Below are 100900 nucleotides of genomic sequence, written 5' to 3'. Positions count from 1 at the left end.
GCACGTTTGAGTACCTTGCTGTGAATCGCGCCGGTTTCAGGCTCGACATAATGAATCTGGAAAACGCGCTTGGCCAGATCGATGGCAATGGTTGTGGGTTCCATTTGGTTCTCCTTGGCGGCTGGGCTGCCGAACCAGCAATGTCGCATGCTCTGGACGCGAGATTGCGGCGCCGGACGGCCCGTTGAGGCGGGAGGCGACCATTCCATCTAAAAAGCTACTACACCCCAAAAGATCGCTAGTTTAGCTTATGTAAAATTGCTGCCTTAAAGCAGCACGCACGACGACTGTCGGCAGTGCGACTCCTCACGGCGCAACACTAAGGTTCACCTAAGTCTGCCCAACTAGACTGCGTGACACATAACTCCTGAGGAGTCGCCACCATGTCAACCGCTACTGGCAAGCCGATCAGACGCTGGCTCAACAAGGTTCCCGAGATCACGCTTGCGTTCTGGATCATTAAGATCATGTCGACCACGGTCGGTGAAACCGCCTCCGACTACCTGGCAGTCAACGCAGGCTGGGGCCAAGGATTAACCCGCGTCCTGATGATGTCCTTGCTTGGAATAGCGCTTGTCTTGCAGATGCGCACGCGCCGGTGCACCCCGTCGATTTACTGGCTCACGGTCGTCCTGGTAAGCATCGTCGGGACGCAAATCACCGATCTGCTGACTGACGGCCTCGGCGTCAGTTTGTATGTCAGCACGAGCGTATTCGCTGTCGCTCTCGCTGCGATCTTCGCGATCTGGTACCGGATCGAGGGCACGTTGTCGATAGACGCGATCGACACGCCGCAGCGTGAGTTGTTCTATTGGTCCGCGATCCTATGCACGTTCGCGCTGGGTACCGCTGCGGGCGATCTCGCGACCGAAGCCTTGGGGCTCGGTTTCTCGCTGGGTGCCGTCATATTCGGCGTGCTGCTCGCACTAGTGTATGTCGCATGGAGCAGCGGCGTCGACTCGGTGCTCACGTTCTGGATTGCGTACATTCTCACGCGACCGTTCGGTGCGTCTCTCGGCGATCTCCTCACGCAATCGCGCAGTTACGGCGGGTTCGGTCTGGGTGCCGCGTCGACGAGCCTGCTGTTCCTGTCCGTGATCTTCGTGCTCGTCGCTGTCGCGCAGTTCAGTGCCAGCAGTCGCGCGCGCGCAGAAGCAGTCAAGTGATTTTCTTAACAAACCTCGATGCGAGGCTCTTTCATGCACGATCGAATCGCACCTTCACGTCTGCTCGTCGCGCTTTCCGCGTGCACCATGCTCGCCCTCGCCACCGGTTGCTCAAAGCAATCCGACAGTCCTGTTGTGACGGCAACAGCGTCCAGCACGACAGATGCGCAGCACGGCGCAACATCGAGCGCATCAAGACTCGGTGACCTATCCCAGTTCCGTGCAATTGCGACCGACGTATCCGCTCTCGTCGCGAAGGGTGATCTCGGGGGTGGCAAGACACGTATCAAGGACTTGGAGCTTGCCTGGGATGGCGCGGAAGCCGGTTTGAAACCACGTGCGGCTACGGATTGGCATGAACTCGACAAGGCAATCGACCATGCGCTCGAAGCACTGCGTACCGATAACCCGACCCAGGGCAATTGCACGGCTGCGATGAGCGACCTACTGAAAACGTTTGACAAGCTTGAGGGCAGGAATTCCTGAGTTGGGTGCAAGTTGCAAGTCGGCCACGCTCGCATTGCTTCGCCTGGCGCTGACGATGCTGCGTGCGTCCGTGGCCGTGACACTCCCGGCTACGTTCATGTTCTACGCCGCGCTCAGTGCTGTCCGTGGCACAGATGATGACAGTCAGGGGGATCGCATTCGGTGGCGACTCTGGAGTGCGCAAGATACTACTTTCACTACTTTCCTCCGATGGAGGTGCTTCGTGGGTGTCGGCACGCCTTGAAAAAAGCTTTGGGAAATACAATTTCCGCCGCTAGGGCGCACTGTTCATGCCCCGTCGCGCGGGTCAGTATGTCCTGAAGGTGAAAGCCGTGAACAGCGCCGGTGTTGAACAGCCAGACACCCTCTACTGGAACCCCGGTGGGTACATGCGCAACGTCGTCGAATTTGCGCCCGTGTTCGCCGCATGAGGAGGGCACCGCGAGAGCACGCGCGGCGGTCCTGCTAATAGGTGTGAGTTGTGCGTGCGTATCTACTTCGGCCGCGCCCGACGCTGTCGGCGCTGTCGGTGACATGGCTATCAAGACCGTCGAAGTCCGGCTGCCCAATGGCGGTGCGTCCTTACCGCCTGGCAATGGGCGGATCTCGCGAACTCGCAATGTGTGATCTGTTACTCCACTGGAATGATAACGCGGCAACCACCGTTGCCATTTCAAGATTGAAAGGCAGAGGTAAGCAAGATGCGCACTGCGTACGGTGCGCTGCTCGCTGCCGATCGGATTGAACGGATCACTCAGCATTTAACCGCAATTAACGGAAAACAATAGCTTAATGTTGAATTTTTAGTTTTCCGAAAAAAATATTCGTCTTTAGATTTAATGGAGTATTGGGCGATTTAAGCCGAAATTGAATTTTCAGAATATATTTCTGGCGATTCTATAATACATAAGTTTATTCATGATCACCTATACCTTGAGTGACCACGTGCCGGTGAACAGCGCTCCGGAAATTACTCCGATAATCGTGAGCGCCACATAAGCGATGTGCAAATGCTGATGCGACGCAAGTCCATGGGTGCCGTACGTCAGGATGCCCAGACTGGCAAGACATGCGAGGGCTCTCACGGGAAATTCAGTTGTTGAACGCATTGTTTCGCTCCTCCAGTGACACTGGCCGCTCCGCGGGGATAATGCAACCAGAACTGTTCATCGATGTTGATGCACGCGCGGATCGTTCGGCGTCGCTACGCTCTAAGCCCGTGCTCGCGCGTGCGCGGAAAGCCGCTCGTCAAGCAGAAGTACACAGAGCGCGACGCCATTCGGACGCTATGTAGAATACTAAAGCGTGGGATAGCTCGATAGCTGCTGAAATCCCTCACATACCGGTCAGCATCTCGGGCGGCCCAGCACTCTGCGACCGGACGTGCTGCGGCGCACCAGTACCTGGGCTTACCGCGACGGCGAGCGGCTTCTACAATTGGAGAACGGATCTGTGCAGCGAGGCAGTAGAGGGCGACAGCGGAGGTTGCTGTGGATTTGCGGTTCTCTTGGGGGTGGTACTTCCTCGCGTTACTTGGTGTGATGGCACTCAGTCTCGCGCTGACGGCACTTCGAGCGGGGGACGCTAACCGGAAGAAGCGCGACGAGCATCATGACGAATGACATGCGATTTATGTAGGCACATGCATCGCGTGACTGGGCGATATTGCGCGTTCCGCCAAAGTGAGCGCTCAATGGCTCTAAGCCTTGTTTAGCAATGGACTTACCAGTGACGCTTTTCACTTTCGCGGTCCACTGCGGGCGAATTTCGTTCACGACGGATATCGACAGGGAAATGCCATCCTGCTCCTGAGCAGCGCGGCTTCTGTTGCTGTTGAAAATCGACGCTCGCGTCGTGAGCGTTCTGAAATCCCGCTACCCTAAAGTTTCGGCATCACACAGCAGCGATTCTTTGCAACTTAAGGATAACTTAAGCATGGCATGGCACCGTGTATAAGTCACGCTGGTTCGAGACGGCGTGATTCTTGTTTCGTTCGTCCACGCAGAGTGACGGTAAACGCGGCAAGCAGCGGTCGAGACTCTTGATGTTCGTTGCTTGCCCATTTACCTCGCTCGTTCGACCCGGTGCGAGTCCGGGTCTTTTTTTTGATCCGACACCTTGCCTGCAACGATGGGCAGACGCGAAACGCCAATATTGTCTCGCGTACCTGCACCCGCGAACAGGCTCATCAACGTCATCGTTAACATTATCTTCAGTTCGGGAGGCGCATGCTGTTTCTACGGCATCGCACATCGTGCGACTGCTCTTTCCAACTCACTGGAGGTCACGACCATGAAGCTCACCATTCGCACCGTCATGCTGGCACTTGCGGTTGTTCCTGCACTTGCGTTCGCGGGACAAGGTCTTACTCGGGCGGAAGTTCGGGCGCAACTCGTTCAGATCGAGCAAGCCGGATACAACCCGGCCCGCAAAGACATTCACTATCCGCAATCCATTCAGCAGGCAGAAGCACGCCTGCACTCGTCCGAGTCGACAGCACAGGCCGATACAACAGGTTACGGTTCCGCACAATCCGCAGGTAGCAACTCGGGACATCCCATCACGACACATGTCTCGCCTCGCTCGATTTATCTGCATCACTGACGGCCTGTTCTGGGTGACGTGTATCGTCCGGGCCGGCGAACTATCGCCGTTCGGACGATACTATTCCCTACCATCAGCATTCCTGGCGAAGCGTAATCGGCACCTTCTCGATATCGTCAATTTGATCGGCAGCGGTCGAGAACGGCACAACACCATAATATGAGGCTACGAGCGTGATCCGCATGAACGCATTGCTCGACGAAAAGAAGCTTCACCTGATATTCGACGCGAGTCTTTGGATCAAGGCCGCTTTCGCGCTTTCGGAAGTACTGGCGGGAGTCATCGCCTACTTCGTCAAGAAGCAGTTTCTGACGACGTTTGTTGTTTGGGTTACTCGAAACGAGTTCGCTGAAGACCCGCACGACCTTGTCGCGAATATTCTGCTTCACGCAATCCAGCATTTGTCGGTAGGCACGCAAAGGTTTGCAGCGCTTTATCTGCTCGCACACGGCATCGTCAAGCTGTGGCTGATCACTGGCTTGCTTCGGCAGCGCCTGTGGTACTACCCGACATCGATAGGGATACTCGGCTTGTTCATTGCGTACCAGCTCTACCGCTTCTCATTTACCCATGCCGGTTCGCTGCTTCTCATCACGATGCTCGACGTCGCAATTATTGTGCTGACATTGCATGAGTATCGGTTCCTGCGAAGGGAGAAAATGCTCACCTCGCCTTCCACCAATGCAACCCGGATACACGGAGACAGGCTAGTCGGACAACCCTACCGACATATGCCTTCGGTAGCTAAGATCGCCAGAACCAAATCGCAGGGGTAGGTGTTATGGCGATCTGGTGTGCTTGTCTAATGCGCGATCCGATATCGGAACCAGGACCGTGGCGATCAGCCCGCATTGTCGGGACGGGTCGGCGAATTTCAGGTCGAGCTCGGCTCCAATCTTGCTGGCGATGGTCTTCACAATGGACAAACCAAGCCCGGATCCGGCCTGCCCACTCCCTAATGCGCGATAGAACGGATCGAAGACGCGATCCCGTTCGGCGAGCGGGATGCCCGGGCCAGTATCTCGGATCCAAATCACCGCGCGCTTGTTGCTTTCCACCACCGATAGATCAATCCGCCCTCCTTCAGGTGTATAGCGAACTGCATTGTCGACAAGATTCTTGACGAGCGCGGTCATATCCAGTTCGGTTGCGCATACGTAGCAGTCGTCGTCTCCCTCCACGCCAATGTCGATGTTCTTCGTCTCGGCCAACGGCAACATGTCTTCAAGGACGTTCCGAAATACGTGCTGGACGGAAACCGAAGAGACCGACGCCCCACCATCGGATGACTGTGCCCGGGCCAGTGCCAAAAGCTGGTCGAGCAGCCGTCGACCGCGCTCGATGCCGCGCCGCAAGACGGCAAGCCGATCCCGTGCTGTGACGGACATGTCGACTTCCGCCATTCGCTCCGCCTGCAACGACAAAGCCGTCAACGGCGATCGCAGTTCATGCGCGGCATCGGCAACGAAACGTCGCTGAGTGTCGACCGACTGCGCAACGCGACCGAGCAAGCGGTTCATCGCTACGACGAACGGTCGAACTTCCGCCGGTATATTTTCGGCCTCGATGGGGTGAAGCTCCCGCTCGTCGCGCTGATCGATCTCGGTCGCCAACAGAACAACCGGCAGAAACATCTTCCGCACCAGATTGGCGACGATCATGAGAAGCAGCGGTACGAGCACAAGAAACGGCATCACGGTTCGTAGGGCCCCGTCCCGCGCGATCTCGTCCCGAAACGCAGACTCCTGTGCGACCGCAATCCTGGTTCCCGATGCCGTGGTACGCACCAGTATGCGAAACGATTCGCCAGAGACATCCAGCGTATGCATGCCATCGGCCAACGTCGGGGGGAGCTGTAATGCCCCTCCTGCGTCTACACCAACCGAAGAGCCGATTCCGTCGCCCAGTCGCTGAACGATCACGCGCGACTCTTCGTCCCCGTCTTTGCGTAGGTTATCTGTGACCGACTGGGTCGGTGAAAGCGAGCCACGATCCATCAGATGAGCCACTTGCCGCAGGACGTCGTCTTGTAGTTCATGCGCTTCGTCGAGCGCAGAGACGAACGAAAAGGCGCCTGCCAAAGCAGCAATGGCGAGAATCAACACCGATAGCGTAAAGGACAGCTTGAACTGAATCGATGCGTTCAGACGTTTTTTAAAACCATCCATCCCACCCCCCTGACGTTTCTGATGATCTCGCCACCGAGCTTTCGCCGAAGCGAATGAATTAGATACTCGACGGCGTTGCTTTCGACCTCCTCGCCCCATCCATAGATGCGGTCCTCCAGATCGTTACGCGACAGGATTGCGCCTGGACGCGTGAGCAACGCGCGCAACAGCGCGAATTCACGGTTGGTCAGTTGGAGTGGCGGGCCGCCATGAACCGAAGCTTCGCGGGTTGCAGGATCGAGCGATACTGCACCGTTGCCCAGTGTCGGTGTGGCCCCGCCATTTTTGCGTCGAAGCACGGCACGCAAACGTGCCAGCAACTCCGCTATCTCGAATGGCTTCAAGACGTAATCGTCGGCACCGCCGTCCAGCCCTCGCAGCCTGTCGTCGAGCGCGTCCCGGGCGGTGACGACCACGACCGGAACAGTATTTCCCATCGCCCGGATGCCAGTCAGTACGTCGAGCCCGTCCTTGCCCGGCAAGCCCAAATCGAGCACTACCAGATCGTAGTGCTGGTTCTCCAGCGCCGTGGATGCGGACGTACCCGTTGTAGCCCAGTCAACCGCGTAAGAAGCATCTTTCAATGCGTCCTGAACCGACTCGCCGATCATCGCATCGTCTTCGATCAAAAGCACCCGCATTCATTTCCCCTTCGTCACAAGCCGATCGAGTATGCAGGCCGCCTCGTTCGCCATTAGCCGCCCGTGCCGCCAACATCGGAAAACCGGTTCATTGGTCCGTCAGTTCTTCCGACCCTGATCTCGCAACCAGTACACGCAATAGAACCGGCAAAACCAGCAAAACCAACGGAAGCTGTACGATGAGCCCAGATATGATCGCCACCGCCAGAGGTTGCTGCATCGCCGAACCCTGACCGAGCGCGAAAGCAAGCGGCAGCAATGCCAGGATCGCAGCGATCGTCGTCATCGCAATCGGCCGCAACCGGTTGCGGCCGGCAGCGAGCAGCGCGACATCGGGCGCCATTCCCTCATCGCGCACGAGCGCCTGGAACTCGGAGACGTAGAAGATCGCGACTTCGGTCACGATACCGACGATCATCGTCATCCCCATCATCGCGGAAATGTTCAGCTCGATGCCCGTCACCCACAGTCCGATGAAAACCGCGCCGGTCGCGCACAGCGGCATAGCCATCACGGCGAGCGCGACGCGGAACCGCTCGTAGAGGAACAGCAGCAGGCCGAAAACCAGCGCCACGGCGGCACCAAACACGGCAAGCAGTCCGCGGAATGCGATCTGTTGTTGCTGATACAGCCCGCCGAGCTCGTAATACACGCCGGGCGGCAACAGATTCGCCTCGCCGAGCGCACGTTGCACGTCCGCGATCGTCGAGCCCAGGTCGCGTCCGTCGATTCGCGCCGTGACGGCTACCATTCGCTTCAGGTTGTCGCGGCTGATCTCCGGCTGACCGCTGACCGTGATGCGATCGGTCACCCGGTCGAGCGGGAACAGGTGCCCGTCAGGCGCGCGGATCTGCAGTTCTCCAAGCCCCGTGCCATTCGTGCGCATCGCATTCGCGACCCACACGCGCACCCCGACCGTCTTGGGTCCCTGCTGGAATTGCGTGGCGACGTTACCCTCGAGCAGATCCGACACTTGCTGCGCGATCGCCTGCGGATCCATGCCTTCCGCCGCTGCCGCATCGGGCCGGATGTGAAGGTCGAGTGCATCGCCTGCCGGATTGATGCCGTCGTCGACGTCGACGATGCCTTGAATTTTTCCGATCCGCGCCGCGACCCGCCTTGCTGTCGAATCCAGCACGTGAGGATCATCCGAATAGATCTTGATCTGCACCGGTTGCGGCACCGCGGTCAGGTCACCTATCAGGTCCTCCATCAGTTGAGCGAGTTCGATACTCACGCCCGGAACGTTTGCTTCGATTTTAGACCGGATCTCCTCCATCACCGTATCGATTGGCTCGCGCGAACCCGACTTCAGGCGCACGAAGAAGTCGCCCCTGTTGGGTTCGTTCAGATCGCCGCCGAGGCCCGCACCGGTGCGTCGGGAATACGTCGCGACGTTCGGGTTTTCGCGAATGATCGTCTCGACTTCACGCATCAGACGATCCGTTTCGGATATGGATGTTCCAGGCGCCGTGTGATAGTCGAGCACGAACCCGCCCTCGTCCATCGACGGCATGAACCCGCTACCGACACGCGTAAACGCCAGCGCGGCCACGATCAGAAGCGGCACCACACCTGCCAGGGCAAGCAACGGCTTGCCGCTTACTCGTTCGATCAGGGCCGCATAGCGGGTGCTCATCCAGTGAGACAGACGCGACTCGCGATGCTCCTCCGCATCGGCGGGCGTCAGCCAGTGATCGCACAGAATCGGAATGGCGAGCCAGCTCACGACGAACGAAATGAACAGCGCACTCGCCATGGTGATCGACAGCGCCTTGAAAAATGCGCCCGTCACGCCCGACAGGAACGCGAGGGGGACGAAGATGATCAGCGTTGCGGCCGACGATCCCGCAAGCGGACGCGTGAATTCGAGGGCCGCGCTCATCACGCGGCCGTGGAATGCATGGGCACCCGCCTCTCGCATGCGGCGCGCGATGTGCTCGATCATCACGATTGCGTCGTCGATCACGAGCCCCACCGCCGCGGCCATCCCGCCGAGCGTCATGATGTTGAAGCCCATTCCGAATACATCGAGCAGCAGGATCGTCGCGCTCATCACGACGGGCACCAGCGCAACGGCGATCGCGGTGATTTTCCAGTTGCGCAAGAACACGAAAAGCGTGAATGCAGCCAGGACCACGCCGATCAGAATCGCGTCGCGCACGCTCGATGCTGACGCGATCACGAGCTGACTCTGGTCATACCAATTCGCCAGGTGCACGCCCGGCGGCATTTGTTTCTCGAAAGCGGCCAGCTTCGCGCGGATCTCCTTGGCCATCGCGACGCTATTCGCGCCCGGCTGCTGGAATACATTGACCAGGACCGCGTCCTGCCCGTCCGCCGTGACGCGTATCCATTGCGGAGCCGTGCCGCGCGACACGGTCGCGATGTCGCCGACACGTACCTGACCGCCGCCCGCAGACGACACGACTGCGTTGCGAAGCGTATCGAGTGACGTAATCGTGGTATCCGCGACAATCAGGTACAGCTTGTAGTGGTCCTCGATCCGTCCGGTCGCCATCAGCACGTTGCCCGCACCGATCGCCTTCGATACGTTCTCGACCGACAGCTTGTACGCCGCGAGCCGGGCGGGATCGATGGCGACTTGCAACTCGTCCTGCGCCCCCCCGGTCACTTCGACGCGCGCGACGCCGTCGACCGACGACAGCAGCGGCCGCAACTGGAACTGCGCGAGATCGCGAAGTTGCGCAAGCGATTGCTGCGACGACGTGAGGCTATAGGCAAGCACCGGGAACACGGTGGGATCCATCCGCTTCACCTGCATCTTCGTACCGGGCGGCAACGACGGCAGGATTTCGGCAATTGCGGACTGCGCCTGCAGCGTCGCCTGCGCCATGTCGGTGCCCCAGTCGAAGTTAAGCGAGATCTCGGCCGATCCCCGGCTGGTCTTCGACTCGACGTCGCGCACGTTGGGCACGCGCCGCAGCGCTTCTTCGACCGGCATCGTGACAAGCGTCGCCATCTGTTCGGCCGGCCGGTCACCCGCATCGAGCGAAACGACCGCGCGCGGGAACGACACGTTCGGAAACAACGAGATCGGTAACCGAAAGGCCGTCAGCGCGCCGGCGACTGCAAGCAGCGCCACGACAAACAGCAGCGATCGTCGATGCATCTGCATCCATTGGCCGAAATTCATTGGCGCGCGCCTCCGGCCATTCGCACTGCCATCCCGTTCTGCAACTCGTAGTTGCCGGTGACAACCAGCGGTTCCGCCGTGTCAAGCGGTCCGTCGACGCCATAGCGGTTGCCGCTTTCCACGCGCACCACGACGTCGACGCGCTGCGCAGTGTGCTTAGGCGTCACCTGGAACACGTAAGCCCCCTTCGTGTCGCTCAGCACCGCGGCGCGCGGCACCACCCACCAGGTCCCGGTCTGCGTCGCAATATCGGCGCTCACACGTGTACCCGGGATAAAGGCGGTGCCGTCGAGCGGTACGTTCGCACCGACGTTCACGAGCTGGCTTTGCGGATCGATTGCCGCGCCCGCCACGACGACTCGCCCCGCTTGATGAGCGTGCTCGAGCGCGGTCGACAGCCCATGCAGCACGACGGAATCGCCCGCGCGAATCGACGCCGCGGCCGACGGGTCAACACCGAGCGTCACGTTCGCTTGCCGGCTCGACGCATTCGCGGCCGCCGCGAGCTGTGCGATCGTCGTACCGGCCTGGATCTGATCGCCCGGGAGCGCGGTCAACTGCGACACGACACCCGCAAACGGCGCGGCGATCGTCACGTCTCCGCCGTGCACCCCCATTTGATGCTGGGCTGCGAGTCCCTGCTGCGCGTCATTCAGCGCCTTCTGCGCCGCGGCAAGCTGCGATTGCGTTGCGAGACCGGCGTCGAACAGCGAGCGCGTACGCTCGAGTTCGCCATGCGCAAGCGTCAGCGCGCTGGTGGCCTGCGATGCCGCCAGTACGGCGGCGGGGTCGGCTTGTACCACGACGAGCGCCGCGCCGCGGGCTACCGTCTGGCCGGGCAGCACAAGCACCTTGCGAATGCGCGCGGCATAAGGCAGGTTGATCGAAGTGACGCTCGACGACGATGCCGCGACGATGCCGTATGCTCGAACCTGCTGCGAAATCGGTTCTCGGTGTACTGCTACGGTATCGACCGATGCAGTCACAGGTTCGTCGGCCCGCACGGGGCTCGCACACGGCACGAGCACGGCAAGTGCGACGGACACGGTGGCTAGACGGCGGGAGAAGGGAAAATCAGGAGCGGGTGACATGAGATCAACGCTGAGTGGAGTCGGTGGAGAATGCGTCCGGGATCGCACTGCCGAGTAGCGCTTGCAGACCGATACGCTGTTCGGCAAGCGCATCGCGTTGGGTTTCCGCATCAATCTGCCTTGTCAGCGCGGCGAGCTGCGCATCGACGTACTGCCCCATCGCGATATCGTGTGCCGCGAACGCGTTCCGTGCGTGCCCGGCTGCTTGCACGAGCGCCGGCAGTGCTGCCTCGTCCTGCGCGAGCTGCTCGGTCGCGAGGCGTGAATCGTTGCGCACATGTGCAATGTCTGCGTACGCAGCATTCAGCCGGACCTGATATTCGTCGCCGAGACGCTGACGAGTCGCCTGTTCAATCGCGATATTGCCGCGGTTGCGGTTGAAGATCGGCAGGCTCAATGCGATCTGGAAGCCGGTCGTATAGATGCCGGACGTGTCACGTGCGCGATCGAATCCGACAGTCAGGCTCGGAAACTGGTTGAGGATCGCGGCGCGGTATTTCTGCTCCTGCGCTTCGTAGCCTGCCTGCAGCGCAATCAAGTCAGGGCGTCGCTTAGGCAACGCTGCCAATGCGGCTTCGAGCGACGCGCTCGCCAGCGGTTTCGTCCTGCTCGAACCGACGAGCTTCAGCTCGACGTCGGGTGCAATCCCCAGCAGCAGGTTGAGGTCATGATGCGTCTGCGCGCGGGCACGAACCATGTCGTCATATTGCTTGCGCGCGTCACTGTATGTCGTCAATGCGACACTCACGACGTCATCGGTCGTGTTCCCGGACTGCCGGGCATGCTCGAGCCGGGTGTAGCGCGTCTGGTCAAGATTGAGCGCCTGCTTCAGCAGCGGCAGTACGGCGTCTTCATAACGAGTCTTTGTATAAAGCTGCTTGGCTTGAGCGACGACTTGCCACTCCTGCCACAACAACCCAAGGTCTGTCTTGCGCACGGTCGCGGTCGCGGACTGCTTGTTGGCGCTTCGCGATACGATCGCCATCAGATCCATGCTCAACCCGTAGTTGAACGCGCGCTCGAGTCCCGCTGCTCCCGGAAAATCGCTCGATACAGACAGCTGTGGATCGGGCAGAAGCCCGGCGGCGAAAGCCTGAGCCTGCGCAATACCTAGGTCGTCGCGCGCAAGCTTCAGATCCGGGTTGTTTGCAACAGCTAGCATCGCAACATCCTCGATGTCGAAGCCGCCGGACGGATCGAAGCGATGCGCCGTGAGCTCGGGTAACGGCATTTTCCCGGGATCGATCTCGAAGCGAGCCAGATCGTGCTGAGACAGCGCGGTCGATACTTGAGAAAGCGGCTTTGCCTGATAGGTCGTGCAACCGGTGATGAAGCCGCACAACGCAACGCACAACGATACCGACTTCCAACGGATCGACAGAGTGTATTCAACCATTGTTGATGCCAAGGTATGAAGACTTGAAAGCGAAATGCAATCGACAGCGCCGCGTAGCGCCGCACATGAAAATTTTCTCGTTTCCCACCTTAAGCGCGCGTTAACGATACGCCGGCCGAGCAACGAATCCCGTGCATCGCATTGATGCTTCAGCGATGCACGGCGCTGCCTCAGTCGAGCGCGTCGTGGTCGTCGCGATCGGCAATGTCGACGGTGGAAGCGAGGACGGTTCCCTTGTTCGCGTCGACACGAACGTCGTATGCCTTGCCGTCGCCGACCACCTCGACGTCGTACACCCAGCCTTGCTTTGAGTTTTCATACTCTGCCCGCGCAGCTTTGCCGTGCACGTGCTGTTCAGCGGCAGTCACTGCCTGTGCGAGCGTTACGGGTGCGTGCACGATCGACATTGCGTCGTTTTCCCCATTGCCGTTCGCAGCATAAGCTGCGGCGACACCCGCTGCGACCAAAACGGCAAGAACAGAAAGTCGGGTATAGCGATACATGTTTCGTCTCCGAGGAAGCGCAGGAAATTGCGCAAGCCTAAGGGTACGTCGAGATACTTAGCCTTACCTTAGCTATGCCGGATTCCGCCGTGAAATTCAGCCTATCCGGCGAGTGCTCGCAAAGAGCACGAGATTCATGAAATCCGATCGGCGTTATATTTCATGAACGAAGTCTCAATCGGATATGTCGTTTTTTTCGATATCAAGTTAACCGCATCTTAAGTTTGGAATGCGAATCTTGAGGTGCCGGATGCGAGTCACTTGCTTTCGCACCGGAAACGCGTAACTTTATAGAGAGACCGATCATGAACGTGAAACTCAAGCTGCTCGCTCTGTCGCTGGCCGTGCTTTCTCCGGTGACGTCATTCGCCCAATCCGGCAATGCATCGCTTACCCGCGCTCAGGTGCGTGCGCAACTGGTTCAGGTCGAAAAAGCCGGCTATTTTCCGTCGCGCAAGGATCCGAACTACCCTGACTCGATTCAGGCCGCCGAGCGGCGCATTTCGCTTGAACGAACCGGCAGCGGTGTCGGAAGCGAGTCTGCTAACCAGGCCGCGTCAGGACAGCATGTGTGGAAGAATGACCAGAGCCAGTTGTACCGGCATCACTGATTCCGGATTCCTGGCAGCCCGATCGCACCGCTTCAGGAGCTTCGGGTCAAGTGCGCTACGCGCCGGAATGGTTCGGCCAGCCACTCCGGAGATCCTGTTGTCCGGTTTGCCCTGCAGCGCGGGAGGCGGAGAATTTGAACCCTCTAGGGTATGCGCATCCACCAAAGTGCGAAATGCCGTCCCGATCGGTCGGCCAGGTAAGCCGCAGCTGTTGCATTAGCGCTGCAATGCCTTCCCGGCGTCACGCACTTGCGCACCCTTCCCCTCCCGCGATGTCGTCGACATCGGTCGCTCCGCCGCGTGTCGAGCGTCATCGATCGCACGATCTTCACGTTCGACCCTTATGCGTTCGAGCGTGACATCCGCGATCGCGATACCGGTACCCTGAACCTTCGCGGAAGCAAAAGCGGGAACCATAGCAAGTACTAAAGCCAGCAAGGCATTGATAGGCGGTTTCATCGATTTATTCCGCGGTCGCGGCTCCTGTCCTTCACATCGTGATGAAATTCGAGTTGTTCTCTGTCGGTTCGACGGCACGGAGTTGCTTCGTTTGACGTCGGGAATGCGGACATCACATCAATTCCCTTCGCATTCCTGCTCGCTGCCCGGGATCGAACTGTATCGGCTCCGTCGCAAAGGGAGCCGAACGACACATGCAACCAGCGTAGCTGGGCAAACTTAGGGAAAGCTTAGGACACTCGCCCCTGGGCTTGAGCGAAAGAGTGGCTGAGCTTGCACGTCCACGTCACCATCTCGATCGCAATCCGGATGCGTGGTGACATACAGCCACGATTGGCGTCCGTCCGGTACTGCACCCGTTAACCATTCCTTAAGCATGCTTCATCATGATCTTTCGAAGCGGGCGTCGAACCGCGACTGTCAGGAGGCTACGGCGATGGGTTCAGCAGTGCGGTATACGGTTCTGGCAGCGACGATGTTCGTGCCGGTACTTGCGATTTCTCAGACGCCGGGCATGCCGCTCACCCGGTTGCGGGTGCACAATCAACTGATCCAGTTCGAAGACGCCGGCTACTATCCATCGAGAAAGGACAACCGGTATACCGCTCTGATCCAGGCCGCAGCAGCGACCATTTCGAGTGAACTTACCGAGAGCCTTGCCCAACAGGCGGCGATCAGCTCCGTACCACAGGTCCATTCGCCTTCGTATGCACTGCTAGAGGGCAATGCCGCGATAACGTCATCGCGATCAACCGAAACGGAGCCGGCATGCGTATTTTGCTGGTAGAGGACGATGCGCTGATTGGCAATGGCTTGCTGCGCGGGCTACGGCATTCTGGATTCGCTGTCGACTGGGTACGGGACGGCGAGGCCGCGTCGACCGCATTGCGCTCGACACAGTACGGTCTGATCCTGCTCGATCTCGGACTCCCCGGAGAGGACGGTTCATCTGTCCTCGCCAGGTTGCGCCAACGCAACGACCCGACCCCGGTTATCATCGTCACGGCCCGCGACACCATTGGCGATCGCGTGGCTGGCCTGGATGCCGGTGCGGATGACTACCTTGTCAAGCCTTTCGCGCTGGAAGAACTGCTCGCGCGAATCCGCGTCGTTTCCCGCAGGCAAACTGGAAGTGCGCAAACTGTGTTCCAGTCCGGCACACTACGGCTCGATCCGGCGCAACACCGCGTCTGGCTCCGAGCCGAAGAAGTGCCGCTTACGGCAAGGGAGTTTGCCATCCTGGAGGAACTTATCCGCCGTCCAAAGGGGATCGTTACTCGAGAGCATCTCGAGGAATGCCTGTACGGATGGAACGAGGAAGTCGAGAGCAACACGGTCCAGGTTCACATTCATCATTTGCGCCAGAAGCTCGGTACGGACATCATCGTGACCGTACGGGGCATCGGCTACCGGATCGGAGTGCCAGGATGAAATCGCTCAGGCGTAGACTTCTGCTCTGGCTCGTGCCCACGACACTGTTAATCGGCGTGATCGCGAGCGCAGCCACGTACTGGGGCGCGTTGACCGAAATCGACGAGCTTCTCAGCGATCAGTTGAAGGCGGTAGCCCGGCACGTGATCGTCGATGCCAACGGCCGCCTGTCACTGACGGGTGTCAGGCAAAGTGACGACGCCAGCCTGTCGGGCCAGCAATCGCACGGCGTATTGCTTGAAATCTGGCGTGGATCGGGTGTTCTTTTCAGCACTGACCCCGACTCGTCGCTTCCCCCGCCTCGAGGCCCCGGACTCGCGGACGTCGCCGGTCAAGGGCAGCTATGGCATACCTATGTGTATCGGAGCGGTGACACCCTGATTCGTGTCGCTCAGGTGCAGCGCGCACGTTGGGAGGCCATTGCCGAGATCGCCATGCACCTTCTCTGGCCGGTTCTGTCGTTACTACCCGTTCTAGCGCTTTTCTTGTGGTTCGGCGTCGGTTACGGATTGAGACCACTTAGGGAGATTGCATCAACGCTCAAACAACGCGACGCCGACAATATGCAGTCGATCGATACCGCGACCTTGCCTAACGAGGTCCGGCCATTGGTCGATTCGATCAACGATCTGCTGTCTCGGCTTGACCTGTCCTTTGCCACGCAGAAGCACTTTATCGCGGACGCAGCCCACGAGTTGCGTACACCGATTATGGGGCTTGGCATTCAAGCGGAGCTCTTACCTCATGCTCAAAGTTCACACGAACGCGATGCAATCGTCGCGCAGATTCTCACCGGAACATCGAGACTGGCTCACCTTGCGGAGCAGTTGTTGACGCTCGCACGTCTTGCGCCGGAAGCATTGGTGGCCCCCTTCGAAAAGTTGGACATCGCGTCGATCGCACTTTCGGTCGTGAGTGACCGAGAGCGCGTGGCGGAAGCGCATCGTGTTGACTTGGGGCTGGTCGCAGCACACGCAGTGATCGTCTGCGGAAACCACGAAGAATTGCGCATTTTAATCAGCAATCTGGTCGACAACGCGATCCGATATGCCGGCGCAGGTGCATGCGTCGACGTCGTCGTTCGCAGCGAGGGCGCTCATCCGATGCTAGAGGTTCAAGATACGGGTCCAGGTATCCCGGACGTCGAACTGACACGGGTTTGGGAGCGGTTTTATCGCGGTGCCGGACAAGTCTCATCCGGGACGGGATTGGGGCTCTCGATCGTTCAACGGATTGCAGAACACCATCATGCCGAAATGAGGATGGCGAACCGGACGGATACTCGAGGGCTCAGTGTTCAGGTTTGTTTCCCTTCCCCTCAGCCAGATTGAATGCACAAAATCCTGCCCCGATTCGCCGCTGTCCAAGCAGATGCTGTCTGTTCTAACACTCGGATTGACGTGTGTCGCTTGGCTCTTTTTGGACCGTCACCGCACTAGCGGCGTAGCCAACCCAAGGCGATTGGACGCGCCAGAAGCCGCCGGTAGATGCAAACCGTTGCCAACGTCAGAGGTTCACCTACGACATCCCATATTGGAGTTGTCACCGTTTTGGCTACCCAGGAGACCATCAGCGCACCAAACATGTCGAGAGGGAAATGGACTCCTAGAAAAACTCGCGCCCAGGCGACAGCGCAACCGCATACCAGTATCACTCCACCCCATCGCCGTGCACCACCAGCCAGCAGTGTTAGCGCGATTGCCGCGAACACGGTCGCGTGATCGCTCGGAAATGAAGAATCTGAAGCGTGCCGAATTGGCGTATAGCCGAGACCAATCATAAACGGTCTCGGATGTTGCCACACCAGGCCGATCAGCTGGTTCGCGCCCAGCCCCACTATCGCGACTGCACACGCATGTATCGCGAGATTGCGCTGTACTTCGTTACCGCACAGCCAAATGGCGGTTAAGAGAATAGGTATTAGATAAATCAAATCGGCAGCAATCAGTATGGCCGACTCGATCAACCACCGCGGTGTTGCCGGCGTGGCGTTGATTATCAGGAAAAGCGACTGGTTAAATGCTTCGAGTGTGTTCATGGCGATGGAGGTGTCTATGGACATCTATCAAGTTCGTGAAACCGCCGGCGGCGCAAACCAGCACAAGCACAGCGGCACCATGACAAGGGCGGCACTGGCTAAAAAGGTGGTCGATGCGCCGAAACGCCCCCACAGACCGCCGGCAATTGCGCTGGCGAGCAGCATGCACACACCACAGGCCAGGTTAAACACGCCGAACGCAGTGCCGCGCAGTGTGGCGGGAGATGTTTCGGACACCATCGCGGCGAGAATGCCCTGAGTGAATCCCATATGCAGGCCCCACACGCCGACGCCGAGGAACATCGACGAGATCGACCTGCCGATGCCGAGCAGCAGATCAGCGGCAATCAGCAGCACCATGCCGGCCGCCAGCAGCGGTCGGCGATCAAGCCGGTCAGAAAGAATCCCGACCGGATAGGCCGACAGCGAATACGCGAAGCTCATCACGACCAATACGCCGGGAATCCACGCTACATCCAGTCCAGTTTGCTGCGCGCGCAGCACGAGGAACGCCTCGCTGAAGCGCGCGAGCGTGAAAGTCGCGCCAATGGTGAGGACAAACCAGTAGCGCGCGGGAAACACACGCAGCGCGCGCCAGTGCAACGGGGAACGAAACGTCCGCTGGACCGGTGTTCGGTTGGGCTCGCGAATACCGAATGCGATCAGACCGATCGCGATAAAGGCTGGCACCACGGCGAACCACAGGACAGTCTGGATGTGGTCCGCCAACCAAAGCATCAGCGCGATCGCGAGCGTCGGGCCGAGGAACGCACCGATCGTATCCATCGACTGGCGCAAGCCGAAGCACGCACCGCGGATTTCCGGAGGCGCCACGTCGGCCACCAGCGCATCGCGCGGCGCGCCCCGGATTCCCTTGCCCACACGGTCGAGCACTCGGGCAGTCACGACGACAGCGGGTGTCCCGGCGAGCGGAAACAACGGTTTCGTCAACGCGGACAGCCCATATCCGAGAAGCAGCAGTCCTTTGCGGCACCCGAGCCAGTCACTGATGGCGCCCGAGAACACCTTGACGATCATCGCGGTCGCTTCGGCCGCACCTTCGAGGACGCCGAGTGCGGCAACGCTCATGCCCATCGTCGTGACCAGATACACCGGCAGCAGCGCATGGACCAGTTCCGACGACAAGTCCATGAACAGGCTCACAAAGCCGAGCAACCAGACCGCGCGGGGAATGACAGTTTTCTCGATGGCGGAGGTGTCAGGGGGCATAGGCAGTAGGAATAGAGGGAAACGGGTGCAACACGTCGTCATTCGCTGACGTGAAGACGAACGCTGCACGGCACTATTTGCTTCTCCAGACACCGCTTCCGGCGGTGCACATCGTCCACGTGGCGGTGTCGATATTGCGCGGCTCGGGAGTCAGCTGAATCTCACCTGCCGGTTCGTCGGACTGCCAGGTCACTTTATCCAGTGCATCGAGGACTTTGCCCGCGGTGATAGCACCTTGGGTACCGGCACAATCCAACCCGAAGCGCGTCATGTCCGCTGAGTACTGCATTCCGGTCCTGGTCTGCGGCGACGCGTAATGCGTTTTCATCCAGACTTGATGAAGCCATAAGAATCCTTTATGACCGATCCGGCATTCATGGAGGGCTGCACGTCGGAGCTGGCGGTGACGGTCACTCGCGCGGCGCTTGCCGCCACGCCCGTTGACCCAGCGATCAGGGCGGCGACCAGCGCACGAATTACCCCCCAGTCGTTGATTGGCCAGCTTTCTGGATTGAGTGGCGTCCGCCATCCCGCCCGGACGGACGGTGTATCGCATGTTGATCATTTTTGCGTCTGCGTTTCGGATGGTATTTCGGGGATGGCCGGCAAGACCAGTACCGCGTGCCGCCCCCCGCTGTTGTCTATCGCCGGGAGGCTCAACGGCGGTGTGCCCGCAGGTAGCAGGTGGGAAATGGCGGCGGCATCTGGCCAATCGGTGGTACTTAGTGTGAGCAGGTACCACGGCTGCCGGAAGGCTTCGTGATACAGCGCGCCGTACCAGACCGGGACGCCACGCGGTTCGCCGGCCGTCCCTCTGTCCGCCATTCGGTAACCGGACTGCCAGAGCCGAAGCACCGTACGGTCCATCGGTTGGTCCGGATCGAATTTCACAAATGTCAGGTCAGCGCTGCGTCCGTCCGACAGCTTCGGTAGCGCCGGCAACAGTGCCACGGATGTCATGGGCAACAGCCACAGCAGCGTGGACTTCGCGGACCATGTCGGGGCCACCCGCCAACCTGCTGCTTCGAGGCGATGTGTAATCGCATCGGAAGCGTCGACCCACTGCAACGGCAGCGCTTCTTCACGATCGCCGCTCAGCTCGGTGCGGCGGGCCGGAAGTTCGCGCCAGCCGCCGTTGATCCATTGCTTCAGCGTCACCCTGGTTTCGTGATTCGCCGGCCGGTACCGGTCGAGCTCGGCCTGCAGATGCCCGGGGTTGGTCCACGGCCCAAAAATTGTCAGCACTGCCGTCACGAGGCAGGCCAGTAGTCCCGGTTGCACCTCGTCGTGCACCTGCCGATAAGTGTAGACGCCGGCCACGATCGCGAACCACGCGAGACCCAGGCTCCAACCGCCCAGCACGTCCGCCAGCCAGTTCTCCCCCAGATACAGGCGAGCCCATCCAGTTAGCGCGACCCAGGCTGCGATGAGCGTGATGACGGCAGTTCGCCAGAGAGGCGCTCGACGGTGGACCAGTAGCCAGCCGAGAAACCCGTAGACGAGAATGTTGAATGTGGCATTGCCGCTTGGTAACGGAGCATGCATCACGTCCACCTGCCAGGCGAACGGTCGCACATAGTCCGACGGCTCGAGCACGGGATTCAAGGCACCGGCGATGGCGACTGTGAGTGTCCAGTAGCCGGCGGTCCGCCAGCACCGTCGCACCATCAGCCAGACAAGTACGACGGCGGCAATCGCCAGCCCCGTACTCCAGGAGCTCAGTTCGACGACACTGGCCATCAGCTTATCAACTGGTGCCGTGCGCAGCGTCTGCAGGAAGCTGTAGATCACTGTGTCGGCCCGCATCAGCGGATCGTGCGCAACCACATCCTGCAGGATGCCCAGAAACAGCCACACGCTGCCAAGAAAGAGCAACGCCAGAACCACCAAAGTTGGCGATTCCAGGCGCTCGGGTCCGATGACACCCGACAGGCGGCTCGCCACGCGCGGATGCCGACGCTCCAGACGTGCCATCGCCTGCTGTGCGCTGACTCGGGCGAACGGCATGCCGCGCCGAATGGCAACGCGCGTCAATCGGACGATCAGCCAGAGCAGCGCAGCCAGCAGAAGCAGCATCGCGGCGAGACGCCCGCTGACCGCCTCGGCGAGCTGTGCCGACGCGCCGAACACGATCCCCGGGCCGATGTGAGCGGGCGACCAGGCCAGCGCGGAGGCGACGTTGATCGGATAGAACTTGTGTCGAGGCATCCGCGCCGCGCCGACCACCAGCGGGACGATTGCGCGCACGGGCGCGAAGAAGCGGGCCATGACGATGCTTTTCCCACCGTGTTTTGCCACGAACTGCTCGCCGCGAGCCCAGGCCGCCTCATGTCCCTTCTCTGCCCACCACGTGCGCAACTCGCCAGCATACCGGCGACCGAATTCATAGCTGATCCCGTCACCTGCCACGGCACCGAGCGCGGCGACACCCAGCGTGACCCACCCATCCAGCACGCCAGCCCCGATCAACGCGCCCGCAGCAAACATCACGACGCCTGCGGGAACGACGGTGCCTACGACGGCGAGCGATTCCGCGCACGCCACGCCGAAGACCGTAGCGAGGGCGAGACCTGGATGAGCCCGAATGCTGACGAGCCAGCCGTGCATATTTGGTTCCGGTCAGATGTGAAGTTCACGGATGCACATCGCTTACCCGTTCGACGACGCAGCCAGTGATTCTGCCAGCGTGTCACGCTCGAAGCGGCCGTAGCGCAACGCCAGCGTGGGCAGCACGATCAGGTTCAGCGCGGTCGAGGTAATCAGACCGCCAAGGATAACAATCGCCATCGGCCCCTCGATTTCGTTGCCCGCCGCACCGCTGGTCAGCGCGAGCGGCAACAATGCCAGCCCCGTTACAAGCGCGGTCATCATGATAGGAATCAGTCGTTCGGAGGCGCCGCGCACGGCCGTGTCGGCATTCCAGGGGATCTCGTCGACGTGTACCAGATGCTCGTAGTGGCTGATCAGCATGATCGAGTTGCGCAATGATATGCCGAACAGCGTCACGAAGCCGACCATGCCACCAAGCGACAGGTCGCCGCCGGTCAGCACCACGCTCAGCACCCCGCCGACCAGGGCGAACGGCAAGTTCACCATCACAAGCAGCACCCCGCGTCGGCTTTTCATTGCGAGGAACAGCAGCAGCGCGATGCCGACGATCGACATCCCGCCATAGGCGAGCAGGTCGCGCTGCGATTGCGCGCGCGCTTCGCTTTCCCCGGAGAACACCGCATACGTGCCCGTTGGCATCACGATCTCGCGATTCACGCGGGCCTGGGCTTCGCGCACGAAATCGCTCACTGCACGGCTGCCGAGCGTCACGGCGACTGCTTGCATGCGCCGGCCGCCATCATGGGTGATCTGGTAGCGGCCGGACACCTGGCTGATCGCCGCCAGCTCACGCAGCGGGACGGCGAGGCCATCTGGGTTGTGCAGCATCAATGCGCCGACATCATCGAGATTCCTGCGAATGCCAGGCGCGAGAACAACCGACACGTCATAGGTCCGACCGCCCTCATAGGTTTGTGCCACCGTGGCGCCCTGGTACGCGCTCTGGATCGCATCAAGCACTTCCACGGGCCTATAGCCCCAGCGGCTCAACTGCTCCGGCTTGAGCCTGACCTCGAGTTCGGGAATGCCGGGCGGCGATTCGACATTCACGCTTGCCACGCCGTAAATCGTTCCCAGCAGCCGGGCGATGCTCTGTGCCGTGCGGTCGATTACATCGAGGTTGTCGCCGAACACGTTGACGACCACGGGCGCCGTCACCCCCGAAATGGTTTCGTCGATGCGCTCGACCAGGAACGTGTTGACCGACGTGGACAGGCCGGGGAAGCGCGACAGCGCGTCCTGAATGCGATGCAAGGTCGAGTTCTGGCCGGACGCGCCCATCGGCTTGAGGTCGACCTCGAACTCGCTGAGCTGTACCCCGACCGGATCGACGACCTCGTTCGCGCGGCCCGCGCGCTGCGCCACCAGTTGCACGCCGGGTACGCGCATCAGTGCCTGCGAAACCTGCTTGCCGACGCGCATCGATTCGGCGAGCGACGTGCCGGGCGCGAGGCCCATGTGCACGATGTAGTGTCCTTCGCGCAGCTCCGGAATGAAGTTGCCGCGCAGGAACGGCAGCGCGGCGAGCGCCGAGACGCACAGCAGCGCGACGACCGCCATCACGGTTCCGACGCGCTGCTCGACCTTCCGCAGCACCGCGGTGTAGCGCGCCTTCAGCCACGTCAGCAAACGGGGTTCATGCGCGGGGAGCGGCCCGCGTGCCAGCAGTGCAAGCGCCATCGCAGGCGTGAGCGTGAGCGCGACGCCGAGCGAAGCGAGCACCGCGAGGATGTACGCGATGCCGAGCGGCGCGAACAGCTTGCCGGCTACACCCGACAGCGACAGGACCGGCAGGAAGATCAGCATCACGATGAAGGTGGCGAACACGACCGCGCTACGCACTTCGAGCGACGCGCGCAGCACCACGCGATAGGCCGGCAGCGGCGCGGGCAGGTTGCGGTTCTGGCGCAGCCGCCGGTAGATGTTCTCGACGTCGATGATCGCATCGTCGACCACCTCGCCGAGCGCGATCGCGAGACCGCCGAGCGTCATCGTATTGAGGCTCACACCGAACGCCGTCAGCACGACGATCGCGATCAGCAGCGAGAGAGGAATCGCGACCGCCGAGATGATGGCCGTCCTCGCATTGAGCAGGAACAGGAACAGCACCGCGATGACCAGCACCGCACCGACCAGCAGCGAGGTCCGCAGGTGACCGATCGACGCGTCGATGAAGCTGGCGGGCCGGAACACGTCGGCATTCAGGTCGAATCCTTGCCGTTCGAGTTCCGGCTTCAGTGCGGCAAGCGACTGCTCGATCGCTTTCGTCACCGTCCGCGTGTTGGTGCCGTACTGGCTTTCGAGCACCAGCATCACCCCGGGCTGGCCCATGATCGACGCCGCGCCGACGGACGGAGCACTGCCCCAGGTCACGGTGGCAACGTCACCGAGGCGTACGGCAGCACCGTTGCTCCAGCGCAGCACGACACCAGCCAGTTTCGCGGGTGTCGTGATCTGGCCGTCCGCGTTGACGGCGATGCGCTGGTTCGCGTTCTCGATGAAGCCGGCGCCGCGCACGCCGGTCGACAACCGTGCCGCGGCGATCACGTCCTGGATCGACAGGCCGTAGCGCATCAGCTTCGCCGGATCGACCTGGATCTGCAACTGGCGCGTCTCGCCGCCGAACACGATCGCGTCCGCCACACCAGGGACGCTGAGCAACTGCGGTTTGACCGTCCATTGCGCGACGTCGTACAGATCCATCAGCGAGCGGGTTTTCGACGTCAGTCCGATGGTCCGCACTACGCAGGTCGTGGTCGTGAGCGGCAGCAGTCGCGGCGGCTGCACGCCGGCAGGCAAAGTCGCGGCGAGCGCGTTCACCTGCTCGGAGACCAGTTGTCGGACCTGCATCACGTTCGCGCGAGCGTCGAATACGAGCGTGATCGCGGACAGGCCCTGCATCGATTTCGAACGCATCGATTGCAGCCCGACCATGCCGCCGAGCGCGTTCTCGACCGGTTGCGTCACGAGCGTCTCAACCTGTTCACTGGTCAGGCCCGGTGCTTCGGTCTGGACGATGCTCATCGGTGGCGCAAATTCCGGGAACACATCGAGCTTTGCGCGCGTCAGTGAATAGAGGCCGTAGCCGGCCGCGAGCACGGCGAGCGCATACACGATGCCGCGAAAGCGCAGCGAGAACCTGATAATCGCGTTAAGCATGGGCAGTTATCGGATGGATGACAGGCGAACCGACCTTCGGATTCAGTCGTCGCATTCGGGCGGATCCTTGCAGGCCGTTGCAATGCCCTGCGGCTTCTGCTCCTCCGACAGCAGCAACTGCGCACCCTGCGTCACGACGGCATCGCCGGCATGGAAACCCGTCGTCACGTCGAAGCCCTGATCGCCGGCGGATTCGGCTGGCACGGCGCGACGCGTGAAGCGATCGGGTGCCGTGCGTACATAGACCCAGGGCTGGCCGCCGTACCACACGACGGCCCGATCGGGGATCGCCACTGCGGACGCGGCCAGATTCGCGCCGGGCACGTGCGCGCTTGTGCGGGTACCAACCGGTAACGCACGCGCGGCCGCATAGAGCCACGGATTGCCCTGTACCGCCGGATCGCCCTGCGGCGACGACGACAGCTTCTGTGCCGTCACTGGCTGCCCGTCCAGGCCATCGATCGCGATACGTTCGGGAGCGGTATCCGCATCGTCCGGCGGCAGCGTCACTCGCACGACAACCGTCTGCCCGGCGAGCAGTTGCTGAAACAGCCTTGATTGAGGCGCCATCGAGGCATTCGTCAGCACATCGCCGAACTGCTGGCGCATCGTCGCAGCCAGCGAGCGCTGTGCCGCATCGGCGGACTGCAGCTTCGCGCGAGCCGTTTGGGCGGCCGCCTGCGCATCCTGCAGCGCCTTTTGAGAGATGTTGCGATCGTCCGCGAAAAGCGTCCGGCTTCGCTCGTATTGCGCTTGCGATGTTGCCGCCAGTTCACGTGCGGCATCGCGGTCCGCGATGGCGGTTGCCAGCCGGTTGCGCAGATCGAACAACGGCTGCAGATCGACGACCGTCGCATAGGCGGTGTGGCCGGAGCGCATGGCCGCCGCGGCGAGCGTCGTCACCTCGATCCGGCCGGCGCGCTGCTCGTCGGCCGGTACGACGACGACCGTTTCGCCGTTCACGGTTTGCACGGTGGGCTGCGCCGTGGGTGCTGCGGCAACCGGTGGCGATGCTCCTGGACCGAGCGTCCGGTAGATGTACCCCCCGGCACCGGCGACCAGCGCGATGGAAATGACTGAGAGGACGAACAGTCGGCGTTTCATCGCGCACCCTGTTGTAACGGAGAGAGGGTTCGACCGGCGTCCGGCATCAGCGGGCGCTGCATCGCGTCCTCGAGCGCGCCGGCCGCCTGGCGAACCGCGACGGTCGCATCCAGACGAGCGATCTCGCTGGCCTGGTAGTCGGCCTTCGCCTGCGTGAGCGTCAGGCGATCGACGTCGCCGGCCGCGAATCCGGCCTCCTGACTGTCGAGTTGCCTGCGTGCGGCGATTCGGTGCGCATCGGACAGCTGCAACGCATCGATGCTCGATCGATAGCGAGTCAGCGCGTGGTCGAGATCGCCGAGGATCGTGTCCTGCAGCGCGACGGTGCGGGCCGCGGCTTCCTTGCGCTTCGCTTCCGCCTGGGCGATACCGCCCTGATTCTGATCGAAGATCGGTAGCGTGATGCCGGCCAAGCCGAACGCGATCTTGTGCGTGCCGGTGTCGTACGTGTATCCAGGGCCCAGATGAATGTCAGGGTATTGCTTCGCGACCTCCAGCTGCAACGCCGATTCGGCGGCGGCATAGTCGGCGAGCGAACCGAGCAGGTCGGCACGATGCAGGATCGCGTCGCGCCGGGCCTCGGTCGCGGGTGGCGGTGGTGAAGCGCCGTCGAATCCGTCGAAATCGAACGCGACATGCTCGAGCGCGGCTGCCGGTATGCCGATCGCCGCAGCCAGTTGCGCGTGCGCATCCCGTTCGGCTGCTCGGCTGGCTGCCAGATCGACCTGCGCCTGGGTTTGCGCGGCGACGGCCGCATCGACGTCGGGACCCGCGCTTTCTCCGACGGCGCGTCGCTTCGTCACCATCGCGACGATCTGCTGTTCGGCCTCGACCTTGCGCAACAACAGCGCGCTGCGTTCGCGGTCCGCATGAAGCGCCAGGAGCGCGTCACGTACCTGAGCGCCGACTTTCCACGCTTCGTTGCCGATCGCAAGACGAGCGGATTCCGACAGGTGTGACGCCTGATCGATCCGATAGCCGCGCTTGCCCGCGGTCTCGATCGGGATATCGAGTGCCGGCCCGGTTGTGAACGGCGCACCCGGCCCCGGATTCGGCGTCGCCCACTGGAACGGCAACTGAAGGACCGGATTCGGAATCGCGCCGGCCACATCGATTCCGGCCTTCGCGGTTCCCCACTGTGCGCGCGCGACATCCAGCGCCGGACTGTAGTACCAGGCCGCCAGCGTGAGCGTCTCGCGGTTCCAGTGCGGCAGCGGCCACTGCGCTAAGTCGTGCCCAAGCTCGCGCGCGAGGTACGCATGCAGTTCGTCGCTCGCGAGCGTACGGTTCTCGAATTGACGGGCAATCAGTAACGGAGCGATCGGCTGGGGATGGTAGGTCGCACAGCCGCCCAGCAACGCACAGACGATAAGCAGCGCTCCGCGCATAAGGATATCCAGGGTCCATGCCGACCGGGTGTCGGCTTTCGGCCCGGATACTACGCAACCGGTTGTGAAGTTTTTGTCAACAAAGGGTCAGGTCGACCCCGGGCGCACCGGGTTCGGGGCCGGCAGGCATAGCGACACGCGGGTGCCCCGGCCTGGTTCGCTGCCGATCCGAATCGTCCATCCGTGGCGGTCGCAGATCTTCTTCACGATCGACAGGCCGATGCCGAAACCCGGCGCGGCCGTCCGTGCCTGGTAGCCGCGATCGAACACGCGCGGCAGCGCGTCGGCCGGGATGCCGTGGCCGGTATCGTCAATATGCAGCCAGCCGTCCGCGAACGAGAACGCGATCTCGCCGCGATCCGTATAGCGGACGGCGTTATCGATCAGATTCGACAGCACGAGCCTGAGCACGGAGCGGCTGACCTCGACATGCACGCCGTGATCGATATCGATCCTGGTATGGATGCCCTTGGCGTACAGCGTCGCGGCGGCTGGATCGACCGCTTCTTCGATCGCGCCGACGAGGCTCACGGCAGCAATGTCGGCTGGCTGTTGCTCGCGCGCAAGCAGCAGCAGTGCGTCGACCAGATCCTTCATTCCGTCCGCCGCGCGCTCGATCTGCCGCAGGCGGGCGCGCGACTTCGCACCGATGGACGCATCGTGCTCGATCAGTTCGCAACTGGTCTTGATCACGGTCAGCGGTGTGCGCAGTTCGTGGCTGACGTTTCCGGCGAATTCCTTCTCGCGCTCGACCATCTCGGCCATGCGCCGATAGTAGTCGTTGAACGCTTCAGCCAGCTCGCCCACCTCGACCTCGTCGTACTTCCCGGTGTTCAGCGACGCAGCGCCGCCGAGCCGCAGCGATTTGACCTGCTGCGCCAGGCTCGCGACCTGCCGCACCAGCAGCCCCGACAACCAGAACGCGCACCAGATCGTGAGCAGCGCGAACACGCCGGTGCCGGCCATCAATGCGTTGATCACCTGCCGGAATCGCTGCTCGTAAGCACTGAAGTCGTACACGCGGTAGAGGCGGCCCGCGCCGAACGAGACGATCGCGACGTGAATCTCTCGGTCGTCGAGGATGATTTCGTGGGTGCCGTCGGGGAGTTGAGTCACCGAGTCCGGCAGCGTGAGTTGCGGGCGGTCCGCCGCCGATACATAGCCCTTCAGCCGGACATCGAACGGCGGCATCAGCGCAGGGTCGCTGCGATACGAACGAAGCACGCTGGCAAGATCGTCGCTGATCAGCGCTGTGATCAGTCGTTCCTCCTGCGCTTCGGCGAGCGTCTTGACGCCCAAAGCCTGCGCGATGAGCAGTACGATCGTCAGCGCGGAGAAGAAGAGCGCGACCTTCGCACGAAGGCTAAAGCGCACGATCGTCGCCCGCCACGAACCGGTAGCCGAGACCATGAACGGTTTCGATCGGGTCACGTTCACCCTGCGCGGTGAGCGCGCGACGCAACGTGTAGACGTGCGTGCGCAGCGTGTCGCTGTCCGGCAGCGCGTCGCCCCATACTTCGGCTTCGAGCTCCGCATGACCTATCACCCGGCCCGGCGTCTGCATAAGCAGACGCAGCAGATGCAGGCATTTGGGCGGTATCTTCACCGGCCGCCCGGCGCGCTCGACTGTCAGTGTCTTCAGATCGAGGCGGACATCGGCGCAACACAGCGCGGTCTCGGCAACCTGCCCTCGGTAGCGCTTGACCAGCGCGCCGAGGCGCGCGCCGACTTCCTTGAGCGAGAATGGCTTGACGAGATAGTCGTCGGCGCCGTGATCAAAGCCGTCGAGCTTGTCGTCCAGCGTGTCCCGAGCCGTCAGCATCAGCACCGGCGTATCGCGATGGTTTTCTTCGCGGAGCTTGCGGCATAGCGTCAGCCCATCGATCCCCGGCAACGAAAGATCGAGAAGGATTGCATCCCAGGACTGCGACACAGCTAGCTTCAGGCCGGCAGGGCCGTTCAAGGCCATATCGACTTCGTAGCCAGTACTCTCCAGATAGTCGTAGAGATTGGCCGCGATGCTGGCGTCGTCTTCGATAACGAGAACGCGCACGATGTTTTCCCCAAGTTAGCAAGGCGGGTAGATTTTGCCACGGGAGGCGCGTTGACTCTGACATGCATGCTTTGACGATGCTGGCCGGTGATTAGTCCGGTGATTCCCGCATCCACTTCGCCAGCCGCAGGAACTGGTCGGTCACGATTCGGTGATCGCCAAGGATCCGTCATCATATTCAATCTATGCGGCAGTTCCCGGACGCAAATGCACTGCGCAACGACCAGTCGTGCCGTCGAGCGGGCTACTTCAACGCTTGCTGACCCCTAGATATTGCACGGACCCTCTTCACGCTGGTGACCGCAGCGATCGCCTGAGCATACTCGTGACGATGGCAGTGGCCATATGCAGCCGCGATGGTGCTCCTGAACGCACCTGTAAAGTCGGCCGGCTTACTCGTGGTGACCACTAACCGTCGGCCGTACGCAAGCTATGGGCGCATAGGGAGAGGCGAACGCTACGATCACGTATGGGTTTGCTGGCGCGGTGTGCGCTGCAGCCTCAATGAAGGCCGGCGAGGTGAAGATTACTCGCCGAAGATCGAGGTCACCGACACGGCAGACGACCATCAAAGCGCTATATTCGTTCAGCTCGTGCGCGTCGTCGAGAACACTTGGGGTGTTTGCGCCAAATCCGGCACGCTCGAATGCAATCGTTTCGTAACGCGACTACATGAAATCCCGGACGCGCGATACGGGATCAGTGCACCTGAAGCGCCCAATAGCGCTTCAGGCTGATGCACATCGAGATCACGGAGCGACGGACTTACCGGTCGCATCCTTAACCCTGACCTTCCACTGATTCTCGATCTCGCTGACCACCGATTGCGGCAGCGAAATATAGTCAAGGCTGTCGGCAGCTGAAGTGCCATTCTTGAATGACCATTCGAAGAACTTCAACGTTTCCTTCGCCTGTTCAGGCTTGTCCTGCACCGTGTGCAACAGCACGAATGTCGCACCGACCACCGGCCACGCATCCTTGCCAGGCTCATTAGTCAGAATCTGATAGAACGACTTTTTCCAGTCCGCACCGGCAGCAGCGGCTTTGAAGGTTTCGGTCGTCGGCTCGACAACCGCCCCCGACTCGTTCTTCATCGCAGTGTAAATCATGTGATTTTGCTTTGCGTACGCCCATTCGACGTAGCCGATCGTGCCCGGCAGGCGCTGCACGAATGCCGCAACGCCGTCGTTACCCTTGCCACCCGAACCTGTCGGCCAAGCCACCGTCGTGCCCTCCCCGACCTTGCTCTTCCACTCGGGGTTGACCTTCGACAGGTAGTTCGTCCAGATGAAGCTCGTACCCGAGCCGTCGGCACGACGGACTACGGCAATGTCGAGGTCAGGCAGCTTGACCTTGGGGTTCAGTGCAACGATGGCCGGATCGTTCCACTTCTTGATCTTGCCGAGGTAGATGTCGCCGAGAACCGGCCCCGACAGCGTGATCTCGCCTGCCTTGATGCCAGGCACGTTGATCGCCGGCACGACTCCGCCGACGACCGTCGGGAACTGAAACAGGCCGTCCTTCGTCAGTTCGACGTCCTTCAGTGGAGCGTCCGAGCCTGCGAAATCGACGGTCTTCGCCTGAATCTGCTTGATGCCCCCCGACGAACCGATCCCCTGGTAATTGATCTTGCCCCCGCCGGACTTGTGATAGGCGTCCGCCCATTTGGCGTAGATCGGCGCTGCGAACGTGCTACCCGCGCCGGTGATGTCGACCGCATGGACAAGCGACGAAGACAGCATCGCCAGCATAAGAACCGGGATCGCTTTCAGTTTCATTTCCATTCCTTCTGAGTGTGGTAAGCGCGGGAAGATATCGATGAAATGTGACAGTTTTGGGAAGGTCTGACGCGAGACGGATTCTCCGGCTTTATCGATGCCACATTGCTTCGGGTACAACCTCAAAACAGGGCGCGCGACAAGGTTCCCGCCGAACAAATGGACTGCCGCCGCATTACTCTGGTTGCCCCAGCCCGAAGAGAACGCACCAGATTCGACCCTCAATTTATATGTCGTGGAAGAGATCGACAGACTGGAATCTGCCCACCCTATACCGAACATCTCCAATCGAGACGGCGCGCTTCATTCGGCCATGCCACGCATCGCCGGCCTTGTTCGGTGGAGAGAGCCATCGTCATGCCGTTGATACCGCATCAGTTCGACACAGGCAAGACGACACGCACGCCGAACCCCGTTCCGTTCAACCCGATGACGTACGCGAAACTCCCGCCGAGTTTGGTCACGATGCGTGCGACGATTGACAGCCCCAGTCCGCTGCCGCTTTCGTCATGATCCGCGCCGCGAAAGAAGCGGTCGTGCAGTCTGGACAGATTACCGTCCGAGACACCGGGGCCGTCGTCCCGTACCTCAATACGAATCATGCCGGGATCTCGCCACGTCGCGATTTCAACATTCCCTTGCTCCCGACCATACTTGATCGCGTTATCGACGAGATTGTCGAGCAAGACGCGAACCAACGTCGGCGGCGCATGGACGATAGTGCCCTCGTCAGTGCGTGTCGTCAGCGACATCCGTTTTCGATCCGCGCGCGCCTGATGGTCATTCACGCATGTCTGCACCAAGCGTGCGAGATCAACGGGCTCGCCGGGCAACGGGATGGTTTCGTCTAGTCGCGCCAGTGCGAGCAACTGGTCCGCCAGATGGGTGCTCCGGTCGACACCCTCCACAACCCGTTCCATTGCGCGCCTCTGGCGCTCCGGATCACGCGCCGTGAGCGCCACCTGCGCCTGGACCTTGAGTGCTGCAAGCGGGGTCTTGAGCTCATGTGCTGCGTCGCTCGTAAATGCTCGCTCACGATCGAGCGAGCCGCGCAGACGTTCCAACAATGTGTTAAGCGCGGCGACCAGCGGCCGCACCTCGTCCGGAATGCCCTTTGTGCCAATGGCATCGAGCCTGTCAGGTGAACGTGCCACGATCGCCTCGGACAGCGTTCGCAATGGCGTCAGGCTGCGACCGATCGCCAGCCAGATCAATACGGCCATCACGGGCAGCGCGAATGCGAGCGGCCGCGCAACGCGACGTGCAACCTCGGCGGACAGATCCGAGCGGTGCGTACGTTGTTCGAAGATGCGCACAGTCCGGCCGCGCGCAGCATCGGTTAGCACGTAGGCGTGCCATTTCGGATTTCCGGACCGGATCGGGAAGGATGCTGCCGAAGGCAACGTCGGCAGATCGAGTGTGTCCAACCCCTGACTGGCAGCCAGAATGCGTCCGTCTGTTGCGCTCACTTCGTACAGCATCCGTGGGGACGCGTCGTTGTCGCCATCGTCGTCTTCGCCTGCACCGATGACGATTCCCGCAAAGACCGGGAGATCGGTCGCGTCTAGCGCGGCAAACGCCCGGGCGATTTGCTCGATGCGTGTTTCGTCCCATTCCTCGGCTTCGTGAATTGCCTGGCGATAGCTTGAAACCAGCGAGTATGCCCAGACAGCGACGACCCCCGACAGCACCAGCAAGGTAAGCCGTTGCCGAATCGATCGCATCACGATGCCTTCTCCACTACATACCCGACGCCACGAATCGTGCGGATCAGATCAGCACCGAGTTTCTTGCGCAGATTCGAAACGTGCACTTCGATCGCGTTGCTCTCTATTTCCTCGTTCCAGCCGTAGAGACTGTCCTGGAGACGCGCGCGAGAGAGTGGACGGCCCTGATTCGCAAGCAACTCGACTAATAGAGCACATTCGCGCGAAGTCAGCACGATGCGCTCGATTCCGCGTGTCACCGTCAGCAGAGCAGGATCGATCGACATGTCGCCATGCTCGATCGTATCGGTGCTGCGCCCCTGCGAGCGCCGCACCAGCGCCCGGCAGCGCGCGATCAGCTCGGTCAAATCGAACGGCTTGCCAAGATAGTCGTCGGCGCCTGCAGTCAAGCCGCTCACGCGGTCTGCCACCGTATCACGCGCCGTCATCACCATTACGGGGGTATGGTTACGGCGCTTGCGAACCCACTCCAGCAGCTCGATTCCAGACAAGCGGGGCAGGCCGAGGTCGAGCACGACGAGATCATATGGCGTGGTTTCGAGCGCCAGCTGCGCATGCCTGCCGTCATGCGCCCAGTCGACTGTCATGCCGGCCTCGATCAGGCCGTCTTCCACTCCGCTGCCGATCAGCTTGTCGTCTTCCACGAGTAGTACCCGCATGGTGTCGCATTCCCGTTTGTCCAGACATAGCGTCCATTGCGGCACGATAACCGCAGGCACGGGCAGGCATCAAGCGAGTATCGGAAAAATCCAGTCCTTAAGAATTCGTTAACGTCGACGCCATAAGGTCGCGGTCACCGACACCCGACAACGAATCGCTCACCATGAACAGGCTTCCGTTTCGACTCCGTTTATGCGCAACGTTCAGCGTTCTGCTGGCGCTGGCTGCGCCGCCGGTTCACGCCGGCGAGATTAAGATCCTGATGAGAGATATGAAGCACGCGATGCAGGGGGCGATGTCCAGCCGGACGATTCCCGAACTAAGCGGATACGTGACCCGGCTCGAAAGCGACGCGCAGCAAGCCAGCCACCAGTCGTATCGCGATGATCAACCCACTTACGATGAGGGCATGCGCATATTGCGAGACGAATTGACCGAAGTCGATCGGGCCATCCAGGCCAACGATCTGGCAGCTGCCAAGCAGGCACTACGCCGGATCAACGGCACGAGAAAGCGCTATCACGACCTTCTCGGGTAACCGACCCGGGAAAACAGCACCATCATGAAAATCGTCACCCGCTACCCGCTCTCGATCAGCCTGCTGCACTGGCTGCTGGCCTTCGCGCTGATCGGCAATTTGATCGTCGGCCTAATGCTGGACGACAACGAAGACCTCGTCGGCCTGCACAAGTCGATCGGTATCGTCGTTCTCGGGTTTGTACTGATTCGTCTTGCGAATCGGGTCCGCATGCGGCGCGAACTGCCGCCTTCGGTCAATCCGGTCGGCACGACGGCCCGCCTCGCCGAACGTATAGTCCACAGCCTGCTCTATGTGCTGATGTTCGCCATCCCGCTGCTTGGTTGGATGAAGACGAACGCCGCGGGACACACGGCCACCTGCTTCGGATTCTTTTCGTTGCCGACTCTGGTTCCGAAAAACCGTGTGCTGTCGCATTGGCTGGGAGAACTGCATGCACTGACGGCCTACGGGCTTGCCGCGTTGGTCGGCTTCCACGTGCTGGGTACACTGGCGCATCGAGTGATCGGAACAGAAAACATCTTGCTGCGCATCCTGCCTTGGCCCACGCGTACCAGTCAAAATGAGGTTCGAACGGAGGACATCGGCTGATGCCTACGATGGAGCTCCCCTCGACCGGGGTAATCCGACGGCGTAGTCGCAGCCGCGCGATCGACACCCATACAAACCGCACGCTGGCGGCCCTCTAGCCCGTGGACGGTCGAACGACCGGGCCTACCGGTTCTGTAACGTCAAGCATGCGTGCCCCGCTATTCGCCCACGTCCCATTCTTAGCATTCGAATCCGATGCGCCGGTTTGGTCTTCGACGTTCTTGATACCCGGATTATCTTCCGCGGCGAAGCGCATAACCTACACCTCGATCGGCGCCCAAACGCAGTCTCCCCTAGCATCGATTCCGAGTTCATCTCGCCCTAGAACAACTGGTCAGGCCGCCCTCGACTTCTTAAGCATCATTTAATTCTGGCCACCTACGTTGGAATAGTCGCGGCATGAAACATGTCATACCAATCTTTTCGTGAAACACGTTCAGCGCTTTGCGACGGGAGCGTAGTCATGGCAAGCATCGAATTCAAGCGTATCGAGCTCGCTAGTCTGGCAATTGCGACCTTGTCGTCGAGTTGCATGTCGAAGGAATTGCTGGCGCCGACACTGACGATGCGGGCCTCGCAAGGCGTTCTCCCCGCAACGCCGGATATGCCGACCTACCCGGGCATCGTTTCCGACTTCGAGAACAAAGCGCGGCTGGACATCCCCGCAGTCGCTGCCATTATCGTGTTTCCGATCGACAAAACATCGAGCGTGCGGCAATTGTGGCCACCGCCAGGCGTCGCAAACAATCTGTTCCTGCGCTTCGTCAGGGCGTTCCCTCGTGCGCCCGGCATCACCTCTGAGCATCGGCACGCCAGCGGTTTCATCGTCTCACCCGACGGCGACATCCTCACCGATGCTGGGGACATTGCAGGCGGCTCGAGAATCTCCGTCACCGTGGCTGACGAGCGAATATACAGGGCAAAGTTGATCGGTACCGATCGGGCAAGCGGCATCGCGCTGATCCGAATTCGTGAGAAGGGGTTGCCGATCGCCAGGATCGGATTGGTTTCCTCAGTAAAGGCCGGCGAGTGGGTCATCTCGATCGGTTCCCCGTTTGGACTGGGGAACTCGATCGTCAGATGTATCGCAAGCAATACCTCCCGCCTGCTTCCCGATCAATTGTACGTTCCATTGATTCAGACGAATCTTATGGAGAACACTGGCGTCGATGGTAGTTCGCTCTTGAGCTTCAAGGGTGACGTCATCGGTATCGAAACGCCACTTCCAGACGACGGCAACCCGTACCTAGGCCTCGCGTTTGCGATGCCGATCGGCGAAGCCATGAAAGTCGAGCGCCAGTTGAAGTTGCACGACAAGGCAGTCCATCGCGGGCTAGGTGTCGCGGTGCAAGAGGTGGCGGACCCGCTTGCCAGATCGTTCGAATTGACGCGGCCGAAAGGCGCACTCGTCACATCGGTCGACTCGGGTAGTCCCGCTGCAAAAGCTGGAATATGGGCTGGCGACATTGTCGTTCGTATCAACGGTAATGGCGTTCCGGATTCAACACATTTTCCAACGACAGTAGCCAATTTGAGCCACGGCACCGCGATCGATCTTGCCTACTGGCGAGATCTCTCCATACGCCACGCGACGCTGGTCTCGTCGGCGATGGGCACCAACAACTTGTCTCCCAGCGCGTATGGACTGGGCGCACGCAATCTTACTCGCGACGAGGCGCGGACAGCCAGAATCCACTGCGGCGTACGTGTCGAGCAAAGCAGCGGACCGGCAGTATTTGTCGGGATTGAGTCAGACGACATCATCTTGAAAATGGACAACATGCCAGTGACAAGTACTGCTAAATTATATAAAACGATCGCACGCCCTGCTCACAACGTAGACCTCCTTGTCGATCGGACCGGTATGCGAATGTTCGTCACGATGGACGTACGCTGAACTCGCTTCGATACAGGCGCGTCGACATGGAGCACACCTGAGGAGTTAATCATGAAGTACTCGTCCAGAATGGCGATTGGAGTCGCGACAGCGACGATTGCCATCTTCACCCAAAGCGCGTTGTCCGCCGAGCAGGCGTCACTGCCGCTACCCGAACATTCGGGCGCGGTCACCTACCTGTCTGGCGGAATCGGCAGCGATCAATCGGCTGCAATCAAACGGGAGATGGACAAATATTCGCTCGTGCTCGAGTTTGCCGGACACACGAGCAACGGGAACGAGTATCTGGCAGATATCCCCGTCCGAATAACCGATGCGCGTGGCAAGACTGTCCTCTCGACGGTAACTGCCGGGCCGTTCCTGCTCATATCGATACCAGACGGACGCTATACCGTTGCGGCCACGTATCGCGGACAAGTCATGCGGCGCAACGTCGACGTACATGCGTCTTCGCATTCCCGCACGGTGTTCGTCTGGACGAAGTGACGCTGCATCCGGAAGCCGGGCCGATCTGTTCAAGCGCGGTTTCAAGTGCGGCAGCGGCTCGCAAAACAGGATCCGTGGCTCGAAGGAGTTGACATGGACGAGAAGCCGATTGAATCGACAGGACCCGACGTCAATCGCCGTCGTTGGCTCATCGTGACATCCGTTGCGACCGGACTCGGCGGAATTGCAGCGGCAATTCCTTTCGCGGACTCGCTGATGCCACCCGCCAGTGCGCTCGCCGCAGGCGCGCCGGTCAAGGCCGACATCGGCCAGTTGTCTGAAGGGGAGATGTTGACGGTTGCATGGCGCGGGATGCCGGTGTTCGTGGTGGATCGCTCGCCGGACATGCTCGAAAGCGTCATCAAGGCGACTCCGCTTGTCGCGGATCCCGACTCGCTCCACGTTTTCTCGATGCCGTTACCGAACTATTGCAAAAACACCTTCCGCTCGCGGGCGGACCATCGGAACATTCTTGTCGTGGTTGGCGTTTGCACGCACCTCGGTTGTACGCCGGCACCCCGCTTTCAGCCGGGGCCTCAGCCAAACCTGCCCGATAACTGGCCAGGCGGCTTCCTGTGCCCATGCCATGGATCAACGTACGATCTCGCCGGACGGGTATTTCGCGACAAGCCGGCACCGCAAAACCTCGACGTACCGCGTTACATGTTCCTGTCGCCGACGGAACTGCTGATCGGCCAGGACGAACTTGGGATGGCATAGCAACTCCGGATGCCCGACCGAAACGGTGCGCGCTGGCGACCAAAGCATGTCGGAGCAAGCGACAGGATCAACCTGTTGCGTTCGGCGTGATACCGGGTCGACAGTGCCTCGTACAGCGGTGATGTGAAGCCGTGATACTCGGCTGGCGATCAGGGCGGTCGCCTTCGGCGAAGTCTCAAGCGCATAGCCATTGATGAACTCGATGACGATCACGAAGGCGGTGAACGGCCTTTGCGTGACTACAGCAAGATACGCGACGCCCGCAAGCGGCGCATTGAAAGCAGCCCAATGTTTCGTAGCTGCATCGGTAGGGACCCCAGCCGGTGCTCAAGCACGACGGGCCGGACCGTACGAAACCACTGCGCGTAAGACTTCCGGAGGTTGAACATGGGCGCGGTACCGACATGGATCGTCGCACCTTCTCGATCGATCTTGAAACCGCTAAGAATGGCGGGAACAAGACATAATCTTCCTGTTCAGGACCCGAATGTTGCGCAACCGTACCCCCGCGTTGCCCGGTGCGTGAAACATGGCAATCACCTGCGGAATGCCCCCTCCACACCATTGACGAATCGCCGCGTCAGCCAGACCGTCAGTGCACCAATGATAGGCGTCACGGTCAGCAGCGGTCACGCGTTCCGTGCGGCGCAGCCTGGACGCACCGCGTAGCCGAGATCGATCAGTTTTGCGTAGCGCCCCTCCATGATGCCCACGGCCACTGCACTCGGCCAGAACACGCCATAGTGAAGCCACCGACGTTGCACACTGCATCGCACATCGATCTGCGAGCGAGGGAATGCAAATCATCGGTATCCCCGTGGTCACTCGCCAGCCTTCTACAATTTCGAATGACATCCCGATCGCTCAGGCTCGCCGCGGCCTTTCGTATCGGGGCGAATTGATATCGAGTTCAGCGAGTTGAAGTAGCCCATCTGAATTCACATTTCCGCGCCGCACTGTCCTGGCTAGTCATGATGTGACATTTCTCCTACTCTAATTAATGTGATCTCTTCTAGTGGCCATGTGACCGCTCAGACCTTTCGAATCATCCTGCGATTGATTTACAAGAACCCGTCGTACATCAAAACATGAACACCGAAGATCGCAGCAACTTCCAGCAGGCGTTTTGTCACCTGTTTCGATGACCTGCGACTCATTCCGTTCGATCTAACGCCCTCTTCTGGAGACCCGTGATGAAAGGCTCGATGCGCTATGCGGCGGTATTGATGCTGTTGCTGCTCGGCGGATGTCATTCTGCAACAAAAACGTCCAGCACCACCGGCATGATGAATCAGAACGCTGCAAGTGGTCAGGCGATCGGCACGCCGTCGATCATGACCGACGAATTGAACAACCCCAACAGCCCGCTCGCGAAACGAAGCATCTATTTCGATTTCGACAACTATGAAGTAAAGCCTGAATACCAGTCACTGCTGCAGGCACATGCCGACTATCTACGCCTCCATCCAGGCCGACACGTTCTGATTCAAGGGAATACGGACGAACGCGGCACCAGCGAGTACAACCTTGCTTTGGGCGAACGCCGGTCGCAGGCCGTGCTTCGTACGCTGGAAACGCTCGGGGTACCTGACTCACAGATCGAAGCGGTCAGTTTTGGCAAGGAGAAGCCGGTTGCACTGGGCCATGACGAGGCATCGTGGGCGCAGAATCGTCGCGCGGATATCGTCTATCGATGAAGTACAAGCATAGCGGGGGCTTGCCCCCGCTATGTGCATCTCGGGCCGGAACGAATCGTCGTCGACACCGCGATCACAAGCCCATGAAATAGGTCCGGACGTCCATTTCAACAGACCAGAACTGCACGTCGGAAAACTCGCCGAACTCGATCGGTTTTCCGTGGTGAATACAGCAAAATCCGTTCGCTGTCTGGTAGACGATGACCCACTCACGATCGTCGTTCGGATCGTCGTCCCGACTACCCTCCCACGCCTCCTTCCATTGATCGAGATGCAACGTGACCGCGAGTCGTCTACGCAGCACGGCAAGTTCAACGCTCAGCTTCATTCGAAACCTCCATGTCAAATTGATGCCGAACACGCGTTCGATCCAGCCCGATATTGCCACGACCACGTGGTGGCCTGGGAACTAGTCCAGATTGCCGAGAATGTCCTGAAAATGCGTATCGGCGTCCGGTGCGATCACATTCGTCTCCGTCACGCGCGCCACGATCTGGACGCGGATCCTTTCGCCGTGCAATGCATTGTGAATTTCGTTTCTGCAACATACAAGCCGGAGCGTATGGATGAGCTTTCTGCGCAGCCGGCGCCGAGCTGCAAGACCTATAGCAACTGTGATCGATATGCGCGGAACGACGTCGTAATCTTGTATGCTTAAATCAGATCAGCAGCAACTGCTATCATGCCTGCACCGGCTCCGCCACCGACCATTGCACCTATTCCGTCTGTCACGAACGCGGGTGCGCTGATGGGGCACCGGGCAACACCGCCCCGATGACGGCATGTGGAATGTTTCTTCGCGAATTGACGCTTTCGCCCCCAGTATCGATAGTGGTCCGGAACTTTAGATAGCTGAAGACGATCCCCCGGCGCGCAATGCGGAAAATATCATATTGTGCCCGTCCAATGGTCCACACCCGAGACGTTTTCAATATTGCTGATCAATATCGGAATCAGGGCGTCAGTCACGCTGCCTAGATGGACTGGCCCCGCGTGCAGAAGACACACCGTCAGAGGAATACGAAGAGTGTGGAAGGAAACCGAAACCTCTGGCAGGAGGCGGGTCCAAGAGGGTTATCGAATGCGTTGTGACGAACCTTAGGCGCATCCCAATCAAGTTTTCACGGGCGTCTGCCTCCGCGATTCCCACTGTCTACTACCCACTTTCACGGCGTCAATCCGACAGGCTACCGCTCGCAATCATCGGGCAACTGGCATCAGCGAGATAAAATTCTTTGTTCCAAGCTGGAACGGTTACGATTCAAAACTCGGGCCAGCGGAGCGGTCAAGACAACATCTTCGAGAGGTAGAACATACGCACCGGGCCGCGTTAGGAACCTAGCAGCAGTCGAAGCGACATCATGGAGACCAGTACTGCAGCTTCGAAACCTCGATGAGCAGTTCATCGGCACGATCTCGGAGCTTCAAGTGGTTGTAGCGTTCGGCCATACGGCGAATCGACTGAAGCCTCGCGCGCCAATACGCTGGATCCCCGACAGTGGTCCCGTAGGGGAAGTCCTTGCGGTTGGCCTGGAGCGTTTGAATCGCATTCTTTACATGCGCCAATTCTTTTTCAAGCGCTACGTAGCGATCGTCCATGCATACCCCGTCAATTCGTTTTGATGGTGCAAAGCGGTCCGCGGCCGCGCCACGCAAAGGTACGATGCCAATCAAGTTGGGGAATGGAAGGCAGCGACCTTGTTCCGTCCGGTTGCCTTCGCGTGGTACAGCGCCTCGTCCGCTGCCTTGATCACGGCGCCGACCTCCCCCTCCTGCTCCGGCGTCCAGCTTGCCAGGCCAATGCTGGCGGTGACGCGCCCGAATTCGCTACCGGCGTGCTCGAGCGCCAACTCATCGATGGCCACACGAATGCGCTCGGCGATCTGCGCTGCGCCCGTCTGCGGTGTATCGGGCAGGAGCACGACGAATTCCTCGCCACCGTAGCGGGCCGCGGTATCGGTCGGCCGGCGGATGTTCTCGCCGATGCAGCGAGCGACAGCCGCCAATGCGTCGTCGCCCGCCTGGTGGCCGTAGGTGTCGTTGTACGCTTTGAAGCGGTCGACGTCGACAAACAGCAGAGAGAAAACGGATTGAGCCCGGCGCGCGCGGCGCCATTCTTGGTCCAACACCTCTCCGAAGCTGCGCCGATTGTTCAGGCCGGTGAGCCCGTCCGTGCGTGCCAAGAGAACCAGCTCGGACTCGGCCCGCATGCGACGCCGCAGTTGCATGCTGAGCATGACCGACCCGACGATAAATGCGGCGCCGAACGTGGCCACCAGTACGCCAATCGTCACCGCGCGGTGCCGCCAGCGTGCATAGATATCTTGTTCCGCCTCCGCGACCATGATGATCAGTGGCAGCTTAGGCAGGTGCTTAAAGTAGTAGAGACGGCGCACCCCGTCGATAGACGCCGTTTCCGAAAAAGAACCCTCCGGTGCCGCCTCGAAGCGCCGGAAGGTCACGGCTTTGCTAATGTCGCGACCGATAATGCGCACGTCGTACGGGTAACGCATCACCATGATGCCGTCATTGCCGATCAGCGACATCGAACCGTGCTGCCCGAGCGATAGCCCGGCAAACAGCTGACGGAAATACTCCAGGTTGATCGCAATCAGTGCGATGCCGCCAAACGAGCCATCGGGCGTCGAAACCCGCCGCGACAGCACCATGCTGAGCGATCCGCCGCGCAACCGCGACGTGAATGGATCGCTGACGTAAAGCCCTACGTCAGGACTGTCGCGATGGACCGTGAAGTACTTGCGATCAGAAAAATTGCCCTGCCGCGGCACGTCGTTGGTGGAATCCAGGATGATGTTCCCACCCGCGTCGAGCACCAGCATCGAGCCGATAAATTGAGCCGTCATCGCGTGATCGAACAGCACGGCGCGGCGCAGGCTCGCGGATGAACTCATCACGTCCGCGCGCTGCAGGCCGTGAAGTACCGCTTGCAGCGACAGGTCGTAGAGTTCGACGTTGCGCTCGATGTCGCGTTCGGCCATCAGGCCCAGATTACGCGAGGTTTCGCGGGCGCGGTCGAGCGCATCATCGCGGCTCTGCAACAACTGCAGCACGCACAGACCCATCAACGCGCAGGCGATCACGATACCAATAACGACGACAGTATAGGGAGCAGTCGACTTGGATTGCATTAAGGCCCTTGGGTGTGGATTGGGCGCACGTGTTGGCGCGTTTTCCGCATTGTAAAAAACCGATGGGGGCACATCAAGCCCGCGATGACCCGGGTGGATGTCGATGGCGAGGAGCGCGCTGCGGACAATCAGCATCGGGTCGGAGGAGGCAGGTTGATTGACGCCGAGAACCGCGCCTAAGCAGTCTTTCTTCGGCGCACTGCCGACCAGCGTCGCCGACCCCGAAGATCATCGACCATCTGCTCCACGATTCGCGGGCGACCGCGTTCGACGACATGCTGGTGGGGTTGCCGCATCAGTCACGCAGCATCGGCGTCGCCCGTTCGGTTTTCCGGCAAGCGCCCGCCATGGCCTCGACCGGCCTGCTAACGGCGGCAGGCGAAACTTTAGTTGGGAGATGAGCAAGGTTCGTGATTATGCGCTGCGGAGCATAAATACGAACCTTGTTCACGGCTCTGACAAGGAGGCCTGTCGAGCTGGAGGTCGTAGAATTTCGGGTCGACACAACCTGCGGAAGATGACTGGCGACCATCAAGCGACGGGCAGACAGTATCGTCTTGATCTATATAGATATTTATTGGGGGGCGCAAGGCAAAGCCTTATTGGGCCGAAAGGCAGCTGACCGGAAAAAAGCGTGGAAATCAAGAGCACCCCGAATAACGCCGCAGAAAATTTCGTGCTGCGCCCGGCCGCTGCCGGGCACTCGACCTCATCAGCTAGAAATCGCGTGCTGATCGTCGACGTCGTCGCGAGTGTTCGAGTTCGCTCCAGCGATGATTTCCCGATGAAGCCGAGCGGCCGCGACCGGTGAGTCGACGGTGGCATGGAGAGATCTTCCATCCCATAGCTCGACGACCCACTTGTCGTGTACGCGGCAGACACCGATCGTCCAGCCGCTGGCATGCGAATACCCGTAGTCGCTCACCACAGTCCATCCGAGCGCAACCATCGTGTCGCGCTGCTCGAGCATCGGCGCGGCGATCATGCTTGGCTCCGCGGTGCCCGGACCAGGTCAGCGTGCTTGCCGGCAAGCCGGTACGTCGGCCGCGTCAAAGCTTCGCGATCGCGAAAGCCGGCCACTCGAATCAGATAATCCATTCTGGTCTCCGCGCCGCATTGCGGCTGATATTGCCGTAGGCACTGTATATATATCAGGGGTGCGGACGGTTCGCAATATTCGGCCACCGGTGCGGCGATCCAATTCAACGGATTCGGGATTCTGTACCACTGCGGCGCGCCGGTGGACGGTCGTAGGACCGACCGTCACGCATCCGTTCAAGCCGCTCGAGCGCCTCGGCGAACACCGCCAGCGGCGCCGCGCGCAGTTGATCATCGTGCCACCCAATCAATGCCGCGACGAGCTCATCCGTCTGCGGATCCAGTGTCCACACGCCGCAAGTTTTGCCCTGCTTGAGCGCGGCGTTGATACCGCGTTCGGTGGCAACCAGGACCTCCATGCGCAACTCGTGCTTTCGGGCTTCGTCGACGAAGCCCGAAAGCACAACCAGCTGCAGTAGGACAGCCAGTCCGTGCGCCGAGCCGCGGCCCATGCGCAGCGCCTGGAATGCCGCGTGATACTGCAATGCGAGTTCCTCTGCTTTCTGCCGAGGCATCGGCAGCAACAAGGTACGGGCGAGTTTCGCATGTGCGGACGGCTGGTGTCGTCGTGATGAAGGTGCGCGTCGATTCGACATGGCGATCTCTCGTCAAGCCTCTCAATGGGCCTTGGGGGCTGCTCCGAAGACACGGAGCGCGCGTAGACACCAGCGGAGCCACGCCGAGCGCTGGCCCTCCTGATCGTTGAGATGCCGAGTCGGGATCTGCGTGCGGCCTTTGTCTTCGACGATACGGTGTGGATGCATGGTGGTTTTCCTGGAGGGGAGCGAGCTCACTGTTCAGCCAGCTGCTCGAGCTCGTCTAGGTCGTCGAAGAAGTCTTGCTGCCCGGGTATCGGCGCCGGCGGCCGCCGTGCTGCGCGCGGCCGTGGGTGGCCGGCGCGCCTCAACGTTCGCGCGATCGCCTGCAGCTGCGCCCACAGATGGTCCGCCTCGGCAGCCGACAAAGTATCGGCCGCCAGCTCGAGTGCGCCGACGAGTGACTCGAGGTGCGCAGGCGCGGCGGCCAGTGTCGTGCGCGCATCCGTGCGCCGCTGGCCCTCTCGGTAGACCTCGAGCCAGCGCGCGAGCGCTTTGCGCTCGTCGCGGCTCAGCGCATCGAGCAGCTGGGCCGGTATCGGCCCGTCGGCGCGAAACGTGCCGAGCACGTGTTCGCGCCGACGCCCCCTGGTCGGGGGCTGTGTGGGAGGCGCGACGCGCAGTACCTTGATGAGGCGTCCCTGTTCTCGAATGAGCATCGACTCGTCTCTGATTTCACACGATCACGCCAAAGCATAGCGCAACCGCGTGTCGCGTTGATGCCGCGACACGCGGACCTGCCTATCCAGTCTCGCGGCCTTGGGGCCGCGAGAAGGGGCGCTCGCCGCGCGGCGAGCTCGTGCTGCCTCGCGTATCCGCATACCTCCAGCCCCCTGAGCTCGTCGTCCCAAACGCGACCGTAGCCCTTCCCCGTTCCCTTTCAAGGATCCGCTTCGCCGGCCGCGGCACCCGTTCGGTGCTCGCCCTTCGGGCTGCGCTCCGCGTGCGGCTTTGCGTCCGTCCTTGAACGTGCCCGGCTTCGGGCTCCTTTTGTCGCGGGACGGCGAACTCAGGGGACTGGCGGCAGCAGTTCTGCCGACGTCCAGGCACCAAAGCCCGAACCCCTACGCGGGGACAGGGAATCTTGGGGCCCGGTCAGCCTGACAGCCAACCCGTTCCAGCCGCGTCAACCCTTATAGGAGAAAGCTCGTGAACAAGTTCCAGCAACGCCAGCACGACAGTCGCACGCGTCTCGAGGCGCGCGCCAACAAGGCACGCTCCGCGTCCCGGATCGCCTATACCGCTGCCAAAGAGATGGCCTCGGTCATTCCGGCAGGCCAGCCCGTTCTGGCCGGCCACTACTCCGAATCGCGAGACAGGAACTACCGCGACCGCATCCACAAGACGTTCGGGAAGTCGTTCGCGCTCGACGACCGCGCTGATGAGCTGGAACGTCGGGCGGCTGCAGTGGGCAAAGGCGGGGTCTCCAGCGATGACCCGGACGCGGTGGCAAAGCTGCGTGCGCAGCTGGTCGCACTGGAGGATCGGCACGATCGCATGAAGCGCACGAACCAACTGGTGCGTCGCGATGACCGCGCCGGTCTTGCACGCATGGGATACCAGCCCGACGCCATCGACAAGCTCTTTACGCCGGATTTCGCCGGTCGTGTTGGCTTCGCGTCGTACGAGATCACGAATAGCAGCGCGAACATCCGCCGCATTCGTGATCGGATCGCCCAGCTCGAGAAAATCGCCGCGTGCCCCTCGGTCGAGCATCAGGGCGAAGGCTATGTGTACCGCGAGGATATCGAAGACAACCGCGCCGCATTCATCTTCGACGCGAAGCCGGCGAAGAACGTCCGCGAGCTCCTGCGCCGCAACGCGTTCCTGTTCAGCCCCACCAGATCTCCCAATGGTACGTCGGCATACGTTCGCAAGCTGACCCCGGCTGCGATCAGCACGGCGGCTTGGCTGCGCCCGCAGATCGATCAACTTCTCGCTGCTTGCTAACCCACGCTCGGCCCGCGCGAGCGGGCCACGCTATCCGGAGAAAAACCATGGATATGACCCGAACCTACAACGTATTGACGATGTGCAGTGGCTTGGGCGGTGGAGCCAAGGGCTTCCAAAAAGCCCAGTCTCGAGTGGGGGAGCTGATCGCGAATTGGCGCTGTATCGGCGGCATCGACAACGATCCCGCTGCATGTCGCGACTTTCGTACGATTGCCGGCGTCCCGTGCACGCTCATGGACCTCTTCACGCGCGAGCAGTACACCGCGTTCCACGGCGTCGAGCCGCCTGCCGGCTGGCGCGAGGCCACGCCCGAAGACGTGCGCCGCGCGGCCGGCTACCAGCATCCGCACTGCGTGTTCATTTCGTCGCCGTGCAAGGGCGCGTCCGGCCTGTTGTCGGAAACGCTCAGCCGCACGCCGAAATACCAGGCGCTCAACGAACTCACGCTGCGCTGCGTTTGGCTGATGTGTGAAGCGTGGAAGGACGACCCGGTCGAACTCATCGTGTTCGAAAACGTCCCCCGGCTCGCAACGCGCGGCCGCCACTTGCTGGATCAGATCGGGCAGATTCTGCAGCACTTCGGCTATGCGAAGAACGAGACGAGTCACGACTGCGGCCGCATCGCGAAGCGCGGGATGGCGCAGAGCCGGAAGCGCTTCCTGCTCGTCGCGCGGCATACCGAAAAGGTACCGGCGTTCCTGTACGAGCCGCCCCAGAATCGCCTTCAGGGCGTCGGTACGTTGCTCGGCCGCATGCCGCTGCCGGGCGACGTCGAGGCCGCCGGCCCGATGCATCGCGTGCCCTCGCTGCAGTGGAAAACATGGGTGCGCCTCGCCTTCGTCGAAGCCGGCAGCGACTGGCGCAGCCTGAACAAGCTCGCGGTCGAGAACGGTCAGCTGCGCGACTACTTGATCGTGCCGGACATGCACAACGGCGTGCTCGGCGTGAACCGCTGGGAAGAACCGTGCGGCGTCGTGGCCGGCGCGAGCCGTCCGGGCAACGGGAGCTTTTCGGTCGCCGACCCGCGCGGGCCGGCCGACGCCGCGCAATACCAGCAGTACGGCGTGCTCGACTGGAACGACCACGCCGGCACGATCACCGGTCAGAAGTCGCCCGGGCAAGGCACTTTCAGCGTCGCGGACCCGCGCCACCAGGGCCCGGCGAAGCACAACAACGAATTCCGAATCGTGCCCTGGAGAGAAGCCGCCGGCGCGGTCACCAGCGCACACGGTACCGGCCAGTGCGTTCAAGATCCTCGGCCACCGGCCGGCCCCCTGTTCAGCAAGTACAAGGTGACCGAATGGACCGGCCACGCCGGCACTGTTATCGGTGGCGACGATCAGGGCGCGTATGCGGTTGCCGACCCGCGCTCGAGCACCGGCTTCGAAGGCGCCGGCAAGTACAAGGTGACAGCCTTCGACGAGCCGGCCGGCACGGTCATCGCGCGCAGCGACAGCGGACAAGGGGCGTTCGCCGTAGCTGACCCACGACCGGGCATGCGCCGCGAGCGGGGCGACGCCTACCTCACCGGCGGCCACTACGGCGTGGTCGGCTGGGATCAGCACAGCGGAGCCGTATCGGCCGCCGCCGGCCACGACAACGGCCGCTGGTCCGTCGCCGATCCTCGTATGCCAGCGGCGACCGAGAAGACCGTCGCGGTGATCCGCGCACTTGATGGCACGTGGCACCGCCCGTTCACCACCCTCGAGCTGGCGGTACTGCAGTCCCTAGTTGATCCCGAGCAGACCTGGATCGATGCCGAAGAACGCGACTGGCACCGCAAGCAGATTGCGGCGACCGGCAATGTGTTCGCTGGCCACTTCAAGCTGGATGGCGACAGCGATCAGGCATGGCGCGAGCGTATCGGCAACGCGGTGCCGCCTGATGCCGCGGAAGCGATCGCCGAGGTGATGGGCACCACACTGCTGCTCGCCGAATCCGGCGAGACGTTCCAGCTGTCGTCGACGCCGGTTTGGGTGCGTCCGGTTGCGATCGCGCTGACCCTGCCCGGCAGTCTGTAGCGGCCTGTGACCTACGAGCGGCCCGCCGCGGCGGGCCGCATTCTCCGAGGATTCGAGATGAAACAGCACTGCATTCTGTCCCGAGACGAAGTCGAAGCGGTCGCATGGTGGTCGAACAAGGAAGTCAAGGTCTGGGCGGTCGACATCGCGGCCGGGCGCGAACGGCGCCCGGCGTATCGACATACCTATTACGCTCGCGCCCGCACGGCCGACCAGGCGTTCGAGTGTGTGAAGCAAAACCTGCACATCCGGGTGCCTGGTGCGCGGTATCGCGCACGCCTTGCCGGCCCGCGCGAGCTCGGCTGTCACGAAGTGGCAGCCGGGCCCACGCCGCTGGTGCGACACACGATGGCAGTCGGGTTCGATCATGTTGGGTCGTGACGGGCGTTAGCCGGGCGAAGGATGTGCTATTCCAGTCACGCGGCCTTGAGACCGCGAGAGGGGCGCTTGCCGCTGATGAGCCCGCCCTGCTTCGCGTATCCACATGCCTTCGGCCGCTGTGCTCCTCCGTTCCACACGTTCGTGTGGGATTTGCGGCCGACCCTGGGCGCCTCCCTTCGCTTCGCTACGGGCCGGGCTTTCGCGCTGCGCGTCGAGCCTCGCTGCGCGAGTCTCGCCCCCTTCGGGCTTCAATCCCTGACGCAAACGCGACACCCCCTATACAGCCGGGGCTCCGCCCCGATTGGGCGCTCGCCGCGCGGCGAGCCGGTGCTGTCTCAACTTTCCGCATACCGCCAGTCCCCTGCGCTCGCCGTCCCAAACGCGACCGTAGCCCACCGTCGTTCGCATTCAAGGGTGCGCTTCGCCGGCCGCGGCACCCGTTCGGTGCTCGCCCCTCGGGCTGCGCTCCGCATGCGGCTTTGCGACCGCCCTTGAACGCGCCCGCCGGCAGGCTCCTTCAGTCGCGGGACGACGAACTCAGGGGACTGGCGGCAGCAGTTCTGCCGAAGTCCAGGCAGCACCGGCACAACCCCTACGTGGGGACTCGGAATCTTGGGTCCCGGTCGGCCTGAAATGCAACCCAACAGATGTCGGAGGTCACGATGGAAGCGAACCGACTGCACCATTGGATAGTAGTCCTGCAGTGTGCGTACATGGAATACACGTACACGCCATGGGATGGACGCAACTACTACCGACGCACGGTCGACTACCGCCACGTCGTCTGGTGTTGACGGACACCGTCGATTTCCATCTGCCTCGCATCTGAATTTTCAACGGAGAAAGCCATGAAACTCGCAACGACGTTCAGCCGCACTGCCCCAGTCCTTCGTTCGAACACGCCGCTGGATGACGATCAAATCCGGCAGGTCGCACCATCGATCTTCGCGGCCGACAAGCACGACTCCCGGTCGGAGCGTTACACGTACATCCCGACTATCGAGATCCTGACGAAGCTGCGTGAGGAAGGGTTTCAGCCCTTCATGGTCTGCCAAACGCGCGTGCGCGACAGCGGCAAGCGCGAGCACGCGAAGCACATGCTCCGCCTGCGTCATGCCACGCAGGTCACGCAAGCCGACTCACCGGAAATCATTCTCCTCAATTCTCACGATGGTTCGAGCAGCTATCAAATGCTGGGTGGGTACTTTCGCTTCGTCTGCGAAAACGGCCTCGTGCTCGGCGACACGACGCACGACGTGCGCGTCCCGCACAAGGGCAACGTAGTCGACGACGTCGTCGCGGGCGCTTACGACGTACTCGACGGCTTCGACTTGATCCGCGAGGTCAAGGAAGGGATGACTGAAGTGCAGCTCGATGAGCACGAGCAGCACGCTTTTGCCCGAGCCGCCCTCGCCTACCGCTACGACACCACGATTGCGCCGGCGCCGATCACGGAAGAACAGGTACTCCGTCCGCGCCGTACCGCGGATGCCGGTAACGACTTGTGGACGACCTTCAACCGCGTGCAGGAATCCTTGATTCGAGGTGGGCAACCCGGCCGGACCGCGACTGGCCGCCGCACTCGCACGCGGGCGGTCACCGGCATCGACCAGGACGTCAAGTTGAACCGTGCGCTTTGGGTTCTCGCCGACGCGCTGCGCACCCGTAAGAGCTAAGCCCCACGCGCCGGCGATTTCCGTCGGCGCCTCTCCGAACGTTGTCGTGTTCCATTTCTATCGAGGTCGATCATGATGCTTGCCACCGGAAACAACCTCTCCCGCTCTACCGAATCGGTGCGTGCCCGCACCAGCTTTGGCGACGCGACGCCGCCGAAGGTCATCGCCGATACGCTCAACCTCATCGAAACGGCTCAGCTGGTACAGACGATTCTTGGGGAGGCATTTCCCACGACGTCGTTTGCGATCGCCGTCACGAAGAAAGCGATCGGCTCGCACCTGACCGTCGATTGGACCGACGGCCCGCGTGACCTGCAGGTGGCTCGGCTCGTGTTGCCGCTGCAAGCCACACGCGTGGTCGACGGGGGGAAGGTCAAGCGGGTCGAGCACTTCATGCTGACGTCGGCCGGCCGGTTGACGGTTCACTTGGCTGCGGACCGCATCATCCTGTCGAGACAGTTCAGCGATCACGCAATTGCACATGCAATCGAGCGCCTCGCGGTGCGCTACGCAGACTTTTTGGCACCCGACGTCCGGGCGGCTATGACGGTTGAGGATTATCGCGCGGGCCGGCTGCAGCTGCTCGAGATCGTCGGCGTGCACCGGGCCGGCAGCCGTCGATCGGGAGCCAACGTACAGATGGACGTCGACGCGATGCTTGCGGAAACCACAGACGCGCACGGGTTTCCCCGGTCGGTCACGGGCGCACGGCTGTTTGTGCGGCGCGACACCCACTGACCACGGAAGCCGAGCGCTATGGAAACGGTCGAAATGTTCCTGCAGGCGGAACTGCGCCCCACCGTCGATCAGCGCGTCGAACGCGCGCTCGAGGCGCTCGGGGCGCTGTTTTCCGCGAATCGGATGGTGATTTGCCAGTTCAGCGCGGGCAAGGATAGTGGAGTCGTAACGAGCCTCGCGCTGGACGCAGCACGCCAGCATGTTGCCGGCGGTGGCCAGCCGCTTGTCTGCGTGATTACGGCCGACACCCTGGTCGAGTCGCCCGAGATGGTTGAGCACGCGCGTCGGGAGCTGGGGAAGATGGAGGCCTATGGCCGGTCGCACGGATTCGAGGTACGCGTGCTGGTTGTTGCACCGTCACTCGCGACGTCCTGGCAACTGTCGGTCCTCACGGGCCGGGCCCTGCCGAGCTACGCCGGCACGAATTCGGACTGCTCAGTCTCGTTGAAGATCGAGCCCAGCCGCGTCGGTCGCAATCAGTTATATCGCGAGGCACGGAAGGCCGGCTATGCAGAACCCGTGGTCCTGCTCGGCACCCGCTTCAACGAAAGTGAGCGCCGCAAGGCGAAGATGACCGCCCGTGGCGATCGCGCCGATACGCCGGTCCGCAACAGCGACGGCGAACTCACCCTCTGCCCCATCGCCGACTGGTCGACTGAAGATGTCTGGGAGTTTATCGGCGAAGTCTCGTCCGGGCTGCGCCTGACCTACACGGACTTCGAAGAGACGAAGCGGATCTACGCGCATGCCGGCAACAGCAGCTGCGCGATCGTGTCCGATCTCACGTTCGAGGAGGCGTCCGCCGGCAAGCGTGTGCGACGCGGAAACTGCGATGCGCGCACCGGCTGCTGGACCTGCCAGCAAGCCGATGATCGTTCGCTCGCCGAGATGATCCGCTTCGATGGAGATCGGTACGCCTACGCGCGCGGCCTGCAGCAGCTGAACCGCTTCATCCGCGCGATCCGTTACGACTGGTCGCGTCGAAATTGGGTCGGTCGCACAATCCGTGCAGGGTACATCTGCCTCGAACCGGATACGTTTGGTGCGGCTACCGTACGGGAGCTCGTCCGGTATATGCTGACAATCGATCGTGACGAGAGGATCCGCGCTCGACGCGCTGGAACGCAACCGAAATTCCAGACCTTGCCCCTGCCGATGATGATTGCCGTTGACGCAATGCAGTCGCTGCAGGGACTCGCGGCCCCCTTCGCGATCTGGGCCGACTACCGGGACATCTGCGAGCGTGGCGTGAGTAATCCCGTACCGGAAATCGCACCGGCCGCGCCGGCACCGTTGCCCGAGCCGCTTTTTCTGAAGGTCGGCACCGAGTGGGACGATACGGCGGATCAGTGGACCGGGTTTCGAGATCCGCTGATGGAGGCTTTGACGGAGCGCTCGCCGTGCGCGCCGACAGTGTTGGACCTGGGTGATGGAAAGAGCACTTGGCGCGTCCGCACCGGCGATCGCTTCGACGTCGACCTCGAGTCGGCCGAGATGATCCTGGAGTTCGAAGCGGATCGCCTCGCGGCTATGCACGACCGCGGCTTTCATCCCGGCGGGATCACGACCGGCTATCGGTGGTACCTGAACTACGGCGCGCTCACCCTCTCCCATAAGCAGCAACTGAAGCACGATGAAGTGGCCCGTCGCACCGACTTCAAGGATCGGCTCGGACTGAACCTCGGGCACGACGTCGAGCAGCTCCTTGCCTACGGTGTGCGCTTTAGCGAACTTCCCGAGGAAGCGCGGCGGGCTTGGGCGCATAAGGCCACGACGGATGGTGCACAGACTTCCTTGGCGTTCGAGCTCGAGGCGTAGTAGCTGACGCTGATTGGTGATCAACCAACTCGGTTCTCCCATTTCCACGATCCCAATTTTGCGCGGCGGCCGCTTCGCGGCCGCGACACGGAAATCGCGATCGCGCTCGGCGATCTGCGTCCGCCGTCGCGCTCATGTCCGTGACGCAACACCACTCCCGCGCCCGGCGCCTACGCGCTAGCCAAGCGCCTCGCATTCCTTCCGCAGTCGACCTTTGAACCCGGAGCCCACGTTCGCCCGCCGTAGCCTGGCGGCCGGACCATTGCGCCGCGCGCGACGAGTGTCGCACGGCGCCCTGCTCCTGCAAGGGGCTTTCGCGGCATATCCTCGCGCGCTTCGCGCACTCCGGTATTCCACGGTCCCCTTGCCCGCCATTCTCCCGCGGGCGCTCGCCAGCTCCGGGTAGCACGGTTTGCGAGCCGCATCGCTCCGGCTGCCCTTATCTCAACTCTATGGAGCTGACCGTGAGCTATTTGTACAACGGCGACTGCCTGGTCGCCATGCCCAAACTCGCCCCTGAATCCGTCGACTGTATCGTCACGGACCCGCCCTACCTCGTCAATTTCCGCGACCGGAGCGGCCGCTCGATCGCGAACGACGTAAACGGCGACTGGCTGGCGCCGGCGTTCGCCGAAATGTTCCGTGTGTTGAAGCGCGACGCCGTGTGCATTTCGTTCTACGGCTGGAACAAGGTCGACCTGTTTTTCGATGCCTGGAAGGCGGCCGGCTTTCGCGTGGCCGGCCACTTCGTCTTCACGAAGTCCTACGCGTCCAAGGCCGGCCTGGTGAAGTACCAGCACGAATCGGCCTACCTGCTCGCCAAGGGGCGGCCCGCGGCGCCGGCCGCGCCGATCGCCGACGTCATGCCGTTTCCGTACAGCGGCAACCGCCACCATCCGACCGAAAAGCCGGTCGCCGCGCTGCGCACACTCATTTCCGCTTTTACGCAGCCCGGCGACGTCGTACTGGATCCGTTCGCCGGCTCCGGCTCGACGTGCGTTGCCGCCCGCGAGCTCGGGCGCCGGTATATCGGCATCGAACTGGACGCGACCTACTTTGCGGCCGCCAAGGCGCGCCTGACGGCGCCTGTTGCCGGCGCCGCTTTGGCCGCCGCCTAAGACCCGAACAGAGGACTTTCACCATGCGACTGATCGTTTCAGCCTATTCCGGTCTCGAGCAGCTCGACCATCCCCGCACGAACGAGAACGGCGACCCCGTGGACGTGTTTTGTGTTCGCCTCGACGCCGCGGCGCGGTTCCCACACCGCGCCAGCGACCTGGACATGGCGCGTATCTACCGGTATCGCAATTCCTTCGAATTCAGCGCCGGCACCTACGTTATGCACGACATTTTCCGCGAGCGCCTGGCCGAGCTCGCCGATTACCCGGCGATCTCGATCGGCGCCACGCGAATCTGCCATACGAACGGCGCTATCGCAGCAAAGGACGGCCCGTTTAAGGAACTGATCGATTTCTCGATCACGTCGGGAACGATCGGGTCGCGGACTTCCGCGAAGCTGGCCGACGATTTCAGCCGGTTCATCGGAGCGATCGACGCTGACGTTGATCACCTGTTCGCCGAGCTGTACCGCAACTGGTATTTCGCATTCTGCCTAGCCGAAAACTGCGGCGCAGTGCAGCTTTCTTGACCACACGAGCGCCGGCCGCTCGCCGCGGCCGGCACACCAGGAGAACAGCATGCCCCGTTATTTGATTGACGCGATTTTGGCCGCGATCGCAGCAAACGCCTTCGGCCCGGAGATCTCGGACGTGTGGGAATCCAACACGGAAATTGAAGTGCTGCCGGCGTCGTTGCGTTACGCGATGCTGGAAGCGTTCCAGGCCGGCCAGTGCGCCCGGCGATAAATTCATCCGCCGACGCCGGCGCCGGCGTTGCCGGCAGCCGGCCGTTTGCGAGGCTCCCATGACGAAAAACGAAATCGAAATGTTGCTTTTCGCGATCGCACGCATGCATCTGCGCATCGACACACTCGAAACGCGCCACAGCGACCGGCTGGACTTTCACGATTGCGCGGTCTGGTGCATCCGCGACGCGCTCGCGGCGGCATTCGACGCCGGTGTTGTTCACGGCCGCGGTAATGCTGCGACCTGACGTGCGGCCGCCGGCGCGCGCCTGGTGCCGGCGGCGATCTCCAATCGATCATGTTCCACCTCCGGCCTGAACCCGCGGGCCCGGCCGGCGACTGGAACGCGGAAGGCCGTTTCCGTACCGCGAAATGTTCCACTGATACGGGGCGGCCCACCCCGTCCGCATCGAGCGGCCGGCGCGGGCGGGGGACCGCTCGCCCCAGCTGGCCGCGGCGGATCCGCGCCGTTCCGATTATCCAGCCGGCGCGCGGCACCTTGCGCGCCCGGCTTCGCCAGGCACGCAAGCCGCACGCACCCGCGCGCCAGAGATACGGGCTGTCCGCTCCTGGGGCTCGGCCGCCGCTGGCGTCCGGCCCCGGCGCTGGCCGCCCCGCCAGCCGCGCGGCGAGCCGCGCGGAGTTCGCGCTCGGGCCGCGCGTGCGGCCCGGCGCCGGCGACGTCCGGGCTTCGGCAGCCGTCCCCGCGTTCCAGTCTTCCACCGTCGGCGAATCAGCTGCCATCGGGCCGCCTCATCCCGACGCATAGTGCGGCCCGCCGTCACCGCAAGGGTTCGCGTTGCCGCGCGCGGCGCCCGGTCGCCCGGCCTGGCGGCCGAGGCGCTGCGGCCTTGCTCGCGCCCTTGCAGTGCCTGCGCGTCCGCACTCCCCATGCGTCGAGGCGGCTCCGAATGGCAGCTTTTTCCACCCCGACGTAAAGGAGGCTTGTATGAACGCAGTGACCACCGAGATCCCGGCCCTCGCCCACGACGCGGGCGTTCCCCCCGCACCCCCCGAGGCTCACCGAACGGCAGACGACCTGCGCGACATTCCGCTTAAACGGCTGGTCGCGTCCCCCTACAACGTGCGGCGCGTGCCCCCGACCGGCATCAAGGAACTCGCGCTCAATATCTGGAAAGTCGGCCTGCTTCAAAACCTGATCGTGCACCCGATGAAGGTCGGGGCGAGGAAGGCGCAGACGTTTGGCGTCGCTGCTGGCGGCCGCCGTCGCCTCGCGCTCGTCTACCTGCTCGAACACGACTACATCCCCGCCGACCACCCGGTGCGCTGCAAAGTGGTGCCGGTCGAGGATGCCGTGCTGCTGTCCGCGACCGAGAACGAAATGCGCGAGCCGATGCACCCCGCCGACGCGTGCGAGGCATACCGGATTCAGGTTGAAGCTGGCCGGTCGATCGAGGAAATCGCCGACCTGTACGGCGTGCACCCGAAAACCGTGCAGCGCCGCCTCAAGCTCGCGCGAGTGTCTCCGAAGCTGGTCGACCTGTTCCGCACCGGAGAGATCAAGCTCGACCAAATGCAGGCGGTTGCGCTGTCGGACAGTCACGACGAGCAAGAGGCCGCGTGGTTCGACGCCGAGCCGTACAACCGCGACGCGCACGCGATCCGCCGCCGCTTCGTGCGCGACGAACAGTCGTTCGTGAGCAACCGCGTCGCGAAATTCGTTGGCGTCGAGGCGTTCGAAGCGGCTGGCGGTGCAGTGCGACGCGACCTGTTCTCCGCAGCCGAGGATGCGTGGTATCGCGATCATGCGCTGATGCTGCGCCTCGCGACCGAGCAACTGGAAGCACTCGGCGCGTCGGTGCTGGCCGAAGGCTGGGCATGGGTGAAAGCCATGCCGGAACGGGACCATGCCGCGCGGTCGCAATTTCGCCCGGTGCTGCCGCGTCGAACGGAACCGACAGACGAGGTTGCGAAAGAACTGGCGGCGATCGATCAGCGGCTGGCCGAACTTGCTCAATTTTGGGATGCCGACGAGAGAGACGACGATGTCGCCGAGCGCGTCGAGGCGGAAGAAGAAGCGCTGACCGTGCGTCGCGACGAAATCGAAGAGTCACTGCTCGTCTACCATCCCGACGACATGGCGCAGGCTGGCGCGCTTCTCTCGCTCGATGCGAACGGCGAGCCCGTGATCGAGCGCGGACTCGTTGCGCGTGAGCCGGTTGCAGCCGCGACGACCGAAAGTGGCGAGAATGGTGACGACGATGACGACGACTCGTCAGATGGTCAGCCCGCGCGCGTCGGCGCGTCGGCTGTGAAGCCCGCGAAGGGGCCGCACTCCGAACGGCTGACGCTGCGCCTGAACGCGCATCGCACGGCGGCCGTTGCCGCCGCCCTCGAGCAGCAGCCGCACGTCGCGCTCGCCGCGCTCGTGCACCGGCTGCTGGCGGGCGAGTACGGCCACAGTACCGAAGGGAGCGCGCTGGACGTGACGTTCCGTGACCACTCCCACAACCTGACGAAGCATGCGCCGGAACTGGACGACGACCTTGCGTTCACGATGCGGCGAGAGCAACGCCGGGTTTGGGGAGGCGTCATCCCGAATGACAGTGACGCGCTGCTGCGCTGGCTGATCGAGCAGACCGACGAGCGCCTGCTGCTGATCCTCGCGCAGTACGTCGCGGCGAGCGTGGACAGCGTGCGCCCGGATGAGCGGCCGCACGCGATCAACGCACTGATCCCGGCGCTCGGGCTGAATCTCGCGGATGCGTGGCAACCGACGAAGGCGGGCTACTTCGACCACGTTTCGAAAGATCGGATCGTGGACGTCGTGAGCGCGGCCGCGTCACGTTCCGATGCGATGCGCGTGGCGAAGCTCAAGAAGGGGGACGCGGCGACCGAGGCCGAACGGCTGATCGCGGGGCGCGGTTGGTTGCCAGAGCATTTCGCGAAGACCGAAGTCGTGCGGATGAAGCTGTGGGACGTTCCGGCGAAGGCGTCGCATGCCGACGAAAGCGCCGAGGAAGCGGAGGCCGACGAGCCTGCGTTGGTTGCGTCGGCCGACGACGTGAGCGACGGCACGGTCGTAGCGGAAGGTGAAGGCATGCCGCCGCGTGATTGACCTAATCGACGCCAGCGGGTGCGCCGCGCCCGCTGGTGCGGTGTGCCGGTCAGTGTTCTTCGGCGGGCCGTCCGCAGCATGATGATCTACTCCCGAAAGTTCTCACTTTCCGATTCTCTGCCGCTCCCGTAAAGGATCACCTTTCCGATGCTGCGCATGCGCGCCCGTCGCTGTGGCGCATGCGCTGGCGGCACTTCCCTGACTTGCTGCTCGGGCGTCTCCCTCCGCTTCGCTCCGGGCCGGGCTTTCGCGCTGCGCGTCGAGCCTCGCTGCGCGAGTCTCGCCCCTACGGGCTTCAATCCCTGACGTCTGCGCGCCGTGCCGGCGCTGCGCGCTTCGCTTGCTCGTGGAGTACGTGCCCGCTACTCGCGGGCGGACAGCAGGTCTAGCGGCCGGCTACGCCGGCCGAGGGGGCGCGGGACCGGCTGCCCCGCGCCGTGTGCGCGATCCGGCCGGGGAAACCGCGTGGTTGCGCTCCATCCTTTTGCGCCGGGTTAAGCGCGTGGATCTGCCATTGGGAGCCGCCCCTTTTCGACGCATAGCGCGGGCAGGCACGGGCGCAAGGGTAAAGGCTGCGCTTCGCTCCGCCCACGTCCTCACCCGTTCGGTGCTCGGCTACGCCTGCGCTCCGCATGCGGCCTCCGGGCGCGCCCTTGCACCCGTGCCTGCCCGCGCTAAACCCGCGTCGAGGCGGCTCCCAATGGCAGATCCACAACCCGACACAAAAGGACGAAATCGTGAGCACAACCACCCCCGACCGAATCACGCACACACGCGCGGGCGTTCCCCCCGCACCCCCCGAGGCTCACCGCCAGGCAGGCATTCGACACACGAAAAATCGCCTGCGCGTGACCGCCGCGCACTGGCTCGGCTGCCCGGTTGATGCCCCGTTTCGAGTTTTGTACCGCTGGACCCGCCCTGATGACGACGCGCGCGCCGTGCGGCTCGAAACGAGCATCGACGGTCGCGCTCGGCGCATCACCCTGTTTCGCCTTTCGTCCGGCGCGTGGTCGCCGGTTTGGCAATGACCCGGAGATTCACGATGAGCTACGAGACTGACGAACTGATGATCGAAGGTATCACGGAAGGTTTTTTCGCGATTGCGCGCTGCGAAAGTGCTGCGCCCTCCATCGCGGTACATCATGGCGACGACGGCGAACTGGCATTTTCGCTGCCCACGATCGACTGGACCGCGTGGCAAATCAATGTCGCGATCAAGGTCTACGAAAAGGCGTACGCACGGGGCGAGCGCTACGGCGCTGCGAGCGCTCAACGCGTCATCCGTGAAGCACTCGGCATCTTCCATTGACCATTTTGCGGGCGCGCCGACGCTGGCGCGCCGATCGGAGCGAACCGTGAAATTTGATCGCACTCCCGTCGACAGTTTCGATTTTGCCCTCGAAGCGCGCGCGCAACTTACGCTGTTTCGCATCGCTGCAACTGCCGGCAACGAAGATAAGGCCGAGCAATACCTCTGGGATGCTGAAATCTGCGCCCGCGCGAGCGGAGCACGTGCATGCCTCGAAGGGGCCGACATGTCGCTCTTGCTGGCGGGCGAGCCCAGTCTGATTCCGCATTGGGATGACGGTTTCGAAGCCGAGGAACGCGGTCGAGTCGTTTGGTTCGGGGAATGGCTCAACGACATGGACGGGTTGAACGAAACGCGCCCGAGCGTAAGCCTTACCCGGGACGGCTATGTCCCTGCCCTCGAAGTCTCTCATCGGGGCGGCGATTGCGAGCCGAACGCCGGCCATCCGCGCGCGACACTTCAGGAGGCAATCGGTGCCGCCAAGGAAATGGAATCGCGCTGGCACTTCGACGAATGCATCGACTAACCTGCGTGCGTCGCGAACACGGCGCACGTCACGGAGCGAAAGCGATGAACATCACCACTGTTTTGCATATCGAGCAGATCCAGCGCGCGATCAACATTTGGCGCGCCCGCAAACCGAGCGTCGAAGGCGATCCGATCCTGTGTCGCGAAGCGCGGATTCTTGCCGAACCCTACGCGCTGATGATCGTGAACGGCGCTACACAGATCGACGCGACGCACCTGTCCGACACGCAACGCGCCGTGTTCGACGGCGCGTTTTCGCAATAACGCGTCATCGACGCAACCCGCGTCCGTTATAGCGGGACTTCACGAAGGAGATTTGACATGCGCGCTCAGTGGGCGATCACCTACAAGACAGCGACTGGATTCGACGTCGAGATCATCGACGCATGCAGTTACGAAGAGGCTTGGACCCGTGCGGAATCGCTCTTTGGCTCGCAGTTTGTAGAGGTCGAGCGCGTCGCGTGAAAACCGCGCCCGCTTCGACGCGCACTGATCGCGTCGCCGGCCGTCCGGCCGGTAGCCAGAATGCACCTTGAACTTTTGTATCCTATGGGATACTATATAGGCTATGAGAATCGAGCAGACAGACGACTTCGCGAAATGGCTGCGCGGCCTACGTGACCACATCGCGCGCGCGCAGATCGCCAAGCGGATTCAACGGCTCGCGCGCGGCCAGTACGGGGACGTGAAGTCGGTGGGTGACGGGGTGAGCGAAATGCGCGTGCACGTCGGCCCCGGCTATCGCGTCTACTTTGTCCAACGAGGCTCAACGCTCGTCATCCTGCTATGCGGTGGCGACAAGTCAACGCAGCAGCGCGACATTGAGCGCGCTATCGCGCTTTCGGCGCAATTGGGAGATTGACATGGGTATCAAGACAACGCCGTTTGACGCGGCCGAATACCTCGACACGCCCGAGGCGCAGGCCGAATATCTGCGGGTTTCGTTCGAGACTGGCGATTCTGCCGACATTCAGGAAGCCATCGGCACTGTGGCGCGTGCGCGCGGCATGACGCAGATTGCGCGCGACGCGGGCGTTGGCCGCGAAAGCCTCTACAAGGCGCTGGACGAGCACGGCAACCCGGAATTCGCGACGATCCTGCGTGTGGTGCGCGCGCTCGGCCTCACTTTGACGGTGACGACGCCTGTACACGAGCACGCCTGAGCCGGGATTTTTGCGCGGCGTCGCGGGCTGGCGGGCGCTCGCCGCTACGCCGCGACCACCCGCCAGCCCGCGACCAATGCGTTAGCCAGTTTGCGCGCTGCGCAAACGAATCGGGGCAATCCCGCTCCGCGCACACTTCGTGCGTCGCCGGATTGCCCCAACGATCACACCGACGCGCCGTCGGTGACAGCGGCGGGCGGCACGCCCTGGGCGGGTTTCGCCGGCACCGGGGTCTCGCCCGGTTTCGCGAGTGCGACTTTTACCGCCTCGAGCCGCTCTTTCCACTGTTCCGCCGGGATCTCGTCCAGCCCTTCCGCGCGCAGCAGCTCGAGCACCGCCTTATGATTCCGCTCGCGATCCTTGCGGATCATCTCGCGCTGTTGGTCCTGCAGCTTTTTCAGCTTCGCCGCCGCCCTCGCGATCTCGTCTTCGATCGATCGCGGCTTGCGCGCTGTCTTCCCTGCATCTGCCGTCATGGCCTCTATCACTCCATCTTGCCCCTCCCCCTTGCCGCGAAGTGTAACGGAATTCGGCCGCGCAACGTAAAGCACTGAGACCTGATACCCCGCTATCGCACCGCTGCCCCGCGCATCATCCGTCGCGGCGCAATTGCTCGGTGCGCAATTCGCGCGCAGCGGCCGGCACCGTCGCGGCGGCCGACGCAACCGCTCCGAGCGCTGATCCGGCGCCCCCGCATTTTTCCTGCTGTCGCCGCGCGGGGCGTCACCCGCGGTTTTGCGCGGCCGCCGCCCCGCGCGGACCACCTAGCCAGAGCGCAATGCTCGCATTGCGCAGCTCCAGCACGGCGGCCGCCACCGTCGCGGCCGCCGGCCCGAAGGACCGTGCACCGTGCCGGCGCTCCCGTGTTTTTCCTGCTGTCGCCGCGCCGGGCGTCGCCCGCGCCGCTGCGCAGCCGCCGCCCCGCGCGGACCACCCATCCAGTGCGCAATCCTGAATTGCGCAGACCGTGATCGGCGGCCGCCAAGTCGCGCCCGCCGAATACCGCCAAACCGAACGTGATCACAGCGTTTTCTCTCTGGCTGTTGCTCGACACCCCATCGATCCACGACCTAAATCCGCGCACGCCGGCAGGTTTCCCACATATCCACCGGTCCCCGCGCTTCTCCCGTTTCCCACAACCAACACCGTTGTGGAAAACGGCGCGCGGCCGACGCTCTTGCGATGTTGATGCATCGCGACGTCGGTCCGGACCCGTGGATATGTGGAAAACCTGCGTGGCATAACCACCCTCGTCGCTCCGAATTTCTCCCTGTCCGCTCCCCGCCTCCGTTCGACCTCCCTTTTCCGTTTTTTCCCTGTGAGGAACGGATCGACGCTCGCCTCGCTTTTCTCTCTTTCGTGTCGATACTTCAATCTCCCGCTTTCTCCGAAATTTTCACTGTCCTCCACCCAGGCGAACGCCTCAAAGGAACGAAATCCTCGCTCTTGCTGGCTGCGATGCCGATCGCTACGCCTGCTGAAAAACCGGTGATACCCGGACCCGTCCGGGCATCACCATCCAGATACCGTCCGTCCGGGGGGCGACCCGTGGGGCAAGCCCCACCCCCCGACCAGACGGTCACACACCACTCAACTCCGTTGCGGGTGCTTAAAGCCTTGCTGCGCAAGCCTTTAAGCGGTAGGACGCCTAAATTAGAGCTATCGCTAATCGAGAGCCAAAACTCGAAGCCTGATAGAGCGTATGCCGGTATGACGCCCGTAAAACCCTTTTGTTACCGTTCGAACGTCGATCGGAAGCCACCCTGACAACAGATATAGGCGTAATACGCCATTGGCGTCACGGTAGTACACCTAAATTCAATGGAGATCAGTCTGTCCAGAAAACGACAATTAAATCAGTTATTTAAAGACGCGAGGCAGCTGCTGATGGAGAAAACAACGCGAGCAGCAGAGATCGTCGCTAGTATCGGAAAAACTCGTAGCCGTATGACGAAAAAGCGTAACCATGTGCTAACATCTTCACACGACGGAAGCGCGTATCTGCAGCGCAATCCGCACATAACCACGGCCACAAAAAGGTAAGGATCTCTCGCAACGAGGTCTTCATGCCGCGTCTCAAAACGCCGGGAAAAGGTGCGTCCAAACCCATCTCCTTCAAACTCGATCCCGAGTCGGAGCGCTTCTATCGACGCAAGGCTCAAGAGAACGGTGTTTCGCTGTCCGACTACATTCGCAAGCAACTTGCGCTCGGCGTCGTCACCGAAAATGTCTCGCTCATTGACCAGCGTCTCAAGGCGCTCATTCAGCAACTGAGTGGGCACACGCCGTCCGATGACGGGCCCCGAAAATCCGTCCAGGCGCTACCGTCCGAACTGGTTCAAGCGGTGTTCTTCAGCCGCGAAGTCCTGACCAGCATCATCAGCGACAGGAACATCCAGTTCTTCCACCAAGCACAGGATCGCGCCGAGGCCGCCACCAAGAAACTGCTGGGAGAGAGCAATGGCTGATCAACGCTCGCCCAACGGTCTTGCGACTTTTTCTCGGGGAACCGCCCTCTGGTGGCAGCAGGCAAAACTCCTCACCAGCGCGGTCGTGGCGGTGGTCATCGCGGGCATTCTCGTCGGCGCGCTGGCCGGCGGCGCATACCTGTATTTCGTCACGTCGACCGAAACACGCTATTTGGCGGCCAAGCACGTCGAGGCCGAAATCCTCACCGTCGTGCCCATGGCCAACCCGAACGTCTCATTCCACTTCGGCAGCAACGACACGGAATTGCCGCCAGCCGCCGCGCTGTCATTTACCGACGATGCCGCCGAAGAGTTTTTCGTCTATGCGCGAAATGCCGCCCTGTACGCTGTTCTTACCGCTATAGCCGTGACGTTTCTTTCAGTCCTGTTCTGGATGGAGTACGGTCGCGGAAAACTCGCCGAGAAGCAGGTTCGCGGTGCAAGGCTCGTTAAACCGAAAGCACTGGTCAAGGAACTGGAAAGCCGAGACGACGCCAGCCCGTATCGCATCGCCGGCGTGCCGATGCGCAAGAAGGCCGAAGTGCTCGGTACGCTCTTCGCCGGTGCCCAGGGTAGCGGCAAGTCTCAGCAGTTTTTCGCGCTGATGGAGCAGGTCCGCGCCAACAAAAAGCGAGCGATCGTCTATGACCCGTCCGGCGAGTTCACGGCTACCTTTTTTCGGGAAGGCAAGGACATCATCCTGAATCCGCTCGATGCGCGCAGTCCCAACTGGAACGTGTGGCGCGAAATCCAGGGTGAAATCCATTACGATGGGCTGGCAGAGGGGCTTATCCCGATTCCGCCGAACGTTCCGGATCCGTTCTTCGCCATCGCCGGGCGCATGGTCTTCAAGGGCGCGGTCCGTGCGCTCGGTGACGACAATAAGCGAACCAACGCCGCGCTGTACAAGGCCATCGCTCACAGCAATCTGGACGAATTACACGCCATCCTCGCGAACGAGTCTGCTGCCACTTACGTTGATCCGATCACTGAGCGTACGGGCATGAGCCTCAAGATGACCGTGCAGAACCAGCTTGATTGCTTCCGCTACCTGCATGACGAAGGTGAACCGTTTTCGATCCGCGAGTGGATCCAGAATGAGGACGAAGACGACGATTCCTGGCTGTTCATTACCGTCAACGAAGAGCAGAAAACCGCCCTGCTTCCGCTAATCAGCCTCTGGTGTGACATCGCAATCCGCTCGCTTCTTGCGCTCAAGCCGATTCATCGCGAACGCCTCTGGTATTTCTACGACGAGCTCCCTACGCTGCAGAAACTGGAGATCATGAAGCTCGCCGTGACGAACATTCGCAAGTTTGGCGGTTGCTTTGTGATCGGCATCCAGGATTTCTCGCTACTCTTCTTGATCTATGGCGAGCACCTTGCGCGCACGATCATCTCCGGATGTCAGACCAAGCTCCTGTTGCGCGTGACCGACGGTGACGCCGCCAAGGCGTTGGCCAACGCGATCGGGCAGGCTGATCTGGACGAGAAAGAGGAAAGTCTCAATCTCGGGATCGATGAGCGTCGCGACGGTATGAGTGTTTTCGCGCGCCGTAACCTTCGGGATCTTGTCCTCTCTTCCGAGATCTTACGTCTGCCCGACATGGAGGGCTATCTGGTCACACCCAGCGATTACCCCGTCGCACGGGTGAGATACAAATATACGCATCGGCCCGAAATTGCCACACCGTTCATTCCCCGTCGGACTTTTGACACGTGGCTTACTGCACACGCCGCACCCGGTGGCCACGCGGCGCTGTCGCCGCCCGCACCCGGTTCCGCGGCGCCGGCAGAAACTGCACCATCGCCGTCACCCGCGCCAACCGACGCGACTGCGACGTCTTCGTCCGCGGAGCAATCGGTGCCATCCGCAGGCTCGTCTGCCGCGAACAAAATGCCGGCAGCTGCGGCGTCCCGTGCGGATGACGTTGCGGCCACGCCGACCGGCGCTGAATCGGACCCGGCCACTTCGAATCTGGTTGTGCTGGCGACGGGTGAAGTCGTGGACGGCGACACCGGCGAGGTTCACGGTGCGTCGACTCCCCGCGAACCAGGTGCCGGCCAACGGCCGACCGGCCGCGCCGGTCTCGGTGACTTGTTGGGGTGACGCGCGATGATGAGCATGCACAATGTCGGCAGCGCCGGCCAGGCACTCCACTATTTTTCGAAGGATAACTACTACACCACCGATCAGGGGCTCGAGCATTCCGCTTGGTTCGGCAAGGGTGCGGCCACCCTCGGTCTGAACGGGCAAGTCGATCGCAATGTGTTTTTCAAGCTGCTGTCTGGACAGGTCGGAGACCAGCAGCTTGGTCGAGTCGTCCTGGACGAGAATGGCGAGCCCGAGGTTGTACATCGGCCTGGGATCGACTTGACCTTTTCGGCACCGAAGAGCGTCAGTATCGCTGCCGAAGTTTTCGAAGATCGCGACGTCCGCCTCGCCCATGAAGAAGCCGTCAAGGAGGCGCTCGAGTACGTCGAGGCGTATGTCGCGCAGGCCCGCAAAACGGTCGATGGCGAGACGCTTGTCGAACCGACCGGCAACGTTGTAGCCGCCCTCTTTCGCCACAATACGAGCCGCGACCTCGACCCCGACACCCATACTCATGCGCTGGTCATGAACGCCACCCAGCGCTCAGACGGCGAATGGCGATCGCTGACCAATGACGAGCTGTACGTGCAGCAGAAGGTGATCGGCGCCGTCTATACTTCTTCGCTCGCACGCGGATTGCAGAAGCGTGGCTATGCCATTACTGCGCCGGACAAGAACGGAAACTTTGAGTTGGTCGGCATCACCCGAGAGCAGATCGAGCACTTCAGCCAGCGTTCGGCCGCGCGCGACCGATGGCTGCGTGCAAATGGGATCGATCCGACGAGCGCGACGCCGGCGGAGAAGGAGCGCGCGGTGTTGGCCACCCGTGAACGGAAGGTTGGTGTCGACCATGACGCCTTGTCAGTTCAATGGCGTGAGCGCGCACAGACAGTCGACCTCGACTACAGCGTCATCCAGCAGAAAGCACGCGAGGCGCGGGAAGCGGGAACGGATGCACGGGTCGTCAAGTTGTCCGGTATCGAGGCCTTGCGGTTTGCAGCGTCTCACCTTGGTGAGCGCGAAATCGTGCTGAACCAATATGACCTGGTCAAAACCGCGCTGGAGCACGCGGTCGGGCGAACGTCTCCAAATCAGATTCTCGATGCGTACAAGAAGCTGGTCGATCAGGGCAAGATTGTCGACCTTCCGGACGGCAACATCACCACCGAGAAGATGCTCAACACGGAGCGCTGGACGGTCGAAAATGCGCTCGCGCAGCGAGACGCGACGCCGGCGATAGCGCCAGCCGAACTGGTCCGGTCCAGGATCGAACAGGCCATCGCCGCCGCGCGCGTGGAGCGGAACGATCCCACCTTCGACTACACCCCCGGCCAGCGAGGTGCGATCGAGCATGCACTGACTAGCAAAGACCGGATCGTCACGGTTCAGGGTCTCGCCGGCGTGGGAAAAACCACGATGGTCAAGGGAACCGTCCAGGTTGCGCACGAGCAGGGCTGGCTCGTCCGAGGGATGGCGGCTACCGGCCAGGCTGCCAAGCAGCTCGAGAACGATTCGGGTATCAAGGCCGATACGGTGACGATGTTCGAGATCCATGAGCAGCGGCGCCAGGATGATCTGAAGCTGCTGCGCGAGTATGTACCGGACTTGTCGCGGGAGCGCGAGCTCTGGCTTGTCGACGAGTCGTCATTCCTCGCCCAACGGCAAATGGCGCGCCTATTTAAGATGGCGGAACGAGCAGATGCGAAGGTCATTCTCCTCGGAGACCGCCTCCAGCTGCAGGCCATCGAAGCAGGTAAACCGTTTGAGATCCTGCAGGACGAGGGCGTGGCCACCGCTCAGATGACCCAGATCCAGCGCCAGAAGAATCCCGAGCTGCAGCAGGCAGTCGCGATCACCGTGGGCACAGCCGACCTTGCGGTAGATGAGCCCCTCACCGACCTGAACCTCGCTCGCAACGCTCGCGCCTTTGACTTCCTCGAGCAAGCTGGGCGCGTGACAGAACACGACAATCCGCAAGACCTGATCGACCTGATGGCGCGCCAGTACGTCGACCGGGGACCGCGAAGAAATCAAACCATCATCATCACACCGTTTAACGAGGATCGCGTCGAGATCAACAATGCGGTTCGGGCTGAACTGCAAGCGCACGGCGAGCTGGATGTCAACGACTCGGAGCACACCATCCTCCGGTCCGACGGAGACATGACCCGGGCGAAGCAGAAGGAGGCGCAGTATTACACCAGGGATATGACCGTCCGGTTTGGTCGGGACTATCAGAAAATTCTCGCGTCCCGCGGCGAATACATGCGCGTTGAGGGTACTCGACCCGACGAGGGTATCGTCGTTCTCCGGAAGTCCGACGGCTCTCTAATGGAGTGGGAGCCGAAGAAGTACAACCGGGTGGAGGTGTATCTCTCGGAAACGAGGAGTCTTGCCGCGCGTGACGTCATTCGCTTTACCCGCGGCGACGAGCTCGTCAAGAATGGCCACGAGGCGACCGTCGTTTCTGTCCACGAGAACCAGGCGGTCCTACGGCTGGCGGATGGCAAGGAAATTCCCTGGGATCTAGACGCGCAGCGCCATTGGGATCATGCCTATGCGGCGACGGTCCACGCGGGCCAGGGCGCGACCCGCGAGCAAGCCATGCTGCATATCCCCGCACACAAAATGGAGCGTGATCCGGAAGATGCTCGGCGCCAGTCTGACGTCGCGATGACGGTGCGTCGTATTTTCGGTGACCGCAGCTTCTATGTCGGCCTCACGCGGGCCGTTGACGACCTCCAGATTTTTACGACCGACGCAATTCTTGCTCGGGCGGCCGTATCACGCCACCAAGATAAGTCGAGCGCCATCGAAACGCTGCGTGAGCATGAGTTGGCAGAGCAGACGAATGACCGGCCGCAGCGCCAGCGACGCCAGCAAGCTGCCCAGCAGATACAGATCGAGCCGGACTGACGTTGCAGCGCGCCCTGCAGGAACCCGGTTACTTTGCTGGGCTGAACCAGGTCGAGAGACGCCGATCAGTCGCCGGCTAGTTCTCAAACCGCAATAAATCGAATCGAAAGAACGCAGTGGGAGTCTCCAATACCCCTTTCGATCTGCTGACGGCTGATCGATGCAGAGATCGTCGAAAGACCAAGCGGTAAAGGATCCAAAATCGAGGCCGATATCATCGTGTAGGATCAGCAGCGGTACTATGGCCCTGGCGCCCGCGGTCTCACGATGTTGTATAAATTTCAACTAACACCACATCGTATGTTTGCAAAAAAGAATAAATTTATTAGTAGAGGGTCGGTGGCAGTGGTCGCACGAGTCACTGTCGTTTCGGTTTTTGTAACTTGCTTCATGATACCTGCAGGAAACGTAATGTCGAAGACGAAAAGCATCAGCAATCAGCAGTCTAGCGAATTCTGGAAGGAGAAGCTGGGTCTCGAACCTCACCCCGAAGGGGGGTATTTTCGATACGTTTTTGGCTCGGATATTTTTCGAAAAACGGCAAGTGGTACTGAGAGGAAAAATTACAGCGGAATATATTTCATGGTGACGCATGACAGCCCGTCACACTTTCACCAAATGGTATCCGATGAAATTTGGTACTACCACGCTGGCGATCCGCTGACGATGCACTTCATCGATGAGAAGGGTGCATATGGGACAGTTCGTCTCGGCCCTAACGTCGAACATGGCGAGGTACTCTCGACTGTAATGCATGGAGGATGGATTTTCGGGGCGTCGGTTGATTCAGGTGATTACACCCTCGTCAGTTGCGCTGTTGTGCCGGGCTTTGATGATGCTGACTATAGAATTCTTACTCAGGCCGAGTTGCTGGAAAAATATCCGAAATATCGAGATATTATCTTGAAGATGGCGTACCAGAACCTCCCAAAGTGACGCGAGCGCTCGTGTTTCGAGCGCGGCCGGCGGTTCTTTCGTTTGTTTGGCGGATCGATTTGGAAAGGCTTAGTTATGGTAATGGCAAATAGTATCCCGAGATGCCAAGTTGAGGCGATTCTCCCGAAGGATGGCGAAAAGCGATTTTCGGTCGCAAGAGTGCGAGTGAATGATACGGGCATTTCAATGAAACTCCCCGTTGGGAAACTTCTAGAGGCAGACTGGATCGGCAAATTCTCTGCCAATGATGTCGCATTGCTCGCTACCGTAAATGCTAGCGATGTCAATATCCAGAACATCACCGAGCGAGTGCCACACTTTCCATACGGGATTGTTTATCTTACGGCGCTTTTCAGCGTCATGTTGGTCACCACCAATTTAATCGGGGATAGTATTACCACCATCAACCTACCTTTCCTCCACGGGTACAGCGTTCTTTTTCCTACGGCGCTTGTCGTTTTTCCGTTGACATATTGTTTTGGGGCCTGCATCACGGAAACGTATGGCTTCGTCGTAAGCAGGCACGTGATCTGGGGTGCGTTTTTAGTGAACATACCGGTCATTTTGATTATTCTCTCGCTTGAGAAGGCCGGATGGCTAGGCGGCAGCGTTCTTGGGGTGTCCCATCAAATGATGCGAGCGCTTGGCGCGTCGGCAGTTGGATACTTCGCGGGCGAATTGTCTAATTCCCTGGTTGTATCTCGGTTGAAGATCGCACTAAAAGGTCGCGCCTTGATCCTTCGGTTCCTTGCTGCGAACGCCGTCGGAGCAGTTGTCGATAGCGTTTTGTTTGGAACACTCTTGTTTTACGGTGTAGTGCCGCTGATTGTGCTACTCAAGATAGTGCTTGCTCAAATTACGATAAAGATGCTGTACGAAATGGCGTTCTCTGTCTTGTTTTCAAGGATCGTGCTCTGGATAAAGTCGCGTGACGGTGTCGATTACTATGACTATAAAATCAATTTCGCTCGCGGCTAGCGGCCCATTATAATCTCCAGAACCTTTCCGATGATCGCTTGCTCATTTATCAATATCGGGCGGCGCTTAGACGTCGATTCAATGTCGTATCCGATGAGCCTTTCGCCATCTGTCAATTTGACGAAGGTATAAGTTTGTTCATCCACTTCAACAAGTGCCAAGTCGCCGGAATCTAGAGAAGCGTAATCTCCTATAACAAGGGTGGCGTTGGGCGGCAGCGGTTCAGTGCGGCTCTTGGGGGCGAGTGCAATCGCAAACCGGCTCGAATTTGCGTTCGATACCTTGATCCAGAGCTGATCGTGGCGGGGGGCTGCGGATGCTTTTCGAGCGTCGCGTAGACTCCGCTGCTCATAGACGGGCACGAACCCCCTGCTCTCCTCGCCGAAGAGGGACGACATCGGAACGGCGAAAAACCTGGCGATCGCCGAGATCGTGCTCAGTCGCGGATCGATAGTTTCACCAGATAAAAGGCGGCTTAGGGTCCCCCGGTCAAGTTCGATCGCACGCGACAGTTCCGAGTCGTTGACTCCGGCCTCCTGCTGCAGGTGCTTGACGGTTGCCACAAAAGTGGCCGCTAAGCTTGTAAGTTCTTCCTTTTTCTTCACGCGCTATACCCGACCCTATTTTTTGTTCAACGAAGGAGTTGAAAATTTTCAACATCCTGTTACAGTTCGTAACGTCATTTGCTGGTCGACTGATCGGCGCGGGTCTCGGTAGGAGGACAAGATCAAAGGCCTCCCAATGCGCCTTGCAAAATATGTTGTTTTGCAATGCAAGTCATGTTCTAATGCAATGCAATAAAGCGAATGTTGGTGGAAATTGACCCGAACCATCCGAATCGGTAGCTATCGCTTTACTATCCTCCAGTTGAGCACATTGGAGGGTGGGTTGAGCAAGATTACTGAGGCCGAATTTCGGGATGCGGCGAAGAACAACGCTATCAAGCACGCGTCGGTGTTGCGCACGGATAAAGGCTATCTCTTCGTCGTCGAACTGTCGTGGAAGGAGGGGCTGCACACGTTGTACACGTTCCGCAATGAACCGAGGACGTGGGCAAGCCTGGATAGCATGATGAAGTACTTTGAGAAGCACGAGTTGAACGTAAATGTGATCACCCTGCAGTGGAATCCGAAGGGGTGAGCGGTACGAACGAGACGGATCGGGATAAGGGTATTCGGCGTCGGTCTTACCAACACGAGCCAGACACGGCCACTGGGTCACTCGTTCGGAAGCGTAGTGAGTTCTTAGCGCTGCCCGCGTATGACTAGCCGTTTTGTAGTACGCGATCTTGGTCATTGACCGCCGTGGGTTTTGATGTAGACAACAAAGGATGTGCGGCGTTGCGGATCTCCTTACGTCGCAAATTCGGAAATGATCCGAACATTCATGTCTCTGTCGTGCAGTTGTAGTTAATTAAGACGGACATACAGGGTGCGCCAACACCCTATATGCCCTGACCACAAGCAAATAGCTGGGAAAGCTGAGAGAGACCACTCGTGGCTACAGATATTGTACGTCAATCCTTCGGGCTTGACGCGTTCGATGCGTCCCTTTTTCTTGGGACGACGATGCGCTTCTTACCCCTCGCCGGAATGCCACCGGTGAAGAGGGCTTTCCTTCGCTGCGCATGCTCAGACTTCGTTCGCAGCCACGTATTTCGCCCTGCGGGTCCGGTGCCACGCTTCTATTCAGAAGCGCATGCCTTTTGCTCAATGTTGCTCTTTCGGTACGAGTCGCCTTGGCTCGTATCCCGCCTGTCGCTTCCTTCTCTCAGTGCCTCGACTGCAGGCGGTCTCGTAGCGTCTCGGGCCAACCCGGTTCGCTACGTTTTTTATTCCATGCGTCGCCGCCCACTGCGTGCGATGCGCACCTTCTGCGGGGCGCTTGCCGCCGCGATTGCCCTGCTCGCCGCGCCGTCGGCGACCGCGGACGTTTGCAAGGGCAATATCTTCAATGAGGCCGCAGCCCTCTATCACCTGGATCCCGATCTCCTGCGGGCGATAACCTGGGTCGAATCTCGTGGCATGCCCGGCGCGGTTGGGCCGCGCTTGCCCGACGGCCACAGGGCTTGGGGGGCAGCGCAAATCAACGATGTTCATCTTCCCGAGCTCGTGAGCTACGGCGTTACCCAACGCGACCTCCTGAATCCATGTGTGAACCTCAAGCTCAGCGCATGGGTGCTCGCCAACTGCATTCAGGCCAAGGGCGCGACTTGGGCCGCCGTCGGTTGCTACAACACCGGGCCAGGTTCCACGAACACCGCCGCTCAGGCGCGCTATGTCCGGCTGGTGCAGCATGCCTATGCCGGCTACCGCGCCCAGTCGACGCTCGGCAAGGTCTCCGCGGGGGGCACGCGATGATGCGCCTTGTCCCTCTTCTTGGCCTCATTGTCGGGACGCTTGCGCAGGCCTGCTTTGCGTCTTCCCGTCTTCCGGACTACGACGTCACGCAGATCGGTGAACCCGGCTCCGGCCGCTACGTGTTCTGTTCGGGCGACACGTGCCCTGAACCGACGATCAAGCACCGCGCGGCGCCGACGTCTGTCGTTCAAGAGAATCTATCGCTCCCTTCATTGGCGGCGGAAAACCAGCCCATTCGAGCGCTTCCCACGCCGATCGCCACCCACCACCGATCCCGGCACGCGCGAATCCGACATGTCCACCGAGTCGCGAAGGTGGCGAATCGGACGCTTTGCACGGCTGGCGACACCGTCGGCGCGGTGCCGAAGAATTTAGCGGACCGTTAGTCCGCGCAGCTGACCGATTCACCACTCGACCAAGGAGGATGTTAGATAGTAAGTAGTCCGTAATAAATGATTGATTGTCCGTTTAACTACTCTCTCCCTGAATCGTGCTCGCGCTGCCCATAGTGGCGCGAGCACTACACCCGGCCCGCGCTGCTGGCTACCCACCACATGAGGACTAGATGAATACCGCTCAATTCAACCAGCTCGAGATGCTCGAATATCGAGCCGCGAGCGCCCTCGTTGCATTCGAGGATCGCGTGAAGGCGCTGCTGCAGAACCCCGAAGTGCGTGAAACGCTGAACTTCATCGCTGGCGTGATGCTCGCCGTCACGCTGATGATGGTCGCACGCTACGCGTTCGGAACGGACGGCGCAGAGTTCCAGCAAGGGTCGACAACTGTAGAAGGTTGGGCAAAAGGCAACCCCGGTAAGACATGTGCCCTTGCCGGCGTGTTGTGGGGAAGCGTTCGAGCGATGTTCGTGAAGGACTACGGTGCGTTTGTTATTCCGTCCGGTATCGGCATCGCGGTCGGCGTGATCGTCGGCATCATCGACGCAAGCTACACCGCGACGATTTGAGCGGGGGCGGCGATGTCGGATGATCTCAGTCACTACGTGCCCAGTCGCCTTGACGACCCGGAGAAGTTTCTGTTCTTTCGCAAGGATGTAGCAGCGATCGGCCTTACTGGCACGATCGGCGGTGTGTTGCTCAACCACACCTTGCTTGGCCTTGTCGTGGGCGTTGCGCTCGCGGCGGTTTGGCAGAAGTTCAGCTCCGGCCAGCATCCCGGTATGTCGGCTCACGTCATGTACTGGGTATTGGGTCAGCCGGCGCCGAAGAAGTTTCCGCCGTCCGATCTTCGCGAACTGAACGGGTGACGCGATGACCCCCGGTAAAGCCGCCCAATCACGCGAAGCGCTGCAGGCCGAGAACCGCTTTCTGAAGAAAGTACTGCTCGGAAACGGTACCACCAGCGTAGTCATCGCACTCGTCTGCGCATGGCTGGTCGTCACGCAGCGCGTCATCATCATGCCGCCAGCCGTTCGCGGCACCTACGTCATCGGGGCCCGCTACGCGAACGACCAGTACCTCGCCGATCAGGCCGCGTACGTGCTTTCTCTTTCCAAAAATGTCACGCCGACCACCGTCGACAACAACGTACGGATTCTCCTGTCCATGGTCGACGACGATCGGCGCGCCGCGCTCAAGACCGAATGGGAGGCCGACGCGCTGCAGATCAAGCACGACGGCGTGACGAACGTCTTCGAGCCGATGGGGGTTGGTGAGGTGGACTTCCGCAACAAGGCCGTGAAGGTCACCGGCACCTTGACGACCTACATCTCCGGCAAACGCACGAGCTCGGAACAAAAGACCTATGAGGTCTATTTCGGAATCACCGTCTTCGGCCGCTTGGTCCTCCTCGACATCCGAGAAGCCACGCGCGGCAAACAAGGCGTCGAGCCGCTGGTCACAACGGAGACCCCCGCATCATGAAATTTGCCTTCAATCGACTGCCGCTGAAAAAGCGCACGGCCTTCAGGCCGCGTCTCGTGTTTGCCACCGTGATGTTGCTGACTACCGCTAGTGCGCACGCGATCCAGGTCGTCAAGGGAGCGGATCGGCAGCCGCAGCAGGTCTCGATCTCCGCGGCGGAATACAACGTTCTGTCAATGTCCGGGGGGCGCGGCTTTTCGAAGATCGTGCCTGCCGTACCTAACTCGATCTCGTGGACGCAAGACGGCGGGAAGCTGTGGCTCATGCCCGCAAATCCCACCGCGCTGAACGAGTCGATCACGGTATTCGTGATCGATGACGCGGGCACCACCTACCGTTTGTTGCTCGTACCTGGTCCGCGACCGGCCGAAGATATCCGTATCGAACCGCCTGCAGCGCGCTCGACCCAAGCGCTCCACGCATCGGCCTTTCAACGACGGGTGAAACTCATGATGCTGGCGATGGCCGGTGGTCGGGGGGCACCGCAGCTGTCGTACACGTCGGTCGACACTGTCGTGCCGCTCTGGAAGGAGGCTGTGTTGACGCTGGTCCGTCAGTACAGCGACGGCGATTTCATTGGCGAGACCTACACGCTCTCGAATACCTCGCACACCGACATGGCCATCGACGAGCGCGAACTCTACGCGCCGGGCGTGCTCGCCATCGCAATCGAAAGCGCAAACCTGCCGGCCGGCGCCAGCACGATCGTCTATGTCGTTCGTGAGCGGGGCGACCATGAGTGATGTCAATCAAGCAACCAAGCGCCGCCAGCGGATCCTGACGGTGGCCGGCTTCGCCGTCCTGGCTGGCCTTTTTGCCGTTGGCATGCTCTTTACCCAGAGCGGGCCGGCCAATCGTCAATTCACCACGAAGGTTCCGTTCACGAGCCTCGGCGATCAGAACGATCGTAACGCCTGGCGGGCTCACTCGGAGGCACAACTCGCTGAGCTTACTCGCAGGATGTCGAGTATCGATTCGCGCGCCGACGATGCCGTGTCTCAGATGAAAGCCTTGTCGAAAGCGCAGGAAGAGCTCGGAAAGCGAATCGACGCGATGAAGAGCACGCCAGCAAGCACGCCGGCTACCGCGTCAGGAACAACGGCGGACCGCGCGGCGCTGGACAAGCCGATTCCCCTCAACGGAGCCCCGGCCAAGACGGGGGCGCTCCTGAACCCGCCGTTCGGCAAACCCGGCAAGCTCGGTGTCGGTATGGATGGAGGCCCTCCGAAACTCGACATCATTCAATTCAATACACCGACCGGCAAAGGGGCCGACTGCGTCGACCCCCGCTACTCGTCGTTGCCTTTGGATCAGGCGACACGCGCACAGCAGGACTGCCTGAAGGCCAACGGCAAGAAGAAAGTCACTTTCATCCCTGCGACCTCCTTCGTGCGCGTATTCATGATGAACGGCGTAGACGCTCCGACGGGCGGCGAGGCCCAGCACGATCCGCTTCCGGTGTTCCTCCAGGTATTGGATGCGGCCAATCTGCCGAACAGTCGCAAGCTCGACATCACGGAGTGCCGGATTTTGACGCAGGCATATGGCGATGTGTCTAGCGAGCGCACTCACATGCGGGGCGAAACGCTCGACTGCATCTTGAAGAACGGCCGAACCGTGGAAATGCCGATCAAGGGCAACGTGATGGGCGAGGACGGCAAGGAGGGTGTGCGAGGTCGGCTCGTCTCGAAGGCGGGATCGGCATTGGCCATGTCGGTGTTCGCCGGTATCTCGTCCGGGATTGGGCAAGCGTTCAATCAGTCCGCCAACACCCTCAGTAATACCGCCCTTGGGTCGACCTCCATTATCAATCCGAGCCAGGTCGGCCGTGCTGCTATCGGCAGTGGCGTCTCTGGGGGCGCCGACGCTCTTAAGCAGTACTACATCCGCACGGCTGAGAAGCTTTTCCCCGTGATCGAAACGGACGGTGGTCGCATTGTCGAGTTCGCCGTGACAAAGGGAGCCGAATACGACGGCGCCCTCTCCGATATCAGCAACATCAACGATGGCCTGGCCAACGATGGCCGTGCTAACGATGGGGGCTACACCGATGACTGATGAAACGAAGAGCGTGACCGTCGCAGCGTTCGAGGCCGCAATGCAGCGGTGTGCGGACGAAGCGGAGCACGAAGCGTCGTTCACGCAGGATGTAGACGGCAACTACCACCAACCGGAAATGCGTCGGGCGCTTGCCGGTTGGCTCGGCGCGGCTTCGCTCATTGCCGAGCACGTGCGCGGATTCGCCGATATCGCTGTCGATCGATTTCAAGGTGATCCCGCGTTTCAATCGGGCTTCCTGGAATTTCTTAAGCAAGCTGCCGATCTGCTGGACCTCTCCAGCAACGAATTCGGTTCGTTAGCCGTAACCGACGCGAATCCGCTGACATGTGCGGCAGCGTTCGACGACGCGGCACTCGACGGGTTCAACAGTGCGTTGAAGGCAAAGATGGCGGTGGGCAGAGCCCAGGGGCGTGCCGGCTGGTGGAGCGCGCAACGGGATGACCTGTCGACGATGTTGCGCTCGCACGTCGACAAGGGCGACCCCATCGATATCGGCCTGCTCGCCATGATGCACTGGTACAAAGGCGAGGCCGTGGCGCCTGCCCCGGCGCCGCCCGAGATCGTTGCCGCCGGTGAGCTGACGAAGATTTCCAGCAGTCCGGTCATGGGTGGCCAACTCGACATCAGAACATCGGCCGGTGCCATTGGCATTACCGGCTTTCCGAACGAACTTGCTCGCGAGTGCAAGCCCTTGCTCTGGGAACAGGTGGAGATTGTGATCCGTTCCACGGCAGCAGAGCGACCCGCTGCAGCCGTCAAGGTGGGCGCAGGCGCGGATCGCGAGGCCGTCTGTCACGATTCTGCCGCTCCTTCATTGGAGCAGAAAGCGTGAGCCGACTGACGAAAGCCCAGCGCGATCGGCTCCAGCGCAAATACGACGGACGCTGCGCGTACTGCGGAATGCCATTGCCCGATCGGTGGCATGGCGACCATGTAGACCCGGTCGTGCGCGCGGTCGAGACCAAGCGTACCGCGGATGGCCAATGGAAGCTTGTGAGCGGGCCGTCCAGGCATCCGGAGCGTGACGTCGAGTCGAATTACATGCCGTCCTGTCCGCCTTGCAACATCAGCAAGGGGCAGATGTCGCTCGAGCAGTGGCGCCAGTCGCTCATGAAGCATGTCGCCTCCCTCAATGCGTATCACCCGATCTATCGCCTGGCGAAGTGCTACGGGTTGATCGAGGAAACCGGGGCGCCCGTCGTCTTCTATTTCGAGCGTGTAGCCGCGCGTGCGGTGGCTTCCGGAGAACGTCAGTGAACTCTCCACGCCAATATCAACTGATTCCTTGTCCATTCTGCGACCGCGAAGCCGCCATGCGCGTGTCGGAAGGAATGTTCGGTGGGAGCTGCGTCGACCTCGCGTGCCTCGGCTATCAGATGGTGCTGCTCTTTAACGACGCCGCTGCCGCTGCGGCCGCGTGGAACCGACGCGCCGGCTCAGTGCATCCGGACGATGTCGCCGTCGACCTCTTCGCTGCACGGATGAAACGCAAGCTCGCCAAGAAGCGCGAAGAAGGCCGTGGCGGATGGAGCGACCCCGCGACCGTCTCAGCGATGACGCTCGCGCGCGAGCTTATCGAGCTCGTCGCGAAGGGCGATCCCGTGGATCTTGGCAACGTAGCGATGATGCTCGACCAGCGAGGTGCAGACGCGCGGTTCTTGCAGGCCGCGCTGTGGGACTTCGTGCAACGCCGCAAGCCCGCCGAGGACTGACCATGCCGCGCGCCAAATATATGCCGACTGCCAACGATGTACTTGCTGCGATGCGCCCACGTGTCGCCTATGCAGCCTACGCGTTGGCAAGCGAGTTCCACCTGAGCGCGGCACGAATCCGCCCGTTGCTCGAGGCGATGGTCGCGCAGGGCACGCTGTCAATCGCGCATGTTCCGAATTCGCGGGGCTACAACGTCTGCATTGCCGGAGATAGGCGGACTCCGGATTCCCCTGTTGAAAAGTATGTCGGCGTGCCCGCCGCACCGCGCACGCATGTTGTGTTGACCGGCGACTTGACCGTATACGCGGATGAGATCAAGCGCCGCGCCGACCTTTGCATGATGGTGCGGCGATGACCGAGTCCAGCAAGATCAAGTGTCGCGACCGCACGTGGTTGACCCCTCTTCCCTCGTCGGCACCCACGTTCGTCGGCGGCACCTTTTCCTCAACATGCTCAACGATCCAATGAAACAGGCCAAATTCACTTTCGCTCTTCTGATGACGACGTGCATCGCGTGGGGTTGCACCACCCAAGGTACGTCCACCGTGCCGGCGCACGTCGCCGGGCCAAGCTCTGAAGTCGGTGTCACGGCGTCCGCCGCTCAAGGTGCCACGCCGCAGATAAACCCGGCCGATCCGAACGTTGATCCGGGGGTTGCTGCGCTCAAGGCAGCGCTCCATGCACGCTACCCGGCGACCCAGTTTCGCGAGGTCGCCGCCACGCCGTCGGCCGGCATCTATGAGGTCGTGATGGGTAACAAGGTTGCCTACACGGACGTCACCGGGCGGTACTTCCTGTTTGGCCACCTCTTCGACATGGTGACGCAACAGGATCTGACCGTGCCGCTCGAGCAAGCACTGCAGAAGGTGCGGTTCCCGGCCGACCGGCTTCAGGACGCGTTCGTCGAGGTTCATGGTACCGGCCGCCGCAAGCTCGCGATCTTCGACGATCCTGATTGTCCCTACTGCCTCGCCTTGGAGGACGACCTCTCCAAGCTCAAGGACGTCACGATCTACCGATTCATGTATCCGCTCGAATCGATCCATCCGCGGGCCCGCGCGCATTCCATAGCGATCTGGTGCGCCGAGGACAGGCTTGCCACTTGGCACGCGTGGATGCCCCTCGCATTGTCGCGCTGGATGCGCGATCAGGGATCGGCTGCGACTGGCGGCGCTGGCAAGAAACCTGCACCGCCGCGCGTCGAGCCGAAGCTCGTGTCGTGCGCAAATCCCATTGACGCGAACGAAGCGCTGGCCGCAAGCATGGGCATTTCTGGCACGCCGGCACTTGTGAGCGAGGATGGGCGGGTGCTGCCTGGCGCAGCCAGCGCCGAAGCAATCGATCAATGGCTCGGAGCGAAGTGACCATGAACAGCAAGATCAATCTCGTCACGCTTTACGCGGTTCTCGGTCTGACCGGTTGCAGCTTCAGCGGATACGACGCGAGTTCGCAATTCGCCTGCAAGGCGCCCGAAGGCGTGCTTTGCAGCAGCATGTCTGGCATCTATGCCAATGCGATGGCGCATAACCTGCCCGATCAGCGCGTTCATACACGCGCCGGCGCGACGACGAATATCGCACTCGGCAACTATGCCGGAGATCCCGGCACGACATCGAGCGCATCGGGTGCTCCGGTCAGTGCCAGTTCACGCCCCTTCGTTGGCGCCGCCGGGATTCTCCCGAAAGCGCTCGATAGCGGGGCTCCGGTTCACACGGCTTCGCGCGAGATGCGCATCTGGTTCGCGCCGTGGCAAGACGCGGACTCCGACTTGCACGATCAGGAGTACGTCTATCTGATCATCGATCCTGGCCACTGGTCTATCGCGCACAACCAGCAGCGCATCCAGGCCGCGTTCCGGCCGGTGATGCCGCCGACACCTGCGCCGGATGTTGGCAGCAGCGGCAGCAAGGCAGCTATCCCTAGCTCCAACACCGATTCGACGTCGGGTTCGATCTCGAGTGCCGATCGGGTCATGCAGGGAATTCTCACGCCCGCCGGCGCAGTCGACCGTGCAGCGGCTGCGATGCCTGCAGCGACGGACCACTGATTCGGGAGCCATCGATGAGCACCTTGCAGGCCTGGATCGATGACGCGAAATCGCTCGCGCGAACAGCGATCAGCGAAGCAATTCTCGGCACCGAGGATGATCTTGGACCGCCCGCCCCCGTTGCCGCGGACCAGCGGCGCATCGAGACCGTCGGACTTCATAACCTGCTGCCGTATGACCAGTACGACCCCGCCACCGAGCTCTACTACAACACGGATTCGGTTGGCTTCGTGCTCGCGGTTGCACCGCAGACCGGCGCCGACGCGGAGTTGACCCGCAGTCTCCACGGCCTATATGACTCAGTTCCTGCTGGCTATGGGCTCCAATGGATGCTGCTGGGCGACCCCATCATCGAGGAGTCGTTGAACGCCTACGTCGATCTTCGGCGCGAGTACGCCGAAGCGGGACGTGCACCGTCGTTCTATCTGGAACAGGCGGAGCGCCGCGCCGCGTTCATCCGCGGCAAACTCGGCCAGCCGCTGTTTCTTGGCCAAAACTACTCGATCACGGACAAGCGGCTGTTGCTGTCGATCGTGCGCAAGGGTTCGCTCGACGATCTGAAGCTGATCGAAGAAATCCAGAATGTTCGGGACGTCGTCGCTGCGACGTTGAGCTCCGCAAGCCTGGCAAGCCGTACCGCCGAGCCCAACGATCTGCTGCGCTTTCTCTGGCCGATCCTCAACCCCGGTGCGTTCTTTGGCGATGGGGCTGAAACGATCGATCAGACGTACAGCGACGACAAGCCCATACGTGACCAACTGACGGCTTTCGGTCACCACATGCGTGTGAAGGCGAAGCATTTGCTTTATGGAGTGCCGCCCGAGGATGCCGACGAGCCCGACGCACGCATCGCCGTGCGCAGCTTCGGCGTCCATCAGTATCCGAGTAGCAAAGAGCTGTGGGAGATGAACAACATCGTCGGCTCGCTCTTCAACGATGTCCATCAATACCCCTGCCCGTACCTGATCACGCTCGGCGTCCTTCTTCTCGATCAGACTGCCGTCGAGACACGGGCCGCTTTGCGTAGCGCTCGCGCGACACAGAACGCCGAGTCTAAGATCGCGAAGCTGCAGCCGGAACTTGCCCTGCAGAACAGGGACTGGAAGGCCGTCTCGATGCAGCTCACGCAAGGCGGCTCGATGTGTGAGCTCTATCACACGCTGACGCTCTTCGCCCCGCGCAAGAAAATCGAGCAGTGTGTGGCGGCCGCGAAGGGGATCTGGCGCTCGGAGCGCTTCAAGCTGTTCCCGATGCTGACCCAGCAGCTCACAACATTCCTGTCGGCGCTGCCCATGATGCTGACAAGCGACATGCGGGACGACCTCAAGAAGTTTCGGTTGATCACTACCAAGACCACCGTGAACGCGACCGATATGGCGCCAGTGCTCGGCGAGTGGTCGGGTACCAATGGACGAGCCAACCTGCTCTTTTTTGGGCGCCGCGGTACGCCCGCGCTCGTAGACATCTATTCGAGCGGGACGAATTACAACGGCTTCGTTGATGGTACTTCTGGGGCCGGTAAATCGGTGCTCTTGAACGAGATCATCGCAGCGTTTCGCTCGGTCGGTGGAATCGTGCGGATCTGCGACGTGGGCTACTCGTATGAAAAGCAGATCGACATGGGTGACGGGCAGTACATCGACTTCAAGCCTGGGTCGCGAATCGTCATCAATGCGTTTTCCACTGCTGGCATCGATACCGAAAATGGCCTCGATAGCGAGGTGAAATTCATCCGGCCGATTATCGCGCGCATGGTATCGCCGACCGCTCCTATCACCCCGTTCGAGGGCGCGTTGCTCGATGTCGCAGTGCGCATCGTATGGAAGGACTACGGCCAGGAAGGTAGTCCCACGTTAGTGCGAGACGCCCTGCTGAGCCTGAAGGACCAGAACGGGCAACCCGAGCGCATCGCGTACGAGCTTGCCGTGCGTCTCGAACCGTTCTGCAAGGGGGGTGTCTACGGCGACTACGTCAACGGGCGCACCAACGTGCGACTCGACAACGAAGTGGTCGGACTTGAACTCGAGCACCTCAACAGCGATCCCCAGCTGCGCACGGTGATCATGCTCGGCCTGACCAATCAGGTCACCAACGAAATGTACCGCTTTGACCGGTCGCGGCCGAAGCTGTTCCTGCAGGACGAGGGCTGGCAGATCGTCGGTGACGATCAAGAATCGGCCGACTTCATGGAAGAAGGGTATCGGCGTGCGCGCAAGTACGAAGGCAGCTTCTTTTTCGCGACGCAGGGGATCACCGATGCAGGGATGAACAAGGCAACGCAGGCCGCCTTCGACAACTCCGCATGGAAGTTCCACCTCAAGCAAAGCGACGACACGCTCAAGAAGATCGAGAAGGGTGATGTGATGGATCTTTCACCGGGGTTGAAGCGCATGTTGAAGTCGCTGCGTCCGGTGCCGGGTCGCTATAGCGAGTTCGTCCTTGTCGACCCGAACGGGGGCACGCACCTGCTGCGCCATATCCCCGACGAATTCACGTTGGCCATGGCAACCACCAAGGGGCCCGACTACGAATTCATGGAGCAGTTGCGTACCACCGGGACCTCCACCGAGGACGCTATCCGCGCCCTGATCCAAGCCAAACGGAAATGAACATGCGACACGACCTCGTACTCACCGGCCTTATCTCGATCGGCGCCTCGTTGTTGCTAGGCTCCCCGCTCGTCTACTTCTGGACGCAACGCGAAAAAGTTGCGCCGGTCGTCGTGGTCGACGTGCAGAAGCTCATCAGCGATGAGCAAGAAGCGTTGCTGAAAACCTTCAACAACGGCGATCCCGTCCATATGACGGACGACGCGAAGAACAAGGCGACCCAACACGCCGGCGATTACGCAAAGCGCCTGTCGGCCGCACTGGACCAGCTCGGTGCGCAGTGTGGCTGCGTGGTGATCAACAAAGCTGCCGTGCTCGCAGGTGATGCGCCCGATCTCACGGACCTGATCGCCAAGAGGATCGCCAAATGACTCGTCTCCGGTTGATGGTGCCGCCCCGGCTTTCGGCGCGCACGCGTGGAATAGGAACGGCGGGAGAGCGATTCGCGCCGACCGACGTTGGCGATTATCTGGCCGCCTCGACCAGTACTGGTGCGGCGGTACTTGCAAACGTAACGACGCATGTCGTCTTTTGCCGATCGGCGTGCGGGATGGCTGCAAAGGCCGACCTGCGCGGAGATGAACAGTGATCGCGCTCGTCGCCTACTCCAGCGGCCTGGCTCGCTATCGACGGTTTGTTCGTACCGTCGTCGCCCTGACGATCGTGGCGGCCGTCGCATGGGGCCTCACGCCCTGGTATGGGCTGACGTTCAACATGTCGACCAGTCTGCCGGGGACGCTCTACTTTATCCGCAAGGGCCCCTGTCGGCCGCGCCTCGGCGACACCATCGCATTTCGATGGCACGGGGGGGCGACCTACCCCGCAGGACTGACCTTCATCAAACACGTGGCTGGTCTGCCTGGCGATGTCGTGCGCGTGATTGGCCGGAATGTCTGGGTCAATGAGACCTATATCGGCTATGCGAAGCCACTCTCACTTGCAGGGATGGCGCTGTTTCCGACCGAGGACGGTGTGATTCCACCCAGACACTACTTTGTTGCCACGCCGAGCCCTGACAGCCTCGATTCGCGGTACTCGATCGTCGGCACCGTTCCCCAGTACGCAATTGTCGGGGAGGCCTATGAAATTTTTTGACCAATGCCGTGTCCTCAGCACCTCGGCCGGCGCTTCGACTGGAGGCTCAGATGGTTCTGATGATGGCGTTCGGCTTGTTGATATTGGCCGTGTGGATGAGCGTGGCTCTGCTCTTTCTAGGAGTGGGGCTCCTGGCGGCCTACTTTATCGGCATGTTGTTGGAACGCCTCTTGTATTTGTCTTCGAAATGCTGGGCCCGGAGATAAGGCGAGCTGGCTCCCTTGGTGTCGGCCCGCAACTACGGCCGCGTGTGCGACGCACAGCAGTCGCATGGACCTCGGCATTGCTGCTGGCGGTATGTCCACTTTCCGCTATCGCTGAGGACTTGGGTGTCGTTGGCCCGACGTATCCGATTGCAGAGCACGACGCGATTGCGATGCTGAAGCATCGTCTGGTTGAACTGCAAGCCAATGGCGGGCTGGCGGCCATCGAGCGCCGCGCACGTCAGCGCGCGCTGCATGACATCACGTCCCTGCCACCAGTGCCGGGAATTTCGACCGTTAGCGAGTACTCGAGTCGGCTGATTGATCCGACGGTGACCTACGCAAAACCCGTCACCAATGATGAGGGTGCCGTGATCGTCGCAGCCGGCACGCGTATCAATCCGCTTGACATTGTGACGCTGCACGAGCGCCTGGTGTTCTTCGACGGCCGTGATGCGTCGCAGGTAAAGGCGGTCCAGGCCCTCGCGGCCCGCTCCGGCGATTCAATCAAACCGATCCTGACCGCTGGCTCGTGGCTTGAGCTGACGAAGTCGTGGAAACGGCAAGTGTATTTCGATCAGCAGGGGCGACTTAGCCAGCGTTTCGGGATCACCCGCGTGCCGGCCGTGATCAGCCAGCGCGGTAACCAGCTACTTCTTGAGGAAGAGCCCGCGGCTCAGCTGCGTTGACGCTTCGACGAAACCACCTGTTACCTCCCAATCTACCGGAATCGCGATGAACAACTATGACCGTCTGGACTTCTCTGTCGCCCCGGCCGTTATCGACGGCGTTGAGAAAAACTCGGCCGACGACCGCGCTGCTGCTCTTCAGCACTTCACTGTGACAGGCGAGCCGACGCGGTATGTCGTCGACGTCACGAATGATCAGGTCGTGGTTTCAGGAAAGGGTGTGCTCGCAACTTACTACTGGCGCGCGAGCCCCTACGACAGCAGGGTCGCTCGGCTTTCCATTCAACCTGTCCGCCAGATCGTAGGAGACAGCAGCGGGGAAAGCTTTCGTGTTGTGGCGGGTGCTGTAGACGATGTACATCGTCCTCCTGCTGTCCTCGCCGACCATCTGAGCGAGGTCGAAGCTGTCGAGCTGATCGGTCTCATCGAGACGGGTGTGAAGGCGGCCCTCGGTATCGGCGTTGTGCCGACCCATGCCGTCCAGCTGGATGTGCCCGTTCCCCTCTCTGGCACCGTCGAGCAGGCTCGTCGTTCGATCAGTTCGAAGTTGCTCGACATCCTGGCCACGGCGACGTCACGCGTGGTCTGGGTAATCGCTTGGGGCGTAGCCGGTGCTGCGACCGGCGGTGTTGCGGTGGTCCTCCTGCCAATCGTCTACCGCCTTGGCCATCACGTCGGCGCACACCTGGTCGATTTTGCCTTCGATGTGTATCCGGCATTGCGGGAGCTGCTTTCGTGAACATACGCCATCTCCCTCGCCGCTGGATTTTCGCGATCGCGCTGGTTGCCAGCTGCGTCTCGTTCTCGGCGCCGGCCGATGCGGGTCAGTGTGTCGGTCGATTCGCCAATCCGATCACGGATATCTGCTGGGAATGCGCATTCCCGATGGCCATCGGTAGCGTCACGTTCCTCAATATGGGGCAGGACGACACTCCGAACCCGGGCGGATTCCTTTGCTTCTGCAACGGCACGTTCGGCGTCAAGTTCAGCTTCTGGGAGCCGATCCGGCGCGTCGACGTCACGCGCTCGCCATACTGCTTCGTGTCGCTCGGCGGGATCTCGCTGAACCCAGGCATCCACGCGCCGGAGGGCGAGGTGCGCGAGCAGAAGGACGATACCAAACAGAGCTTCTATCAGGTCCACTGGTACACCGATCCGGTCATGTACTACACCGAGATCCTGCTCGACGATCCATGCATGGAGACGGGCAGTTTCGACATGGCGTACATGACCGAAGTCGATCCGACCTGGAGCGACGACGATCTCACCATGCTCCTCGAGCCGGAGACTTACCTGTTCGGCAGTCCGATTGCCCAGGCCGCGTGCGCAGGTGACTGTGTGCTATCGAGCCTCGGTTTCGGGAGCAACCTACTCTTCTGGTGCGCGGGCTGCAACGGCTCGATCTATCCCTTCAACGGTCACGTCCAGGCGCATGTGTCCGCCATCCAGGCGTCGTCGCTGCTGGTCGAGCGGATGACCGCAAAGTTGCATCGCGAAGGCTTGATGTGGGGCACGACAGGTGACGGCGCGATGTGTGGCTACTACCTGCAGCCCGTGATGGACAAGACCCAATACAAGTACACGATGCTCTACCCCGTTGCGCAAACCGACCAGATAAATGGTCAGTGCTGTCAGCCGTATGGCCGCACGTCGGCGCTCTGGGGTGCCGGAAAAATGATCCCGTACACGGGAGAGGACTTCGCGTACGAGATCTTCCGCAAGCGCAACTGCTGCATGGGCGCCAACCTGGGAGATCTCCCGCAATGACACGTCTCCTTCCCTCCTTGGCGGCCGCGGGCACGATCGGGCTAGCTACCATGTCGGTGTCGGCCCAGACCGTCTCGAACGACGCGCTTGCGCGCGAGCAGCAACAGATCGATACGACGCGCCGAGCGACCTTCGATGCGGCAGCCAGCGGCACCGCGCGCTATCGCGGCGCGATGCCATCGTCGGATGCGATTGACGCCGAGATGCGCCGTATCCAGGGCAATCGCGAACGGCAAATGGATCAGGCGGCAGCAAAGGCGGCTCACGATGGCAACGCGTTCCCGAACCTGCCTACGCCGGCGGCGGCCGCCGCCGGTGCAGATCCTCTCGCCGTTGCGAAAAGGTATGAAAGCCGTACGCAGCGCCGTGTAACGGACACCTTCGTCGCGTTTGCGAGCTTCTCCATGCCCGCTGCCTCGCTCGTACGCCTGGTGAAGACAATGAATCAGGCCGGCGGCACTGTGGTGTTCCGGGGCTTCAAGAACGACTCGCTGAAGGCGACGGCCGCTGAGATGCAGCGGCTGGGGATTGCGTCCGGCGGCATCGTCGTCAACCCGAAGGCGTTCACGCAGTATCGCATCGCCCGCGTGCCCGCCTATGTCGTCACACGCGGTGGAGATGCCAACAGTCAGGTCGACAGCAGCGGATGTGCGCTGCCGGCGTCGTACGTCTCCTTGTCGGGCGACGTGACGCCCGCGTACGCCCTCCGCCAGATCGTCGATCACAGCCCTACCTACGCGGGGATCGCCGAGCGATATCTCCGTGCACTGGGGGATGTCGAATGAACGGAATGCGGGCAACCCTGCGCCGAAGCGCACCACTGGCCATCGCGGCCGTCCTGGCTGCGGTCGCCGTGTGCGCTGCTGCGGACGCCCCATCTACCGGGTCTGCGTTTACTGAAGGCCAGTCGTTCGGTAAGTCAGGAATGAACGCGGCTCACGGAAGCATCAGTGGCGGTGGCTCGAACGTGCCGAACTACACGAACCAGGACGGCGAGCTGACGCCGCTGTATGGCGGTGGGCAGGGCAGTCTCGGGCCCGCCGGATCCGGCAAGGAAGCGGATTGCTCGACGCAGCCAGCCAATCCAAGCGCCTACTGGCGTCAGGAATGCGATGCCGTGAATTACCTCGCGAAGAAGCCGCCCAATCGCATGCCGATCACCGCGAGCGATCCGATTGTGACCGGGAGCAAGGGGACCATCAATAACCCCGGCTCTACGACTAGTTCGCAGGACTGCCACAACGTGACGTCGACCGTGCCAGCAACCTACCGGAAGGAAACCTGCGAGCAGGCGGTGGGTACACAAACATATACGTGCAACCGCATCAACGATCCGGTCTGCACCGAACCCTACCAGGGCTGCGCTGCCGGCGGAGTCGTCGAGGGAAGTTTCAACGGCGGGTTTGCCTCGCGCCTGGCATCGAACTCTGCTCTCTGGAACTTCGGCGCGGACACGGGTTATCACGACAACTCGGGCTACAACGGACTTACCGTGTCCGGCTCGATGAGCTTCAGCGTACAGAACCTTGGTCAGATCGGTACCGCAGTCATCAGCCAGATCACGGCAAACAATACGCTGCGCAGCGTCGACATCAACGGCGTAACGGTCTACACCGATGCGCCGGACGGCGGTCGCATTCTCCAATGTGGGGAGGCGACGCTGCCGGCGTCGGCCGGCGGGATTGATGGACGGCAGACTACTGGCTATCTTGCCGCCGCTTCGCCTGGTGTGACCTTCGCTCACAATTTGGTTTACAACGGCATTCGGAGCGTGTGCTCGGATAAAACTGCGTTCACGGCAGACGGCGGCCTCACGGAGTATCGACCGTTCTTCACATTCGGTAGCGAGTACGAGGGGAACCCCTCGACCATTGCGCCCAACACCGATATCCGCTCGTATCTGCATGAGGGCGTCAATACCGTCGAAATTCAAGCGGCGATAGGTGGGTACGGTTTCCAAGGCGGTGGGCAGGCTCGAGTTCAGCTGACGCTGAACCAGATCTGCACCGCGACTTGCACGCCGAACTGGATCAACCAGTGCAGCTCGTTCGAACAGCGGGCGGCACAATGAAGATCCGCGCTCTCACGTTCGCCACGCGTGCGTTCAGCTTCGTCGGCAGTGTAATGACGGCCACCCTGCTCGCCGCGCCGGTAGCGTATGCCGCGCCAACCTGCCAGCGTACAGGTTCAACCTGCATCGAGCCGGCCGGCACACGTGTCATCAACGGGATTCCGCTCTACCAGGATTGCTGGAATTACCAGGATACCTACGAATGCCAAGCCGCTTCCACCGTTAACGACTGCACGCCATTGCAGCAGCAAGGCTGCGGCCTAGTGAACCAGCAGTGTGTGTCGTACAACGACGCGGTGCCGGGAAGCTGCGACACGATGCAGTACACGTACCAGTGTCTCGATACCCCGGCGCACACAACGACCGTCACCCAATGCACGAACACGATGTGCGCACCGGGTGCCGGATGCTTCTCGTCGAGTAGTGGTGCGGACGGCGCGCTCGGCAAGGTCGTAGCAGGGCTGGAAACCGGGCGCGAAGCCGGCGCCTACGGTGTCGGTGGCGGGAACGTGAACATTTTCAAAGGCTACGACAGCAGCTGCTCGATCAAGGTGCTGGGCGGCCTCGAAATCAAGAGCTGCTGCACCAGCAACGGCGGCGGTGCAGCTTACTCGAACAACGCGATTGGAAGCGCCGCAGTTAGCGCTGGATTGTCGGTTGCCGGAACAGCGGCCAAGCAAGGCATCGCGTTAGGCTCGAAATATGTCTTTGACCAACTGTACGAAACGGTCGATAGCTCCATCGTGAACTCCGGTCTCCTGCAGATGGGTGCATGGGCCGATAGGGCGCTGTCTACCTCCGGCACCTTTGGTGCCTACGGCTTCCAGTTCTCGTTCTCCCTGACCAACGGCGTTCAACTGGCCGACTTCAATCCGTACGTATTCGCGGCCGAGATCGCTGCGCAGCTGATCCAGATGTGGCTCGCCTGTTCCCCCGACGAGCAGGTGCTCAGTCTGAAGCGTGGCCAGAATCTCTGTGTCCAGTACAACCAGGGCTGCTCCAAGCGCGTGCTCGGCGTGTGCGTCGAGGAAAAGAAGAGCTACTGCTGTTTCAACTCGCTGATCGCGAAGCTTGTCAACCAGCAAGGCAAGGCGCAACTCGGCATCCCGTTTGCCGGTTGCGGTGGCTTCACGGCCGACCAACTCCAGCGTATCGACTTTTCGAATATCGACTTTACCGAGTTCGTCAATTCGATCCAGTCCAAGGCCGTCGACGAGGATGCGATTCTGCAGCGCGTGCGGCAATCGATCGGAAGCGGAAAAGGGGTATCCCAATGAAGCGCCTTGTCTCCGCAGCGTTTGCTACTGCGATTTTTGCGCTGCCGGTCGCGGCTTTCGCCGGCAGCTACGACGACTTCAGTGCAGTTCTCATCGATGCGATTGATCACGGGTCAGCGTTTGGCGCGCTGCGTGGACCCGTTGCGGGTTCCCTCATCACCAAGTTGCACGCCAACGGCCCGGTCTACGTCACGGCTCGCCCGGTCGGCGACTTGCCGCGGCCTGGCTGCAAGCGTCTGGACGTTCTGTTCGACGTACGCGGCGTCCAGACCGAGGCGGGCGAAACCAGCGGGCGCCTGGACGTGAAGATGAACTACTGCCGCGATCGAATCCCGCCGATCGGCTTGACGCCGGCGGCGCCGTCGCAACCCGCGGGAGATACACCGTGACGCAGCACCGCCCACTGGTTGCAGATTTCAAAACCCTCACGACGCAGGAGCGTTGAAATGTCCATCGAAAGCATGTTTCCCCCTTCGCGTTCCCGCTCGGACTGGGTCCAGGCGCTGCGGGACAGCCTTCCCTGCTACGTGCGGCGCCTCTTCGTGGCCTTCGTCATTGTGCCGGCGGCCTTCCCAGTTGCTGGGCTCGCAGTGCTCAATCTCGGGTCGTTCACTGGTATGGCAAAGACCGTGCTCGAACAGGCTGCTGGAAGCGGCACGAATCCGGACACGATCCGACTGCGGACATGCACCGATACGGCCGCTCGCCACGCGCCGTCGGCCGCCATTTGTATGCACTGGCGCACTGATGACGTGCCCATCGCGACGCTTGCCCCTCAGGTTGGTCACGGCTTGTTCGTCACTTGGCTCGTTGCTGCCGCCATTACGCTTGCTGCGGACCTCGTCTGGTCTGCGCCCTCGCCTCTCGCACTGCGCAGACAACTCGACTCGATCGGACGGCAGCGTGCCGAACGTAGCAACGCAAGCCGCGAAGGAGAGGCGAAGTGAGACTGCAGATCACGATCACCAGCATGAGCGCCGCGCCGGCGCCCGACTTGCCGAGCCATCTTTTTGCTGGCGCCGGCAGTGACCGGGCGACCTTCCGGGTAACGCGCGGCGCCGCACCGTCGCGCGAAGCCATTTCCGTGTTGCTCGAGGACGCCATCGCAGATGTTTGCGTGACGAACTACGATCAGGCGACGGGGCAAGGCAGCTTCGTAGTTGTCGACGGACCGGCGCCGGCGGCCGGTACGACGATCGAGCTCGATGACGACGCGGTCGCGGATACGGTCGACTTGTCTGATCGGACGACCCCCAGCTCGGGGGTGCCAATCCAACGACCCACGATCGAACAGTTTTACGACATGCTCGATCGGCACGACTGGTTTTTCGGTTACTCGGACGATTCCCGGGTATATCGGTACGGAAGCGACAACCTCGAACGGCTGAAGGAAATTGCAGGTTCCCTCGGCGGCGACCATGCCGCGCTTCTCGCAGCTTTCGAAAGGCATCACTTCTCCGGTGCGCCATGGTCGACCCCTAAGTGGGACAAGCCGGCTCGGCCCGCGAGCGGTGTCGTCAATATCCCGACGGCACCCTCGCCGGCGTCGACAGAACCGAGCCAGCAGCAAGATGGCCGATTTTCTGCCGAACTGCGTCACGTGCAGCACGACCACGACTTGCGCGAGTTTGCTGCATATCAGCGACATTGCATTTCGAACGTAGTTGACGCGGCTTTCGCCTGGCGGAACGCACGTCGTGCGTTTATGGGCGCTGCGGCGGTGTTGCACAAGCCCAGGGTTCGAAGTCAATTCCTTTGGATTCTCGGAGGGAGGCGGCGTCAATCCGATGCAGCCGAACAGGTCAAAGCCGCGCAGTCTTTGGGTTTCGCGGAAGTGCAACTCGAGCAGGCACTCGGGCAATTGATGGACGCCGGCTATCACGTCGACGCGCAGCGGAGCCAGCCATGAGCGCATCCCGAGGCTTCCGGCTCGCGGTAGCGATCCTGCTTCCCGCAGCGCTACTGGCGTCGCCGATCGTGGACGCTGACGGGTTGGACTACAAGTCCGCCTGGAGCTGCGACGGGCAGGAAAAATTCAACTGGTACTGCGATGACGACAAGCCTGCGGCGCCGGCGGGTGCGAGCGCGGCCAAACCGGCCGATTCCGACGACTTCGACCAGATCAAGTCGGCCGATGAGATGCGCGAGGCACTGAAGCACCGACTCGACGTCGCGAACATGGACCCGACGCCCGAGCACATCAAGGAGTACATCAAGCTCTGGGAGTACGTCCAGCAAAAGAGCGCGGTCTTTGCCGACCAATGGCGCCGGGTTGTGTGGCAGAACCCGAGTCTCGATTACTCGCTCAAGCGTCCGACTAACAACGTCGCTGTCCATACCTACGACCGGACCCGGGATTCGGACCAGGACGGGCAGCTGCGTGCGCTCGCGCAGAAGCATGGCCTGATTTTCTTCTTCCGCTCGGACTGCCCGTATTGCCACGCGATGGCCCCGACGATTGTGCTGCTCGCGCAGCGCTATGGCATCGACGTGTTGCCCGTTTCGCTGGACGGTCGGGGCATTGGTGAGTTTCCGAACCCGACGCCTGACCATGGGCAGGCGTCGGTCTGGGGCGTCCAGCAGGTGCCCGCCCTCTTCATCGCATCGAAAGAGACGGGCGATCACGCAATGATCGGCTCGGGAACGATGTCCCTCCAGGACATCATCGATCGTATCTTCGTTCTCACTGCCTCGCAGCCTGGGGAGCTCTTCTGATGAAACCGACACGCTGGATTGCCGCACTGACGGCTGCAGTGTTTGCCATCGCCCCAGTCTGTTCGAGCGCGATGTCGATGCAGCAGGTCTTCGACTCGATCAACGCCATGGGCAACGTATCGAGCCCGCGTGCGTTGCAGGGCGAGACGATGGATATGTACAGCGGCGGAAGCGTGTTCATGCGTACGCCACACAAGACTTACCAGCTCGCGAGTGTCACCGCCCCGGAATGGGGCGCCGGTTGCGGCGGGATCGACCTGTTTGCCGGCGGGTTCAGCTTTATCAATAAAGAGCAGTTTGTTGCGCTGCTGCGCAACATCGGCTCGAACGCCTTGGGCTACGCATTCAAGCTTGCCCTCCAGAACCTCTGCCCAACCTGCGACAACGTCATGCAGTCGCTGCAGACCATCGCCCGCGACGTCAACCGGATGAACATCGACTCGTGCCAGGCCGCTGAGGGCATCGTCAATGCGGTGACGCCTGTTGCATGGAAAAAAGAGCAGGCGAACTTGGCCGACACGCTCGGGCCATTCACGAACCTGTATTCGGATATGACCGATGCCTGGACAAATACCGGAAACAGCTCGGCGCAAGCGGCGCAGACGATCAATACGGCCACCGCATCGGATTCCAATCTCGCGGCCAAGCAGCCGTACGGCAACGTGACGTGGCAGGCGCTGCAGCAGCTGCCGGACCTGAGCACGTCGGATCGGGAATTCCTGATGTCGCTGGTGGGGACGGTCATTTTTCCCGACCCGTCGGATTCGGGCGGCACGGAGGTGAATCCTGTCTTCCTGCCGCGAATCGGCAGCCTCACGGTGCAGGAATTGGTCGGTAACGATCCTGCCGCGAACTCCGGCACCACGATCCAAGTGTACGTGTGCGACGAAACGACGAAGTGCTTGAATCCGTCAGTGCAGGAAATTGGCTACACCCCCTTCCGTACGCTCGTACAGCAGAAGCTGCAGGTGATTACGGACGCGATCGCCTCGCGCTCCGCGATCCCGAATCCGGCGGACACGTTTCGGTTTTTGAGCATGACCGACCTGCCGGTCTACAAAATGATCGCGGTCGGCACGCGCCTGAACAATTCGTCTCTGGCCGACCAACTGTTGAGTACCTACCAGTCGCTGATCGCAGCCAAGTATGCCGAAGCCTACATCCATGGATCCGCTGAAGATCTTCGACGAGCAATCGCGCGATACGGGACGGTGAAATCCAGCACGTCGCTGCTCGACGAGGCCACAAAGCTCAACACCAACATCGACACGGTCGAATCGGAAGCACGCAGTGTCGTCATGCAAGCCTTCAGCCAGACGTCGAACGCGTGGCAGCTGGTTGAGCAGCTCCAATCGATCGAGCGTGCGGTACACGCGAATGTGTCGTCGTCGCTTCGAAACTCGTTGGCGTTTGGCCAGACGTTGAACGGCGGGAGCACTCAATGAACATGGAAATCGACACCTATGGAAACGTCGATACCTTGTACTACGTCATGCAGGGTATTGCGTCTTTCATGGGCAGCGGCACCTGGACAGGTCTCATCCGTTACACGCTGTTGTGCGGGGTGGTGATCTGGACGATTGTCGCGCTCGGTCGGAAAGGCTATGAGATCTTCCGCTGGTTCGCCGCCGCAATGCTGATGACGCAGCTGCTGTTGCTGCCGGTTGAAAACGTGTTCATCACCGACGTCAACAACGTGCAGCCTACTCGCGAGGTGGACCACGTCCCGGTGTATCTCGCCGCGGTTGCCCAGAGCTTCACGCTTATCTCTCGAGTGCTGACACAGTCGTACGAAACGATTTTTTCGGTGCCGGATACGCTCACCCTGAAAAAGGGCGATGTGGGTTTCGGAATCTCAGTGCTTCAGAAGGTGAACAAGGCTGAAATCACCGATCCGGGGCTGCACGCCGACCTTATCCAGTTCTTCAAGGAGTGCACGGTCTACGACATCCAGGACGGCGCGATTGATCCGCGGACGATTATGAACGGCACGGACCCGTTCAATACGGTGTTCACGTCGACCAGCCCGGCACGGTACGTGACAACCAACACCCTCACCGCGAATCCTACGACGGACACCTGCTCAGCGACCGGAACCTTGCTGCTGCTGCGCGTACAGGATGCGGAGCAAGCAGCCGAGCAAATGTATGGCAGCGAGATGTATCCGGAGATCGCCGATCCGTCCATGGCGAAGGCGGAATTTGTCAACGCGATCGGCGATTCGTACGGCTTCATCCTCCAATCGTCGCAGAACGCGTCATCGGCGCTGCGACAGGCAATGTTCAACAACGTGTGGCGTCAGGCGGGCGCCGAGCTTCCCGCGATGCTGAGCGATCCGGCGCGCGTCGCCGAGGTCAATGCGTTGATGAGCTCGGCTCAGGCTGCAGTGGCGACGAACGGTTCGCTTGCCTCCATGGCGATTCTGGCGAAGAACACGCTGCCGACTGTTCGCAACTATGCCGAAGCGATCGTCTATGCGGTTTTCCCGCTCATTCTGGTGCTCTGCCTGATCAGCGGCGCTGACGGCGCCAAGCGAATCCTTGCGATGTACGCGAAGACGGTGGCGTGGGTATCTATCTGGCCGGTGCTCTTCGCGGTAATCAACGGGCTGTCCCTGATTCACCTCAGCCATGAGATGCGCTCGATGTCGTTGCAGGCCGGCGTCCCGTTCGGGATGGCGGCGAAGTTCGGCCAGACGTTGCTCGACGAGCAGGCGCTGCTTGGATACATGGTGATTATTACGCCGCCCCTTGCCTGGATGTTGCTGAACTTCGCGTCGGCCGGCGTTGTAGGTGCATTCTCTCAACTGAGTGGCGCGTTGACCGGGTCTGCTCAGCAGATCGGTGGCCAGCAGGCGCAGGGCGACGAAAACATCGGCAACGTGCACATGGATTCGTCGTCGATCGATAACGCGTCGCGCAACGTGACCTCAGCGAACAAGTACGACAACACCGTGCAATCGCGCACCGGGTCGATGAACGTCGATACCGGGACCGGCTCGGCCTTTACGAATTTCGCCAATGGCCTAATCGCTCGCACCGAGTTTCAAAACAGCCTCGGCGTTTCAGCAACTTCCCAGGACGCATTCGAGCGGTCGCTCGGCACCGACACCTCGACGGGTGTCGCGGCAAACCGAACAAATTCCACGTTCGCTGGGCGGGAGCAGCTTGCGTCCAGCACGAATAGCGTCTCGAGCAGCCAGGAGCGTGGAAGCACGCAGCGCCTGTCCGACGATTCCAGCTCAGGTACGCGGGCCTCGTCTAGCCAAACAGGTGAGCGGCGAACCGCACATGATCAGCAATATGCGATAGATCAGTCGCACTCCGTCGACGGCACAACTTCTGCAGGCGCCAAAGGCTCGATCATGCTTGGTGGCGGCTTTGCCAAATCGTTTGGCGATGATGGTGCGCCGGCCGGCAACGCTGGCAGTGGAGGCGGCGGCTCAGCCGGTGGTAGCAGGCGTGGACCTTCCGGCAATGGTCGGCAAGGAAGTAGCAATCCAATCTCGAACTCGCCTCTTTTCAACCAAGCAGAAGAAGACAAACTCGCTCGCAAAGCCGAGTCACTTGGCAAATCGCCGAATGAAGTCCAAGCGATTCGGGATGCGTATCGATCGAAGGTGCGAGCTGCGGACTATGCAAATGGCGGTGGCACGGGGAAAGGGCAGTCGAGTCTGAAGTTCGGTCTCGATGTCTCGGGTGAAGGTGGATATACGAAGTCTTGGCGGAATTCAGACGCACAAAGATTCGTTGATCAAAACAGTAGTTTGGCTGCCTACACCGAGAGCGATCTGGTCTCTCACGAAGGCTCGCAAATGCACAATGACTCCACCGGAATGGAGTCCGGGCAGCACGTTCGCAGCGACCGTTCCGCCTCTCTGACGGACCAGGTTTCATCTGGCTCTCGTGTTGCAGCGGATCTCACTCGCAGCGCAGACGTGCGCCAGCGCGGATCGACGCAAGTTGTTTCGCGCGTAGATACCTCGACCAACCTGATGACGCCTGAGAACCTGCAGGCCGTCGCTGCGCGCAACGGTATGCGATACAGCCAGCTGATGACGCTGCCCTCTCCGCAGATCGCTCAGTTGGTCGCCCAAGATGCAGCGATGCGCGACATCGTTTCGCGCAACTCGACGTTGCCGACCACGGCTCGTGATGGGTCCGCTCTCCCTGCGAGCGGGATCGACGTCGTTCGCCAGGACCAACGCAACCAGTCTGGTGTTGGTGGAAGTGCGCCCGCGTCGTTCCAGCGATTTGCAGGAGCGGTTGGACCAGTGGATACGAAACCCCTGGATGTTGCGACGCCGATGCCCCAAATCGTGACCGACGCCCAGCAGCGTGTGGAGGTTATGCAGCAACGGGTGGCAAGCGAGTCCGCCGCGCCGATCAAGCAGGTGCATGACCACATCGATCCGTCGGCTGACAACAAGCCGCTCATGACGCCCGAGCGGGCGCCGGGCCGCTCGCTTTCCTCTCCGCCGGCGGCGACCCCAGCTTCCGATAGCAAGGGGCCCCTTTCGGCATGGGTGACCTCGATTCAGCCGACCGGGCCGGTTGAAACAACGTCCACCTCGGCACCTATTGAAAACTTTCTGCATCCGCGAACGACGGGAAATGGCCCGACTCTTGAAGCCGCTCGAGCGGCGGGAACAGGCACGGATTCGCCCGCCAATCAACCGCGCCTGTCCGAATCTGACTTCAGGATCGTGACTCTGCCGGCCGGCAATGACCACATGTCATATCGGCAGAGCGATCGTCGAGCGCCCGATGCTCTTGACGGGACATACAGCCGACCGTCTCCAGAGCTATCCAGCCCTGATCAAGAAGCTGTAGCGCGATCCGTCGAACCGATGCGGGATCACCGAATGGTCGACGATGGAAGTCAGGGACGTGGCGTGCCGACCGCTTCAATGAAGCGCAGCGGCGGGGTCTCCGTCGTGGCTCCGCGAACGACGGCCGTTAACTCCGGCTCGCGAGTCGACAACGTCACGCCTGCTAATGCTGGTCCAGTGGGGACTACGCCGGCGCCTACTGCACCTGGAACAGCTGCCCGGAGCAGTTTGACGTCTGGTGGCGTCGGCCTCCCAACCGTCGGGTCACAAGTCGGCGGTGTTGAAAGAAAGATCGAGATCGATCGTGCGCCGGCCGGGCCATCTGCTGCTGGGGCTGTCTCGCCTACGACACCTTCGCCGTACCCCGATCCCGCAATCGCCGGAAGCGACGCACTGGTTCCGAGCGACGAGTCGGCGACCAGCGGCGCCGCCACTTCCCCGAGCGCTCTGGTCTCGCCGACTCGACTAGGGCGCGGTTCAGCCGATGACGAACGGGGAGTCAAGTCGATCCCACGCGCGGACGTTGCAAACGACGATCCCAAGAACCAATGAAAAAGGGGCCTCGCGGCCCCTGACGGTAGTACATCAATCAATGACGCCAATCGCTATGACTCATCTGATTTCTTTGGTCTCTCCAGAACCAATCGTTAGAGAGGTCGCTGCTTGCATTGTTGCTCGAGCGAGCCGTGTTCCAGCCGTCATCAAAGTGCGTACCGGTCATGATGAGATGGCCAAACTTGACTGCAGCTCCCAATTGAGCGAGCACGCCGACGATGCAGGAAAAGAGCGCACCAAAAGCCAAAATGGCGAAGGGCAGCTGCATGACTGTAACCACGACGGCCGAAATCAGCAGCGTGGCCAGATAGCCCCACATGATCTTCCTGTAAATGATTCGGCCGCTTCGCGAAGCGATAAACGACGTGAAAACCGAGAAAATCACTGCCGCCATTACCGCCATGAAATTCGCAAGTACGTAATCCATGATAAGCGTCCCCGTACGCAATTAGTATTGACGTTACGCCTGATTTGGCGTACTGGCAAGTTAATCCTTGATGACGTAATTCGTCGTGGTGTCAATTCATTTACGTCTTTAATTAGCGCGATCTCGACGGTGAGTCGAGTGCGTCTGACCGCGCTCACGTTTCCTGCCCTGATTCTTGCCGCTTGTGCCTCGCCGCACGGTGACGATGCCTGCGCCCGCTCCTATTCCGCGAGCGGACACACCTCCCACGTCGGGAGGTCGGCATGAAGTTTCTCCTCTTCCTCGCGCTCGCGGCCGGTGTCGGCTACTACGTGCTGCATGACGGCCCAACGCCGGATTTCGGCAATTTGTCGTCGTCCGTTGGGCATTATGCGAGCGCTCTGAAACACCCGGCCGAAAACGCCTCACATTCGGAAAGCACCGGCTCTGGCGATCGCGCCTCCGTGCAATTCGCCACTTCGCCAGACGGCCAGGCCGAGGCCCTCGTGCTGAGCGTGATCGATACCGCGCAGTCGGAGCTCGACGTCGCCGCTTACGAGCTCACCAATCGTCGCATCGTTACCCACCTGATCGAGCGCGCCCACGCTGGTGTGCAGGTTCGTGTTGTCCTCGACCGCTCGCAGCTTGACGGCCGCGGCTCGAAGCTCGCGGATCTCGTCGCGGCCGGAATACCGGTTCGTATCGACATGGCCGTACCGCTCATGCACGACAAGTTCATCGTCGCTGATAGCGATACGACCCAGACAGGCTCGATGAACTACACGCAGGCCGGCGCCAACCACAACGCAGAAAACGTCCTCGTCATCTGGCATCACGCCACGGTCGCCGCAGCCGTGCGCAGCGCGTGGACGCGGCTATGGAATGAATCGAAGCCTTACCCAGGGGTTTGACCCAGGAAGCACGCGCGCAAGCTTAATTTTTTCAGGAGAACACGATGCCTCATGTCGATTACGAAGTCGCCTGCCAAACGATCGGGCAACTGATCGCCCACTATGTCGCCGTCATCGCTGAAGAGGAGTCGCGGTCGGAGCCGGATGCGGAGTGCGTCGCGATAGCGGACGCAGAACGCAAGACTCTGGTTGCCGCTCGCGATGCGCTGCATCCGGATGATGCGGTCGCGATCGCTCGTGCACTGGACGTCTACGGCCTGCGTGTTCGTCGATTGAACCTCGGTCACGCCTGACTCCGGAGCCCATCATGGACAATTTTCCGGATGTCGTGATGCAGCGCGCGTATGCGCGCGTGGAGCGCGAGGCGATTGACGGCAGTCGCGAGCAGGCTGAACCGAAGGCGATCCTCATCGGCGGCCAGCCCGGTGCCGGCAAGACAGCCCTCGCGCGTCAGGCGATGGGGGAACTCAACGAACGCGGTGGTGCCGTTTTGATCGACGCGGATCGCATGAGGGAGAACTTGCCGCAGTACAGCCGGCTTCTTCGCGAAGATCCGCGACACGCGGCTGACTTGACGCATGCCGACGCCGGTCGATGGGCTGGCCGGCTAACCACGGCCGCATCCGACGCGCGGCGTGATCTTGTGGTCGACGGGACGATGCGCAACCCCGATAGCCTGCGCAATCTGACACGGCGGCTCAAGGAGCGCGGCTACACGCTGGAGGTTCGGGGCGTCGCTATGCCCGCCGAGGTGTCGCTCACACGTGCGCAGATGCGTACCGAGCGAGAAATCGCGACGACGGGCGCGGGGCGGGTTGTCAATCCCGAGCAGCACGACCAGGCGTATGTCGGCATGGTCGAGACGGTCGCGTTGCTCGAGCGAGAGAAGGCAGTGGATCGAATCTTGATCCTCGATCGGCATCACCGCGAGGTCTACCGCAACGAACTGCATCAGGGTGAATGGCGGGAGCCGCAAGTGGCCGCCGCGTCGATCGTGCATGAGCGCGAGCGTCCGATGACCCGCGACGAGATTGCCCATCACGTTCAAATGCTCGATGACATTCGTGACGCTCGTACAGGGCGAGGTGCGCCGGCACCGGAGATTGCCGACATCTCGCTGCGTCGTGAACAGGCGCTACGCGTCCGGGAGAGGGATGCGCAAGCACTGGCCAACGGGGCGTCTGCGGATGCGCGGCCGGCGCCGGAGCGTGGCTTGCGCGACGTCCTCCGGTCAATGACCCGTGACGTGCCGAACCTCGGTGGCCGCTTCCCCGATCCGGTCGCCGAGGAAATCGCCGCGTCGCGTCATCTGCCCGCGCTCGAGGCCAGGCTTCGCTCGCACGGGATGACTTACCTGACACCGCTGGACGCCGGCGCGTCGTCGGTCGTGCTGGCGGCCGACGACAAGCATGTGGTGCGGCTCGGTACCGGCGATCTTGCCGTTCGGCCAAAAATTCCCGAGGTCTTGCAGCCGGTGGCGAGCGGCACCGAAGGCAATCTGCGATACGAAATCATGCCCCGCGCCGAAATGCGAGGCGTGACATCGGCCGACGTC

Annotated in this window: 97 protein-coding genes and 1 pseudogene (1 of these 98 only partly in view); 69 read left to right on the top strand and 29 right to left on the bottom strand. The window is 61.4% G+C overall.

Annotated elements, in window-relative coordinates; genetic code table 11:
* A pseudogene (locus HWX08_RS34500) lies at nt 1–104 on the bottom strand (IS110 family transposase); the annotation flags it as partial.
* Between the two features lie 279 nt (nt 105–383).
* On the opposite strand from HWX08_RS34500, the gene HWX08_RS31205 reads away from it, so the two are divergent.
* The 4 genes from HWX08_RS31205 (at nt 384) to HWX08_RS31190 (ending at nt 5032) form a co-directional block, all read left to right on the top strand.
* Nucleotides 384–1166, top strand: coding sequence for a COG4705 family protein (locus HWX08_RS31205; protein WP_058904123.1), 783 nt, complete (start codon nt 384–386; stop codon nt 1164–1166).
* A gap of 33 nt (nt 1167–1199) precedes the next feature.
* Nucleotides 1200–1652 carry a hypothetical protein gene (locus HWX08_RS31200; protein WP_077021569.1) on the top strand — a complete coding sequence of 151 codons (453 nt, stop codon included), beginning with the start codon at nt 1200–1202 and terminating at the stop codon, nt 1650–1652.
* Between the two features lie 2292 nt (nt 1653–3944).
* The gene (locus HWX08_RS31195) at nt 3945–4256 is read left to right on the top strand and encodes a DUF4148 domain-containing protein (protein WP_077021568.1); all 312 of its coding nucleotides are present in this window, start codon (nt 3945–3947) and stop codon (nt 4254–4256) included.
* A gap of 182 nt (nt 4257–4438) precedes the next feature.
* Complete coding sequence (locus HWX08_RS31190; protein ID WP_077021567.1) at nt 4439–5032, top strand: DUF2127 domain-containing protein; 594 nt, start codon at nt 4439–4441, stop codon at nt 5030–5032.
* A gap of 3 nt (nt 5033–5035) precedes the next feature.
* On the opposite strand, the gene HWX08_RS31185 is transcribed toward HWX08_RS31190, so the two are convergent.
* From HWX08_RS31185 to HWX08_RS31160, 6 genes are all read right to left on the bottom strand, one after another.
* Nucleotides 5036–6424, bottom strand: a complete 1389-nt coding sequence (locus HWX08_RS31185; protein WP_058904122.1) for an ATP-binding protein — start codon at nt 6422–6424, stop codon at nt 5036–5038.
* Entirely contained in the window at nt 6400–7065 is a 666-nt protein-coding gene (locus HWX08_RS31180; protein WP_058904121.1) for a response regulator, read from the bottom strand. Before HWX08_RS31180 ends, HWX08_RS31185 begins: the two co-directional genes overlap by 25 nt.
* 88 nt (nt 7066–7153) lie before the next feature.
* Nucleotides 7154–10222 carry an efflux RND transporter permease subunit gene (locus HWX08_RS31175; protein ID WP_058904120.1) on the bottom strand — a complete coding sequence of 1023 codons (3069 nt, stop codon included), beginning with the start codon at nt 10220–10222 and terminating at the stop codon, nt 7154–7156.
* Nucleotides 10219–11208, bottom strand: a complete 990-nt coding sequence (locus HWX08_RS31170; RefSeq protein ID WP_230205783.1) for an efflux RND transporter periplasmic adaptor subunit — start codon at nt 11206–11208, stop codon at nt 10219–10221. The genes HWX08_RS31175 and HWX08_RS31170 overlap by 4 nt, the downstream gene beginning before the upstream one ends.
* A gap of 109 nt (nt 11209–11317) precedes the next feature.
* Nucleotides 11318–12709 (bottom strand): TolC family protein, encoded by a 1392-nt coding sequence (locus tag HWX08_RS31165; protein WP_058904119.1) that lies wholly within the window; start codon nt 12707–12709, stop codon nt 11318–11320.
* A gap of 170 nt (nt 12710–12879) precedes the next feature.
* Nucleotides 12880–13212, bottom strand: coding sequence for a PepSY domain-containing protein (locus tag HWX08_RS31160; protein WP_058904118.1), 333 nt, complete (start codon nt 13210–13212; stop codon nt 12880–12882).
* A 305-nt stretch (nt 13213–13517) separates the two neighbouring features.
* Here HWX08_RS31160 and HWX08_RS31155 point away from each other — a divergent pair, with 305 nt between their 5' ends.
* Entirely contained in the window at nt 13518–13823 is a 306-nt protein-coding gene (locus tag HWX08_RS31155) for a DUF4148 domain-containing protein (RefSeq protein ID WP_077021566.1), read from the top strand.
* A 216-nt stretch (nt 13824–14039) separates the two neighbouring features.
* Here HWX08_RS31155 and HWX08_RS31150 read toward each other — a convergent pair whose 3' ends face one another.
* The gene (locus HWX08_RS31150; protein ID WP_077175829.1) at nt 14040–14282 is read right to left on the bottom strand and encodes a hypothetical protein; all 243 of its coding nucleotides are present in this window, start codon (nt 14280–14282) and stop codon (nt 14040–14042) included.
* Between the two features lie 436 nt (nt 14283–14718).
* Here HWX08_RS31150 and HWX08_RS31145 point away from each other — a divergent pair, with 436 nt between their 5' ends.
* From HWX08_RS31145 to HWX08_RS31135, 3 genes are read left to right on the top strand one after another with little or no spacing between them, the layout of a single operon-like run.
* On the top strand, nt 14719–15069 hold the full coding sequence (locus HWX08_RS31145) for a DUF4148 domain-containing protein (RefSeq protein ID WP_143272460.1): 351 nt from the start codon (nt 14719–14721) through the stop codon (nt 15067–15069).
* Entirely contained in the window at nt 15051–15713 is a 663-nt protein-coding gene (locus tag HWX08_RS31140; RefSeq protein ID WP_058904117.1) for a response regulator, read from the top strand. The genes HWX08_RS31145 and HWX08_RS31140 overlap by 19 nt, the downstream gene beginning before the upstream one ends.
* On the top strand, nt 15710–17044 hold the full coding sequence (locus HWX08_RS31135) for an ATP-binding protein (RefSeq protein ID WP_058904116.1): 1335 nt from the start codon (nt 15710–15712) through the stop codon (nt 17042–17044). Before HWX08_RS31140 ends, HWX08_RS31135 begins: the two co-directional genes overlap by 4 nt.
* A gap of 104 nt (nt 17045–17148) precedes the next feature.
* Here the strand turns inward: HWX08_RS31135 and HWX08_RS31130 are convergent, their stop codons facing one another.
* From HWX08_RS31130 to HWX08_RS31075, 12 genes are all read right to left on the bottom strand, one after another.
* Nucleotides 17149–17751 (bottom strand): phosphatase PAP2 family protein, encoded by a 603-nt coding sequence (locus HWX08_RS31130; RefSeq protein WP_077021580.1) that lies wholly within the window; start codon nt 17749–17751, stop codon nt 17149–17151.
* Between the two features lie 27 nt (nt 17752–17778).
* Nucleotides 17779–18981 (bottom strand): MFS transporter, encoded by a 1203-nt coding sequence (locus HWX08_RS31125; protein ID WP_058904115.1) that lies wholly within the window; start codon nt 18979–18981, stop codon nt 17779–17781.
* A gap of 73 nt (nt 18982–19054) precedes the next feature.
* The gene (locus HWX08_RS31120; protein ID WP_143272459.1) at nt 19055–19546 is read right to left on the bottom strand and encodes a hypothetical protein; all 492 of its coding nucleotides are present in this window, start codon (nt 19544–19546) and stop codon (nt 19055–19057) included.
* On the bottom strand, nt 19543–21588 hold the full coding sequence (locus HWX08_RS31115; RefSeq protein ID WP_058904113.1) for a bifunctional DedA family/phosphatase PAP2 family protein: 2046 nt from the start codon (nt 21586–21588) through the stop codon (nt 19543–19545). Before HWX08_RS31115 ends, HWX08_RS31120 begins: the two co-directional genes overlap by 4 nt.
* Nucleotides 21589–21630: 42 nt before the next feature.
* A complete protein-coding gene (locus HWX08_RS31110; RefSeq protein ID WP_077057233.1) occupies nt 21631–24750 on the bottom strand; it encodes an efflux RND transporter permease subunit in 3120 nt (1039 codons plus the stop codon).
* 42 nt (nt 24751–24792) lie between these two features.
* Nucleotides 24793–25854 carry an efflux RND transporter periplasmic adaptor subunit gene (locus HWX08_RS31105; RefSeq protein ID WP_058904111.1) on the bottom strand — a complete coding sequence of 354 codons (1062 nt, stop codon included), beginning with the start codon at nt 25852–25854 and terminating at the stop codon, nt 24793–24795.
* Nucleotides 25851–27242 (bottom strand): TolC family protein, encoded by a 1392-nt coding sequence (locus HWX08_RS31100; protein WP_058904110.1) that lies wholly within the window; start codon nt 27240–27242, stop codon nt 25851–25853. Before HWX08_RS31100 ends, HWX08_RS31105 begins: the two co-directional genes overlap by 4 nt.
* Nucleotides 27243–27329: 87 nt before the next feature.
* A complete protein-coding gene (locus tag HWX08_RS31095) occupies nt 27330–28652 on the bottom strand; it encodes a sensor histidine kinase (RefSeq protein ID WP_058904109.1) in 1323 nt (440 codons plus the stop codon).
* Entirely contained in the window at nt 28606–29295 is a 690-nt protein-coding gene (locus HWX08_RS31090) for a response regulator transcription factor (RefSeq protein ID WP_058904108.1), read from the bottom strand. The genes HWX08_RS31095 and HWX08_RS31090 overlap by 47 nt, the downstream gene beginning before the upstream one ends.
* A gap of 749 nt (nt 29296–30044) precedes the next feature.
* Nucleotides 30045–31073 carry a phosphate ABC transporter substrate-binding protein PstS gene (pstS, locus tag HWX08_RS31085; RefSeq protein WP_077021564.1) on the bottom strand — a complete coding sequence of 343 codons (1029 nt, stop codon included), beginning with the start codon at nt 31071–31073 and terminating at the stop codon, nt 30045–30047.
* Nucleotides 31074–31447: 374 nt separating this feature from the next.
* A complete protein-coding gene (locus HWX08_RS31080) occupies nt 31448–32797 on the bottom strand; it encodes an ATP-binding protein (protein WP_058904106.1) in 1350 nt (449 codons plus the stop codon).
* Nucleotides 32797–33459 carry a response regulator gene (locus HWX08_RS31075; protein ID WP_077021563.1) on the bottom strand — a complete coding sequence of 221 codons (663 nt, stop codon included), beginning with the start codon at nt 33457–33459 and terminating at the stop codon, nt 32797–32799. Before HWX08_RS31075 ends, HWX08_RS31080 begins: the two co-directional genes overlap by 1 nt.
* A 164-nt stretch (nt 33460–33623) precedes the next feature.
* Here HWX08_RS31075 and HWX08_RS31070 point away from each other — a divergent pair, with 164 nt between their 5' ends.
* The 6 genes from HWX08_RS31070 to pal all read left to right on the top strand — a co-directional run bounded on the left by HWX08_RS31070 (nt 33624) and on the right by pal (nt 39389).
* The gene (locus HWX08_RS31070; RefSeq protein WP_058904105.1) at nt 33624–33998 is read left to right on the top strand and encodes a cytochrome b562; all 375 of its coding nucleotides are present in this window, start codon (nt 33624–33626) and stop codon (nt 33996–33998) included.
* A 24-nt stretch (nt 33999–34022) separates the two neighbouring features.
* The gene (locus tag HWX08_RS31065) at nt 34023–34589 is read left to right on the top strand and encodes a cytochrome b (RefSeq protein ID WP_058904104.1); all 567 of its coding nucleotides are present in this window, start codon (nt 34023–34025) and stop codon (nt 34587–34589) included.
* A gap of 463 nt (nt 34590–35052) precedes the next feature.
* Nucleotides 35053–36486, top strand: a complete 1434-nt coding sequence (locus HWX08_RS31060; RefSeq protein WP_171984199.1) for a PDZ domain-containing protein — start codon at nt 35053–35055, stop codon at nt 36484–36486.
* 51 nt (nt 36487–36537) lie between these two features.
* Complete coding sequence (locus HWX08_RS31055) at nt 36538–36972, top strand: carboxypeptidase regulatory-like domain-containing protein (protein ID WP_230205781.1); 435 nt, start codon at nt 36538–36540, stop codon at nt 36970–36972.
* Between the two features lie 93 nt (nt 36973–37065).
* The gene (petA, locus tag HWX08_RS31050; RefSeq protein ID WP_058904102.1) at nt 37066–37692 is read left to right on the top strand and encodes a ubiquinol-cytochrome c reductase iron-sulfur subunit; all 627 of its coding nucleotides are present in this window, start codon (nt 37066–37068) and stop codon (nt 37690–37692) included.
* Nucleotides 37693–38885: 1193 nt separating this feature from the next.
* The gene (gene pal / locus HWX08_RS31045) at nt 38886–39389 is read left to right on the top strand and encodes a peptidoglycan-associated lipoprotein Pal (protein WP_058904101.1); all 504 of its coding nucleotides are present in this window, start codon (nt 38886–38888) and stop codon (nt 39387–39389) included.
* A 73-nt stretch (nt 39390–39462) separates the two neighbouring features.
* On the opposite strand, the gene HWX08_RS31040 is transcribed toward pal, so the two are convergent.
* From HWX08_RS31040 to HWX08_RS31015, 6 genes are all read right to left on the bottom strand, one after another.
* Entirely contained in the window at nt 39463–39717 is a 255-nt protein-coding gene (locus HWX08_RS31040) for a hypothetical protein (protein WP_058904100.1), read from the bottom strand.
* A gap of 1031 nt (nt 39718–40748) precedes the next feature.
* Nucleotides 40749–40988 (bottom strand): hypothetical protein, encoded by a 240-nt coding sequence (locus tag HWX08_RS31035; RefSeq protein ID WP_058904099.1) that lies wholly within the window; start codon nt 40986–40988, stop codon nt 40749–40751.
* A 71-nt stretch (nt 40989–41059) separates the two neighbouring features.
* The gene (locus tag HWX08_RS31030; RefSeq protein ID WP_058904098.1) at nt 41060–42538 is read right to left on the bottom strand and encodes a sensor domain-containing diguanylate cyclase; all 1479 of its coding nucleotides are present in this window, start codon (nt 42536–42538) and stop codon (nt 41060–41062) included.
* A 712-nt stretch (nt 42539–43250) separates the two neighbouring features.
* Nucleotides 43251–43523 (bottom strand): hypothetical protein, encoded by a 273-nt coding sequence (locus tag HWX08_RS31025; RefSeq protein WP_058904097.1) that lies wholly within the window; start codon nt 43521–43523, stop codon nt 43251–43253.
* A 217-nt stretch (nt 43524–43740) separates the two neighbouring features.
* Nucleotides 43741–44232 carry a hypothetical protein gene (locus HWX08_RS31020; RefSeq protein ID WP_077021561.1) on the bottom strand — a complete coding sequence of 164 codons (492 nt, stop codon included), beginning with the start codon at nt 44230–44232 and terminating at the stop codon, nt 43741–43743.
* Between the two features lie 194 nt (nt 44233–44426).
* Complete coding sequence (locus HWX08_RS31015) at nt 44427–44891, bottom strand: hypothetical protein (RefSeq protein WP_058904095.1); 465 nt, start codon at nt 44889–44891, stop codon at nt 44427–44429.
* Nucleotides 44892–45381: 490 nt separating this feature from the next.
* On the opposite strand from HWX08_RS31015, the gene HWX08_RS31010 reads away from it, so the two are divergent.
* The 19 genes from HWX08_RS31010 (at nt 45382) to HWX08_RS30925 (ending at nt 60762) form a co-directional block, all read left to right on the top strand.
* Nucleotides 45382–46182 (top strand): DUF3560 domain-containing protein, encoded by an 801-nt coding sequence (locus tag HWX08_RS31010; protein ID WP_058904094.1) that lies wholly within the window; start codon nt 45382–45384, stop codon nt 46180–46182.
* Nucleotides 46183–46235: 53 nt separating this feature from the next.
* Entirely contained in the window at nt 46236–48206 is a 1971-nt protein-coding gene (locus HWX08_RS31005; RefSeq protein WP_058904135.1) for a DNA cytosine methyltransferase, read from the top strand.
* Nucleotides 48207–48263: 57 nt separating this feature from the next.
* Complete coding sequence (locus tag HWX08_RS31000; protein ID WP_058904093.1) at nt 48264–48587, top strand: hypothetical protein; 324 nt, start codon at nt 48264–48266, stop codon at nt 48585–48587.
* Nucleotides 48588–49249: 662 nt separating this feature from the next.
* On the top strand, nt 49250–49381 hold the full coding sequence (locus HWX08_RS34645; RefSeq protein ID WP_256857378.1) for a hypothetical protein: 132 nt from the start codon (nt 49250–49252) through the stop codon (nt 49379–49381).
* Between the two features lie 54 nt (nt 49382–49435).
* Entirely contained in the window at nt 49436–50263 is an 828-nt protein-coding gene (locus tag HWX08_RS30995) for a DUF932 domain-containing protein (protein ID WP_058904092.1), read from the top strand.
* Nucleotides 50264–50335: 72 nt separating this feature from the next.
* The gene (locus HWX08_RS30990) at nt 50336–51001 is read left to right on the top strand and encodes an LPD29 domain-containing protein (RefSeq protein ID WP_058904091.1); all 666 of its coding nucleotides are present in this window, start codon (nt 50336–50338) and stop codon (nt 50999–51001) included.
* Nucleotides 51002–51019: 18 nt separating this feature from the next.
* Nucleotides 51020–52819 (top strand): phosphoadenosine phosphosulfate reductase domain-containing protein, encoded by a 1800-nt coding sequence (locus HWX08_RS30985; protein WP_058904090.1) that lies wholly within the window; start codon nt 51020–51022, stop codon nt 52817–52819.
* A 464-nt stretch (nt 52820–53283) separates the two neighbouring features.
* Nucleotides 53284–53937, top strand: coding sequence for a DNA methyltransferase (locus tag HWX08_RS30980; protein ID WP_038740883.1), 654 nt, complete (start codon nt 53284–53286; stop codon nt 53935–53937).
* 23 nt (nt 53938–53960) lie between these two features.
* A complete protein-coding gene (locus HWX08_RS30975) occupies nt 53961–54467 on the top strand; it encodes a hypothetical protein (RefSeq protein ID WP_058904089.1) in 507 nt (168 codons plus the stop codon).
* 49 nt (nt 54468–54516) lie between these two features.
* Nucleotides 54517–54684, top strand: a complete 168-nt coding sequence (locus tag HWX08_RS30970; RefSeq protein ID WP_171984200.1) for a hypothetical protein — start codon at nt 54517–54519, stop codon at nt 54682–54684.
* 103 nt (nt 54685–54787) lie between these two features.
* The gene (locus HWX08_RS30965; protein ID WP_437254620.1) at nt 54788–54931 is read left to right on the top strand and encodes a DUF6900 domain-containing protein; all 144 of its coding nucleotides are present in this window, start codon (nt 54788–54790) and stop codon (nt 54929–54931) included.
* 701 nt (nt 54932–55632) lie between these two features.
* Nucleotides 55633–57762, top strand: a complete 2130-nt coding sequence (locus HWX08_RS30960) for a ParB/RepB/Spo0J family partition protein (RefSeq protein WP_058904087.1) — start codon at nt 55633–55635, stop codon at nt 57760–57762.
* 737 nt (nt 57763–58499) lie between these two features.
* Nucleotides 58500–58790, top strand: coding sequence for a hypothetical protein (locus tag HWX08_RS30955; RefSeq protein ID WP_226237366.1), 291 nt, complete (start codon nt 58500–58502; stop codon nt 58788–58790).
* A 14-nt stretch (nt 58791–58804) separates the two neighbouring features.
* Nucleotides 58805–59071, top strand: coding sequence for a hypothetical protein (locus tag HWX08_RS30950; RefSeq protein ID WP_011695194.1), 267 nt, complete (start codon nt 58805–58807; stop codon nt 59069–59071).
* A 46-nt stretch (nt 59072–59117) separates the two neighbouring features.
* Complete coding sequence (locus HWX08_RS30945) at nt 59118–59597, top strand: hypothetical protein (protein ID WP_058904086.1); 480 nt, start codon at nt 59118–59120, stop codon at nt 59595–59597.
* Nucleotides 59598–59641: 44 nt separating this feature from the next.
* A complete protein-coding gene (locus HWX08_RS30940; RefSeq protein WP_058904085.1) occupies nt 59642–59863 on the top strand; it encodes a DUF3717 domain-containing protein in 222 nt (73 codons plus the stop codon).
* Nucleotides 59864–59920: 57 nt separating this feature from the next.
* The gene (locus tag HWX08_RS30935; RefSeq protein WP_154641514.1) at nt 59921–60064 is read left to right on the top strand and encodes a hypothetical protein; all 144 of its coding nucleotides are present in this window, start codon (nt 59921–59923) and stop codon (nt 60062–60064) included.
* Nucleotides 60065–60167: 103 nt separating this feature from the next.
* Nucleotides 60168–60461: a type II toxin-antitoxin system RelE/ParE family toxin gene (locus HWX08_RS30930; RefSeq protein WP_058904084.1), complete on the top strand. Its 294-nt coding sequence runs from the start codon at nt 60168–60170 to the stop codon at nt 60459–60461.
* 1 nt (nt 60462) lies between these two features.
* Nucleotides 60463–60762: an addiction module antidote protein gene (locus HWX08_RS30925; protein ID WP_011695198.1), complete on the top strand. Its 300-nt coding sequence runs from the start codon at nt 60463–60465 to the stop codon at nt 60760–60762.
* A 164-nt stretch (nt 60763–60926) separates the two neighbouring features.
* Here the strand turns inward: HWX08_RS30925 and HWX08_RS30920 are convergent, their stop codons facing one another.
* Nucleotides 60927–61238 (bottom strand): hypothetical protein, encoded by a 312-nt coding sequence (locus HWX08_RS30920; RefSeq protein WP_058904083.1) that lies wholly within the window; start codon nt 61236–61238, stop codon nt 60927–60929.
* A gap of 1590 nt (nt 61239–62828) precedes the next feature.
* Here HWX08_RS30920 and HWX08_RS30915 point away from each other — a divergent pair.
* The 5 genes from HWX08_RS30915 (at nt 62829) to HWX08_RS30895 (ending at nt 70155) form a co-directional block, all read left to right on the top strand.
* Nucleotides 62829–63230 carry a hypothetical protein gene (locus HWX08_RS30915; RefSeq protein ID WP_058904082.1) on the top strand — a complete coding sequence of 134 codons (402 nt, stop codon included), beginning with the start codon at nt 62829–62831 and terminating at the stop codon, nt 63228–63230.
* On the top strand, nt 63223–65340 hold the full coding sequence (locus HWX08_RS30910) for a type IV secretion system DNA-binding domain-containing protein (protein ID WP_058904081.1): 2118 nt from the start codon (nt 63223–63225) through the stop codon (nt 65338–65340). Before HWX08_RS30915 ends, HWX08_RS30910 begins: the two co-directional genes overlap by 8 nt.
* Nucleotides 65341–65346: 6 nt before the next feature.
* Nucleotides 65347–68241, top strand: coding sequence for a MobF family relaxase (gene mobF / locus HWX08_RS30905; RefSeq protein WP_058904080.1), 2895 nt, complete (start codon nt 65347–65349; stop codon nt 68239–68241).
* Between the two features lie 411 nt (nt 68242–68652).
* Nucleotides 68653–69177 (top strand): cupin domain-containing protein, encoded by a 525-nt coding sequence (locus tag HWX08_RS30900; protein WP_058904079.1) that lies wholly within the window; start codon nt 68653–68655, stop codon nt 69175–69177.
* Between the two features lie 186 nt (nt 69178–69363).
* The gene (locus tag HWX08_RS30895; RefSeq protein WP_058904078.1) at nt 69364–70155 is read left to right on the top strand and encodes a VUT family protein; all 792 of its coding nucleotides are present in this window, start codon (nt 69364–69366) and stop codon (nt 70153–70155) included.
* On the opposite strand, the gene HWX08_RS30890 is transcribed toward HWX08_RS30895, so the two are convergent.
* Entirely contained in the window at nt 70152–70760 is a 609-nt protein-coding gene (locus tag HWX08_RS30890) for a helix-turn-helix domain-containing protein (protein WP_077175804.1), read from the bottom strand. The two genes, HWX08_RS30895 and HWX08_RS30890, sit on opposite strands and share 4 nt — an antisense overlap.
* A 283-nt stretch (nt 70761–71043) precedes the next feature.
* On the opposite strand from HWX08_RS30890, the gene HWX08_RS30885 reads away from it, so the two are divergent.
* The 28 genes from HWX08_RS30885 to HWX08_RS30750 all read left to right on the top strand — a co-directional run bounded on the left by HWX08_RS30885 (nt 71044) and on the right by HWX08_RS30750 (nt 98025).
* The gene (locus tag HWX08_RS30885) at nt 71044–71295 is read left to right on the top strand and encodes a hypothetical protein (RefSeq protein ID WP_137910251.1); all 252 of its coding nucleotides are present in this window, start codon (nt 71044–71046) and stop codon (nt 71293–71295) included.
* Nucleotides 71296–72017: 722 nt separating this feature from the next.
* Nucleotides 72018–72515 (top strand): lytic transglycosylase domain-containing protein, encoded by a 498-nt coding sequence (locus HWX08_RS30880; protein ID WP_058904075.1) that lies wholly within the window; start codon nt 72018–72020, stop codon nt 72513–72515.
* Nucleotides 72516–73080: 565 nt separating this feature from the next.
* The gene (locus HWX08_RS30875) at nt 73081–73479 is read left to right on the top strand and encodes a hypothetical protein (RefSeq protein ID WP_058904074.1); all 399 of its coding nucleotides are present in this window, start codon (nt 73081–73083) and stop codon (nt 73477–73479) included.
* 12 nt (nt 73480–73491) lie between these two features.
* Nucleotides 73492–73779, top strand: coding sequence for a type IV conjugative transfer system protein TraL (traL, locus tag HWX08_RS30870; RefSeq protein WP_058904073.1), 288 nt, complete (start codon nt 73492–73494; stop codon nt 73777–73779).
* A gap of 4 nt (nt 73780–73783) precedes the next feature.
* The gene (locus HWX08_RS30865) at nt 73784–74395 is read left to right on the top strand and encodes a type IV conjugative transfer system protein TraE (RefSeq protein ID WP_058904072.1); all 612 of its coding nucleotides are present in this window, start codon (nt 73784–73786) and stop codon (nt 74393–74395) included.
* The gene (locus HWX08_RS30860) at nt 74392–75138 is read left to right on the top strand and encodes a type-F conjugative transfer system secretin TraK (RefSeq protein WP_077175805.1); all 747 of its coding nucleotides are present in this window, start codon (nt 74392–74394) and stop codon (nt 75136–75138) included. The genes HWX08_RS30865 and HWX08_RS30860 overlap by 4 nt, the downstream gene beginning before the upstream one ends.
* Nucleotides 75131–76453 carry a TraB/TrbI/VirB10 family type IV secretion system protein gene (locus tag HWX08_RS30855; protein ID WP_058904133.1) on the top strand — a complete coding sequence of 441 codons (1323 nt, stop codon included), beginning with the start codon at nt 75131–75133 and terminating at the stop codon, nt 76451–76453. The genes HWX08_RS30860 and HWX08_RS30855 overlap by 8 nt, the downstream gene beginning before the upstream one ends.
* Nucleotides 76446–77288: a hypothetical protein gene (locus HWX08_RS30850; RefSeq protein ID WP_058904071.1), complete on the top strand. Its 843-nt coding sequence runs from the start codon at nt 76446–76448 to the stop codon at nt 77286–77288. The genes HWX08_RS30855 and HWX08_RS30850 overlap by 8 nt, the downstream gene beginning before the upstream one ends.
* A complete protein-coding gene (locus tag HWX08_RS30845; RefSeq protein ID WP_058904070.1) occupies nt 77285–77713 on the top strand; it encodes an HNH endonuclease in 429 nt (142 codons plus the stop codon). Before HWX08_RS30850 ends, HWX08_RS30845 begins: the two co-directional genes overlap by 4 nt.
* Entirely contained in the window at nt 77710–78168 is a 459-nt protein-coding gene (locus tag HWX08_RS30840) for a hypothetical protein (RefSeq protein WP_058904069.1), read from the top strand. Before HWX08_RS30845 ends, HWX08_RS30840 begins: the two co-directional genes overlap by 4 nt.
* Nucleotides 78169–78170: 2 nt before the next feature.
* Complete coding sequence (locus HWX08_RS30835; RefSeq protein ID WP_053526538.1) at nt 78171–78524, top strand: hypothetical protein; 354 nt, start codon at nt 78171–78173, stop codon at nt 78522–78524.
* Between the two features lie 34 nt (nt 78525–78558).
* Nucleotides 78559–79533, top strand: a complete 975-nt coding sequence (locus HWX08_RS30830; protein WP_226237368.1) for a DsbC family protein — start codon at nt 78559–78561, stop codon at nt 79531–79533.
* Between the two features lie 2 nt (nt 79534–79535).
* The gene (gene traV, locus HWX08_RS30825; RefSeq protein ID WP_058904068.1) at nt 79536–80216 is read left to right on the top strand and encodes a type IV conjugative transfer system lipoprotein TraV; all 681 of its coding nucleotides are present in this window, start codon (nt 79536–79538) and stop codon (nt 80214–80216) included.
* 14 nt (nt 80217–80230) lie between these two features.
* Nucleotides 80231–82825 carry a type IV secretion system protein TraC gene (gene traC, locus HWX08_RS30820; RefSeq protein ID WP_058904067.1) on the top strand — a complete coding sequence of 865 codons (2595 nt, stop codon included), beginning with the start codon at nt 80231–80233 and terminating at the stop codon, nt 82823–82825.
* Nucleotides 82826–82827: 2 nt separating this feature from the next.
* Nucleotides 82828–83196 carry a TrbI F-type domain-containing protein gene (locus tag HWX08_RS30815; RefSeq protein ID WP_226194324.1) on the top strand — a complete coding sequence of 123 codons (369 nt, stop codon included), beginning with the start codon at nt 82828–82830 and terminating at the stop codon, nt 83194–83196.
* A 214-nt stretch (nt 83197–83410) separates the two neighbouring features.
* On the top strand, nt 83411–83920 hold the full coding sequence (locus tag HWX08_RS30810; RefSeq protein ID WP_077175806.1) for a S26 family signal peptidase: 510 nt from the start codon (nt 83411–83413) through the stop codon (nt 83918–83920).
* Between the two features lie 250 nt (nt 83921–84170).
* Nucleotides 84171–84812, top strand: coding sequence for a type-F conjugative transfer system protein TraW (gene traW, locus HWX08_RS30805; RefSeq protein WP_058904065.1), 642 nt, complete (start codon nt 84171–84173; stop codon nt 84810–84812).
* 46 nt (nt 84813–84858) lie between these two features.
* The gene (locus tag HWX08_RS30800; protein ID WP_058904064.1) at nt 84859–85551 is read left to right on the top strand and encodes a hypothetical protein; all 693 of its coding nucleotides are present in this window, start codon (nt 84859–84861) and stop codon (nt 85549–85551) included.
* 35 nt (nt 85552–85586) lie between these two features.
* Nucleotides 85587–86579 carry a conjugal transfer pilus assembly protein TraU gene (traU, locus tag HWX08_RS30795; RefSeq protein ID WP_230205789.1) on the top strand — a complete coding sequence of 331 codons (993 nt, stop codon included), beginning with the start codon at nt 85587–85589 and terminating at the stop codon, nt 86577–86579.
* Entirely contained in the window at nt 86576–87364 is a 789-nt protein-coding gene (gene trbC / locus HWX08_RS30790; RefSeq protein ID WP_058904062.1) for a type-F conjugative transfer system pilin assembly protein TrbC, read from the top strand. Before traU ends, trbC begins: the two co-directional genes overlap by 4 nt.
* Nucleotides 87361–88650 (top strand): hypothetical protein, encoded by a 1290-nt coding sequence (locus HWX08_RS30785; RefSeq protein ID WP_077021558.1) that lies wholly within the window; start codon nt 87361–87363, stop codon nt 88648–88650. The genes trbC and HWX08_RS30785 overlap by 4 nt, the downstream gene beginning before the upstream one ends.
* Nucleotides 88647–89927, top strand: coding sequence for a conjugal transfer protein TraN (locus HWX08_RS30780; protein ID WP_058904060.1), 1281 nt, complete (start codon nt 88647–88649; stop codon nt 89925–89927). The genes HWX08_RS30785 and HWX08_RS30780 overlap by 4 nt, the downstream gene beginning before the upstream one ends.
* A complete protein-coding gene (locus HWX08_RS30775) occupies nt 89924–90316 on the top strand; it encodes a hypothetical protein (RefSeq protein WP_058904059.1) in 393 nt (130 codons plus the stop codon). The genes HWX08_RS30780 and HWX08_RS30775 overlap by 4 nt, the downstream gene beginning before the upstream one ends.
* A gap of 57 nt (nt 90317–90373) precedes the next feature.
* A complete protein-coding gene (locus tag HWX08_RS30770; RefSeq protein ID WP_058904058.1) occupies nt 90374–90874 on the top strand; it encodes a hypothetical protein in 501 nt (166 codons plus the stop codon).
* The gene (locus HWX08_RS30765; protein WP_058904057.1) at nt 90871–91836 is read left to right on the top strand and encodes a hypothetical protein; all 966 of its coding nucleotides are present in this window, start codon (nt 90871–90873) and stop codon (nt 91834–91836) included. The genes HWX08_RS30770 and HWX08_RS30765 overlap by 4 nt, the downstream gene beginning before the upstream one ends.
* Nucleotides 91833–92642 carry a conjugal transfer protein TraF gene (locus tag HWX08_RS30760; protein ID WP_058904056.1) on the top strand — a complete coding sequence of 270 codons (810 nt, stop codon included), beginning with the start codon at nt 91833–91835 and terminating at the stop codon, nt 92640–92642. Before HWX08_RS30765 ends, HWX08_RS30760 begins: the two co-directional genes overlap by 4 nt.
* Nucleotides 92642–94087, top strand: coding sequence for a conjugal transfer protein TraH (locus HWX08_RS30755; RefSeq protein ID WP_058904055.1), 1446 nt, complete (start codon nt 92642–92644; stop codon nt 94085–94087). Before HWX08_RS30760 ends, HWX08_RS30755 begins: the two co-directional genes overlap by 1 nt.
* Nucleotides 94084–98025: a conjugal transfer protein TraG N-terminal domain-containing protein gene (locus HWX08_RS30750; RefSeq protein ID WP_058904054.1), complete on the top strand. Its 3942-nt coding sequence runs from the start codon at nt 94084–94086 to the stop codon at nt 98023–98025. The genes HWX08_RS30755 and HWX08_RS30750 overlap by 4 nt, the downstream gene beginning before the upstream one ends.
* A 37-nt stretch (nt 98026–98062) precedes the next feature.
* On the opposite strand, the gene HWX08_RS30745 is transcribed toward HWX08_RS30750, so the two are convergent.
* Nucleotides 98063–98455, bottom strand: coding sequence for a hypothetical protein (locus tag HWX08_RS30745; RefSeq protein WP_077021555.1), 393 nt, complete (start codon nt 98453–98455; stop codon nt 98063–98065).
* A 263-nt stretch (nt 98456–98718) separates the two neighbouring features.
* On the opposite strand from HWX08_RS30745, the gene HWX08_RS30740 reads away from it, so the two are divergent.
* The 3 genes in view from HWX08_RS30740 to HWX08_RS30730 are tightly spaced (at most 44 nt apart) and all read left to right on the top strand, a layout consistent with a single transcriptional unit that may run on beyond the window.
* Complete coding sequence (locus HWX08_RS30740) at nt 98719–99345, top strand: phospholipase D family nuclease (protein ID WP_058904052.1); 627 nt, start codon at nt 98719–98721, stop codon at nt 99343–99345.
* 44 nt (nt 99346–99389) lie between these two features.
* On the top strand, nt 99390–99638 hold the full coding sequence (locus tag HWX08_RS30735; protein WP_077021554.1) for a hypothetical protein: 249 nt from the start codon (nt 99390–99392) through the stop codon (nt 99636–99638).
* Between the two features lie 14 nt (nt 99639–99652).
* On the top strand, nt 99653–100900 hold the 5' portion of the coding sequence (locus tag HWX08_RS30730) for a zeta toxin family protein (RefSeq protein WP_077021553.1). The gene runs 732 nt beyond the window's last position; the window shows 1248 of its 1980 coding nt (coding positions 1–1248); its start codon is at nt 99653–99655; its stop codon lies off the right edge, out of view.

The organism is Burkholderia metallica (assembly GCF_902832845.1).
Lineage (GTDB): Bacteria > Pseudomonadota > Gammaproteobacteria > Burkholderiales > Burkholderiaceae > Burkholderia > Burkholderia metallica.
The sequence above is the reverse complement of the archived record's forward strand: the minus strand, read 5'-3'. Positions and strand labels throughout refer to the sequence as shown.

Bases quoted from the DNA above. Each gene is read 5' to 3' on its own strand.
- HWX08_RS31205 (WP_058904123.1), top strand. From the start codon at position 384: ATGTCAACCGCTACTGGCAAGCCGATCAGACGCTGGCTCAACAAGGTT.
- HWX08_RS31200 (WP_077021569.1), top strand. From the start codon at position 1,200: ATGCACGATCGAATCGCACCTTCACGTCTGCTCGTCGCGCTTTCCGCG.
- HWX08_RS31195 (WP_077021568.1), top strand. From the start codon at position 3,945: ATGAAGCTCACCATTCGCACCGTCATGCTGGCACTTGCGGTTGTTCCT.
- HWX08_RS31190 (WP_077021567.1), top strand. From the start codon at position 4,439: ATGAACGCATTGCTCGACGAAAAGAAGCTTCACCTGATATTCGACGCG.
- HWX08_RS31185 (WP_058904122.1), bottom strand. From the start codon at position 6,424: ATGGATGGTTTTAAAAAACGTCTGAACGCATCGATTCAGTTCAAGCTG.
- HWX08_RS31180 (WP_058904121.1), bottom strand. From the start codon at position 7,065: ATGCGGGTGCTTTTGATCGAAGACGATGCGATGATCGGCGAGTCGGTT.
- HWX08_RS31175 (WP_058904120.1), bottom strand. From the start codon at position 10,222: ATGAATTTCGGCCAATGGATGCAGATGCATCGACGATCGCTGCTGTTT.
- HWX08_RS31165 (WP_058904119.1), bottom strand. From the start codon at position 12,709: ATGGTTGAATACACTCTGTCGATCCGTTGGAAGTCGGTATCGTTGTGC.
- HWX08_RS31160 (WP_058904118.1), bottom strand. From the start codon at position 13,212: ATGTATCGCTATACCCGACTTTCTGTTCTTGCCGTTTTGGTCGCAGCG.
- HWX08_RS31155 (WP_077021566.1), top strand. From the start codon at position 13,518: ATGAACGTGAAACTCAAGCTGCTCGCTCTGTCGCTGGCCGTGCTTTCT.
- HWX08_RS31150 (WP_077175829.1), bottom strand. From the start codon at position 14,282: ATGAAACCGCCTATCAATGCCTTGCTGGCTTTAGTACTTGCTATGGTT.
- HWX08_RS31145 (WP_143272460.1), top strand. From the start codon at position 14,719: ATGGGTTCAGCAGTGCGGTATACGGTTCTGGCAGCGACGATGTTCGTG.
- HWX08_RS31140 (WP_058904117.1), top strand. From the start codon at position 15,051: ATGCGTATTTTGCTGGTAGAGGACGATGCGCTGATTGGCAATGGCTTG.
- HWX08_RS31135 (WP_058904116.1), top strand. From the start codon at position 15,710: ATGAAATCGCTCAGGCGTAGACTTCTGCTCTGGCTCGTGCCCACGACA.
- HWX08_RS31130 (WP_077021580.1), bottom strand. From the start codon at position 17,751: ATGAACACACTCGAAGCATTTAACCAGTCGCTTTTCCTGATAATCAAC.
- HWX08_RS31125 (WP_058904115.1), bottom strand. From the start codon at position 18,981: ATGCCCCCTGACACCTCCGCCATCGAGAAAACTGTCATTCCCCGCGCG.
- HWX08_RS31120 (WP_143272459.1), bottom strand. From the start codon at position 19,546: ATGATCAACATGCGATACACCGTCCGTCCGGGCGGGATGGCGGACGCC.
- HWX08_RS31115 (WP_058904113.1), bottom strand. From the start codon at position 21,588: ATGCACGGCTGGCTCGTCAGCATTCGGGCTCATCCAGGTCTCGCCCTC.
- HWX08_RS31110 (WP_077057233.1), bottom strand. From the start codon at position 24,750: ATGCTTAACGCGATTATCAGGTTCTCGCTGCGCTTTCGCGGCATCGTG.
- HWX08_RS31105 (WP_058904111.1), bottom strand. From the start codon at position 25,854: ATGAAACGCCGACTGTTCGTCCTCTCAGTCATTTCCATCGCGCTGGTC.
- HWX08_RS31100 (WP_058904110.1), bottom strand. From the start codon at position 27,242: ATGCGCGGAGCGCTGCTTATCGTCTGTGCGTTGCTGGGCGGCTGTGCG.
- HWX08_RS31095 (WP_058904109.1), bottom strand. From the start codon at position 28,652: ATGGTCTCGGCTACCGGTTCGTGGCGGGCGACGATCGTGCGCTTTAGC.
- pstS (WP_077021564.1), bottom strand. From the start codon at position 31,073: ATGAAACTGAAAGCGATCCCGGTTCTTATGCTGGCGATGCTGTCTTCG.
- HWX08_RS31080 (WP_058904106.1), bottom strand. From the start codon at position 32,797: ATGCGATCGATTCGGCAACGGCTTACCTTGCTGGTGCTGTCGGGGGTC.
- HWX08_RS31075 (WP_077021563.1), bottom strand. From the start codon at position 33,459: ATGCGGGTACTACTCGTGGAAGACGACAAGCTGATCGGCAGCGGAGTG.
- HWX08_RS31070 (WP_058904105.1), top strand. From the start codon at position 33,624: ATGAACAGGCTTCCGTTTCGACTCCGTTTATGCGCAACGTTCAGCGTT.
- HWX08_RS31065 (WP_058904104.1), top strand. From the start codon at position 34,023: ATGAAAATCGTCACCCGCTACCCGCTCTCGATCAGCCTGCTGCACTGG.
- HWX08_RS31060 (WP_171984199.1), top strand. From the start codon at position 35,053: ATGGCAAGCATCGAATTCAAGCGTATCGAGCTCGCTAGTCTGGCAATT.
- HWX08_RS31055 (WP_230205781.1), top strand. From the start codon at position 36,538: ATGAAGTACTCGTCCAGAATGGCGATTGGAGTCGCGACAGCGACGATT.
- petA (WP_058904102.1), top strand. From the start codon at position 37,066: ATGGACGAGAAGCCGATTGAATCGACAGGACCCGACGTCAATCGCCGT.
- pal (WP_058904101.1), top strand. From the start codon at position 38,886: ATGAAAGGCTCGATGCGCTATGCGGCGGTATTGATGCTGTTGCTGCTC.
- HWX08_RS31040 (WP_058904100.1), bottom strand. From the start codon at position 39,717: ATGAAGCTGAGCGTTGAACTTGCCGTGCTGCGTAGACGACTCGCGGTC.
- HWX08_RS31035 (WP_058904099.1), bottom strand. From the start codon at position 40,988: ATGGACGATCGCTACGTAGCGCTTGAAAAAGAATTGGCGCATGTAAAG.
- HWX08_RS31030 (WP_058904098.1), bottom strand. From the start codon at position 42,538: ATGCAATCCAAGTCGACTGCTCCCTATACTGTCGTCGTTATTGGTATC.
- HWX08_RS31025 (WP_058904097.1), bottom strand. From the start codon at position 43,523: ATGATCGCCGCGCCGATGCTCGAGCAGCGCGACACGATGGTTGCGCTC.
- HWX08_RS31020 (WP_077021561.1), bottom strand. From the start codon at position 44,232: ATGTCGAATCGACGCGCACCTTCATCACGACGACACCAGCCGTCCGCA.
- HWX08_RS31015 (WP_058904095.1), bottom strand. From the start codon at position 44,891: ATGCTCATTCGAGAACAGGGACGCCTCATCAAGGTACTGCGCGTCGCG.
- HWX08_RS31005 (WP_058904135.1), top strand. From the start codon at position 46,236: ATGACCCGAACCTACAACGTATTGACGATGTGCAGTGGCTTGGGCGGT.
- HWX08_RS31000 (WP_058904093.1), top strand. From the start codon at position 48,264: ATGAAACAGCACTGCATTCTGTCCCGAGACGAAGTCGAAGCGGTCGCA.
- HWX08_RS34645 (WP_256857378.1), top strand. From the start codon at position 49,250: ATGGAAGCGAACCGACTGCACCATTGGATAGTAGTCCTGCAGTGTGCG.
- HWX08_RS30995 (WP_058904092.1), top strand. From the start codon at position 49,436: ATGAAACTCGCAACGACGTTCAGCCGCACTGCCCCAGTCCTTCGTTCG.
- HWX08_RS30990 (WP_058904091.1), top strand. From the start codon at position 50,336: ATGATGCTTGCCACCGGAAACAACCTCTCCCGCTCTACCGAATCGGTG.
- HWX08_RS30985 (WP_058904090.1), top strand. From the start codon at position 51,020: ATGGAAACGGTCGAAATGTTCCTGCAGGCGGAACTGCGCCCCACCGTC.
- HWX08_RS30975 (WP_058904089.1), top strand. From the start codon at position 53,961: ATGCGACTGATCGTTTCAGCCTATTCCGGTCTCGAGCAGCTCGACCAT.
- HWX08_RS30970 (WP_171984200.1), top strand. From the start codon at position 54,517: ATGCCCCGTTATTTGATTGACGCGATTTTGGCCGCGATCGCAGCAAAC.
- HWX08_RS30965 (WP_437254620.1), top strand. From the start codon at position 54,788: ATGCATCTGCGCATCGACACACTCGAAACGCGCCACAGCGACCGGCTG.
- HWX08_RS30960 (WP_058904087.1), top strand. From the start codon at position 55,633: ATGAACGCAGTGACCACCGAGATCCCGGCCCTCGCCCACGACGCGGGC.
- HWX08_RS30950 (WP_011695194.1), top strand. From the start codon at position 58,805: ATGAGCTACGAGACTGACGAACTGATGATCGAAGGTATCACGGAAGGT.
- HWX08_RS30940 (WP_058904085.1), top strand. From the start codon at position 59,642: ATGAACATCACCACTGTTTTGCATATCGAGCAGATCCAGCGCGCGATC.
- HWX08_RS30935 (WP_154641514.1), top strand. From the start codon at position 59,921: ATGCGCGCTCAGTGGGCGATCACCTACAAGACAGCGACTGGATTCGAC.
- HWX08_RS30930 (WP_058904084.1), top strand. From the start codon at position 60,168: ATGAGAATCGAGCAGACAGACGACTTCGCGAAATGGCTGCGCGGCCTA.
- HWX08_RS30925 (WP_011695198.1), top strand. From the start codon at position 60,463: ATGGGTATCAAGACAACGCCGTTTGACGCGGCCGAATACCTCGACACG.
- HWX08_RS30920 (WP_058904083.1), bottom strand. From the start codon at position 61,238: ATGACGGCAGATGCAGGGAAGACAGCGCGCAAGCCGCGATCGATCGAA.
- HWX08_RS30915 (WP_058904082.1), top strand. From the start codon at position 62,829: ATGCCGCGTCTCAAAACGCCGGGAAAAGGTGCGTCCAAACCCATCTCC.
- HWX08_RS30910 (WP_058904081.1), top strand. From the start codon at position 63,223: ATGGCTGATCAACGCTCGCCCAACGGTCTTGCGACTTTTTCTCGGGGA.
- mobF (WP_058904080.1), top strand. From the start codon at position 65,347: ATGATGAGCATGCACAATGTCGGCAGCGCCGGCCAGGCACTCCACTAT.
- HWX08_RS30900 (WP_058904079.1), top strand. From the start codon at position 68,653: ATGTCGAAGACGAAAAGCATCAGCAATCAGCAGTCTAGCGAATTCTGG.
- HWX08_RS30895 (WP_058904078.1), top strand. From the start codon at position 69,364: ATGAAACTCCCCGTTGGGAAACTTCTAGAGGCAGACTGGATCGGCAAA.
- HWX08_RS30880 (WP_058904075.1), top strand. From the start codon at position 72,018: ATGCGCACCTTCTGCGGGGCGCTTGCCGCCGCGATTGCCCTGCTCGCC.
- HWX08_RS30875 (WP_058904074.1), top strand. From the start codon at position 73,081: ATGAATACCGCTCAATTCAACCAGCTCGAGATGCTCGAATATCGAGCC.
- traL (WP_058904073.1), top strand. From the start codon at position 73,492: ATGTCGGATGATCTCAGTCACTACGTGCCCAGTCGCCTTGACGACCCG.
- HWX08_RS30865 (WP_058904072.1), top strand. From the start codon at position 73,784: ATGACCCCCGGTAAAGCCGCCCAATCACGCGAAGCGCTGCAGGCCGAG.
- HWX08_RS30860 (WP_077175805.1), top strand. From the start codon at position 74,392: ATGAAATTTGCCTTCAATCGACTGCCGCTGAAAAAGCGCACGGCCTTC.
- HWX08_RS30855 (WP_058904133.1), top strand. From the start codon at position 75,131: ATGAGTGATGTCAATCAAGCAACCAAGCGCCGCCAGCGGATCCTGACG.
- HWX08_RS30850 (WP_058904071.1), top strand. From the start codon at position 76,446: ATGACTGATGAAACGAAGAGCGTGACCGTCGCAGCGTTCGAGGCCGCA.
- HWX08_RS30835 (WP_053526538.1), top strand. From the start codon at position 78,171: ATGCCGCGCGCCAAATATATGCCGACTGCCAACGATGTACTTGCTGCG.
- traV (WP_058904068.1), top strand. From the start codon at position 79,536: ATGAACAGCAAGATCAATCTCGTCACGCTTTACGCGGTTCTCGGTCTG.
- traC (WP_058904067.1), top strand. From the start codon at position 80,231: ATGAGCACCTTGCAGGCCTGGATCGATGACGCGAAATCGCTCGCGCGA.
- HWX08_RS30815 (WP_226194324.1), top strand. From the start codon at position 82,828: ATGCGACACGACCTCGTACTCACCGGCCTTATCTCGATCGGCGCCTCG.
- HWX08_RS30800 (WP_058904064.1), top strand. From the start codon at position 84,859: ATGAACAACTATGACCGTCTGGACTTCTCTGTCGCCCCGGCCGTTATC.
- trbC (WP_058904062.1), top strand. From the start codon at position 86,576: ATGACACGTCTCCTTCCCTCCTTGGCGGCCGCGGGCACGATCGGGCTA.
- HWX08_RS30785 (WP_077021558.1), top strand. From the start codon at position 87,361: ATGAACGGAATGCGGGCAACCCTGCGCCGAAGCGCACCACTGGCCATC.
- HWX08_RS30780 (WP_058904060.1), top strand. From the start codon at position 88,647: ATGAAGATCCGCGCTCTCACGTTCGCCACGCGTGCGTTCAGCTTCGTC.
- HWX08_RS30775 (WP_058904059.1), top strand. From the start codon at position 89,924: ATGAAGCGCCTTGTCTCCGCAGCGTTTGCTACTGCGATTTTTGCGCTG.
- HWX08_RS30770 (WP_058904058.1), top strand. From the start codon at position 90,374: ATGTCCATCGAAAGCATGTTTCCCCCTTCGCGTTCCCGCTCGGACTGG.
- HWX08_RS30760 (WP_058904056.1), top strand. From the start codon at position 91,833: ATGAGCGCATCCCGAGGCTTCCGGCTCGCGGTAGCGATCCTGCTTCCC.
- HWX08_RS30755 (WP_058904055.1), top strand. From the start codon at position 92,642: ATGAAACCGACACGCTGGATTGCCGCACTGACGGCTGCAGTGTTTGCC.
- HWX08_RS30750 (WP_058904054.1), top strand. From the start codon at position 94,084: ATGAACATGGAAATCGACACCTATGGAAACGTCGATACCTTGTACTAC.
- HWX08_RS30745 (WP_077021555.1), bottom strand. From the start codon at position 98,455: ATGGATTACGTACTTGCGAATTTCATGGCGGTAATGGCGGCAGTGATT.
- HWX08_RS30740 (WP_058904052.1), top strand. From the start codon at position 98,719: ATGAAGTTTCTCCTCTTCCTCGCGCTCGCGGCCGGTGTCGGCTACTAC.
- HWX08_RS30735 (WP_077021554.1), top strand. From the start codon at position 99,390: ATGCCTCATGTCGATTACGAAGTCGCCTGCCAAACGATCGGGCAACTG.